The organism is Enterobacter sp. TCD1-1 (assembly GCF_020567405.1).
Lineage (GTDB): Bacteria > Pseudomonadota > Gammaproteobacteria > Enterobacterales > Enterobacteriaceae > Enterobacter > Enterobacter quasiroggenkampii.
This window is the reverse complement of record NZ_JAJCXF010000001.1, coordinates 115,344-229,671: the sequence shown is the minus strand read 5'-3', so window position 1 is coordinate 229,671 and position 114,328 is coordinate 115,344. Positions and strand designations below refer to the sequence as shown.

At 56.5% G+C, this 114,328-nt stretch carries 109 protein-coding genes, 1 other RNA gene, 2 pseudogenes and 1 other annotated feature (2 of these 113 only partly in view); of the genes and pseudogenes, 54 read left to right on the top strand and 58 right to left on the bottom strand.

All coding sequences use genetic code 11. The features are described from left to right. The 4 genes from LJA86_RS01115 to fimA all read right to left on the bottom strand — a co-directional run. A protein-coding gene (locus tag LJA86_RS01115; RefSeq protein ID WP_229225383.1) for a fimbrial biogenesis usher protein crosses the window boundary here: on the bottom strand, positions 1–1,575 show its 5' portion. Its footprint begins 987 nt before the window's first position; only the first 1,575 of its 2,562 coding nucleotides appear in the window; its start codon is at positions 1,573–1,575; its stop codon lies beyond the left edge, outside the window. A gap of 14 nt (positions 1,576–1,589) precedes the next feature. Continuing rightward, positions 1,590–2,282 (bottom strand): type 1 fimbria chaperone FimC, encoded by a 693-nt coding sequence (gene fimC / locus LJA86_RS01110; protein WP_048030144.1) that lies wholly within the window; start codon positions 2,280–2,282, stop codon positions 1,590–1,592. Between the two features lie 34 nt (positions 2,283–2,316). Next, positions 2,317–2,862 carry a type 1 fimbrial protein subunit FimI gene (gene fimI, locus LJA86_RS01105; RefSeq protein WP_023310642.1) on the bottom strand — a complete coding sequence of 182 codons (546 nt, stop codon included), beginning with the start codon at positions 2,860–2,862 and terminating at the stop codon, positions 2,317–2,319. Positions 2,863–2,930: 68 nt separating this feature from the next. After that, positions 2,931–3,494 (bottom strand): type 1 fimbrial major subunit FimA, encoded by a 564-nt coding sequence (gene fimA / locus LJA86_RS01100; protein ID WP_008499333.1) that lies wholly within the window; start codon positions 3,492–3,494, stop codon positions 2,931–2,933. A 309-nt stretch (positions 3,495–3,803) separates the two neighbouring features. Here fimA and folD point away from each other — a divergent pair, with 309 nt between their 5' ends. The 5 genes from folD to LJA86_RS01075 all read left to right on the top strand — a co-directional run bounded on the left by folD (position 3,804) and on the right by LJA86_RS01075 (position 8,364). Beyond that, the gene (folD, locus tag LJA86_RS01095; RefSeq protein WP_008499332.1) at positions 3,804–4,670 is read left to right on the top strand and encodes a bifunctional methylenetetrahydrofolate dehydrogenase/methenyltetrahydrofolate cyclohydrolase FolD; all 867 of its coding nucleotides are present in this window, start codon (positions 3,804–3,806) and stop codon (positions 4,668–4,670) included. 1 nt (position 4,671) lies between these two features. Continuing rightward, the gene (gene ybcJ / locus LJA86_RS01090; protein ID WP_004143016.1) at positions 4,672–4,884 is read left to right on the top strand and encodes a ribosome-associated protein YbcJ; all 213 of its coding nucleotides are present in this window, start codon (positions 4,672–4,674) and stop codon (positions 4,882–4,884) included. A gap of 285 nt (positions 4,885–5,169) precedes the next feature. Beyond that, the gene (locus LJA86_RS01085; RefSeq protein ID WP_045909726.1) at positions 5,170–6,669 is read left to right on the top strand and encodes a PTS transporter subunit EIIC; all 1,500 of its coding nucleotides are present in this window, start codon (positions 5,170–5,172) and stop codon (positions 6,667–6,669) included. Between the two features lie 83 nt (positions 6,670–6,752). Continuing rightward, positions 6,753–7,769, top strand: a complete 1,017-nt coding sequence (gene malI / locus LJA86_RS01080) for a Mal regulon transcriptional regulator MalI (RefSeq protein WP_045909727.1) — start codon at positions 6,753–6,755, stop codon at positions 7,767–7,769. A 73-nt stretch (positions 7,770–7,842) separates the two neighbouring features. Beyond that, a complete protein-coding gene (locus LJA86_RS01075) occupies positions 7,843–8,364 on the top strand; it encodes a metal-dependent hydrolase (protein ID WP_229225382.1) in 522 nt (173 codons plus the stop codon). A gap of 85 nt (positions 8,365–8,449) precedes the next feature. Here LJA86_RS01075 and cysS read toward each other — a convergent pair whose 3' ends face one another. Next, entirely contained in the window at positions 8,450–9,835 is a 1,386-nt protein-coding gene (gene cysS, locus LJA86_RS01070) for a cysteine--tRNA ligase (RefSeq protein ID WP_048225958.1), read from the bottom strand. Positions 9,836–10,009: 174 nt separating this feature from the next. Here cysS and ppiB point away from each other — a divergent pair, with 174 nt between their 5' ends. The 6 genes from ppiB (at position 10,010) to mnmH (ending at position 14,478) form a co-directional block, all read left to right on the top strand. After that, complete coding sequence (gene ppiB / locus LJA86_RS01065; protein ID WP_008499327.1) at positions 10,010–10,504, top strand: peptidylprolyl isomerase B; 495 nt, start codon at positions 10,010–10,012, stop codon at positions 10,502–10,504. A 3-nt stretch (positions 10,505–10,507) separates the two neighbouring features. Further along, positions 10,508–11,230: a UDP-2,3-diacylglucosamine diphosphatase gene (gene lpxH / locus LJA86_RS01060; protein ID WP_229225380.1), complete on the top strand. Its 723-nt coding sequence runs from the start codon at positions 10,508–10,510 to the stop codon at positions 11,228–11,230. Between the two features lie 137 nt (positions 11,231–11,367). Continuing rightward, positions 11,368–11,577, top strand: coding sequence for a YdgH/BhsA/McbA-like domain containing protein (locus LJA86_RS01055; protein WP_229225378.1), 210 nt, complete (start codon positions 11,368–11,370; stop codon positions 11,575–11,577). Positions 11,578–11,748: 171 nt separating this feature from the next. After that, entirely contained in the window at positions 11,749–12,258 is a 510-nt protein-coding gene (gene purE, locus LJA86_RS01050) for a 5-(carboxyamino)imidazole ribonucleotide mutase (RefSeq protein ID WP_196345889.1), read from the top strand. Further along, a complete protein-coding gene (gene purK, locus LJA86_RS01045; protein WP_048030139.1) occupies positions 12,255–13,322 on the top strand; it encodes a 5-(carboxyamino)imidazole ribonucleotide synthase in 1,068 nt (355 codons plus the stop codon). The genes purE and purK overlap by 4 nt, the downstream gene beginning before the upstream one ends. Positions 13,323–13,407: 85 nt before the next feature. Further along, positions 13,408–14,478 carry a tRNA 2-selenouridine(34) synthase MnmH gene (mnmH, locus tag LJA86_RS01040; protein WP_229225376.1) on the top strand — a complete coding sequence of 357 codons (1,071 nt, stop codon included), beginning with the start codon at positions 13,408–13,410 and terminating at the stop codon, positions 14,476–14,478. Between the two features lie 90 nt (positions 14,479–14,568). Here the strand turns inward: mnmH and LJA86_RS01035 are convergent, their stop codons facing one another. From LJA86_RS01035 to ybbA, 3 genes are all read right to left on the bottom strand, one after another. Continuing rightward, a complete protein-coding gene (locus LJA86_RS01035) occupies positions 14,569–15,714 on the bottom strand; it encodes a porin (protein WP_045909733.1) in 1,146 nt (381 codons plus the stop codon). 183 nt (positions 15,715–15,897) lie between these two features. After that, positions 15,898–18,312 (bottom strand): putative ABC transporter permease subunit YbbP, encoded by a 2,415-nt coding sequence (gene ybbP, locus LJA86_RS01030; RefSeq protein WP_229225374.1) that lies wholly within the window; start codon positions 18,310–18,312, stop codon positions 15,898–15,900. After that, positions 18,309–18,995: a putative ABC transporter ATP-binding protein YbbA gene (gene ybbA / locus LJA86_RS01025; RefSeq protein WP_008499319.1), complete on the bottom strand. Its 687-nt coding sequence runs from the start codon at positions 18,993–18,995 to the stop codon at positions 18,309–18,311. The genes ybbP and ybbA overlap by 4 nt, the downstream gene beginning before the upstream one ends. Here ybbA and tesA point away from each other — a divergent pair. Genes tesA through LJA86_RS01010 form a run of 3 tightly spaced genes read left to right on the top strand, consistent with a single transcriptional unit; the run spans position 18,966 to position 21,301 of the window. After that, positions 18,966–19,589: a multifunctional acyl-CoA thioesterase I/protease I/lysophospholipase L1 gene (tesA, locus tag LJA86_RS01020; RefSeq protein ID WP_028015818.1), complete on the top strand. Its 624-nt coding sequence runs from the start codon at positions 18,966–18,968 to the stop codon at positions 19,587–19,589. The genes ybbA and tesA overlap by 30 nt on opposite strands. Before the next feature lie 28 nt (positions 19,590–19,617). After that, positions 19,618–20,388, top strand: a complete 771-nt coding sequence (locus LJA86_RS01015; protein WP_023617270.1) for an SDR family oxidoreductase — start codon at positions 19,618–19,620, stop codon at positions 20,386–20,388. Positions 20,389–20,446: 58 nt separating this feature from the next. Continuing rightward, positions 20,447–21,301: a co-chaperone YbbN gene (locus LJA86_RS01010; protein ID WP_048030131.1), complete on the top strand. Its 855-nt coding sequence runs from the start codon at positions 20,447–20,449 to the stop codon at positions 21,299–21,301. Positions 21,302–21,388: 87 nt separating this feature from the next. On the opposite strand, the gene fetB is transcribed toward LJA86_RS01010, so the two are convergent. Further along, positions 21,389–22,171, bottom strand: a complete 783-nt coding sequence (gene fetB, locus LJA86_RS01005) for an iron efflux ABC transporter permease subunit FetB (protein ID WP_023617520.1) — start codon at positions 22,169–22,171, stop codon at positions 21,389–21,391. Then, complete coding sequence (gene fetA / locus LJA86_RS01000; protein WP_048030129.1) at positions 22,164–22,835, bottom strand: iron efflux ABC transporter ATP-binding subunit FetA; 672 nt, start codon at positions 22,833–22,835, stop codon at positions 22,164–22,166. The genes fetB and fetA overlap by 8 nt, the downstream gene beginning before the upstream one ends. Before the next feature lie 143 nt (positions 22,836–22,978). Between fetA and LJA86_RS00995 the strand changes: the two genes are divergently transcribed. Genes LJA86_RS00995 through LJA86_RS00985 form a run of 3 tightly spaced genes read left to right on the top strand, consistent with a single transcriptional unit; the run spans position 22,979 to position 25,238 of the window. Continuing rightward, a complete protein-coding gene (locus LJA86_RS00995; RefSeq protein WP_229225372.1) occupies positions 22,979–23,830 on the top strand; it encodes a hypothetical protein in 852 nt (283 codons plus the stop codon). Positions 23,831–23,874: 44 nt separating this feature from the next. Further along, entirely contained in the window at positions 23,875–24,789 is a 915-nt protein-coding gene (locus LJA86_RS00990) for an SPFH domain-containing protein (protein WP_008499312.1), read from the top strand. Continuing rightward, positions 24,786–25,238 (top strand): NfeD family protein, encoded by a 453-nt coding sequence (locus LJA86_RS00985; RefSeq protein ID WP_126534546.1) that lies wholly within the window; start codon positions 24,786–24,788, stop codon positions 25,236–25,238. Before LJA86_RS00990 ends, LJA86_RS00985 begins: the two co-directional genes overlap by 4 nt. Here the strand turns inward: LJA86_RS00985 and cueR are convergent. After that, a complete protein-coding gene (cueR, locus tag LJA86_RS00980; protein WP_045909739.1) occupies positions 25,235–25,645 on the bottom strand; it encodes a Cu(I)-responsive transcriptional regulator in 411 nt (136 codons plus the stop codon). The genes LJA86_RS00985 and cueR overlap by 4 nt on opposite strands. 108 nt (positions 25,646–25,753) lie before the next feature. Between cueR and copA the strand changes: the two genes are divergently transcribed. From copA to ybaK, 3 genes are all read left to right on the top strand, one after another. After that, the gene (copA, locus tag LJA86_RS00975) at positions 25,754–28,252 is read left to right on the top strand and encodes a copper-exporting P-type ATPase CopA (protein WP_229225371.1); all 2,499 of its coding nucleotides are present in this window, start codon (positions 25,754–25,756) and stop codon (positions 28,250–28,252) included. Between the two features lie 50 nt (positions 28,253–28,302). Continuing rightward, positions 28,303–29,097, top strand: a complete 795-nt coding sequence (locus LJA86_RS00970) for a TraB/GumN family protein (RefSeq protein ID WP_063621001.1) — start codon at positions 28,303–28,305, stop codon at positions 29,095–29,097. 199 nt (positions 29,098–29,296) lie between these two features. Further along, complete coding sequence (gene ybaK / locus LJA86_RS00965) at positions 29,297–29,776, top strand: Cys-tRNA(Pro)/Cys-tRNA(Cys) deacylase YbaK (protein WP_059311188.1); 480 nt, start codon at positions 29,297–29,299, stop codon at positions 29,774–29,776. A 90-nt stretch (positions 29,777–29,866) separates the two neighbouring features. On the opposite strand, the gene ushA is transcribed toward ybaK, so the two are convergent. After that, complete coding sequence (gene ushA / locus LJA86_RS00960; RefSeq protein ID WP_048225930.1) at positions 29,867–31,519, bottom strand: bifunctional UDP-sugar hydrolase/5'-nucleotidase UshA; 1,653 nt, start codon at positions 31,517–31,519, stop codon at positions 29,867–29,869. Positions 31,520–31,680: 161 nt separating this feature from the next. On the opposite strand from ushA, the gene LJA86_RS00955 reads away from it, so the two are divergent. Both LJA86_RS00955 and ybaL read left to right on the top strand, forming a co-directional pair. Further along, positions 31,681–32,889 carry an MFS transporter gene (locus LJA86_RS00955; RefSeq protein WP_021241625.1) on the top strand — a complete coding sequence of 403 codons (1,209 nt, stop codon included), beginning with the start codon at positions 31,681–31,683 and terminating at the stop codon, positions 32,887–32,889. A gap of 230 nt (positions 32,890–33,119) precedes the next feature. Beyond that, positions 33,120–34,796 (top strand): YbaL family putative K(+) efflux transporter, encoded by a 1,677-nt coding sequence (gene ybaL, locus LJA86_RS00950; protein ID WP_045909744.1) that lies wholly within the window; start codon positions 33,120–33,122, stop codon positions 34,794–34,796. 106 nt (positions 34,797–34,902) lie between these two features. Here the strand turns inward: ybaL and LJA86_RS00945 are convergent, their stop codons facing one another. The 9 genes from LJA86_RS00945 to LJA86_RS00905 form a co-directional block, all read right to left on the bottom strand. Next, positions 34,903–36,207 (bottom strand): inosine/guanosine kinase, encoded by a 1,305-nt coding sequence (locus tag LJA86_RS00945; protein ID WP_045909745.1) that lies wholly within the window; start codon positions 36,205–36,207, stop codon positions 34,903–34,905. 62 nt (positions 36,208–36,269) lie between these two features. Continuing rightward, positions 36,270–37,232, bottom strand: a complete 963-nt coding sequence (hemH, locus tag LJA86_RS00940; RefSeq protein WP_229225364.1) for a ferrochelatase — start codon at positions 37,230–37,232, stop codon at positions 36,270–36,272. Between the two features lie 125 nt (positions 37,233–37,357). Beyond that, on the bottom strand, positions 37,358–38,002 hold the full coding sequence (gene adk, locus LJA86_RS00935) for an adenylate kinase (protein ID WP_006809841.1): 645 nt from the start codon (positions 38,000–38,002) through the stop codon (positions 37,358–37,360). A gap of 195 nt (positions 38,003–38,197) precedes the next feature. After that, the gene (gene htpG / locus LJA86_RS00930; RefSeq protein WP_045909747.1) at positions 38,198–40,072 is read right to left on the bottom strand and encodes a molecular chaperone HtpG; all 1,875 of its coding nucleotides are present in this window, start codon (positions 40,070–40,072) and stop codon (positions 38,198–38,200) included. A gap of 110 nt (positions 40,073–40,182) precedes the next feature. Beyond that, positions 40,183–40,788, bottom strand: coding sequence for a recombination mediator RecR (gene recR, locus LJA86_RS00925; protein WP_008499298.1), 606 nt, complete (start codon positions 40,786–40,788; stop codon positions 40,183–40,185). Then, entirely contained in the window at positions 40,788–41,120 is a 333-nt protein-coding gene (locus LJA86_RS00920; RefSeq protein WP_003858972.1) for a YbaB/EbfC family nucleoid-associated protein, read from the bottom strand. Before LJA86_RS00920 ends, recR begins: the two co-directional genes overlap by 1 nt. A 54-nt stretch (positions 41,121–41,174) precedes the next feature. Continuing rightward, on the bottom strand, positions 41,175–43,103 hold the full coding sequence (dnaX, locus tag LJA86_RS00915) for a DNA polymerase III subunit gamma/tau (RefSeq protein ID WP_196364936.1): 1,929 nt from the start codon (positions 43,101–43,103) through the stop codon (positions 41,175–41,177). Beyond that, positions 41,781–41,845, bottom strand: a sequence feature (DnaX frameshifting element). Its footprint overlaps the gene before it by 65 nt. 88 nt (positions 43,104–43,191) lie before the next feature. After that, entirely contained in the window at positions 43,192–43,743 is a 552-nt protein-coding gene (gene apt / locus LJA86_RS00910; protein ID WP_000127359.1) for an adenine phosphoribosyltransferase, read from the bottom strand. Between the two features lie 151 nt (positions 43,744–43,894). Further along, a complete protein-coding gene (locus LJA86_RS00905; RefSeq protein ID WP_046888905.1) occupies positions 43,895–44,272 on the bottom strand; it encodes a DUF454 family protein in 378 nt (125 codons plus the stop codon). A 50-nt stretch (positions 44,273–44,322) separates the two neighbouring features. Between LJA86_RS00905 and priC the strand changes: the two genes are divergently transcribed. Both priC and rsmS read left to right on the top strand, forming a co-directional pair. Next, the gene (gene priC / locus LJA86_RS00900; RefSeq protein ID WP_229225360.1) at positions 44,323–44,850 is read left to right on the top strand and encodes a primosomal replication protein N''; all 528 of its coding nucleotides are present in this window, start codon (positions 44,323–44,325) and stop codon (positions 44,848–44,850) included. Between the two features lie 14 nt (positions 44,851–44,864). Next, positions 44,865–45,053: a pleiotropic regulatory protein RsmS gene (rsmS, locus tag LJA86_RS00895; protein WP_111967307.1), complete on the top strand. Its 189-nt coding sequence runs from the start codon at positions 44,865–44,867 to the stop codon at positions 45,051–45,053. A 1-nt stretch (position 45,054) separates the two neighbouring features. Here the strand turns inward: rsmS and mscK are convergent, their stop codons facing one another. Both mscK and acrR read right to left on the bottom strand, forming a co-directional pair. Further along, positions 45,055–48,402: a mechanosensitive channel MscK gene (mscK, locus tag LJA86_RS00890; RefSeq protein WP_229225358.1), complete on the bottom strand. Its 3,348-nt coding sequence runs from the start codon at positions 48,400–48,402 to the stop codon at positions 45,055–45,057. Between the two features lie 113 nt (positions 48,403–48,515). Further along, positions 48,516–49,169 (bottom strand): multidrug efflux transporter transcriptional repressor AcrR, encoded by a 654-nt coding sequence (gene acrR, locus LJA86_RS00885; RefSeq protein WP_048225918.1) that lies wholly within the window; start codon positions 49,167–49,169, stop codon positions 48,516–48,518. 141 nt (positions 49,170–49,310) lie between these two features. Between acrR and acrA the strand changes: the two genes are divergently transcribed. The 6 genes and pseudogenes from acrA to LJA86_RS00855 all read left to right on the top strand — a co-directional run bounded on the left by acrA (position 49,311) and on the right by LJA86_RS00855 (position 56,146). Further along, positions 49,311–50,504, top strand: a complete 1,194-nt coding sequence (gene acrA / locus LJA86_RS00880) for a multidrug efflux RND transporter periplasmic adaptor subunit AcrA (protein WP_045909753.1) — start codon at positions 49,311–49,313, stop codon at positions 50,502–50,504. 22 nt (positions 50,505–50,526) lie between these two features. Continuing rightward, positions 50,527–53,672 (top strand): annotated as a pseudogene (gene acrB, locus LJA86_RS00875) (multidrug efflux RND transporter permease subunit AcrB). A 508-nt stretch (positions 53,673–54,180) separates the two neighbouring features. Beyond that, positions 54,181–54,555 (top strand): Hha toxicity modulator TomB, encoded by a 375-nt coding sequence (tomB, locus tag LJA86_RS00870; RefSeq protein ID WP_008499288.1) that lies wholly within the window; start codon positions 54,181–54,183, stop codon positions 54,553–54,555. A gap of 27 nt (positions 54,556–54,582) precedes the next feature. Next, positions 54,583–54,801, top strand: coding sequence for an HHA domain-containing protein (locus tag LJA86_RS00865; protein WP_008499287.1), 219 nt, complete (start codon positions 54,583–54,585; stop codon positions 54,799–54,801). Between the two features lie 208 nt (positions 54,802–55,009). Further along, positions 55,010–55,561, top strand: coding sequence for a maltose O-acetyltransferase (maa, locus tag LJA86_RS00860; protein ID WP_045909755.1), 552 nt, complete (start codon positions 55,010–55,012; stop codon positions 55,559–55,561). A 117-nt stretch (positions 55,562–55,678) separates the two neighbouring features. Further along, positions 55,679–56,146: a YlaC family protein gene (locus LJA86_RS00855; RefSeq protein ID WP_045909756.1), complete on the top strand. Its 468-nt coding sequence runs from the start codon at positions 55,679–55,681 to the stop codon at positions 56,144–56,146. On the opposite strand, the gene LJA86_RS00850 is transcribed toward LJA86_RS00855, so the two are convergent. Next, positions 56,118–57,578 (bottom strand): PLP-dependent aminotransferase family protein, encoded by a 1,461-nt coding sequence (locus LJA86_RS00850; protein ID WP_229225353.1) that lies wholly within the window; start codon positions 57,576–57,578, stop codon positions 56,118–56,120. The genes LJA86_RS00855 and LJA86_RS00850 overlap by 29 nt on opposite strands. Before the next feature lie 101 nt (positions 57,579–57,679). Between LJA86_RS00850 and LJA86_RS00845 the strand changes: the two genes are divergently transcribed. Beyond that, the gene (locus LJA86_RS00845; protein WP_069720245.1) at positions 57,680–58,390 is read left to right on the top strand and encodes a GNAT family N-acetyltransferase; all 711 of its coding nucleotides are present in this window, start codon (positions 57,680–57,682) and stop codon (positions 58,388–58,390) included. On the opposite strand, the gene ykgO is transcribed toward LJA86_RS00845, so the two are convergent. Further along, entirely contained in the window at positions 58,387–58,527 is a 141-nt protein-coding gene (gene ykgO, locus LJA86_RS00840; protein ID WP_003859006.1) for a type B 50S ribosomal protein L36, read from the bottom strand. The two genes, LJA86_RS00845 and ykgO, sit on opposite strands and share 4 nt — an antisense overlap. Before the next feature lie 2 nt (positions 58,528–58,529). Further along, complete coding sequence (locus tag LJA86_RS00835) at positions 58,530–58,790, bottom strand: type B 50S ribosomal protein L31 (protein ID WP_006176933.1); 261 nt, start codon at positions 58,788–58,790, stop codon at positions 58,530–58,532. Between the two features lie 219 nt (positions 58,791–59,009). Between LJA86_RS00835 and LJA86_RS00830 the strand changes: the two genes are divergently transcribed. Further along, the gene (locus LJA86_RS00830; RefSeq protein WP_196364939.1) at positions 59,010–60,575 is read left to right on the top strand and encodes an EAL domain-containing protein; all 1,566 of its coding nucleotides are present in this window, start codon (positions 59,010–59,012) and stop codon (positions 60,573–60,575) included. On the opposite strand, the gene LJA86_RS00825 is transcribed toward LJA86_RS00830, so the two are convergent. Beyond that, the gene (locus LJA86_RS00825) at positions 60,568–60,840 is read right to left on the bottom strand and encodes a metal/formaldehyde-sensitive transcriptional repressor (RefSeq protein ID WP_024906840.1); all 273 of its coding nucleotides are present in this window, start codon (positions 60,838–60,840) and stop codon (positions 60,568–60,570) included. The two genes, LJA86_RS00830 and LJA86_RS00825, sit on opposite strands and share 8 nt — an antisense overlap. A gap of 133 nt (positions 60,841–60,973) precedes the next feature. Between LJA86_RS00825 and LJA86_RS00820 the strand changes: the two genes are divergently transcribed. Continuing rightward, the gene (locus LJA86_RS00820) at positions 60,974–61,789 is read left to right on the top strand and encodes a nickel/cobalt efflux protein RcnA (protein ID WP_229225352.1); all 816 of its coding nucleotides are present in this window, start codon (positions 60,974–60,976) and stop codon (positions 61,787–61,789) included. 39 nt (positions 61,790–61,828) lie between these two features. Here the strand turns inward: LJA86_RS00820 and LJA86_RS00815 are convergent, their stop codons facing one another. From LJA86_RS00815 to LJA86_RS00805, 3 genes are all read right to left on the bottom strand, one after another. Then, a complete protein-coding gene (locus LJA86_RS00815) occupies positions 61,829–64,918 on the bottom strand; it encodes a beta-galactosidase (RefSeq protein WP_229225351.1) in 3,090 nt (1,029 codons plus the stop codon). A gap of 102 nt (positions 64,919–65,020) precedes the next feature. Further along, the gene (locus LJA86_RS00810) at positions 65,021–66,091 is read right to left on the bottom strand and encodes a LacI family DNA-binding transcriptional regulator (protein ID WP_229225350.1); all 1,071 of its coding nucleotides are present in this window, start codon (positions 66,089–66,091) and stop codon (positions 65,021–65,023) included. Between the two features lie 78 nt (positions 66,092–66,169). Continuing rightward, on the bottom strand, positions 66,170–66,781 hold the full coding sequence (locus LJA86_RS00805) for a YczE/YyaS/YitT family protein (RefSeq protein WP_032656565.1): 612 nt from the start codon (positions 66,779–66,781) through the stop codon (positions 66,170–66,172). Between the two features lie 86 nt (positions 66,782–66,867). Here LJA86_RS00805 and LJA86_RS00800 point away from each other — a divergent pair, with 86 nt between their 5' ends. Continuing rightward, positions 66,868–68,289 carry a PLP-dependent aminotransferase family protein gene (locus tag LJA86_RS00800; protein ID WP_229225348.1) on the top strand — a complete coding sequence of 474 codons (1,422 nt, stop codon included), beginning with the start codon at positions 66,868–66,870 and terminating at the stop codon, positions 68,287–68,289. Between the two features lie 82 nt (positions 68,290–68,371). Here the strand turns inward: LJA86_RS00800 and LJA86_RS00795 are convergent, their stop codons facing one another. From LJA86_RS00795 to ffs, 3 genes are all read right to left on the bottom strand, one after another. Then, the gene (locus LJA86_RS00795) at positions 68,372–68,587 is read right to left on the bottom strand and encodes a hypothetical protein (RefSeq protein ID WP_008503298.1); all 216 of its coding nucleotides are present in this window, start codon (positions 68,585–68,587) and stop codon (positions 68,372–68,374) included. Beyond that, positions 68,584–68,835, bottom strand: coding sequence for a hypothetical protein (locus LJA86_RS00790; RefSeq protein ID WP_023310587.1), 252 nt, complete (start codon positions 68,833–68,835; stop codon positions 68,584–68,586). The genes LJA86_RS00795 and LJA86_RS00790 overlap by 4 nt, the downstream gene beginning before the upstream one ends. Positions 68,836–69,097: 262 nt before the next feature. Next, positions 69,098–69,194, bottom strand: an RNA gene (gene ffs, locus LJA86_RS00785) — signal recognition particle sRNA small type. 84 nt (positions 69,195–69,278) lie between these two features. Here ffs and LJA86_RS00780 point away from each other — a divergent pair. Further along, positions 69,279–69,676: pseudogene (locus LJA86_RS00780) on the top strand (MGMT family protein). Between the two features lie 30 nt (positions 69,677–69,706). Here LJA86_RS00780 and LJA86_RS00775 read toward each other — a convergent pair. Continuing rightward, positions 69,707–70,234 carry a YbaY family lipoprotein gene (locus LJA86_RS00775; protein ID WP_045909766.1) on the bottom strand — a complete coding sequence of 176 codons (528 nt, stop codon included), beginning with the start codon at positions 70,232–70,234 and terminating at the stop codon, positions 69,707–69,709. Positions 70,235–70,437: 203 nt separating this feature from the next. Between LJA86_RS00775 and tesB the strand changes: the two genes are divergently transcribed. Beyond that, complete coding sequence (tesB, locus tag LJA86_RS00770) at positions 70,438–71,298, top strand: acyl-CoA thioesterase II (RefSeq protein WP_023293157.1); 861 nt, start codon at positions 70,438–70,440, stop codon at positions 71,296–71,298. A 95-nt stretch (positions 71,299–71,393) separates the two neighbouring features. Here tesB and amtB read toward each other — a convergent pair whose 3' ends face one another. The 5 genes from amtB to LJA86_RS00745 all read right to left on the bottom strand — a co-directional run bounded on the left by amtB (position 71,394) and on the right by LJA86_RS00745 (position 77,313). Further along, positions 71,394–72,683 carry an ammonium transporter AmtB gene (gene amtB, locus LJA86_RS00765; RefSeq protein WP_047074530.1) on the bottom strand — a complete coding sequence of 430 codons (1,290 nt, stop codon included), beginning with the start codon at positions 72,681–72,683 and terminating at the stop codon, positions 71,394–71,396. 35 nt (positions 72,684–72,718) lie between these two features. Beyond that, the gene (gene glnK / locus LJA86_RS00760; RefSeq protein ID WP_008503304.1) at positions 72,719–73,057 is read right to left on the bottom strand and encodes a P-II family nitrogen regulator; all 339 of its coding nucleotides are present in this window, start codon (positions 73,055–73,057) and stop codon (positions 72,719–72,721) included. A gap of 220 nt (positions 73,058–73,277) precedes the next feature. Further along, complete coding sequence (locus LJA86_RS00755; RefSeq protein ID WP_229225341.1) at positions 73,278–75,059, bottom strand: SmdB family multidrug efflux ABC transporter permease/ATP-binding protein; 1,782 nt, start codon at positions 75,057–75,059, stop codon at positions 73,278–73,280. After that, positions 75,052–76,824 (bottom strand): SmdA family multidrug ABC transporter permease/ATP-binding protein, encoded by a 1,773-nt coding sequence (locus tag LJA86_RS00750; protein WP_111967297.1) that lies wholly within the window; start codon positions 76,822–76,824, stop codon positions 75,052–75,054. Before LJA86_RS00750 ends, LJA86_RS00755 begins: the two co-directional genes overlap by 8 nt. 30 nt (positions 76,825–76,854) lie before the next feature. After that, positions 76,855–77,313, bottom strand: coding sequence for an Lrp/AsnC family transcriptional regulator (locus LJA86_RS00745; protein WP_008503307.1), 459 nt, complete (start codon positions 77,311–77,313; stop codon positions 76,855–76,857). 115 nt (positions 77,314–77,428) lie between these two features. Between LJA86_RS00745 and LJA86_RS00740 the strand changes: the two genes are divergently transcribed. Beyond that, positions 77,429–78,475 (top strand): PLP-dependent cysteine synthase family protein, encoded by a 1,047-nt coding sequence (locus LJA86_RS00740; RefSeq protein ID WP_045909770.1) that lies wholly within the window; start codon positions 77,429–77,431, stop codon positions 78,473–78,475. 41 nt (positions 78,476–78,516) lie between these two features. Here LJA86_RS00740 and cof read toward each other — a convergent pair whose 3' ends face one another. Further along, the gene (gene cof, locus LJA86_RS00735; RefSeq protein WP_229225339.1) at positions 78,517–79,335 is read right to left on the bottom strand and encodes an HMP-PP phosphatase; all 819 of its coding nucleotides are present in this window, start codon (positions 79,333–79,335) and stop codon (positions 78,517–78,519) included. 101 nt (positions 79,336–79,436) lie between these two features. Here cof and LJA86_RS00730 point away from each other — a divergent pair, with 101 nt between their 5' ends. Beyond that, positions 79,437–81,137: an SgrR family transcriptional regulator gene (locus LJA86_RS00730; RefSeq protein WP_045909772.1), complete on the top strand. Its 1,701-nt coding sequence runs from the start codon at positions 79,437–79,439 to the stop codon at positions 81,135–81,137. Between the two features lie 66 nt (positions 81,138–81,203). Then, on the top strand, positions 81,204–81,899 hold the full coding sequence (gene queC / locus LJA86_RS00725) for a 7-cyano-7-deazaguanine synthase QueC (protein ID WP_008503311.1): 696 nt from the start codon (positions 81,204–81,206) through the stop codon (positions 81,897–81,899). Between the two features lie 2 nt (positions 81,900–81,901). Here the strand turns inward: queC and LJA86_RS00720 are convergent, their stop codons facing one another. The 11 genes from LJA86_RS00720 to bolA all read right to left on the bottom strand — a co-directional run bounded on the left by LJA86_RS00720 (position 81,902) and on the right by bolA (position 92,981). Continuing rightward, positions 81,902–82,231, bottom strand: a complete 330-nt coding sequence (locus LJA86_RS00720; RefSeq protein WP_229225337.1) for an addiction module antidote protein — start codon at positions 82,229–82,231, stop codon at positions 81,902–81,904. After that, on the bottom strand, positions 82,218–82,571 hold the full coding sequence (locus tag LJA86_RS00715) for a type II toxin-antitoxin system RelE/ParE family toxin (protein WP_069720235.1): 354 nt from the start codon (positions 82,569–82,571) through the stop codon (positions 82,218–82,220). Before LJA86_RS00715 ends, LJA86_RS00720 begins: the two co-directional genes overlap by 14 nt. 47 nt (positions 82,572–82,618) lie before the next feature. Next, on the bottom strand, positions 82,619–83,017 hold the full coding sequence (locus tag LJA86_RS00710) for a YbgC/FadM family acyl-CoA thioesterase (protein WP_024906822.1): 399 nt from the start codon (positions 83,015–83,017) through the stop codon (positions 82,619–82,621). A 99-nt stretch (positions 83,018–83,116) separates the two neighbouring features. Then, positions 83,117–83,497 carry a helix-hairpin-helix domain-containing protein gene (locus LJA86_RS00705; RefSeq protein WP_229225336.1) on the bottom strand — a complete coding sequence of 127 codons (381 nt, stop codon included), beginning with the start codon at positions 83,495–83,497 and terminating at the stop codon, positions 83,117–83,119. Positions 83,498–83,645: 148 nt separating this feature from the next. Beyond that, on the bottom strand, positions 83,646–85,517 hold the full coding sequence (gene ppiD / locus LJA86_RS00700) for a peptidylprolyl isomerase (protein WP_045909777.1): 1,872 nt from the start codon (positions 85,515–85,517) through the stop codon (positions 83,646–83,648). A gap of 212 nt (positions 85,518–85,729) precedes the next feature. Further along, entirely contained in the window at positions 85,730–86,002 is a 273-nt protein-coding gene (gene hupB, locus LJA86_RS00695) for a nucleoid-associated protein HU-beta (protein ID WP_002444653.1), read from the bottom strand. 210 nt (positions 86,003–86,212) lie between these two features. Next, entirely contained in the window at positions 86,213–88,567 is a 2,355-nt protein-coding gene (lon, locus tag LJA86_RS00690; protein ID WP_023334706.1) for an endopeptidase La, read from the bottom strand. Between the two features lie 182 nt (positions 88,568–88,749). Next, a complete protein-coding gene (gene clpX / locus LJA86_RS00685) occupies positions 88,750–90,024 on the bottom strand; it encodes an ATP-dependent protease ATP-binding subunit ClpX (protein ID WP_045909778.1) in 1,275 nt (424 codons plus the stop codon). 126 nt (positions 90,025–90,150) lie between these two features. After that, the gene (gene clpP / locus LJA86_RS00680; RefSeq protein WP_008503317.1) at positions 90,151–90,774 is read right to left on the bottom strand and encodes an ATP-dependent Clp endopeptidase proteolytic subunit ClpP; all 624 of its coding nucleotides are present in this window, start codon (positions 90,772–90,774) and stop codon (positions 90,151–90,153) included. A 260-nt stretch (positions 90,775–91,034) separates the two neighbouring features. Next, positions 91,035–92,333 (bottom strand): trigger factor, encoded by a 1,299-nt coding sequence (gene tig, locus LJA86_RS00675; protein ID WP_008503318.1) that lies wholly within the window; start codon positions 92,331–92,333, stop codon positions 91,035–91,037. Positions 92,334–92,663: 330 nt separating this feature from the next. Next, on the bottom strand, positions 92,664–92,981 hold the full coding sequence (gene bolA / locus LJA86_RS00670; RefSeq protein ID WP_021241655.1) for a transcriptional regulator BolA: 318 nt from the start codon (positions 92,979–92,981) through the stop codon (positions 92,664–92,666). A gap of 305 nt (positions 92,982–93,286) precedes the next feature. On the opposite strand from bolA, the gene LJA86_RS00665 reads away from it, so the two are divergent. From LJA86_RS00665 to LJA86_RS00630, 8 genes are all read left to right on the top strand, one after another. Continuing rightward, positions 93,287–93,865 carry a lipoprotein gene (locus LJA86_RS00665; protein ID WP_028017643.1) on the top strand — a complete coding sequence of 193 codons (579 nt, stop codon included), beginning with the start codon at positions 93,287–93,289 and terminating at the stop codon, positions 93,863–93,865. A 46-nt stretch (positions 93,866–93,911) separates the two neighbouring features. After that, entirely contained in the window at positions 93,912–95,387 is a 1,476-nt protein-coding gene (gene ampG, locus LJA86_RS00660) for a muropeptide MFS transporter AmpG (protein ID WP_229225334.1), read from the top strand. Positions 95,388–95,866: 479 nt separating this feature from the next. After that, positions 95,867–96,814 carry a cytochrome o ubiquinol oxidase subunit II gene (gene cyoA / locus LJA86_RS00655; RefSeq protein ID WP_008503322.1) on the top strand — a complete coding sequence of 316 codons (948 nt, stop codon included), beginning with the start codon at positions 95,867–95,869 and terminating at the stop codon, positions 96,812–96,814. 16 nt (positions 96,815–96,830) lie between these two features. Then, positions 96,831–98,822, top strand: coding sequence for a cytochrome o ubiquinol oxidase subunit I (gene cyoB / locus LJA86_RS00650; protein WP_014168864.1), 1,992 nt, complete (start codon positions 96,831–96,833; stop codon positions 98,820–98,822). After that, positions 98,812–99,426, top strand: coding sequence for a cytochrome o ubiquinol oxidase subunit III (locus tag LJA86_RS00645; RefSeq protein WP_008503324.1), 615 nt, complete (start codon positions 98,812–98,814; stop codon positions 99,424–99,426). Before cyoB ends, LJA86_RS00645 begins: the two co-directional genes overlap by 11 nt. Further along, entirely contained in the window at positions 99,426–99,752 is a 327-nt protein-coding gene (locus tag LJA86_RS00640) for a cytochrome o ubiquinol oxidase subunit IV (protein ID WP_006176899.1), read from the top strand. The genes LJA86_RS00645 and LJA86_RS00640 overlap by 1 nt, the downstream gene beginning before the upstream one ends. Before the next feature lie 11 nt (positions 99,753–99,763). Next, the gene (gene cyoE / locus LJA86_RS00635; protein WP_157188686.1) at positions 99,764–100,651 is read left to right on the top strand and encodes a heme o synthase; all 888 of its coding nucleotides are present in this window, start codon (positions 99,764–99,766) and stop codon (positions 100,649–100,651) included. A gap of 150 nt (positions 100,652–100,801) precedes the next feature. Beyond that, a complete protein-coding gene (locus tag LJA86_RS00630; protein ID WP_229225327.1) occupies positions 100,802–102,163 on the top strand; it encodes an MFS transporter in 1,362 nt (453 codons plus the stop codon). 31 nt (positions 102,164–102,194) lie between these two features. On the opposite strand, the gene LJA86_RS00625 is transcribed toward LJA86_RS00630, so the two are convergent. Continuing rightward, positions 102,195–102,686, bottom strand: a complete 492-nt coding sequence (locus tag LJA86_RS00625) for a YajQ family cyclic di-GMP-binding protein (RefSeq protein WP_023293165.1) — start codon at positions 102,684–102,686, stop codon at positions 102,195–102,197. A gap of 121 nt (positions 102,687–102,807) precedes the next feature. Here LJA86_RS00625 and panE point away from each other — a divergent pair, with 121 nt between their 5' ends. Continuing rightward, positions 102,808–103,719, top strand: coding sequence for a 2-dehydropantoate 2-reductase (panE, locus tag LJA86_RS00620; RefSeq protein WP_023616113.1), 912 nt, complete (start codon positions 102,808–102,810; stop codon positions 103,717–103,719). Further along, positions 103,682–104,275, top strand: a complete 594-nt coding sequence (gene yajL, locus LJA86_RS00615; protein ID WP_229225325.1) for a protein deglycase YajL — start codon at positions 103,682–103,684, stop codon at positions 104,273–104,275. The genes panE and yajL overlap by 38 nt, the downstream gene beginning before the upstream one ends. A 119-nt stretch (positions 104,276–104,394) precedes the next feature. Here yajL and thiI read toward each other — a convergent pair whose 3' ends face one another. Continuing rightward, entirely contained in the window at positions 104,395–105,843 is a 1,449-nt protein-coding gene (gene thiI, locus LJA86_RS00610; RefSeq protein WP_126534529.1) for a tRNA uracil 4-sulfurtransferase ThiI, read from the bottom strand. A 191-nt stretch (positions 105,844–106,034) separates the two neighbouring features. Here thiI and xseB point away from each other — a divergent pair, with 191 nt between their 5' ends. The 4 genes from xseB to LJA86_RS00590 all read left to right on the top strand — a co-directional run bounded on the left by xseB (position 106,035) and on the right by LJA86_RS00590 (position 110,100). Continuing rightward, positions 106,035–106,277, top strand: coding sequence for an exodeoxyribonuclease VII small subunit (xseB, locus tag LJA86_RS00605; protein WP_045909783.1), 243 nt, complete (start codon positions 106,035–106,037; stop codon positions 106,275–106,277). Beyond that, the gene (gene ispA / locus LJA86_RS00600) at positions 106,278–107,177 is read left to right on the top strand and encodes a (2E,6E)-farnesyl diphosphate synthase (protein WP_045909784.1); all 900 of its coding nucleotides are present in this window, start codon (positions 106,278–106,280) and stop codon (positions 107,175–107,177) included. A gap of 24 nt (positions 107,178–107,201) precedes the next feature. Continuing rightward, on the top strand, positions 107,202–109,064 hold the full coding sequence (gene dxs, locus LJA86_RS00595) for a 1-deoxy-D-xylulose-5-phosphate synthase (protein ID WP_048030083.1): 1,863 nt from the start codon (positions 107,202–107,204) through the stop codon (positions 109,062–109,064). A gap of 61 nt (positions 109,065–109,125) precedes the next feature. After that, positions 109,126–110,100 (top strand): aldo/keto reductase, encoded by a 975-nt coding sequence (locus tag LJA86_RS00590; protein ID WP_045909786.1) that lies wholly within the window; start codon positions 109,126–109,128, stop codon positions 110,098–110,100. Positions 110,101–110,162: 62 nt separating this feature from the next. Here LJA86_RS00590 and thiL read toward each other — a convergent pair whose 3' ends face one another. From thiL to nrdR, 5 genes are all read right to left on the bottom strand, one after another. Continuing rightward, positions 110,163–111,134, bottom strand: coding sequence for a thiamine-phosphate kinase (gene thiL, locus LJA86_RS00585; protein ID WP_229225318.1), 972 nt, complete (start codon positions 111,132–111,134; stop codon positions 110,163–110,165). 77 nt (positions 111,135–111,211) lie between these two features. Then, positions 111,212–111,631 (bottom strand): transcription antitermination factor NusB, encoded by a 420-nt coding sequence (nusB, locus tag LJA86_RS00580; RefSeq protein ID WP_006809908.1) that lies wholly within the window; start codon positions 111,629–111,631, stop codon positions 111,212–111,214. A gap of 21 nt (positions 111,632–111,652) precedes the next feature. After that, positions 111,653–112,123: a 6,7-dimethyl-8-ribityllumazine synthase gene (gene ribE, locus LJA86_RS00575; protein ID WP_006176874.1), complete on the bottom strand. Its 471-nt coding sequence runs from the start codon at positions 112,121–112,123 to the stop codon at positions 111,653–111,655. Between the two features lie 87 nt (positions 112,124–112,210). Continuing rightward, entirely contained in the window at positions 112,211–113,314 is a 1,104-nt protein-coding gene (gene ribD / locus LJA86_RS00570) for a bifunctional diaminohydroxyphosphoribosylaminopyrimidine deaminase/5-amino-6-(5-phosphoribosylamino)uracil reductase RibD (protein ID WP_126534527.1), read from the bottom strand. 4 nt (positions 113,315–113,318) lie between these two features. Continuing rightward, positions 113,319–113,768: a transcriptional regulator NrdR gene (gene nrdR, locus LJA86_RS00565; protein ID WP_008503337.1), complete on the bottom strand. Its 450-nt coding sequence runs from the start codon at positions 113,766–113,768 to the stop codon at positions 113,319–113,321. A gap of 152 nt (positions 113,769–113,920) precedes the next feature. Between nrdR and LJA86_RS00560 the strand changes: the two genes are divergently transcribed. Then, positions 113,921–114,328: the 5' portion of a DUF3251 domain-containing protein gene (locus LJA86_RS00560; protein ID WP_045909789.1), read on the top strand. It continues 132 nt past the right edge of the window; 408 of the gene's 540 nt are visible here — the first part of the coding sequence; it begins with the start codon at positions 113,921–113,923; its stop codon lies off the right edge, out of view.

The following is a 114,328-nucleotide window of genomic DNA, read 5'->3' as shown; positions in this document are numbered from 1 at the left end:
GCTGCCGGAGATATAGATCGAGCCGTAGTCCCCCAGAGACTGAGATACGTTGAGCTGGAAACGGCCTTTTTTATTCCACGTCAGGTTGTGATAACTCTGCACGTCCGGCACGCCGTCATTATCCTGGCTGTCGGCATACTGATAGCCTTCCATTGAGCGCCAGGCCACATCGTCCAGGGTGTAAAATCCTTTTGTGGAGTAGCGGTAGCCCAGCAGCTGGAAGTTGGTGCCGAAACCGTTAAGGGATTTCGCATAGAGGAAGCGCAGAGACTGCCCTTCATGCTTGCTGTCGTCCGCGAGCTGGCTGCGGGCGTGGGTGATATCGAGCGAAACCGCGCCCCAGTCGCCCAGGTTTTTTCCGGCCCCGACGGCGACCGCGGTATAGCGTGAGGCCAGCTGCGTTCCGCCGTAGAGCGTAAAGCCGTTGGCAAGTCCGGTAATCAGGGTGCCCTGGGTGAAGAACGGCGTGTCCTGATCGCTGTTACCGCTGCGGTAATCCCCCGCGACGAGGTCATACTTCCAGCGCCCTTCGCGCTGCAGAAGCGGCACGGTGGAGTACGGCACGGTATAGCGCTGCTGGCTGCCGTCTTTCTCTTCCACCGTCACTTCCAGGTCACCGCTTGAAGAGGTGGGGTTGAGATCGGTAATCGCAAAGGCGCCCGGCTGCACATAGCTTTGATAGATCACGTAGCCATTCTGACGGACCACCACTTTGGCGGGCGTGCGGGCGATCCCGCGCACGGTGGGCGCGTAGCCCTGCAGGCTGTCCGGATACATGCTGTCAGACGAGAAGAGCCGTCCGCCGCGGAACCCCATGCTGTCGAAGACGTCATTGCCGGTATTGCTGTCGCCCAGGACCAGTTCGCTTTTCAGCGGGATCACGGTGCGCTGTGCCCAGGTGCCAATATTCTGCCACTCGCTGTGTCGCTGCCCGTTGGTCTGCGTGTATCGCCATGCGCCGTTGTTACGCAAGCGCCAGGCGCCATAGTTCAGACCGCTCTGCAGGTTGAGATAATAGCTGTCGTCTTCGCTGCCCCGGTTGCCGGAGAAGCTGTAGTTCAGCAGCGCGGCGGGAATGCCCTCATCCCACTGTTCAGGCGGAATGTAGCCCCGGGCGCTGTTCTGTAATGCCACCTGCGGCAGGCTGACGTTCAAACGCTGTGAGGCAAAGTTAAATACCGTTTCGCTGCCGGGAATGGCCGTGGTCAACGGGACGCAGGTCTCGCCCTGGACCTGAGCCAGCTCGGGAAACGCCGCGACGTTGACGCCAAAGCGGTCGAGCATCGCCCGCGTAATACACGGCGATAACCCGCCCGCCACCGGCGGCGTGTTCTCAGCCTGCTCAAAACGCACGTCCTGAGTTCCGATAAATTCATCGTTACGCCAGATATCCACGCGATAAACGCCGGGCGCCTGCTGGTGTCCTTGTTCAAAACGCGACAAATCCGCCACGCTGGCGGTGTCGTCGGACAAAAAGGCCGGGTTGAAATAGCTTTCGCTCCAGCCAGCCTGTGGCCAGAGCGCAGCCATCAGCGCCAGCGCAACCGGGCAGTAACGTCTCTGGTGGTTTTTCATCGCCCTGACTCTGCTCACAGGTTGACGCTACGCGCCGGCGTGATGGCACCGTAGTCATTCACGCTCTGCCAGGAGAGCGTGCCGCTGGCACCGGCTGGCAGTACCTGCTGAGCCGCGCTTTTCGGCGCAACCATCAGGTTATCCAGCGTCTGACCGCCCAGCTTAAGATTGACGAGGGTGATGTAATACGGGGATGCGTTGCTGACTTTGAGATGGTTGCCGGCGCGCTCAAACCGCAGCTGGGAAAGCGCCTCTTCTGGCTGCATCGCCAGGTTGTTCGGTCGCACAAACAGCTTGATGCGCGAGAGAATAGCCAGCTGCAGCACGTTATTGTTTTCCGTTTTGGCTTTGTTCACTGACGGGATCGCTTTCACGTTCATGTAAAACAGCGATTCACGGTCGGCAGGCAGCGCAGGCCCGGCGTAAATAATGCGCAGCGTGTTTTCACTGTCCGGCTCGCTAACAAACAGGGGCGGCGTGACGGCAAACGTTTTTTCTTTTTGCCCGTTTGCATTTTCGATCCACGCGTTAATTAAATAACGTTCCTGTTTATTGCTGTTGGTGATTGCCAGCGACGTTTGCTTCGCCTCTGCGGGATAAATAACGCGGGTGGCTCCCAGCGCAATACCGCCGGATGCATTCGCGCATGCAGAAACCATCATTAAAATAAACGATAAAAAAAGTCCTGGTTTAATTAGGGTATTCATCACAACCGTACCTTTAATAATGTGTTCGCAGGTGTTATGGATAAATCAACGTAAACCAGACATCCGACTGAATTTTGCCTGGCTCGAGGTGTTCGGAAATAGCCCGATAGCGGGCGCTAAAATGGAACGCCAGCTCGCGGGTATCGATCGGCAGCCAGCTGACGGCCGTGGCATTCGGGATAATCTGACGTTGCTGTTCGTCAAAGAGCGCCAGCCCGACGCCGCTGCTGACAGGCGTTTCCCCTGGCCGCGATGTCGCCAGAAAGACCTGCGGATCCTCTGCGGGTGTGACGCCCTGAAACTGGATCCCCACGGTGCGCGAAACATCAACGCTGCAGTCCAGCAGTCGCACGGTGAACGGCACATTTACCGTGGAAAAACTGCCCACGCCGGAAAATGAGTTGGTTCGGTACTGCCCCATATCGATGCGCATGTTCTGACTGTCGGGCGCCACGGCGCAGCCGCCGTTCACCAGTTCACCTCGGAGATGAACCTTGCCGCCTTCGATCACCACGGTATGCGCCGATGCCGGGCAAGCCATCGCAAGGGTTAACAGCAGTAGTGTTCCTGTCCTTGTCATCCTTCGTTCCTGGCAATAGCGTATGACGGGCCTCGTCCCTGAGGCCTGAACATCCCTGTGCGGAGGAATTATTCGTATTTCATTACGAAGGTGGCGTCAGCGTTCGCCTGGCCTGGCTCGGTAGTCGCAGCCGTTGATTTATAACGCGCGGTGAACTTCAGGGTGTTTGTCCCTTCGATCAGCGTCTGCGCAGCAGAAAAGGTCGCACCGTCTGGGGTCAGAACGCTGGATTTGCTGTCGAGGATCTCGATACCCACGCCTTTCGCGGTGTTGTCGTTGCTGCCAGAGGTGACGGCCAGCAGGGTTTTATCGGTTGGGTCGATCTGACCGGTGAACGCAACGGCTGCGGTTTTGGCGACCAGCGGATCGCAATCGTTCAGTTCAATGTTGAACGGAATATTAGAGGTGGTGTCGCCCACTTTGGTGAATTTCGCGGTACGATACTGACCCAGATTAACGGTCTGCTCGGAAGAATCAGTATTGACTGAACAAGCCGCATTAACCAGCTCACCTTTAAAATGTACGGTACCGCCATTTACGGAAACCGGGGCAGCAGGATCTGCTGCATTTGCGGCACCCGCAACCAGGGCCAAAGTTGCAATAACAGTAGAAGCAATGTTGCTGAGTTTCATGTCTATTCCTTTAAAATGTAAATAACCCTTCCCGCGAATAATCGGGAATAAGAAATACGTTCAATTGATGAATTGAAAGCTTATTTCGGAGGAGACAAAGTAGCTCAGGAGGCGATTTTTAAATATGTCAAAACGCTGCCATTTCGCCAGGTCACATCCTAATCCCGCCTAAGAAATTGACCATCCCTTAAGAAGGGTTTTTGCGGCTTGCTGATAAAAACGCGCAAAGGGTGACTGACAGCGAGGCTCGCTTCTGACAAAATACACGTATCCCCCCTTTCGAACGTTACAGACGGAATCTTCTCTCTGATGGCAGCAAAGATTATTGACGGTAAAACGATTGCGCAGCAGGTGCGCTCTGAGGTCGCGGAAAAAGTGAAGGCGCGTAAAGCCGCCGGAAAACGCGCCCCCGGGCTGGCCGTTGTGCTGGTTGGCAGTAACCCGGCATCGCAGATTTATGTCGGCAGCAAGCGCAAAGCGTGTGAAGAGGTCGGCTTCGTCTCCCGCTCTTACGATTTGCCGGAAACCACCAGCGAAGCAGAACTGCTGGAACTTATTGACACTCTGAATGCCGATAAAGAGATCGACGGTATTCTGGTTCAGCTGCCGCTGCCCGCCGGTATCGACAACGTGAAGGTGCTGGAGCGTATCGCACCGGATAAAGACGTGGACGGTTTCCATCCGTACAACGTGGGCCGCCTGTGCCAGCGTGCGCCGCGTCTGCGTCCGTGCACGCCGCGCGGTATTGTGACGCTGCTGGAGCGTTATAACATCGATACTTACGGCCTGAACGCTGTGGTCATTGGCGCGTCCAACATCGTGGGCCGTCCGATGAGCATGGAGCTGCTGCTGGCCGGCTGTACCACTACCGTCACCCACCGCTTCACCAAAAACCTGCGCCACCACGTTGAGAACGCCGATCTGCTGATCGTCGCGGTCGGTAAGCCGGGCTTTATTCCAGGCGAGTGGATTAAAGAGGGTGCGATTGTCGTGGACGTCGGGATTAACCGTCTGGAAAACGGCAAAGTGGTCGGCGACGTGGTGTATGAAGATGCCGCCGCGCGTGCCTCTTACATTACCCCTGTACCGGGCGGCGTAGGTCCGATGACCGTCGCAACGCTGATTCAGAATACCCTGCAGGCATGCGAAGAATATCACGACGTAGAGGACGCGTAAGATGGCCACATTTTCATTAGGCAAACACCCGCACGTTGAGCTGTGCGATCTGCTCAAGCTGGAAGGCTGGAGCGAAAGCGGTGCGCAGGCGAAAATTGCCATTGCCGACGGGCTTGTCAAAGTGGACGGTGCGGTGGAAACCCGCAAGCGCTGCAAGATCGTCGCGGGGCAGACCGTGAGCTTTGAAGGCCAGAGCGTAACCGTTACGGCCTGAGTCCCCTCATCCTAACCCTCTCCCCAACGGGGAGAGGGAACAGTCCGAACGCCGTTTCCAGGCCGGGTAAGGCGAAGCCACCACCCGGCAATGTCTCTCATCATCCCCTCACACCCATCACGGTTATTTATCGATCCACTTCAAATAATCACTATTTCATCTGTTGAAAAGTGAAAATTCAGTTGCGCGTTTTTCACTCTTTGCCCACGATAAGTAGAACGTTCTACTAAAACGTTCTACTTACAATAACAGCGCCAAAAAAAGCGCTACTCGGGGGAAATCAGCATGAGTCTGATATCAGGGTTTGTTAAATCGCTGTCTAAGTTATCGATGATTGGTCGCGCCTTAATGCTGCCAATTTCACTGCTTCCCGCTGCGGGCCTGCTGCTGGCCTTTGGCGATAAGTTCCATCTGCCGCTGATGATGAACGCGGGCGGGGTTATTTTTGATAACCTGCCGATGCTGTTTGCCATTGGTTCTGCCGTGGGCCTGGCGTCAGAATCCGGTATTGCCGCGCTGTCCGCGGCGGTCTCGGTGTTTGTCACCAATATCACCATCAGCACCGTGCTGAGCATCACGCCGGAAATGGCCTCCCAGGGCGGGAAATACGCCATGGTGGTGGGCATTCCGACGCTGCAGATGGGCGTCTTCGGCGGCCTGATCTGCGGTATTCTCGCGGCCTGGTGCTACAACCGCTTCCACACCATGCAGCTTCCGGAATTCCTGGGCTTCTTCTCCGGCAAGCGCTTCGTGGCGATTGCAACGGCGTTCCTCTCGTTCCTGATGGGGCTGCTGCTGCCGTATGTCTGGCAGCATATCCAGGCCGGTATCGACGCCCTCTCCGTGGTCGTTAACGGCGATAATCAGGCGGCCTCGACCTTTATCTTCGGTCTGGTGGAACGCGCGCTGATCCCGCTCGGTCTGCACCATATCTGGTATCCGTCGTTCTGGTATTCGTTTGGGGATTACACCACCCAGGCAGGCCAGGTGATCCACGGCGACCAGACCATCTGGTTCAAGATGCTGGAAGAAGGGGTGAAATCCTTCAGCAGCGACACCTACCAGAACGCCGGCAAGTTCATGCAGGGTGAATTCCCGCTGATGCTGTTCGCGCTGCCTGCGGCGTGCCTGGCGATGTATCACGAAGCCCATACGAAGAATAAAAAAATCGCGGCCGGTATTCTGTTCTCCGCGGCGCTCACCTGCTTCCTGACGGGGATCACCGAACCGGTTGAGTTTACCTTTATCTTCGTGGCACCGATTCTGTACGTCTTTAACGCCATCATGGCGGGTCTGGCCTACATGACCATGTACCTGCTGCATGCGCATATCGCCAAGTCGTTCTCTGCAGGCTTTATCGACTATCTGTCATTCGGGATCCTGCCGTCGTTTAACGGCTACCAGACCCACTTCCTGAGCGCCATTATCATCGGCATTCCAATGGGCCTGATTTATTACTTCACGTTCCGCTTTGTGATCCGTCGTTTCGACGTGAAAACGCCGGGCCGCACTGAAGTAACCGCCAACGCGGATGAGAAATCGGATTCTGAACTCGCGACCGAGATCATCACCCTGCTGGGCGGCGCGCATAACATCGACTCCGTCGGCGCCTGTATCACTCGTCTTCGCCTGGAAGTCACAAAAAGCGAGGCGGTGGATAAAGACGGCCTGAACGGACTCGGCGCGCGCGGCGTGGTGTTTGTCGGCGACAACGGTATTCAGGTGATTTTCGGTGCCAGAGCACAGTTTATCGCCCAGACCATGTCCACCATGATCGGCAAATAATAAGATGCCTGAACGACACGTCTCCTGTACGCTGGGAGACGTGTTTTATCTGGCTGATAATCGGTAAATTTCAGGGAGCGGTTTTGAAGAAAGTCAGCATTATTGATGTCGCGAAGCACGCGGGCGTGTCGGTTTCCACCGTCTCCCTGGTGCTGCGCCAGAAAGGGAAAATCTCAGAGGCAACGATCGAGAAGGTCAACGCTGCCATCAATACCCTGGGCTATGTTCATAACGTTGCCGCTGCCAACCTTCGCGCCAATACCTCCAACCTGATTGGCCTGATCCTCCGTGACTTTAGCGACAGTTTCTCCATCAAGGTGATGGCGAGCATCGTTCAGGATCTTGAAAAACAGGGGTATATGGTTTTTCTCGGTCAGCCCCAGAACGACCATGACCATCTTGAGCGCTGCCTGCTGTCGTTTAAGCAGCAGGGCGTCGCAGGGGTGATCTATCTGGCCTCGGATACCCGCACCGCCACCCTCCCGGAAAAGATTCGCCACTGCCCGCTGCCGCTGGTGGTGGTCTCGCAGTCGCTACTGGATGAAAAATGCAATCTGGTGATGCGCGATAACCGACAGGCGGCCAGTCTGGCGGTGCGTTATCTTATCGAGCGCGGTCATCGTAATATCGCCTACATTGGCGGACGCGAAGGCTGCCTTATCCGCGAACAGCGCCTGCTCGGTTTTCGCAGCGCGATGGCGCAAAACGGGCTGGTCTGGCGCGATGAATACTCTCCGGCCTGCAGCGATGACACGCTGGCCGCGGGTTTCGCGACCCGCCAACTGCTGGAAAAAAACAATACCATCACCGCCCTGCTCTGCCACTCGCCGGATGCCATGATCGGCTCCATCTCCGGTATTCATCAGGTCGGGCGTACGGTGGGTAAAGATGTGTTTCTGACGCAGCAGGTCGCCCTGGTCGGTTTCGAAGATATGCTCCACGTTAACCTCACCTCGCCCTCGTTTACCTACGTCTCGTCCGCCAGCGAAGAGACGGGGCGTCAGGCGGCCGGGCTGATTATTCGCACGCTGAAGGAGCCGACGCTGCAAACCCAGCGCATTACGCTTTCCGGGCAGCTTATCGCACGCGAGTCGGCGTAAAATCAGAATTTCGCACAGGTTTTTTAGCGCGGAATGACTGCTATATTTCCATGATTTGCCATGGATAATCACAATGCCTACCGTCATTACACACGCTGCTGTTCCGCTTTGCCTGGGCTTAGGCCTGGGGACAAAAGTTATCCCACCCCGCCTGCTGTTTGCCGGCATTGTTCTCGCCATGCTGCCAGATGCCGACGTGCTGGCATTTAAGTTCGGCGTCGCGTATGGCAACGTTTTCGGCCATCGCGGCTTTACCCACTCCCTGCTGTTTGCCTTCGTGGTGCCGATACTTTGCGTACTGACTGGACGACGATGGTTCAGGACCAGCCTGACGCGGTGCTGGCTGTTTTTAACCGTGTCACTGCTGTCGCACAGCCTGCTGGATTCGATTACCACAGGCGGGAAAGGCGTCGGCTGGCTGTGGCCGTGGTCTGAAGAACGCTTCTTTGCGCCGTGGCAGGTGATTAAGGTCGCGCCGTTTGCGCTCTCACGCTATACCACGCCGTACGGGCATCAGGTGATTATTTCAGAACTGCTGTGGGTGTGGCTGCCGGGGGTCGTGCTGATGGGAATGTTGTGGTGGAAAAGAAGGTAAAAAAAGCCGGGTGGCGGCTGCGCCTTACCCGGCCTACTTTTGCCTGTAGGCCCGGCAAGCGTGAGCGCCACCGGGCGTTACAGACTTACTTACGGCGCCAGGTGGTGCCCTGCGGGCCGTCTTCCAGGATGATGCCCATCTCGGTCAGACGGTTACGCGCCGCATCTGCCGCCGCCCAGTCCTTCGCCTGACGCGCTTCCAGACGCGCCTTGATCAACGCTTCAATTTCCGCCACTTCACCGTCGTCCGCCTGCGCACCGCTCTGCAGGAACGCGTCCGGCTCCTGCTCCAGCAGGCCAAGCACGGCAGAGAGCTTACGCAGATGGGACGCCAGCGCATTCGCCGCGGCCATATCTTCTGACTTCAGGCGGTTCACTTCGCGCGCCATGTCGAACAGTACGGAGTAGGCTTCCGGGGTGTTGAAGTCGTCGTTCATCACCTCAATAAAGCGCGCTTCGAACGCTTCGCCACCTGCCGCCGGAACAGACCTGTCGGTACCGCGCAGCGCGGTGTAGAGACGCTCCAGCGCCGAGCGCGCCTGTTTCAGGTTCTCTTCGCTGTAGTTCAGCTGGCTGCGATAGTGGCCGGACATCAGGAAGTAGCGCACGGTTTCCGCGTCGTAGTATTTCAACACATCGCGCACGGTAAAGAAGTTACCCAGCGATTTCGACATCTTCTCGCGGTCAACCATTACCATCCCGGAGTGCATCCAGTAATTCACGTACTCGCCGCCGTGGGCGCAGGTGGACTGCGCGATTTCGTTTTCGTGGTGCGGGAACATCAGGTCTGAGCCGCCGCCGTGAATGTCGAAGTGCTTGCCCAGCTGTTTGCAGTTCATCGCAGAACATTCAATGTGCCAGCCCGGACGGCCTTCGCCCCACGGGGATGGCCAGCTTGGCTCACCCTCTTTGGACATCTTCCACAGCACGAAGTCCATCGGGTTACGCTTCACGTCAACCACGTCGACACGGGCACCGGCCTGGAGCTGATCCAGATCCTGACGGGAAAGCGCACCGTAGGTTGGGTCCGTCGGCACGGAGAACATCACGTCGCCGTTGTCGGCAACATACGCATGACCGCGGGCGATCAGCTTTTCGGTGATCTCGATGATTTCGTGAATATGGTGGGTCGCGCGCGGCTCGCTGTCCGGACGCAGAATATTCAGGGCGTCGAAGTCTTTGTGCATCTCAGCGATCATGCGATCCACCAGCGCGACAAAGCTTTCGCCATTTTCATTGGCGCGCTTGATGATCTTATCGTCGATGTCGGTGATGTTGCGCACGTATTTCAGGTTGTACCCCAGAAAACGCAGGTAGCGTGACACCACGTCGAAGGCGACAAAGGTACGGCCATGGCCAATGTGACAGAGATCGTAAACCGTAATACCACACACGTACATGCCGACTTCCCCGGCATGGATAGGTTTAAATTCCTCTTTTTGGCGCGTCATTGTATTAAAGATTTTTAACATCGAAGATTCCATGTAAACACGTGTGTGGTTGAAAACCGGCTATTCTACCCGTAATTCAAACCCGAAGCAGCACACAATGCAAGGTGATCGCATCCTGTGGTTATGCTATAACAAGCCCCTATAGATGACCCGAAGGCGGGTCGACGTACCACAATAACGGAACAGGATGCAAAAATGGTTACTTTCCACACTAATCATGGCGATATCGTAATCAAAACCTTTGATGACAAAGCGCCTGAAACAGTTAAAAACTTCCTGGACTACTGCCGCGAAGGTTTCTACAACAACACCATTTTCCACCGCGTGATCAACGGTTTTATGATCCAGGGCGGCGGTTTCGAACCTGGCATGAACCAGAAAGCCACTAAAGAGCCGATCAAGAACGAAGCGAACAACGGCCTGAAAAACACCCGTGGCACGCTGGCGATGGCACGTACTCAGGCGCCTCACTCTGCTACTGCACAGTTCTTCATTAACGTGGCGGACAATGACTTCCTGAACTTCTCCGGCGAAAGCCTGCAGGGTTGGGGCTACTGCGTATTCGCAGAAGTGGTTGAAGGTATGGACGTGGTTGACAAGATCAAAGCCGTCTCTACTGGCCGCAGCGGTATGCACCAGGACGTTCCAAAAGAAGACGTTGTGATTACAAGCGTGACCGTCAGCGAGTAATTGGTGGCGACACTCTTTATTGCGGATCTTCATCTGCAAACAGAAGAACCGGCGACAACCGCCGGTTTTCTGCGTTTTTTACGCGGTGAAGCGAAAAGCGCCGATGCGCTGTACATCCTGGGCGACCTCTTTGAAGCCTGGATTGGCGACGATGATCCTAACCCGCTGCACCGTGAAATGGCCGCCGCCATTCACGCGCTGGTGGATTGCGGCGTCCCCTGCTACTTCATTCACGGCAACCGTGATTTCCTGCTCGGCAAGCGCTACGCCCGTGAAAGCGGCATGACGCTGCTGCCGGAAGAACAGGTGCTCGACCTCTACGGCCGCAAGGTGCTGATTATGCACGGCGACACGCTCTGCACCGACGATACCGGCTACCTGGCGTTTCGCGCCAAAGTCCACACCCCGTGGATCCAGAAAGTGTTCCTTGCCCTGCCGCTCTTTATCCGCAACCGCATCGCCGCCAGAATGCGTGCAGGTAGTAAAGCCGCCAACAGCAGCAAATCCATGACCATCATGGACGTCAATCCACAGGCGGTCGTGCGGGTGATGGAAAAGCATGACGTTCAGTGGCTCATCCACGGTCATACCCATCGTCCTGACGTGCATTCCCTTATCGCCAACGGCGAACCGGCCCATCGCGTGGTATTAGGTGCCTGGCACACCGAAGGCTCTATGGTCAAAGTCACGCCTGAGGGCGTGGAGCTGATCGCGTTTCCGTTTTAACCCCTCTTCATATCATTCTATTTTTTTGAACAATAACGGCAAATTGTTTCGATTTTAATCAGCCCGTGGTCGGCCTATTATTTATCACATCAGGGCAACATGCCCTATCCCAGACAAAACTCTTAAGGAATACGACCATGAAATCCATCAAATCTTTCGTTGCAGTTGCGGCTCTCTCCCTGGTTTCTTTCGGTTCTTTCGCGCAGAGCGTGAGTGCAACCGCCTCTACCCTTGACCGCGCAGAAGCGAAAATCGCTGCACAGGCTGCTGAACAGGGCGCGTCTTACAAAATCACCAGCGCGAAGGTCGACAACCGCGTCTATATGACCGCAGAACTGACGAAATAATGATTGCCCCTCGACAAAAACAGACCGCCAGAATGCGGTCTGTTTTGTTATGAATTGATGGCAACAACGGCTCAATATTTAACCGCGCAACCGTTTTCCTTGCCCGTATAACATGCTATTCTCTGTGCCCTCGAAAGCAGTGTGTTTCGCACCACAGGAGTTTTAAGACGCATGTCTTCCCGCAATAATCCGGCGCGTGTCGCCATCGTGATGGGGTCCAAAAGCGACTGGGCTACCATGCAGTTCGCCGCCGAAATCTTTGACATCCTGAATGTTCCGCACCACGTTGAAGTGGTCTCCGCGCACCGTACACCGGACAAACTGTTCAGCTTCGCCGAAAGCGCCGAAGAGAACGGTTATGAGGTGATCATTGCCGGTGCGGGCGGCGCAGCACATCTGCCGGGCATGATTGCCGCCAAAACCCTGTTGCCGGTGCTGGGCGTCCCGGTACAAAGCGCCGCGTTAAGCGGTGTGGACAGCCTCTACTCCATCGTTCAGATGCCGCGTGGCATTCCCGTCGGCACGCTGGCGATTGGTAAAGCGGGCGCCGCCAATGCCGCCCTGCTGGCCGCGCAGATCCTGGCGACGCACGATAAAGACTTACACCAGCGTCTGGCGGCGTGGCGTAAAGCCCAGACCGACGAGGTGCTGGACAATCCAGACCCGCGGGGTGCCGCATGAAGCAGGTTTGCGTTCTCGGTAACGGCCAGCTAGGCCGCATGCTGCGTCAGGCTGGCGAACCGCTGGCGATTTCCGTCTGGCCCGTCGGCCTGGACGCCGAGCCGGAAGCGGTACCGTTCCACCAGAGCGTCATTACCGCTGAGATCGAACGCTGGCCGGAGACCGCCCTGACCCGCGAGCTGGCGCGTCATAACGCCTTCGTTAACCGCGACGTGTTCCCGATCATTGCCGACCGTCTGACGCAAAAGCAGCTTTTCGACAAGCTGGGTCTCGCAACCGCACCGTGGCAACTCCTGTCTGATAAAAGCGAGTGGAACGACGTCTTCGCCATGCTGGGCGAGCTGGCGATCGTGAAGCGCCGCGTGGGTGGCTACGATGGCCGCGGCCAATGGCGCCTGCGCGCAGGCGACACCGCCGAGCTGCCGGATGATTGCTACGGCGAGTGCATTGTTGAGCAGGGCATCAACTTTAGCGGTGAAGTGTCGTTGGTTGGTGCGCGCGGTCATGACGGGCATACCGTATTTTATCCGCTGACGCATAACCTTCATCAGGACGGCATTCTGCGCACCAGCGTGGCCTTCCCGCAGGCCAATGCTGACCACCAGGCGCAGGCGGAAGAGATGCTCTCTGCCATCATGCACGAGCTCGGATACGTGGGTGTGATGGCGATGGAGTGCTTTATCACCCCGTCTGGTCTGCTGATCAACGAGCTGGCACCGCGCGTGCACAACAGCGGCCACTGGACGCAAAACGGCGCCTCCATCAGCCAGTTTGAGTTGCACCTGCGCGCGATTACCGACCTGCCGCTGCCGCAGCCGGTGGTCAACAGCCCGTCGGTGATGATCAACCTGATCGGAACCGATCTGAACTACGACTGGCTGAAGCTGCCGCTGGTGCATCTGCACTGGTATGACAAAGAGGTTCGTCCGGGTCGTAAGGTTGGCCACCTGAACCTCAACGACAGCGACACGGGCCGCCTGAGCGCCACGCTGGAAGCCATGATCCCGCTCCTGCCGCCGGAATACGCGAGCGGTATTGTCTGGGCACAGTCAAAGCTTAAATAGTTATCCCTCCGCCGGGGAGTTGACCTCCTCTTTCCCCGGCGTACAATTCCCGCCCATTGCTGCTTAGCTTTCTTCTGGAATAACCATGAACGATGGAACGGACTATCGCGCGATCCTCGCGTCCGATACCCCTTTAATCGACGTTCGCGCGCCGATCGAATTTGCCCAGGGCGCGATGCCAGCGGCAGTCAACCTGCCTTTAATGAATGATGACGAGCGCGCCGCCGTCGGCACCTGTTATAAACGTCAGGGACCGGACGCCGCGCTGGCGCTCGGCCATCGCCTGGTGAGCGGCGACACGCGTGAGGCCCGCATCAACGCCTGGCGCGAGGCCAGCCTTGCCCATCCTGAGGGCTTTCTCTGCTGCGCGCGCGGCGGCCAGCGCTCGCATATCTCGCAGGCCTGGCTGAAAGAGGCGGGTATCGACTACCCGCTGATCCGCGGTGGCTATAAGGCCCTGCGCCAGACGGCGATTCAGGTGACCATTGAGCAGTCGCAAAAGCCGATGGTGCTTATTGGCGGCTGTACCGGGAACGGTAAAACCCTGCTGGTGAAGCAGCATGCACAGGGTATCGATCTGGAAGGACTGGCGCACCATCGTGGCTCGTCATTTGGCCGCACGCTGACGCCGCAGCTTTCCCAGGCCAGCTTTGAAAATCACCTTGCGGTTGAGCTATTGAAAAAAGACGCCGCGCGCTGGGTGCTGGAAGATGAAGGCCGGATGATTGGCTCTAACCACCTGCCAGCCTGCCTGCGCGACCGCATGGTTGAAGCCCCTATCGTGGTGGTAGAGGATCCGTTTGAGATCCGTCTTGAACGTCTGCGCGAAGAGTATTTCGACCATATGTGGGCGGATTTTTCTGCCGCCTACGGCGAGGAAGCAGGCTGGAAAGAATACAGCCAGTACCTGCATCACGGCCTGTTCGCCATTCGTCGCCGCCTGGGGCTGCAGCGCTTTGCGGAATTTACCGCGCTGTTAGATTCCGCGCTTTTGGAACAGCAACGATCTGGCCGCACGGACGCGCACTTCAGCTGGCTTACGCCGCTGCTGAAGGACTATTACGACCCAATGTACGGCTATCAGCTGGAGAAAAAGGCGGAGAAGATTGTCTATCGCGGGACGTACGGCGAGGTTGCTGAGTGGCTTGATCGCTGAAAAATAAAGCCGGGTGGCGGCTACGCCTTACCCGGCCTACGCGTACTGTTGTAGCCCCGGTAAGCACAGCGCCACCGGGGAACAGACGGCTTAGAAGTCGTAACGCAGACGCACCAGGTTCATGTCGCCCAGGTTGTCGGTGCTGGAAGTGAACACGTGTTCGTAATCCACGCGGAAACCGTAATCCAGCTGGAAGCTGATACCCACGCCGTTGTCGATGCGCTGGTAGTTACGGCCGTTCACGTACTCAATGCGGTCACCCATGAAGTAAGGCTGGATGGATTTAACCGCGTACTGACCGATTGGGAATTTATAACCTGCGAAGTATTCAATACCCCACGCGTCGCCCGCAAAGTAATCGTTAACAGACACTTTTTTGGTGGTCAGGAAGTTCTGATACCAGCCGCCGCCTGCGGAGAAGGTCCAGTTGTCCGGGGTCCAGCTCAGCGCGGTACCGAGGATGTTCTGGTCGTAGGTTTTGCTGTCGCCGTTGTCCGGGTTACGCATGTCGGCGCGGGTGTAGTTCCACGCGGCGCCCCAGGTCAGGTCGGTAGTCAGGTGGTAATCCAGGCCCAGTGAACCGCCGCCTTTACGCTTGTAGCGCAGGCCGTTGCCCGGCAGGTATTCACTGTCTTCAAACAGGTAGGATGCATAAATATCAGCATCGCCCACGGTTTTCTTATATTTCAGCATCTGGCGTGAACGGTAAGAACCGTCGTAGTCGCCGTTGATCCCGTTACCTGGCGCCTGAGCGATCATGTCGTAGTCCCAGATATCGGTTTTCGCGCCCACCACATCATAGTAAACGCTGTTCTGTTGACCGAAGGTCAGCGTACCCCAGGTGTCGCTCTTCAGACCGGTGTAGAGCATACGACGCGTGGTGTCGTGTGCGCCTTCGGCGTAGTGGTGATCCCAGTTAAACTGCGCAGGAATGTTCACACCCAGCTCGTAGTAGCTGATCCAGCTGATGTCATCAAACAGGTAGTAATCGGCTGCGAAACGGAAACGGGTGCCGCCGTCAAAGCCGTTACGCTTGTAGCTGTTTTTACCGTCGTCGCCGGTCATGTTCTGGAACTGAGGACGAATACTGCCGCCAACGGTGAAGTTCAGGCGGCTCAGCGGATTACCCGCCTGAGGATCCTGCTTAAGAACGGTGATTTCCGCCTGAGAAGCGAAGGTCGTTAATGCCACTGCCGCGCCGATCGTTACCGCCAGCGCTGATTTTTTTATAGTCATTATTTTTCCTTAATAGACACGCTGCTAAATATTTAGCGGGTGAATATTAACTGGAAATAATCGGGCTGTGTGGTTGGGTTTTTAATGTTTTGTGCTACTAAATGAGTGGGTATTATCACTTTGTGCTATTTAAACACTACGCACCGGCATAAAAATCCGGTGCGTAATTATCACCATACTAAATCAACTCGCAAACTGACGGAACAGGGCTTTGCCCTTTAACAGCCGCGTGCCGAGCCAGCCTCCGCAGAGAGAAAGCAGCGCAGCGCCGCACAGAGGCAGAGTCAACCAAAGACGCCAGTCAGGCTCCCACGGGAAGTCGAAGACCTTTGTCTGCAACACCGCCAGCGCCGTCTCTGCGCCAATGGCGGCCACCAGACCGGCCACCAGCCCCAACAGCGCAAACTCGCTCCAGAGCGTCATTCGCAGCAGCCGCTTACCGGCCCCCAGCGTGCGGTATACCACCAGCTCCTGATGGCGCTGGCGCATGCCCACCTGCACCTGGGCCAGCAGCAACAGCACGCCGCAGATCGTCACCAGCACCACCATGACCTCCAGCGCGCGGCTCACCTGCTCCAGCACCTGCCCCACCTGCTTCAGGATCGCCCCAATATCCAGCAGGCTGACCGTCGGAAACTCCCGGTTAAGCTGGGTCAGCATGCCGTTACCGTTTTCCCAGCGGAAGCTGGTCAGCCAGCTCTGGGGCTGCCCCTCCAGCGCCCCCGGCGGGAAGATAAAGAAGAAGTTGGGCCGCAGGCTTTCCCAGTCCACTTTACGCAGGCTGGTCACTTTCGCGGTGAAATCCTGGGTATCCCCTGTGAAGGTGACGCTGTCTCCCAGCTTCAAGTTCAGGCGCGTCGCCAGCCCCTCCTCCATCGACACCTCTCCCGCTTTCGGCGGCCAGGTGCCGGCGGTTATCGGGTTGTGGTCAGGGCGTTTCTCCTGCCAGGTGAGGTTCAGCTCGCGGTTCAGCGACTCGTCCTTGTTCCCCTCCGTTGGCTGCCCGTTGATCTGCGTCAGACGCGCGCGAACGATGGGATAGAACGACTCAGGGATGATGTGATGCTCCGCCAGGAAGCCCTTCAGCGGCGTAACCTGCTCAGGGGCGATATTGATCAGGAAATAGTTCGGGCTTTCCGGCGGAAGCTGCTGCTGCCAGCGATCGAGCAGATCGCCGCGCAGCACCAGCAGCAGTGCCAGCAGCATAAACGACAGCGAGAACGCCGACAGCTGGCTGAGCGTAGACCAGGGCTGGTGTAGCAGACGGTTGACCGCCAGGCGCACGGGCAGGGATTTTACCGTCATCCTTTTCAGGAGGTTAAGCAGTATCCAGCCCAGCACGCCGCACAGCAGCGCCAGCACAACCGCCCCGGCCAGCACCGCCCACAGCAGCGTGCTGCCGCCCATCAGCCACGCCAGCAGCCCCACCGCCACCGCAATAATCACCGGTAGGTAGAACTTCAGCGGCCAGACGTTCGCCACGACATCATTGCGAAGCACGCGCAGCGGCTGCGTGGCGAGCAGCAGGCGGTAAGGCCGGAGCCCCACCAGCACCGAGATCACCGTCATCGCGCCCATCGCCCACAGCCACGGCCAGAGGCTGGCCGGCGGCAATGCGGCCGGGAGCACCGGTTTTAGCATCACCATCAGCAGTTTTTCAAACAGCAGCCCCATTATTCCGCCGGTCAGCGCCGACAGGACCAGCAGCATCAGCCACTGGCCGACGATCAGCTTGCGCAGCTGCGCCCGGCCCGCCCCGAGGGTTTTGAGGATCGCCACCAGGTCGTAGCGGCTGCGGCAGTAGTGCCCCATCGCCACGGCCACCGCCGCCACCGCCAGCAGCAGGGTCAACAGGGCCGACAGCAACAGGAACTGCTGAGAGCGCTCCAGAGATTTACCGAGCGCCCCCTCGTCCTGCTCCAGCCCGTACCAGCGGTGTTCCGGTTTGAGCTGCGGCAGAAGCCATTTTTCATACGCGTCAAGCTGGGCGGGTGTGCCGCCAAATTTATAGCGCCAGGTGACGCGGCTGCCCGGCTGTACCGCATGGGTGGCCGCGACATCCGCGGTGTTCATCAGCAGGCGCGGCGCAAGCTGGAACGGGTTAAATCCGCCGTCGGGCTCCTGCACCACTTCCCCGGCAATCCTGAGGGTAGCGTCACCGACGTCGATACTGTCGCCGGGTTTCAGGTTCAGCAGCGCCATCAGACGCGATGCCAGCAGCACCGTACCGGGCGTCGGCTTTAATCCCGGCGGGCGGGTCTGCAAGTCACCGTACATCGGGTAGATATCATCGACGGCCTTGACGCTCGCCAGCTGCGGCGTGTCGCCCGCGAAGGTCATGGTCTGGAAGGTGAGCTGCTCTCCCACCTTCAGCCCTTCTTTGCGCGCTGCGTCAATCCAGCCCGGCGGCACGGGACGGGAGCTTTCCAGCGCCCTGTCTCCCGCCATAAACTCCCGGCTCTGCTGGCTGAGCCCTTTTTCCATGCGATCACTGACGCTGCCGAGCGCCAGCACGCAGGCCACCGCCAGGCTGAGCGCCAGCCAGACAATCAGCAGCGAGGGCGAGCGCCACTCGCGCCAGAACCAGCGGGTAATCATGCTTCCTCCTGCAGAACACCGTTGACCAGCCGCAGGCGACGGTCGCAGCGCGCCGCGAGCTGCGGATCGTGGGTCACGAGGATAAGCGTAGTGCCGTGCTCGCGGTTGAGCGAAAACAGCAGGTCGGCAATCCGGTCTCCGGTTTTACGGTCAAGGTTGCCGGTAGGCTCATCGGCAAACAGCACCTCAGGGCGGCCGTTAAACGCGCGGGCCAGCGCCACGCGCTGCTGCTCACCGCCGGAAAGCTGGGCGGGAAGATGGTCGAGACGTTTACCCAGACCGAGCTGTTCCAGCAGCGCCTTCGCGTGAGCGCGGCTTTCACGGCTATTTTCACCGCGCAGCAGCGCAGGGAGCTCGACGTTTTCCAGGGCGTTCAGGGTCGGGATCAGCATAAAGGACTGAAAGACAAAACCAACGTGACGCGCGCGCAGCGCGGCCCGCGCCTCTTCATCAAGCTGATGCAGCGGCTGCCCGACAAGGTGGACCTCACCGCTGCTGCCGTCGTCCAGACCGGCTAAAATCGCCAGCAGCGTGGACTTACCGGAACCGGATTCGCCAATCAGCGCAATGGTTTCAGCGCGTTTGACAACGAGTTCAACTCCGGTAAGGATGGAAAGCTCGTGCTCCCCCTGACCGACGGACTTCTTAAGATGATGAACTTCAACACTGTTTTCCGCTGGCATTTGCCCTTCCTGTTTTTGATTCTGATGACTTTCCGCGCGGCGGCAGCGGACACGTTACTGGTTCTCGGCGACAGCCTGAGCGCAGGCTATCGTATGGCGGCCAGCGCGGCCTGGCCCGCTCTGCTCAATGACAAATGGCAGAGCAAAACGGCTGTAATCAACGCCAGCATTAGCGGCGACACCTCGCAGCAGGGGCTGTCGCGCCTGCCTGCGCTGCTCAAACAGCATCAGCCACGGTGGGTGCTGGTTGAGCTTGGCGGTAATGATGGCCTGCGCGGTTTCCAGCCTCAGCAAACAGAGAATACGCTGCGCACCATTTTGCAGGACATCAGGGCGGCAAACGCCCAGCCGCTGCTGATGCAAATTCGCCTGCCCGCCAACTACGGTCGTCGGTATAATGAGGCCTTTAGCGCGATCTACCCCAAGCTTGCCAAAGAGTTTGATATTCCGCTGCTGCCATTTTTCATGGAAGAGGTCTATCTCAAACCCCAGTGGATGCAAGACGACGGGATCCACCCCAATCGCGATGCGCAGCCGTTTATTGCCGACTGGATGGCAACGCGGCTGGCTCCTTTAGTTAAACATGACTCCTGATTAAGCGGAGATCCTGACAGGTAAAGTTATGCAAAAATCGGTCTTAATTACAGGATGTTCCAGCGGAATCGGCCTGGAAAGCGCGCTCGAATTAAAGCGCCAGGGGTTTCGGGTTCTGGCGGCCTGCCGCAAACCCGACGATGTCGAACGCATGAATGGTCTGGGCTTTACCGGCGTGCTGCTGGATATGGACTCGCCGGAGAGCGTTGAGCGCGCCGCAGATGAGGTGATCGCACTGACCGGTAATCGTCTGTACGGCCTGTTTAATAATGCCGGCTACGGCGTGTACGGCCCGCTGGACACCCTCTCCCGCGAAACGCTGGAGAAGCAGTTTTCGACCAACTTCTTCGGCGTGCATCAGCTCACCATGCGTCTGCTCCCCGCGATGCTGCCACACGGTGAAGGGCGCATCGTGATGACGTCGTCGGTGATGGGACTGATTTCCACCCCGGGCCGCGGCGCCTACGCCGCCAGCAAATATGCGCTGGAGGCCTGGTCCGACGCCCTGCGCATGGAGTTACGCCACAGCGGCATTAAGGTCAGCCTGATTGAACCCGGCCCGATCCGCACCCGCTTTACCGAAAACGTTAACCAGACGCAGGCGGATAAACCGGTCGAGAACCCCGGCATCGCCGCGCGTTTTACCCTCGGGCCAGAGGCGGTGGTGGCCAAAGTGCGCCATGCTTTTGAGAGTGAACATCCCAAAATGCGCTATCCGGTGACGCTGGTCACCCATGCCGTTGGCTGGTTAAAACGCCTGCTGCCGGGCCGGATAATGGACAAAATTTTACACGGTTGAGTTGAAGCGCCGACGCGCATCCCCATGTAAAGAACAAACCGACAAAAGAGAAAGCCGCATGTCCGTACAGAATATCGTCAATATCACAGAAGCTAACCTGCAACAGACTCTTGAACAGTCGATGACCAAACCGGTCCTGTTCTACTTCTGGTCTGAACGTAGCCAACACTGTCTGCAGCTGACGCCGGTGCTGGAAAGCCTTGCCGCCCAGTACAACGGTCAGTTCATTCTCGCGAAGCTGGATTGTGATGCCGAGCCGATGGTCGCGTCTCAGTTTGGTCTGCGCGCCATTCCTACCGTCTATCTGTTCCAGAACGGCCAGCCTGTTGATGGCTTCCAGGGGCCACAGCCGGAAGACGCTATCCGCGCCCTGCTGGATAAGGTGCTGCCGCGCGAAGAAGAGCTGAAAGCGCAGGAAGGCATGGCGCTGATGCAGGAAGGCAAATACGACGAGGCGCTGCCGCTGCTCAAAGAGGCATGGCAGCTGTCAAAACAGAACAGTCAGATTGGCCTGCTGCTGGCGGAGACGCAGATCGCCCTGCATCGCTCAGAAGACGCGGAAGCCGTACTCAAGACGGTTCCGCTGCAGGATCAGGATACCCGCTATCAGGGGCTGGTTGCACAAATTGAGCTGCTGAAGCAGGCGGCGGATACCCCGGAAATTCAGCAGCTGCAGCAGCAGGTTGCCGACAATCCGGCGGATGCCGCGCTGGCAAGCCAGCTGGCGCTGCAGCTGCATCAGGTGGGGCGTAACGAAGAGGCGCTTGAGCTGCTCTTCAGCCATCTGCAAAAAGATTTAGCCGCCGCAGACGGCCAGGCGCGCAAGATGTTCCAGGAGATCCTGGCCGCGCTGGGCACCGGAGACGCGCTGGCGTCGAAGTATCGTCGTCAGCTGTACGCGTTGTTGTATTGATGCACTTTGCCCGGTGACGGCTTCGCCTTACCGGGCCTACAAAAGCACGAATCGTAGGCCGGGCAAACGCAGTGCCGCCCGGCACAATCACCGCACCTTTTTCAACTGCGTCACCACCAGCTGGTGACGCGCGTTGTAGAACTTCCGATAGGTCAGGTAGCAGGCAATGATGGTGGACAGGCTTGCCGTGGAAAGCAGCATAAACGTCACCATGATCTGATACTTAATCGCTTTTACCGGATCGATACCGGCAAAAATCAGCCCCGACATCATGCCCGGCAGGCTCACCAGCCCCACCGTTTTGGCAGAATCTACCGTAGGGATCAGCGATGAGCGAATGCTCTCGCGAATCAGCCGCGCCGAGGCCACTTTTGGCGTTGCCCCCAGGCTTAGTTTCTCCTGCAGCTGCTGCTGTTCGCTGCTGAAACGCTGGCCGAGGTTGTTATAACAGAGCCCAACGGCCACCATCGCGTTCCCCGCAATCATCCCGGAAATAGGGATAACCTGCATCGGCGTAAACTCAATCGAGCCGGAAAGTACCAGCACCGCCAGCGTGAGCGCCGTTCCGGTGGTAATCGCGATAAACGATGAAACAAACGCCTTATCGATGTATTTACTGCGCTTTTGCGCATTCCACGCCGCGTTAAAGCAGATAAAGAGCACCATCAGCAGCGTCAGCACCGCGTGGTTAACGTTGAAGATATACTTCAGCACATAGCCGACGATGATGAGCTGAATCACCGCGCGGCAGATACTCCATACGATATCTTTTTCCAGCCCCAGCTTTTCGCGGTAGCTGACCACAATCGCAATCAGCACCAGCACCATCGAAAAGGCCAGCGATTCGTTGGTAATGTTGTGTTCACCCACGGTTTGCCTCCTGCATTTTCCCGCCGTGCGGCTGGAGCGTAATCACGTCATCCGCATGGGTTATTTCGTTAGCGTCGTGCGTCACCCACAGCACGGCAATGTTCTGCTCCCGGGCGTAACGATGAATAATCTCGTTAACGTTGCGCTTGTTGACGTCATCGAGCGCGCTGGTGATTTCGTCCAGCAACAACACCTTCGGTAAAAACTGCAGGTTGCGGATCAGCGAGACCCGCTGCTTTTCGCCACCCGACAGCGCGTTGATGGATTTGCTCAGCGTCTCCTGCGCCAGGCCAAAGCGGGCCAGATCCTGGATAAACTTTTCCGGCTCCGGCGTTTTATTGCGGATTTGCCACGGGAAAATCAGGTTGTCATAGACCGTATCGCCAAAAAGCACGGGCGTTTGCACGCAGTACGAGACCTGCTGGCGATAGCTTTCCGGGGAAAGCGAGGCGATATCCTCGCCTTCAAACAGAATGGCGCCCTCCGTCGGGCTGAGGAGTGACGCCACAATCTTCAGCAGCGTGCTTTTACCACAGCCTGAGGGACCCGTGATTAATTTAAACTCGCCCGGCGACAGGCTAAACCCGACGTGCTGCAGGATCGTGTTTTCCCCGACTCGAAATCCGACATCCCTGAGCAGTAATACGTTTCTTTTATCGTTCATCGCGCTTCCGTTGACCGCTTCGTGTAATAACCGCCTGTAGCATAATCCTTTCGCCCGCACAGAGCGAATAGCCTCACGCTGAAGCAAGTGTTAAACTTTTTGTTTGCAAATTGTCACCTTCATCACTACAGGAAGTATGCGACATGGCACATATCTTTTATGAGTTTCCCTCCCTGAAGCCTGGTGTTCCTGATGTCGAAACATTAATGGAAGTCATCAAATCGTCGGAGCTCACGCGTTTTGTGATAGGTGCAGAGGTGGTGGACTTTGTTAAGAAGGCGCTCATCGTGAACACCACGATCGGCAGCTTCAAAAATTGCTATTTCGCCTTCGACAACGGAACACACTTCCTTGAATTTGACGGTGAAGGCAAATCAAAACGCTTCAATGAGGTGCCGGACTGGTTCGTCTCTCCGGCGGAATTTTCACGCACCCAGTGGCTTATCAACCACAATCTTGCGGATGTGAAAGCCACACAGTTCATTGACGTCCTGATGTCCTATCCGCTGAAAGCGCGCCGCGCGCACTGCAATTTGCTGTTAGGACTGGAGCTGGAAAAGGTGAACGCGGTTCCGGCCGCGGCGTCAGCGGCAGGTAAAATCGGCAATAAAAACGGTAAAACCACCAAGCCCCGCGTCACCGATCTGGGCTCGTTCGAGCTGTTCAGCCAGTTCTTTGCGCGCATGAAAACCGCCGTGCTGGCCGATGAGTTCCCGACTCTGCAGATCCTGACGGGCATGGATAACCTGGCAAAAGCGCCGCATAATTTAAAGCAGGGCATCAGAACCTGGTTTAAAGCCATCGCGGGCGACCTTCCACCGAATAACAAACGCGTTGAAGCGGGGAATGCCGTTCTGTTCTGCGCCCCCATTCGTGAACAGATCCAGCGTATCGAAGCGCTGGGGCTGGAGAATTACTACCAGGGATTATCGAAAGCCATTGCTGAAGCGGGTGATGGATTCATCTCTGACTTTACCTATACTTACGAGCAATAAATACACACTTTCACTCGCCACAGCATGCAAAACAGGAGGTTTTTATGCTTATCGTTGTTCCCGTCCTTATTTTCGTTGCGCTGGTTATCGTAGGCGCCGGCGTCAAAATTGTCCCTCAGGGTTATCAGTGGACCGTCGAGCGTTTCGGCCGATACACCAACACACTCCAGCCAGGCTTAAGCCTGATTGTTCCCTTCATGGACAGAATTGGTCGCAAGATCAACATGATGGAGCAGGTTCTGGACATTCCGTCCCAGGAAGTGATCTCCAAGGATAATGCCAACGTCACCATCGACGCTGTCTGCTTTATTCAGGTGATTGACGCGCCGAAAGCGGCCTATGAGGTCAGCAACCTGGAGCTGGCGATCGTCAACCTGACGATGACCAACATCCGTACCGTGCTCGGCTCGATGGAGCTGGACGAGATGCTTTCCCAGCGCGACAGCATCAACACCCGCCTGCTGCACATTGTCGACGAGGCTACAAACCCGTGGGGGATCAAAGTTACCCGCATCGAGATCCGCGACGTGCGCCCGCCGGCGGAGCTGATCGCCTCCATGAACGCCCAGATGAAAGCCGAGCGAACCAAGCGCGCCTATATTCTGGAAGCCGAAGGGGTGCGCCAGGCGGAGATCCTCAAAGCGGAAGGGGAAAAACAGTCGCAGATCCTGAAAGCGGAAGGTGATCGTCAGTCCGCGTTCTTACAGGCGGAAGCGCGTGAGCGTTCCGCCGAAGCGGAAGCCCGCGCGACCCAGATGGTGTCCGAGGCGATTGCCGCCGGTGATATTCAGGCCGTGAACTACTTTGTCGCGCAAAAATATACCGACGCGCTGAAAGAGATTGGGTCGGCGAACAACAGCAAAGTGGTGATGATGCCGCTGGATGCCAGCAGCCTGATGGGCTCTATCGCGGGCATAGCCGAACTGATCAAGGACAGCGGAAACGAGCGTAAAAAATGATTGAGCTGATCGTTGCACATCCTCATGCCTTCTGGCTAAGCCTCGGCGGCTTATTGCTGGCGGCGGAGATGCTGGGCGGCAACGGCTACCTGCTCTGGAGCGGTGTTGCCGCCGTCATTACCGGTCTTCTGGTCTGGATCCTTCCCCTGGACTGGGCGTGGCAGGGAGCGCTGTTTGCCGCGCTGACGCTGGTGGCCGCTTGGCTGTGGTGGCGCTGGCTCAACCGGCGGGTTAACGAGCAGAAACCGGTGGACGCCCACCTTAACCAGCGCGGACAGCAGATTGTCGGCAAGCGTTTTACGCTCGACAGCACGCTGGTGAACGGACGTGGGCACATGCGGGTAGGTGACAGCTCGTGGCCGGTGGTGGCCGACGATGACCTCAGCGCCGGCACGCGGGTGGAGGTCATCGCGGTGGAGGGCATTACCCTGCGGGTAAAAGCCTGCTAAGCGTGGGTTTTGCGGTGGCAGCAGCCGGCAAGGTTATCGATAATCGGGCAGTCGGCGCTGTCATCCCCCGGACAGGACGCCGCGAGCTGCAGCAGCTGTTCGCGCATCGCCTGTAGCTCGACGATGTGGCGTTCAATTTCGGCCACCTTTTCCAGCGTGCGTTTTTTCACGTCGGCGCTGTGACGCTTTGGATCGTTGAACAGGTTAACCAGCTCGCCGCACTCTTCCAGATTAAAACCGACCTGTCTTGCCTGGCGCAGCAGCGTCAGTTCATCCAGATGCAGCTGCGTGTAGCTACGGTAGCCGTTTTCACTGCGCAGCGGCGGCGTCACCAGCCCCTTCTCTTCATAAAAGCGAATCGCTTTGCTGGTTAAGCCGGTTTTTTTTGCCACATCACTGATATTCACATTTCCCCCTTGACCTTCCCCTTGATGGAAGGTTTAACCTTCATAACAGTTAGTGAAAAGCGTTACTCCGGTCAACAACTGACCAAAATATTATACGGGAGTTTTGTTATGTCTCACACTATTGACCTGACGCTGGACGGCCTCTCCTGCGGCCACTGCGTCAAACGCGTTAAAGAAAGCCTGGAACAGCGCCCTGATGTGGAAAGCGCTGATGTGACTATCGATCATGCCGCTGTGACCGGCAGCGCCAGCGCGGATGCGCTGATCGATACCATCAAGCAGGCCGGTTACGGGGCGGAGTTAAGCCACCCAAAGGCTAAACCGTTGGCAGAGTCATCATCCCCGTCGGAAGCACTGACAGCGGCCACTCCTGAGCTTCCGGCAGCGGATGATATTGATGACAGCCAACAGCTGCTGATCAACGGCATGAGCTGCGCCAGTTGCGTCTCCCGGGTACAAAACGCCCTGCAGGCGGTACCGGGAGTCGCGCAGGCACGGGTGAATCTTGCGGAGCGCACTGCGCTGGTGATGGGCAGCGCCTCCGCCGCAGAATTAGTGCAGGCCGTTGAAAAAGCGGGCTACGGCGCGGAGGCCATCGAAGATGATGCCGAGCGCCGCGAGCGCCAGCAGGAAACGGCTATCGCCACCATGAAGCGCTTCCGCTGGCAGGCGATTATCGCCCTGCTGGTCGGTATTCCGGTGATGGTGTGGGGCATGCTCGGCGACAACATGATGGTCACCGACGACAACCGCACGCTGTGGCTGGTGATTGGTCTGATTACCCTTGCGGTGATGGTGTTCGCAGGCGGACATTTCTATACCAGCGCCTGGAAGAGCCTGAAAAATCGTACCGCGACGATGGATACCCTAGTCGCCCTCGGTACCGGCGCGGCGTGGCTCTATTCGATGAGCGTGAACGTCTGGCCCCAGTGGTTCCCGATGGAAGCGCGGCATCTCTATTATGAAGCGAGCGCGATGATTATCGGCCTGATTAACTTAGGCCATATGCTGGAAGCCCGCGCCCGCCAGCGCTCCTCGAAAGCGCTGGAAAGATTGCTTGATTTAACCCCACCGACGGCCCGCGTGGTCACGGACGAAGGGGAAAAAAGCGTTCCGCTGGCCGAGGTTCAGCCCGGCATGACGCTGCGTCTGACCACCGGCGACCGGGTTCCCGTTGACGGCAAGATAACCCAGGGCGAAGCCTGGCTGGATGAAGCGATGCTGACCGGGGAGCCTATCCCTCAGCAGAAATCAGACGGCGACGCCGTGCATGCCGGTACGGTCGTGCAGGACGGCAGCGTGCTGTTTACCGCCAGCGCCGTCGGCAGCCATACGACGCTGTCGCGTATTATTCGCATGGTGCGCCAGGCGCAGAGCAGTAAACCAGAAATTGGCCAGCTTGCTGATAAAATCTCGGCCATTTTTGTGCCGGTTGTGGTCGGCATTGCCCTGCTGAGTGCGGCGATCTGGTACTTCTTCGGCCCGGCGCCGCAGATTGTGTATACCCTGGTGATCGCCACCACGGTGCTGATCATCGCCTGCCCTTGCGCCCTTGGTCTGGCGACGCCAATGTCGATCATTTCCGGCGTAGGCCGCGCGGCCGAATTTGGCGTGCTGGTGCGGGATGCGGACGCGCTGCAGCGGGCCAGCACCCTGGACACGCTGGTGTTTGATAAAACCGGCACACTGACGGAAGGTAAACCGCAGGTGGTCGCCGTCCACTGCGTGGGCATTTCGGAAGAGGATGCGCTGCGTCTTGCAGCCGCGCTGGAGCAAGGCTCCAGCCATCCGCTGGCGCGCGCCATTCTTGATAAAGCCAATGCGTCTGCCCTGCCGCAGGTGAATCAGTTCCGCACCCTGCGCGGGCTCGGCGTGAGCGGTGAAGCAGAAGGCCACGCGCTGCTGCTGGGCAACCAGGCATTGCTCAATGAAAACGGCATTGATACCGCCGCGCTGGACAGTGAGCTGAAGGCGCAGGCGTCACAGGGCGCCACCCCGGTTCTGCTGGCGGTGGATGGCAAAGCCGCCGCGCTGCTGGCCGTGCGCGATCCGCTTCGCCAGGACAGCGTGGATGCCTTACAGCGCCTGCACCGTGCGGGATATCGTCTGGTGATGTTGACCGGGGATAACCCGACCACCGCCAACGCCATCGCGAAAGAAGCCGGTATTGACGAGGTGATTGCGGGCGTACTGCCGGACGGCAAAGCGGACGCCATTAAAAACCTGCAACGTCAGGACCGTCAGGTGGCGATGGTCGGCGACGGCATCAACGATGCCCCGGCGCTGGCCCAGGCGGATGTGGGGATCGCAATGGGCGGCGGCAGCGACGTGGCCATCGAAACCGCGGCCATCACGCTGATGCGCCACAGCCTGATGGGCGTGGCCGATGCGCTGGCCATTTCGAAAGCTACGCTGCGCAACATGAAGCAGAACCTGCTGGGGGCGTTTATCTACAACTCGCTCGGTATTCCGATTGCTGCCGGTATTTTGTGGCCGCTGACCGGCACGCTGCTTAATCCGGTGGTCGCGGGTGCGGCGATGGCGCTCTCCTCCATCACCGTGGTCAGCAACGCCAACCGGCTGTTGCGGTTTAAACCGAAGGATTGAACCTTGTACCCGTACGCGCTAGCATGAACCTTTCCGTTTATGGAGCGCGTATGGGTCTGTTTCATCGTATAAAAACATCGTTTCGCGCCCTTTTCCCTCGCCGTTACGCCTGGCCCGGTCTGGATATTTCGCTTCCCGGCGGGCAACACCTGCACCTGGTTGGCAGCATCCATATGGGCACGCAGGATATGTCTCCCCTGCCTCCCGGCCTGATTAAACTGCTGAAACACGCCGATGCGCTGGTCGTTGAGGCGGACATTTCGGGTCAGGAGTCACCGTTTGCCGGGCTCGAGAGCGATCTCACCCTGGCGGAGCGCCTGGATGAAACCCAGCTTGCGGAACTGACGCGCGTCGCCGAGGAAACCGGCGTCTCGCTCTCCATGATTGACACCCTGCCACTCTGGCAAATCGCGATGGTATTGCAGGCCACGCAGGCGCAGCGTCTGGGGCTGCGGGGTGATTACGGCATTGATTACCAGCTGCTGAACGTGGCAAGGGCGCGCAGTTTGCCCATCATCGAGCTGGAAGGAACGGACAGCCAGATTGCGCTCCTGCGACAGCTTCCCGACGACGGTCTGATGCTGCTGGATGATACGCTGACCCACTGGCACACCAACGCGCGCCTGCTGCAGACCATGATTGGCTGGTGGCTGGATGCGCCACCCGCGGACGGCAGGCTGGCGTTACCGTCGACATTCAGCGAATCGCTGTATGATGTGCTGATGAATGCGCGCAATAAAGCCTGGCGGCAGACGCTGCATGCCTTACCTGCGGGGCGTTACGTGGTGGCGGTCGGGGCGTTACATTTGTACGGAGAAGGGAACTTGCCGTCGTTGCTGAAATAAAAAAATGGCCAATATTTCTATTGGCCCGTCAAAGAGGAATTTCATCGTTTTTATTATGCCGAAGGAGACCTTCGGTTGAGCCGATTGTCGCTCAAAGTGACCATCACTGCCAACACTATTGCGCAAGATGGTGCTATTTTTTAGACAAACGTCAGGCGTATGCTGTTGGCATGATTTGTCTGTCGTAAGAAGGATAGCTATGACTCCCGCCGTTAAATTACTCGAAAAAAACAACATTTCTTTCCGGATCCACACCTACGATCACGATCCGAATGAAACCAACTTTGGTGATGAAGTGGTGCGCAAGCTGGGGCTTAACGCTGACCAGGTTTATAAAACGCTGCTGGTGGCGGTGAACGGCGATATGAAGCACCTCGCCGTGGCGGTGACGCCCGTGGCAGGACAGCTGGACCTTAAGAAAGTCGCCAAAGCGCTGGGGGCGAAGAAGGTGGATATGGCGGATCCGATGGTGGCGCAGCGCACCACGGGCTACCTGGTGGGCGGCATCAGTCCACTCGGGCAGAAAAAACGCCTGCCGACGCTGATCGATGCCCCTTCACAGGAATTTGAGACCATCTTTATCTCCGGCGGCAAGCGCGGGCTGGACATTGAGCTTGCCGCGGGCGATCTGGCGAAAATGCTGGACGCGAAGTTTGCGGATATTGCCCGCCGGGAGTAAAAAAAACCGGGTGGCGGCTACGCCTTACCCGGCCTACATTTTGCACCCGTAGGCCCGGTAAGCGCAGCGCCACCGGGCAACACAACGGCACTACTGCCAGCTCACCTCACCTTTCGGCTCATACGCATTCACGTCAATCGGCGAATTCTGCTCGATATACTGCTTCAGCACTTCCGCGTCGATAAAGCCAGTGTTCACGTATCCCGGTTTATTATCAATATGCGGATAGCCGTCGCCGCCGGTGGCGTTAAAGCTTAACGTCGCCAGACGGTAGGTTTTCGCCGGGTCAACCGGTTCGCCTTTGATCTTCAGGTCGTTAAGCTTGCCGTCTTTCGCTACGAAGCTCACGTTGGCAAACTGCGGATAGGCCCCGGAATCCGGCTTCATCTGCGCCACGGCGGTCAGGTACTCAACAACCTCCTTCCCGCTCATGTCGGCATAAACCACCACGTTACCGAACGGCTGCACCTTCAGAACGTCTTTATAGGTGATGTTTCCGCCTTCGATGGAATCACGAATGCCACCGCCGCTCATTACGCCAAAATCAGCCCCGGTGCGCGCCATTTGCGCCGCGAGCACCAGGTGGCCCATGTTGGTCTGCACGAAGCGAACTTTACTGCGGTCCCCCTCCAGACGACCGTTCAGCGTTCCGATTTTCACATCCAGCTGCGCCTTGCCTTTGTTCTGGAACGGCGTCAGCAGGGAGAGCATCTGCTGGTTTTCTGGAATCTCTGGGGTGTAAAGTACGCGCTCGCTTTTCCCGTCCGGGTACGTGACTTTCTTCTTCAGGTTGACCGGAATGAGCTGATAGTGCACCAGCTTCATCTCGCCGTTACGGAACTCAAAGTCCGCCCGGCCCACGTATTTGCCCCACTCGTGCGCCTGCACAATCCAGATACCGTTCTGACGGTCTGGCGCACACGGCGTGCCCGGGACGTAGTCCACCTGCTTTTTGTTCTCGGATGCCATACACACTGGATCCTGTGAGTGACCACCCACAATCATCGCCAGCGAGCCCGCAGGCAGGCTGCGCGCCATCTCCACGTCACCGGGCGCGTTAGAGCCGTGCTCACCGTTGTCGTAGTGCCCCATGTGGGTGGTGGCGATAATGACGTCCGGCTTTTCGTTTTGCTGCAACTCCTGAATCACCAGCTTCGCTTCGTCTGCCGGTTTGCGGAATTCGATATCGGTGAAGAACTCAGGGTTGCCAATTTTCGCAGTATCGTCGGTGGTTAAGCCGATGACCGCGATCTTCAGATCCTGACGCTTAAACAGCGCCCACGGCTTAAACAGACGCTCGCCAGTACTTTTTTGGTAAATATTGGCGGAGAGGAACGGGAATTTGGCCCATTTTTCCTGCTGACGGAGTACGGTCAGCGGATTATCAAATTCATGGTTACCGACGGCCATCGCGTCGTAGCCAATCAGATTCATGCCGCGAAAGTCGGGTTCGGCGTCCTGCAAATCGGATTCCGGCACGCCGGTGTTGATATCGCCGCCTGAGAGCAGCAGCACGCTGCCGCCCTGGGCTGCGACCTCTTTACGAATGCCGTCCACCAGCGTTTTTTGTGCCGAGAGGCCATATTCGCCGTATTCACTGCGCCAGAAATGACCGTGGTGGTCGTTGGTATGCAGAATGGTAATTTTATAGGTTTTGTCTTTTTCATACGCCTGCGCGGGCAGGCTTACCAGCCCCCACGCCGCGATGAGCGCCAGCGCGACGCCCCGCTTCATTAACTTCATCTTCTCTCTCCCTGACCAATAGACAAAGGCAGAAATTACAGTGACTAATAAGAATAGACAAATAAGTTTTCATAATTGCGACTTTCTTCAAATGTCGCAGGCGGGTATGTTAGTCGGATAATAATTACTCCCTGCACTTCTGCTAACAAAACGTGGTATTTATGGCAATCAGTGAATCAACCCAGCCCGTTCCGGGCGCGCCGGCGTCGCGCACCTCCTTTAAAGTCTTAGGGGCAATAAGTCTTTCACACCTGCTCAACGACATGATCCAGTCGTTGATTCTGGCAATTTATCCGCTGCTGCAGTCCGAGTTTTCGTTAACCTTCGTGCAGATCGGGATGATCACCCTGACCTTCCAGCTGGCTTCCTCGCTGCTGCAGCCGGTGGTGGGCTACTGGACGGATAAATACCCGATGCCGTGGTCGCTGCCGATCGGCATGTGCTTTACCCTAAGCGGTCTGGTGCTGCTCGCCATGGCCGGGAGTTTTGAAGCCGTGCTGATCGCCGCCGCGCTGGTGGGTACCGGCTCGTCCGTGTTCCATCCGGAGTCCTCCCGCGTGGCGCGGATGGCGTCCGGTGGTCGCCACGGCCTGGCGCAGTCACTTTTCCAGGTGGGCGGTAACTTTGGTAGCTCTCTCGGCCCGCTGCTGGCCGCGGTGATTATTGCCCCTTACGGTAAAGGCAACGTGGCGTGGTTTGTGCTGGCCGCACTGTTGGCGATTATCGTGCTGGCGCAGATCAGCCGCTGGTATGCCGCTCAGCATCGCGTCAATAAAGGAAAACCTAAAGCGAAGGTTATCAATCCCCTGCCGCGCAATAAGGTTATCCTGGCGGTAGCCGTCCTGCTGGTGCTGATTTTCTCGAAATACTTCTATATGGCGAGCATCAGCAGCTATTACACCTTTTATCTGATGCAAAAATTCGGATTATCGGTACAAAATGCGCAGATCCACCTGTTTGCCTTCCTGTTCGCCGTTGCGGCCGGTACGGTCATTGGCGGGCCTGTGGGGGATAAGATAGGGCGTAAATATGTCATTTGGGGCTCTATCCTCGGCGTGGCGCCCTTTACCCTCATTTTGCCGTACGCCAGCCTTGAATGGACAGGAATTTTAACCGTGATTATTGGTTTTATCCTCGCTTCCGCGTTTTCCGCCATTCTGGTCTATGCCCAGGAGCTGCTGCCTGGCCGTATCGGTATGGTTTCCGGACTCTTTTTCGGTTTCGCCTTCGGCATGGGCGGGCTGGGTGCAGCGGTGTTAGGGATGGTTGCGGATCACACCAGCATCTTCCTGGTTTATAAAATCTGCGCTTTCCTGCCACTTCTTGGGATGTTGACCATATTCCTGCCTGATAACCGCCACAAAGCGTGAATTACGGGCAGCCAAAGTGTGACGTTGGCTGCCTGACACCCTGATGCCATAAGGGTTTCTTCTTTCTCCTCTCGCTGAATTTATCAAAATGCGCTTTTTTACGCGCATATTGCTGTTTTATTCAAACTTCAACAATTATTCATAAACATAAGAGTAAAAATTGTCATAAACTATTACTCGGTTTTTTGGTTTTTCACCAAAAAGGAACACCCACAACGAAAGGAGACGGAATGCACCACGCCACACCGCTTATCACCACCATTGTTGGTGGACTTGTGCTCGCTTTTATCCTCGGCATGATTGCCAATAAACTGCGTATTTCTCCTCTTGTCGGCTATCTGCTGGCAGGTGTGCTGGCGGGACCGTTTACGCCAGGCTTCGTTGCGGATACCAAACTGGCCCCTGAACTGGCGGAATTGGGCGTGATTCTGCTGATGTTTGGCGTCGGTCTGCACTTTTCCCTGAAGGATTTGATGGCGGTAAAGTCGATTGCCATACCGGGAGCGATCGCCCAGATAGGGGTGGCGACGCTGCTTGGGATGGCGCTTTCGGCCGTGCTGGGCTGGTCGTTAATGACCGGTATCGTATTTGGGCTGTGTCTCTCAACCGCCAGTACCGTGGTGCTGCTGCGCGCGCTTGAGGAGAGACAGCTGATTGACAGCCAGCGCGGGCAGATCGCGATTGGCTGGCTGATTGTTGAAGATCTGGTCATGGTCCTGACGCTGGTGCTGCTGCCCGCCGTCGCCGGAATGATGGAAAAAGACAACGTCGGCTTCGCCTCGCTGGCGCTGGATATGAGCATCACCATCGGTAAAGTGGTGGCGTTTATCGCCATCATGATGCTGGTGGGCCGCCGTCTGGTACCGTGGATCATGTCCCGCAGCGCGGCGACCGGCTCCCGCGAGCTGTTCACCCTCTCCGTGCTGGCGCTGGCACTGGGCATCGCCTTTGGTGCCGTTGAGCTGTTTGATGTCTCCTTTGCCCTGGGCGCGTTCTTCGCCGGGATGGTGCTGAACGAATCCGAGCTGAGCCACCGTGCGGCGCACGATACGCTGCCGCTGCGCGATGCGTTTGCCGTGCTGTTCTTCGTCTCCGTCGGAATGCTGTTTGACCCGCTGGTGCTGATCCAGCAGCCGCTGGCCGTGCTGGGCACGCTGGCGATCATTATTTTTGGTAAGTCGCTCGCCGCCTTCTTCCTGGTGCGAATGTTCGGTCACTCCCCGCGGACGGCGCTGACTATTGCCGCCAGCCTGGCGCAGATTGGCGAGTTCGCCTTTATTCTGGCCGGTCTGGGCATGGCCCTGAACCTGCTGCCGCAGGCGGGGCAAAACCTGGTGCTGGCGGGGGCGATCCTGTCGATTATGCTGAACCCGGTCCTGTTTGCCCTGCTGGAAAAATACCTCGACAAAACCGAAACGCTGGAAGAGCAGACGCTCGAAGAGGCCATCGAAGAAGAGAAGCAGATCCCGGTGGATATCTGCAATCACGCCCTGCTGGTCGGCTTTGGCCGCGTGGGCAGCCTGCTCGGCGAGAAGCTGATGGCGCAGGGCATTCCGCTGGTGGTGATTGAAACCTCACGCACCCGCGTCGACGAGCTGCGCGAGCGCGGTATTCGCGCGGTGCTGGGCAATGCGGCAAACGAAGAGATCATGAATCTGGCGCATCTGGACTGCGCCCGCTGGCTGCTGCTGACCATACCCAACGGCTATGAAGCGGGTGAGATTGTGGCTTCCGCGCGCGCGAAGTGCCCAACGATTGAGATTATCGCCCGGGCGCATTATGACGACGAGGTGGAGTACATCACCGAGCGCGGTGCAGATAAGGTGGTGATGGGCGAGCGCGAGATTGCTAACACCATGCTGACGCTGCTGGAGAAACCGCCGGTTGAAGAGGCGGTGACGGGGTAAGTTTGGTGCGGTCTGATGCCCTCACCCTGGCCCTCTCCCCATAGGGGAGAGGGTGTTCAAGTTCCCTCTCCCCTATGGGGAGAGGGTTAGGGCGAGGGGTTTTCTTTTACCTGTCCCAATACGCCTCTTCGAGGCTGTCTTCCCGTTCCGGCAGGCCACGCGTTAAGCGCGGTGAGTGCTGGTTAAGCACCTGATAGCTTACGCGGTTGGCGTACTTGCACACCTGCGCCAGCGACGAATAGGTCAGCCAGCTGAACTTATGCTTGCTGGAATTCGGCACGTTGGTTTTGTGGTAGGCATTGGCGGTAATGTCGTGCAGCAGCGCGGCCAGCGCGCCGTCGCCTGCGCCGTTGGTGTTCATGATCTTCTCCGGACCACCCATATATGGCGCGATGTGAGAGTAGATGCGCAGCGGGTTAATGCAATCTTTATAACGCATGCCGCGGCTGAACTCGTACTGGTTGAACTCGGCAATCGCGCCGGGCAGCAGCGGATGCTGGGTTTTGCGTTTGCTCTCTTCCTCCGTGAAGCCGGCCATATACAGTCCGACAGGGCCCGCGGTGCAGAGCACCAGATCCACCCAGTCCAGCGCTTTATCGGACGCCAGCAGCGGATCGCTTTCACCGGTCAGCGCTTCGGCCTCCTCTTCGTTCATCGCCAGAATCGAGACGTGCTCTTTCAGGAACGCCTGCCACCACTCTGGGTTATCGGCAATCACGAATTTGGTGCCCAGCGTCAGAACGACCGGCACGTCGTACTTCTTCGCGTACTCAATCGCCTTCATGGTCGCTTCAGGCATCGGCTCGCCCGGCTTGCATCGCACCAGGTAGGAGGTCAGCACCAGCGCCGAGGCGCCCGCAATCACCTCTTCGGGAATGCTTTCCGCACGCAGCTTGTTCATATGCCCAGGACTGATGGCAAAGGTCCGCTCGCCGGATTCGCCGATCAGCGTAAAGCAGCGGCCAATCGGGCCGTCGACGCCCTGAAGATAGTTCAGATCGGTACGGCTGGAGGTGTTGCACAGATAGCGGTAAGCGTAGCCGCCGATTTCAATGTTGCTGCACATCACGCCAAGCAGTACTGAACGGTCGTCAGCCAGCACGGAGTAGTTGTGCATGGTGTTACCGATGGTACCGCCGGCGAACTGATGGGTAATCAGGTTTTCGCGCACCAGCTCCTGGTACAGCGCTTCAGCAACGTCATCCTCAATCACCAGCGAGTGCCCGGCGCTCAGACCGTAACGGGCGACAAACGCATCATCCACTTTCGCCTCAATGTCCACCAGCGTCTGATCGATACCGACGACCCACGCCGCGCTGGTTTCATTTTCTGGCTGGATTTGCTGCAGGAGCGGATCGCGGGCATCGACGGGGAAGTAGTGTTTGGATTTACGTTTACCGGGAAATTTCATGGTCTGAACTGTACGAAGAATATGGGCCGGGAATGGTAGCACAAACCCGGCCCGAAGTGCGATCAGCGGCTGTTCATCACCAGTGAGACCATCATGTCGATATGTTCAGGCGAGTCGTTAAGCGCTGGAATGTACTCGTACTTTTCGCCGCCAGCCTCCAGGAAAAATTCCCGGTTTTGCACCGCGATCTCCTCCAGCGTTTCCAGACAGTCTGCCGAGAAGCCCGGCGACATCACCTGAATATGCTTCACGCCCTTCTCGCCGAGCATTTTGAGGGTTTCATCGGTGTACGGCGTCAGCCACGGCTCGCGGCCGAAGCGCGACTGGAAGGTCATCATCACCTTCTCCGGCGGCAGGCCAAGGGCGGAGACCAGCTCGCGGGTGGTATCGCGACAGCGCTGCGGGTAATCATCCCCTTCGTTAGCGAAACGCTGCGGGATCCCGTGATAGGAGAGCAGCAGCAGATCCGGTTCACCGTGCTTTTCAAACGACGCGCGCGCGCTGTTAGCAAGCGCCTTGATGTACAGCTCGTTATCCGCGTAGTCGCGAATAAAGGTCACGCCCGGAATGCGGCGGCGGGTCGCCAGAATGCGCGCCAGTTCGTCCCAGACGGCGGCCACCGTCGAGCAGGAGTACTGCGGGTAGAGCGCCAGCACCACGATATGGTCCACGCCCTGCGCCAGCAGGGATTCTACCGCGCTTTCCAGAGAGGGTTTGCCGTAGCTCATGCCGAGCGCGACGGGCATCTCCGGCAGGCGGGCGGCCAGCGCTTTTTCCTGGCGACGGCTGTAGACCATCAGCGGCGAGCCCTCTTCCATCCATACGGACTGATAGAGTTTGGCGACGCGCGGAGAACGAATCGGCAGAATGACGCCACGAAGCAGCGGCCACCACAGCAGTCGCGGAAAATCCACGACGCGCGTGTCGCTTAAAAATTGTCGCAGGTAGCGTTTTACCGCGTCTGATGTAGGTGCTTCTGGAGTGCCCAGATTGGCAAGCAGGATGCCGGTTTTCGCCTGACTCATTCACGCCTCTTAACCATTTGAATGGTTGTCAATTGTAGCGGAAATGCGTTTAAACGGAACCCATTGCTGCAATAGGTAAGATGAGAATATTTCTCACCCGGAGGACCCGGGTGAGAGAAGTGCAATTAGCCGAGGATTTTTTCCAGCTCTGCACGTACGTCAGCCACGGCTTTGGTGCCATCGACTTTGGCGTATTTGGTGTTACCCGCCTGCGCTTCTTTGGTGTAGTAGCCGATCAGCGGCGCGGTCATCTGATGGTATTCCACCAGGCGCTTGCGCACGGTCTCTTCCTGATCGTCTTTACGGGTGGTCAGCTCTTCGCCAGTCACGTCGTCTTTGCCTTCAACCTTAGGCGGGTTGAATTTGATGTGGTAAACACGGCCAGAAGCAGCGTGTACGCGACGGCCAACGATGCGGTCAACGATCAGCTCGTCCGGTACGTCGAACTCCAGAACGTAGTCCACGTTGATGCCCGCTTCTTTCATGGCGTCAGCCTGAGGAATGGTACGTGGGAAGCCGTCCAGCAGGAAACCGTTACGGCAGTCTTCCTGAGCAATGCGCTCTTTGACCAGAGCAATTACCAGCTCGTCGGTCACCAGCTTGCCTGCGTCCATGATGTCTTTCGCCTGTTTACCCAGCTCGGAGCCAGATTTAACAGCGGCGCGCAGCATATCACCGGTGGAGATTTGCGGAATACCGTATTTCTCCATGATGAACTGAGCCTGAGTTCCTTTACCCGCGCCCGGAGCGCCAAGCAGAATAATACGCATTGCGAAAATCCCCTCAAAAGTCGTTTCAATTTTTCAAAAGCGCTAAACAATACCACCAGAACGGGCATCGCTCAAGGAAGGCAGGAAGGCTGAAACGGTTAACGGGGGGAGATAATTTGGAGTTGTGCGGTCTGGTGCCCTCACCCCGGCCCTCTCCCACGGGGAGAGGGAGAAGACCAGGAGAGGCGTGCTCAATTACGCCAGCAGCAGCGCATTCACACGTTTAATGAAGAGGTTAGGATCTTCCAGCGTGCCGCGTTCGGCCAGCAGGGACTGATCCAGCAGGAGTTCAACCCACTCGGCAAAGCGGGCGTCGTCCTGGGTATCCGCCGCGCGTTTCACCAGCGGATGATCCGGATTAAGCTCAAAGATATATTTCACTTCCGGTACCGCCTGGCCCGCCGCCGCGAACAGCTTCGCCATCTGGGTGCTCATTTCGTCGGCATCGGTCGTGACGATGGCAGGGGTGTCGGTCAGACGGTGAGTGAAACGCACCTCTTTCACGCGGTCGCCCAGCAGGGTTTTCACGCGCTCAACGAACGGCTCCAGCGCCTTCTCGGCTTCTTTCGCGTTCTCATCCACTTCATCCGCCAGCTTGTCGATAGATTCGTCGGCTTTGGCAACGGACTGGAACGCCTTACCGTCGAACTCGGTCAGGTAGTTCATCATCCACTCATCGATGCGGTCAGAAAGCAGCAGCACTTCGATGCCTTTCTTACGCAGCAGCTCCAGGTGCGGGCTGCTCTTCGCCGCGGCGTAGCTGTCGGCGGTGATGTAGTAGATCTTCTCCTGCCCTTCTTTCATGCGGGAGACGTACTCTTCCAGCGACACGGTCTGCGCGGAGGAGTCGGTGTGCGTAGAGGCGAAGCGCAGCAGTTTGGCGATGGTTTCAACGTTCGCGGTGTCTTCTGCCGGGCCTTCTTTCAGCACCAGGCCGAACTGTTTCCAGAAGGTCTGATATTTTTCCGCATCGTCTTTCGCCAGTTTTTCCAGCATCTGCAGCGCACGTTTGGTCAGGGCGTTGCGCAGGTTACGGGTGACGGTGCTGTCCTGCAGAATTTCACGGGAGACGTTCAGCGGCAGATCGTTGGAATCGATCAGGCCGCGGACAAAGCGCAGGTAGTTCGGCATGAACTGCTCGGCGTCATCCATGATGAAGACGCGCTGCACGTACAGCTTCAGGCCATGCTTGTGATCGCGGTTCCACATGTCCCACGGCGCCTGTGCCGGGATGTAGAGCAGGCTGGTGTACTCCTGCTTACCTTCCACACGGTTGTGGCTCCAGGTCAGCGGGTCGGTAAAGTCGTGGGCGATATGCTTGTAGAATTCGTTGTACTCGTCGTCTTTAATCTCAGACTTGTTGCGCGTCCACAGCGCCTGCGCCTTGTTGATTTTCTCCCAGGAAACCACGGTTTCACCGTCTTTCTCTTCCTGTTTTTCAATCTCAACCGGCAGGGCGATGTGGTCGGAATATTTGCTGATGATGGAGCGCACGCGCCAGTCGTTCAGGAAATCATCTTCCCCTTCACGCAGGTGCAGGGTGATTTCGGTGCCGCGGTCCGCTTTGGTGATGTCATCAACGGTGTATTCGCCTTCCCCTTTGGATTCCCACAGCACGCCGTTTTCAGCGCTGTCACCCGCCGCACGGGTGCGCACGGTGACTTTGTCCGCCACGATGAACGCCGAGTAGAAACCGACGCCGAACTGACCGATGAGCTGGCTGTCTTTCGCCTGGTCAGAACCCATGGACTCCAGGAACGCCTTGGTGCCGGATTTCGCGATGGTCCCGAGGTGGTCGATCACCTCGTCGCGGTTCATCCCGATGCCGTTATCGGCGATAGTCAGGGTGCGGTTCTCTTTATTAAACGAGACACGCACGCGCAGCTCGCCGTCGCCTTCGTACAGATCCGGGTTAGACAGCGCGCGGAAGCGCAGCTTGTCCGCCGCATCCGAGGCGTTGGAAATCAGCTCACGCAGGAAAATTTCTTTGTTGGAATACAGGGAATGGATCATCAGGTGCAGAAGCTGTTTTACTTCTGACTGGAAACCACGGGTTTCTTGTCCTTTCATCTATGTCGACCTCAACAATGCCATTTAATGGGGTTTTAAAACGTTGAGTGAGAGATGGGGATACGGGGGGAAATTTTCAAGCGGAGGCCGCGCGCGCAGCCTCCATTTGGTCAGAAAATAATCTTGTGACGTCCGGCCAGAGAGTGCGACAGCGTGGTGCCGTCCACCATCTCCAGCTCGCCGCCGACCGGCACGCCGTGGGCGATGCGGCTGGCGTCAACGCCATACTGCGAGCACAGCTCGGCGATGTAGTTGGCGGTTGCCTCCCCTTCCACCGTGGGGTTGGTGGCGAGGATCACCTCTTTGATCGTTTCGGACTCAAGACGCTGTTCAAGGCGGTCAAGACCGATATCGTCCGGGCCAATACCGTCCAGCGGGGAGAGATGCCCCATCAGCACGAAATAGCGGCCGGAAAACTGCCCGGTTTGTTCGATGGCGTAGATGTCCGCCGGACTCTCCACCACGCAAATCTGGCCGTTTTCCTGACGACGCGGGTTCGTGCAGATGTTACACACGTCCTGCTCGGTAAAGGTACGGCAATCCGCACAGTGACCGATTTCTGACATGGCGCGGGTTAAAGCCTGCGCCAGGCGCATCCCGCCGCTGCGGTCGCGCTGCAATAGCGTAAACGCCATGCGCTGCGCCGACTTCGGGCCAACGCCCGGCAGGCAGCGCAGTGCTTCCATTAACTGCGTGAGCAGCGGACTGGTTTGCATCAGAACGGCATCTTGAAGCCAGGCGGCAGCTGCATGCCGCTGGACACGGAGGCCATTTTCTCTTTCTGGGTTTCGTCGATACGGCGAGCGGCATCGTTAAACGCGGCTGCAACCAGATCTTCCAGCATCTCTTTGTCGTCTTCGAGCAGGCTAGGGTCGATTTCAACGCGACGGCAGTTGTGCGCACCGTTGATGGTCACCTTGACCAGACCGGCACCGGATTCACCCGTGACTTCCAGCTGAGCGATCTCTTCCTGCATCTTCTGCATTTTTTCCTGCATCTGCTGAGCCTGCTTCATCAGGCCACCCAGACCGCCTTTTCCACCAAACATAGGCTTCTCTCTTCTTTCACGTTTAAGGATTACAACCGTAAGTCAGACTCACGATCAAATGGGGCGAATACTCTCTTCATCCAGATCGGCGTCGAAGAACCGGCGCAGGGTCTGAATGTTGTTATCCGCAATAATCGCCTCGCGCGCCTGCGCGAGCTTCTCTTCATAAATGGCCTGGCGCCACTCGAGCGGCGTTTTCACTGCCGGATTATCATCTTCAATGATAGTCAATTCAACCGGTGCCCCCTGTAATGTGGCCAGCGCCTCGGCCAGCGCCTTTTGCGCGCCAGGGGAATTGAGGTGCCGCTGGCCCGGACGCAGGTGCAGACGCACCTGATTGCCGTCCTGCTCTTTCCAGGCGTTCAGCGCGACCTGCTCGACCAGCTTCGGCAACTGGAGTTTGCTGACCTCGGCGGCCCAGGCATCGCGCGCAATGGACTCTTCGGCAAGCTTCGCGGAAAGCTCCGGCGTTTTTTCATGCTCCAGCGCCTTTTTCAGCGCTTTCGGCGTGGCCACCTCTTCCTTCACGGTTTCGGTGATGGTGGTTGCCTTCCAGCGGTAAGCCTCTTCTTTCACCGGGGCTTTCTGCTCGAGCGCGGACGGTGCCGGACGCGACTGAACGCGCTCCGTTACCGAGGCCAGTCGTTCAAGCGCGGCGTTGTTCACCGGCCGCGCTCTTCCTGGCGCTGCCGGTTCACTCTTTTTTGGTTTGGTTACTCCCTGGGCACGCTGCAGCTGGCTGCGCGCGGCAAGCACCGAACTGGTGGCATCCGACAGCGGTACGTTCTGCTGCGGTGGCGGCGTCGGCTGCGGCGGCACCTGCTGCGGAGACATCACCGCCGTGGGCGCGACCGGCGCGAAAGACTGTCGCGGCACTTCCGGCTCCGGCAGCGGCATGCGCGGGTGGAACGCCAGCGCGCGCAGCAGCGTCATTTCAACGCCCATCCGCGGATCCGGCGCAAACGGTAACTCTTTGCGGCCAATCAGCAGCGTCTGGTAATAAAGCTGCACGTCGGCAGGCGGCACGGTGCGGGCAAGCTCACGCATCCGCTGTTCAATGGCCGCCATATCCGCACCAATCGCGGAAGGAGAAAGCTGCAGCATCGCCACGCGGTGCAGCAGGCTGAGCATCTCAACCAACAGCCCTTCCCACTCAATACCGCGGGCAGCGGCCGCGTTCACCTGCGACATCACGCGTTCGCCGTTAGCGGCAATCATCGCTTCGATAAGCGACAGCGCCTGATCGTCATCCAGCGTGCCAAGCATGGTGCTGACCGCCTCGGTGGAGAGCTTGCCGTCACCGCTGGCAATCGCCTGGTCGGTCAGGCTTAATGCATCACGCAGGCTGCCGTCCGCCGCGCGGGCCAGCAGCTGCAGGGCGCGCGGTTCATGGACAATCTTCTCTTCATCAAGAATATGCTCAAGCTGCGCACGGATCTGTTCGACGTCCAGTGCCTTCAGGTGGAACTGCAGGCAGCGCGATAAAATCGTGACCGGCAGCTTTTGCGGATCGGTGGTCGCCAGCAGGAACTTCACGTGCGCGGGCGGCTCTTCCAGCGTCTTCAGCAGGGCGTTGAAGCTGTGGCGCGAGAGCATGTGCACTTCATCGATCAGGTAGACCTTGAAGCGGCCGCGCGCCGGGGCGTACTGCACGTTGTCGAGCAGGTCGCGGGTATCTTCAACTTTGGTGCGCGAAGCGGCATCGATTTCGATCAGATCGACAAAACGCCCCTGCTCGATCTCCCGACAGTTATCACACACGCCGCACGGCGTGGCGGTGATCCCGGTTTCGCAGTTGAGACCTTTTGCCAGCAAACGGGCAATAGAGGTCTTACCGACGCCGCGGGTGCCGGAAAAAAGATAGGCGTGATGGATGCGACCTAGCGACAAGCCGTTCGCCAGGGCCGTCAGCACATGTTCCTGACCGACAACGTCAGCAAAGGTTTGTGGTCGCCATTTACGGGCTAACACCTGATAACTCATGGGCAGGCTCTGCAACGCTGGAAGGTGAATTTATGGAGGGGAATGCTATCACAACCTCACCCATTGAGCGAGGTTGTGAAAACCGGGATTAGTGACCCGGGAAAGGCACCAGGCTGTAGCTGGTAATACCCTGTTTTTCCAGGCGCTGTTCACCGCCGAGATCGAACAGGTTGATGATGAAGGCCGCGTCGGTCACTTCCCCACCCAGACGGCGGATCAGCTTCACGGTCGCTTCAATGGTGCCGCCGGTCGCCAGCAGATCGTCAACCACCAGCACTTTGTCGCCTGGCTTGATCGCGTCAACGTGGATCTCCAGCTGATCGGTGCCGTACTCCAGCTCGTAGCTTTCTGCAATGGTTTCACGCGGCAGCTTGCGCGGCTTACGCACCGGCACAAAACCTACGCCCATCGCCAGCGCAACCGGTGCGCCAAACAGGAAGCCACGGGCTTCGGTACCTACTACTTTGGTGATCCCGGCGTTTTTATAACGCTCGACCAGCAGTTCAATGCTGAGCGCGTACGCTTTCGGGTCTTCCAGCAAGCTGGTGACATCACGGAAAAGAATGCCAGGCTTTGGATAGTCCTGGATGCTTTTGATGCTGTTTTTCAGATATTCAAGCTGCTGTGCAGTTGCGGTCATCGGTTTGTGCCTAAATGAAACAGTGTTACTCACGGCGCGCAACGAGTCGGCAAAGGTAACAATTGTTTAACCTTTAACCAGGCGCGCCAGTGCTCGAAAACGGTCGAATTTACTGGCTGTACGCAATAATTGCAACAGCCATGATAAGGCTTCAGTGCTTTTGTTGCTTTTCATCAACCACAGGGATCCGCCACATGAAGATAAGCAGGCAGGTCAGGATGACCAGCAGCAGGATCCGCACCCACATCATTTTCACCAGCCATAATGAAATGGCGAAGGTGATGAGGATCACCGCGATCGCGCGCGGCTTCGCGCCGGGCGGCATGGCCCGGTGTTTTTGCCAGTACCGCAGATAGCCGCCAAACCATGAGCGATAGAGCAGCCAGTGGTGAAAACGCGGTGACGAGCGGGCGAAGCACCAGGCCGCCAGCAGGATAAACGGCGTGGTCGGCAGCAAGGGTAAAACCACACCCAGCGTGCCAAGCACTACCGCGAGCCAGCCAATGATGATTAAAATAGTACGCTGCATAATGCGAATCGTTATCAAACTGAACGGCTACTTTACCATTGGAGAGCGCCTTGAAAACAGCACTGCTTCTTGAGAGGCTGCAAAATCAGCTGATTGCTCTGCGGGAGCAGGCCACGCCGCTGATGGGGCACGCCACGCTGAAACCGCGCTTTGACCGGCAGCTTTTTCGGACCCGCAGCACCGTTATTCAGGATTACCTGACTGAAGCGCAGACGAACCTCGACGAGCTTCGCCATGCGGTTGAGTATGAACAGCAGGAACAGGTGGCGTGGCTTGCGGCGCATCTCACCGAGCAGATCACCGCGCTGCATCGCGAAATCGCCGCCTGGCCGCTGCGCGCCTGGGACAGCGCCTCACCGGGGCTCGGCAAATGGCAGCGCAAGCGGCTGGAGAACCAGGAGTTTGAACGCCGACTGTTTGAGATGAAGCGCGAACGCGAGGTGCGCCTGAACAACAGCGAAACGCTGGAAGAGCAGCAGCTATTGATGCGCGAGATTAGCGCGCTGGAAGGACGCATCGTCCGCTGCCGTCAGGCGCTGGATGACATTGAACGCGTCATAGAACGTTTGACCCGTTAACAGGAGCCACACCCATGTCACTGGAAAATGCACCCGATGAGGTCAAGCTGGCCGTCGATTTGATTATGCTGCTGGAGAATCATGATATTCCCGCCGGGACGGTGCTTAAGGCACTGGAGATTGTACGGCGGGATTTTGAGGCAAAGGTGAAGGCCTGTTGCCCTCACCCTAACCCTCTCCCACAGGGAGAGGGAAAATTATAGATTACGCCGGAGTGGGGTCATCACCCTTAATCTCGCGCTTCACTTCCGTATGCTCATCACCTTTCTCGTTACGCAGGTGAACCTCAAGCTGGTTGAAGGCGATATTAATATCGTTTTCACGGCACAGACGATCGATAGAGCGGTTAAGCTCATCCACCGTGTAGCTGCGGTCACGCAGTTCACGCACGTATAAACGCAGCTCGTGATCCAGCGTACTCGGCCCAAAGGTGGTGAAGAAGACCGCCGGAGCCGGATCGTGCATCACTTTCGGATGTTCAGACGCCGCCTTCAGCAGCACCTCTTTCACCTTATCCAGATCCGATCCATAGGCCACGCCCAGGCGAATCACCACGCGCGTCACCGTATCCGAGAGCGACCAGTTGATCAGACGCTCGGTCACGAACGCTTTGTTCGGGATGATCACCTCTTTGCGATCGAAGTCGGTGATGGTGGTCGCACGAATACGGATCTTGCTGACCGTTCCCGAGAACGTGCCGATGGTGACGGTATCGCCGATACGTACCGGACGTTCAAAGAGGATGATCAGGCCGGAGACAAAGTTACCGAAGATCTCCTGCAGGCCAAAACCAAGACCGACCGAGAGGGCGGCCGCCAGCCACTGCAGTTTATCCCACGAGACGCCAAGCGAACCAAAGACCGTCATCGCTCCAACAATAATGATGACGTAGTTGAGGATCGTGGTGATGGCGTAGGACGCCCCCTGGCGAAGATTCAGACGTGACAGGAGCAGCACTTCGAGCAGGCCAGGCAGGTTGCGGATCAGCGCCCAGGCGACCACCGACGACACCAGCGCAAACAGCAGGCTGCCCATGGTCACGCTTTTCATGACCGCCGCGCCGGCTTCGGTTCCGTTGTATTGCCAGAGGGTAATACTGTCGAGATAGGCGAAAACGGTAATAAGATCGGACCAGATAGCCCAGAACATCACGGCAAACAGGGCGATCATCACCAGCATGGTGATGCGCAGCGTCTGCTGGTTAACCTGCTCCAGCGCGATGGTCGGCTCTTCCTGCGGCTCCGCGCCCTCGGCCCCCTCTTTCACCTGATGCTGACGACGCGCGATGGCACGGCGATAGGCAATGCGGCGGGCCGCCACGCTCAGGCCGCGCAGCACGGTCTGATAGAGCAGGTTCCAGACGATCACCAGATAGACCGTTTCAATCCAGCGCCCGGACAGGCGCAGCGTGGTATAGAAGTAGCCCGTTGCCGTCAGCACCATCAGCGCCAGCGGAATGATCGCCAGCACGGTCACGGTGGCCAGACGGATATTGTGGGACTCTTTATCACGCCAGCTGTCGCGGCACATCGGCCACATCAGGATAGCAATCAGCAGCAGGTTCAGCAGGATGACCAGCTGGCCCAGCACATCATCCATCAAATGCAGCGGGGAAAGCTCAGAGACAACCGACCAGAAGTGCAGCGGCAGCAGCGCCAGGCTGATGCGCACAATCTGACGACGCCAGTGGCTGGTCAGCTGCGCAGGCATGTTGAAATGACGCACCGCCACGCCGTCTTTTTCCAGCACCTTCCAGCACAGGCCAAACACCAGCCAGAACAGCGCCAGTTTTTTACTGAACGCCCACAGCAGATCGCTGACGTTGAGCTGCATGGTGAGCAGAATCAGACCCACGGCCAGAATAATCAGGCACACCGGCAGGGCGCGAATAAGGTCGATCAGAATCGCTTTTGGCGTATGGAGCTGGCTATCGTTACGCAGCTGCCCCACTTCGGACGCCAGCTTCGCCTGGTATTTTTTCAGCCAGCCCAGACGCCAGCGAATCAGACCTGCGATCAGCAGCAGCGGTAGCCCCGCCAGCAAGGCAATCATCACCGCAGGCCAGGCTTTCTCCCAGTTCACGGTGATCTTCATGCTCTTGATCTGCGTTTTCAGCGTCTCAGGGAAGGATTTAATCCAGTCCCAGTCCATCGGTTTGTTGCTGTTTACCCAGAAAATCTGCTGAGTCAGGATCTCCTGCAGACTTTTCGAGACGCTCACCAGCTGCTGCTGGTTGATTTGCAGGTTAATGGCCATCATCAGCTGGTTGCCCAGCTGTTTGTTGAGCTGATCCAGCAGCTCGCGACGCATATCCACGACCTGGAGCAGCGCGTCGTGCACTTCCGGGTTCACGTCGCTGGAGTGCCCCTCTTCAATTTTGGCGACAAAGGTATCGCTCTGGAAAAGGGCATCGCGCTGCTGGTTGACGTCAAACTGTTCCAGACGTAAATCCGCAATGCGGTTGGTCATGTCTTCCAGCTCATCGGCGGACGGAAGCGTCTGCTGCTGCTGGTAGAGAATACGCGACAGCAGGAGGCTGCCTTTCAGGACCGCGATCTGCTCTTTGATGTTGCGTTCCGCCTGCAGGGCGCGATCCAGCCAGTTCTTCACCTTGATATTTTGCTGAACCAGCGAGTTGCCGTTTTCGGTCGCCAGTATCAGGCGCTGGCTAAGCTGGTGGTTGGCTTCGAGCTCCTGCTTCACCAGCGGGTTGGCCTGGATGCGGGCGGTTTCGTCAGGGGATACGGCCTCCTGGGCGGTTTTTTCCGTCAGCGTCAGGCGCTTGCTGTTAACCGCTTCCTGCAGCAGCTGTAGCTGGTGCTCCAGACGATTAATGTTTGCGGTGACGTAATCGCGCTGTTTCTGCAGGGTGTCCTGCAGCACCGTATTCCCTTCCAGACTTTTACGCTGCTGTTCAATCTGCGCATTGAGCAACGTCTGCTGCACCAGCAGCAGGGTTTGCTGCGTCGGGCGCAGCGTGCCCTCTCCTACCGTTGTGCCGTTGAGGCGGTTGCGGATCTGCTGCAGCTGCTGAGACGCGGCGTACATCGCATTTTGCACGCGCTCGGGCTGGGTCTGCAGGGAGACAAGCTGGCTGTTGTAGGTGGCGAGATCGGACTGCGCCGTTTGCAGGTCGTCGAGCAGTTGCGCCACGCGCGATTCGAGCTGGCGTAAGGAGAGCGCGGCGAGCGTTTTGCGTGTTTCGTCGTCGTTATCCACGTCGCTCAGGGCATTCAGCGATTCCGTCGCTCTGCGCATGTTTTCTGGGGCCTGCGCCACCTTCTGACGGAGCTGTGCGGTTTCTGCCTTAACGCGTTCAATTTTATCCAGCGTTTCCAGCGTTTCCGTCAGATCCTGCTGCGTCAGTTTTTCCTGAGGAGAGAGTTCTTTTTGTTTGTTCAGCGTGTCGAGCTGCGACTGAACATCCGCACGCGTGGGGATATCGTTGCTGTTGTCGGCGCGGGCCCAGGTCAGCGGCGCCGTGGCGAAGAAAAACAGCATCGCAAAGAGCAATGCAAAAACAGGATGTTGCGAGCGATTGATGGGCAGCATAGTTGTGAATGATGTCAGAAGATGACCGAAAATAGTCCGGCGTGAAGAATATCACGCTCGCCGGAAGCAGAATAGCGCGAACGTGAGCCTCTGAGATAAATCCTGGAAATGAGTCAGGCGGTTAGCGACGGCGCGTCACTGCGCAGCGTCGGGCAGAGCTGTAGCATTTCCAGTAAAATCGCGACGTAGCTGCGGGCCTCCGCTTTAAGATCAAACGACTGTGGCGCAAACAGCCAGTTTTCCATCAGACCGGAAATGTAGCTACGCATCAGAATTGCCGCCCGGCGGGTCAACAGGTTGGCCGGTAGCAGTTTTGCCTGCATGCACTGATTCAGGTTGTATTCAATACGGTCATAGCTCTCCAGGCTGAGGCTGCGTTGTGCCTGCTGAACAATCGCCATCTCGCCCACGAACTCGCATTTATGAAAGATTATTTCCATCATTAATCTGCGACGTTCTTCAACTACCGTTGCTTCAAGGATATATACTAATATTTCTCTCAATACTGAGAGTGGATCGTCAGGGAATTTTGCCCGATACTCACTCTCGAGATCGCTAATGCTGGACTCTGAAAGCTCCCAGATTTCACTGAACAGATCTGACTTGTCTTTAAAATGCCAGTAAATCGCTCCCCGCGTCACACCGGCAGCCTGAGCAATTTGTGCCAGCGAGGTAGATGAAACACCCTGCTGCGAGAACAAACGTATTGCCACATCCAGAATGTGTTGTCGGGTTTCCAGCGCTTGTTGTTTAGTTTTTCGTGCCATAGGTGGGTGAATTTACAGGAGTCAGATTTACATACATTTGTGAATGTATGTACCATAGCATGACGATAATATAAACGCAGCAATGGGTTTTTAGACTCAGGACCCTTGATCAATTTGAAATCGGACACTCGAGGTTTACATATGAACAAAAACAGAGGGTTAACGCCTCTGGCGGTCGTTCTGATGCTCTCAGGCAGCTTAGCGCTAACAGGATGTGACGACAAACCGGCTCAACAAGGAGCTCAGCAGGCGCCAGAAGTAGGCGTTGTGACGCTCAAATCTGAACCTCTACAAATCACCACCGAATTACCCGGCCGTACAAATGCTTACCGCATTGCGGAAGTGCGTCCTCAGGTTAGCGGCATTATCCTGAAACGTAACTTCACCGAAGGCGGTGATGTGAAGGCCGGTGAGTCTCTGTATCAGATTGATCCCGCAACCTATCAGGCGTCTTATGAAAGCGCGAAAGGCGATCTGGCTAAAGCACAGGCCGCGGCTAAAATTGCTCAGCTGACGCTGAACCGCTATCAAAAACTGCTCGGCACCAAGTACATCAGTCAGCAGGATTACGATACCGCCCTGGCGGATGCCCAACAGGCTAACGCCGCCGTGGTGGCAGCCAAAGCGGCCGTCGAAACCGCGCGCATTAACCTGGCCTATACCAAAGTGACCTCGCCTATCAGCGGTCGTATTGGTAAATCTTCCGTGACGGAAGGGGCTCTGGTGCAGAACGGTCAGACCACTGCGCTGGCGACCGTGCAGCAGCTCGATCCGATCTACGTTGACGTCACGCAGTCCAGCAATGATTTCCTGCGCCTGAAACAGGAGCTGGCTAACGGCACCCTGAAACAGGAAAACGGCAAAGCCAAAGTGGAGCTGATTACCAACGACGGTATCAAGTTCCCGCAGGAAGGTACCCTGGAATTCTCTGATGTGACGGTCGACCAGACCACCGGTTCCATCACCTTACGTGCGATTTTCCCGAATCCTGACAAGAATCTGCTGCCAGGTATGTTCGTTCGCGCGCGTCTGGAAGAAGGAACGAATCCAACCGCACTTCTGGTTCCACAGCAGGGTGTGACCCGTACGCCACGTGGCGATGCGAGCGCGCTGGTTGTCGGAGCAGATGACAAAGTCGAAACGCGCAATATCACCGCCACACAGGCGATTGGCGATAAATGGCTGGTGACGGAAGGTCTGAAAGATGGCGATCGCGTGATTGTTTCTGGTTTGCAAAAAGTTCGTCCTGGCGCGCAGGTTAAAGCACAGGAAGTGAAATCTGACGATAAACAACAAGCTTCGGCCGCTGGCCAGTCAGAACAAACCAAGTCTTAACTTAAACAGGAGCCGTTAAGACATGCCTAATTTCTTTATCGATCGCCCCATATTTGCGTGGGTGATCGCCATTATCATCATGCTGGCCGGGGGACTTGCGATCCTGAAGCTGCCTGTCGCGCAATATCCAACGATTGCGCCACCGGCGGTGACTATCTCCGCAACCTACCCGGGGGCTGATGCGAAAACGGTGCAGGACACCGTCACTCAGGTTATCGAACAGAACATGAACGGTATCGATAACCTGATGTACATGTCCTCAAACAGTGACTCTACCGGTACAGTTCAGATCACCCTGACCTTCCAGTCAGGTACGGATGCTGACATTGCGCAGGTTCAGGTGCAGAACAAACTGCAGCTGGCGATGCCTCTGCTGCCGCAGGAAGTACAACAGCAGGGTGTGAGCGTCGAGAAATCGTCCAGCAGCTTCCTGATGGTTGTCGGCGTTATCAACACCAACGGCACCATGACGCAGGAGGATATTTCCGACTACGTGGGTGCCAACATGAAGGACGCCATCAGCCGTACTTCCGGTGTGGGTGACGTTCAGCTGTTCGGTTCTCAGTACGCGATGCGTATCTGGATGGATCCGAACAAACTGAACAACTTCCAGCTGACCCCTGTTGACGTGATCAATGCGATTAAAGCGCAGAACGCCCAGGTGGCAGCCGGTCAGTTAGGCGGTACGCCGCCGGTGAAAGGCAGCAGCTTAACGCCTCGATCATCGCACAGACCCGTCTGACCTCTGCCGATGAGTTCAGCAAAATTCTGCTGAAAGTGAATCAGGACGGTTCCCAGGTTCGCCTGCGCGACGTGGCTAAAGTCGAGCTGGGCGGTGAGAACTACGACATCATCGCGAAGTTCAACGGTAAACCGGCTTCCGGTCTGGGTATCAAACTGGCGACAGGGGCTAACGCCCTGGACACCGCCACGGCGATCCGCGCAGAGCTGAAGAAGATGGAACCGTTCTTCCCGTCAGGTCTGAAAATCGTTTACCCATATGACACCACGCCGTTCGTCAAAATTTCGATTCACGAAGTGGTTAAAACGCTGGTAGAAGCCATCATCCTGGTGTTCCTGGTGATGTATCTGTTCCTGCAAAACTTCCGCGCGACGCTTATCCCAACGATTGCCGTGCCGGTTGTTCTGCTCGGGACCTTTGCGATCCTGTCGATATTTGGCTACTCGATAAACACCCTGACGATGTTCGGGATGGTGCTCGCCATCGGCCTGCTGGTGGATGACGCCATCGTCGTGGTCGAGAACGTCGAGCGCGTAATGGCGGAAGAAGGTCTGCCGCCGAAGGAAGCGACCCGTAAATCAATGGGTCAGATCCAGGGCGCGCTGGTCGGTATCGCGATGGTACTGTCTGCGGTATTTATCCCGATGGCTTTCTTCGGGGGCTCTACCGGTGCGATTTACCGTCAGTTCTCGATTACCATCGTTTCCGCGATGGCGCTGTCGGTGCTGGTCGCATTGATCCTGACCCCTGCCCTGTGTGCCACCATGCTGAAGCCAATTCAGAAAGGCGGTCACGGCGAGCATAAAGGGTTCTTCGGCTGGTTTAACCGCATGTTTGATAAGAGCACGCACCACTACACCGACAGCGTGGGCAACATCCTGCGCAGCACCGGTCGTTACCTGCTGCTCTATATCATCATCGTCGTGGGGATGGCGTTCCTGTTCGTTCGTCTGCCAAGCTCGTTCCTGCCGGATGAAGACCAGGGCGTGTTCCTGACGATGGCACAGCTTCCTGCGGGCGCGTCGCAAGAGCGTACCCAGAAAGTGCTGGACGAAGTGACGGACTACTACCTCACCAAAGAGAAAGACAACGTTGAATCCGTGTTTGCGGTTAACGGCTTTGGCTTTGCGGGTCGTGGTCAGAACACCGGTATTGCCTTCGTTTCTCTGAAAGACTGGTCTGAACGTCCGGGCAAAGAGAACAAGGTTGAAGCCATTACCGGCCGTGCGATGGGCACCTTCTCGCAGATTAAAGATGCGATGGTGTTCGCCTTCAACCTGCCAGCGATTGTTGAACTGGGTACCGCGACCGGCTTCGACTTCCAGCTGATTGACCAGGGCGGTCTGGGTCACGAAAAACTGACGCAGGCGCGTAACCAGCTGTTTGGCGAAGTGGCTAAGCACCCTGACCTGCTGGTCGGCGTGCGTCCGAACGGCCTGGAAGATACGCCGCAGTACAAAATCGACATCGACCAGGAGAAAGCCCAGGCGCTGGGCGTATCCATCAGTGACATTAATACCACGCTGGGCGCCGCCTGGGGCGGTAGCTACGTTAACGACTTCATCGACCGCGGTCGCGTGAAGAAAGTGTACGTGATGTCCGAGGCGCAATACCGTATGTTGCCAAACGATATCAACAGCTGGTTCGTGCGCGGCAGCAATGGTCAGATGGTACCGTTCTCGGCGTTCTCAACGTCTCGCTGGGAATACGGTTCGCCGCGTCTGGAACGCTATAACGGTCTGCCATCGATGGAGATCCTGGGTCAGGCCGCTCCGGGCCGAAGCACCGGTGAAGCCATGAACCTGATGGAAGAGCTGGCGAGCAAACTGCCTTCTGGGATCGGCTACGACTGGACCGGTATGTCCTATCAGGAACGTCTGTCCGGAAACCAGGCCCCTGCCCTGTACGCGATTTCACTGATCGTCGTCTTCCTGTGTCTGGCAGCGCTGTACGAGAGCTGGTCAATTCCGTTCTCCGTTATGCTGGTGGTACCGCTTGGGGTTATCGGTGCGCTGCTTGCGGCAACGTTCCGTGGACTGACCAACGACGTGTACTTCCAGGTAGGCCTGCTGACAACCATTGGCTTGTCGGCGAAGAACGCGATACTTATCGTTGAATTCGCCAAAGATCTCATGGAGAAAGAAGGTAAAGGTCTGATTGAGGCGACGCTTGAGGCTGTTCGTATGCGTCTGCGCCCAATCCTGATGACATCACTGGCGTTTATCCTCGGCGTACTGCCGCTGGTTATCAGCTCCGGTGCTGGCTCCGGTGCGCAGAACGCGGTTGGTACAGGCGTTATGGGTGGTATGGTTACCGCAACCGTACTCGCTATCTTCTTCGTACCGGTGTTCTTCGTGGTGGTTCGCCGCCGCTTCAGCCGGAAAAATGAGGATATTGAACACACGCATTCGGTAGAACCTCACTGATACCGGTTTCACATGATAAAAAGGCCGCATTAGCGGCCTTTTTCATTTTCAGAAAAAATCATAAATTACGCTTATTGTGGTTCTATTTATTTTCTGCCATCTTAATTAGACATATCATAATTAACTGATAACTTAATCGGTGAATTCAGGATTTTTTTAATTTCATTTCTCCGCTTAAGCTATTAGGAATATTCCTAATGAGAAGTTCTTACAAAGAGAAGTTCGAATCTGAACTTTTCAGGCCGTTTTGCTAAGCCAATGAAACGTAAGGAAGCGATAAAAAATCGCGTTAATTTGGATAAAAAAAGGGTGTCCAGGACGGAACATTGCGTACATGCTCGCAGTCTACGGTTTTATTTGTAATTTTTCGTAATAGCGCGATGAAATCCAGGAAGGAGTGGCTTATAGTTAAGTTATCAGGAACACAGCACTCATGTAGCTAAGTCAGTTGTATCCATCCCGACTATGATGTTCGGTGAGTAAGAAATCACTCAGAAGGGGATGCGCTATGGACGAGTACTCGCCAAAAAGGCATGATATCGCGCAGTTGAAATTTCTCTGCGAATCCTTGTACCATGACTGCCTTGCCAACCTTGATGAAAGTAACCATGGCTGGGTAAACGACCCAACGTCTGCCATCAATTTACAGTTGAATGAGCTGATAGAGCATATCGCAACCTTCGCACTTAATTATAAAATTAAGTACAATGAAGATAATAAGCTCATTGAGCAAATTGATGAATACCTGGACGACACCTTTATGTTGTTCAGTAGTTACGGCATTAACGCCCAGGATTTGCAAAAATGGCGTAAATCGGGAAACCGGCTATTCCGCTGTTTCGTCAACGTGAGCAGAGCTAACCCGGTTAGTCTTTCCTGTTAAAATTATTACAATTACTAAGGTGAATTTATGTCTGATAAACCACTCACAAAAATCGATTATTTGATGCGCTTACGACGTTGCCAGTCAATTGACACGCTCGAACGCGTCATTGAAAAGAATAAATACGAGCTTTCTGATAATGAACTGGCCGTATTTTATTCAGCCGCGGACCATCGTCTTGCTGAACTGACCATGAATAAGCTGTATGACAAAATCCCTACTTCTGTATGGAAATTTGTCCGTTAATGTTTGAAGGGTGTCTGTAGAGTTCTACGCCACGTTCTAAGCTGTTTTTACCTATCCCGTTATGCTCCCTGTGCCCAGGCCAGGTCTCCGTGTAAAACGTGTTTATCAGCAACATTGTTGTGACACCAGTCACATCGGCTTTTCGGGAACGTTCCCCTCCCGGCCTGTTCCTATTACTCTGCGGTAATCTTTTCCAGAGAGGTTTCCTATGAGCGTAGAAAAACAGAAGATGATTGCCGGTGAACACTACCGCCCCGGCGATGAGACGTTACGGGCCGACAGACTGCGGGCCCGCCATCTGGTGTACCGCTATAACCACACCGCGCCCGATGAAAAGACAGAACGCCAGAACATCCTGGCGGAACTGCTGGGGCAAAGCGAAGGCGCTTATATCGAACCGAGCTTCCGCTGCGACTATGGATATAACATCTCTCTGGGTAAAAACTTTTACGCGAACTTCGACTGCGTGATGCTGGATGTCTGCCCCGTTCGTATCGGCGATAACTGCATGCTCGCGCCGGGTGTACATATTTATACGGCCACCCATCCGCTGGATGCAGAGGAACGGAACAGCGGCGTGGAGTTTGGCAAACCCGTCACCATTGGGAATAATGTCTGGATCGGTGGTCGGGCGGTTATTAACCCTGGCGTCACCATTGGTGATAATGTGGTGGTGGCCTCCGGAGCCGTGGTGACGAAAGACGTCCCGGCTAACGTTGTCGTGGGCGGCAATCCGGCAAAAATCATCAAAACGCTCTGAGGGAGTAGGGAGCCAACTGTTATGGTCTTTTAGCGCCAGACTGTTACTTTTTTCAGCCCAATGGCTCCCCTAAAATTGGCAGACACCCTGTATTGTCAACTCTCATAAAGGCAAAAAATGACCGAGATACAGCGCCTGCTCACCGCCACCATCGACGATCTTAACCTCCGCGAAAAGCGCGACAATCGCCCGCGCTTTAGCATTAGCTTTATTCGCAAACATCCTGGACTGTTTGTCGCCATGTATGCCGCCTGGCTGGCGACGCTTATTGTGATGCTGAAGTCTGAAACACTGGTGGACTCCGTCTGGCTGCTGGTTGTACTGTTTGTGGTCTTTAACGCCTTTTTCTTTTTCGACGTGAATCCGCGCTACCGTTACGAAGATATCGACGTCCTCGATTTCCGGGTCTGCTATAACGGCGAATGGTACAACACGCGTTACGTGCCAGAGGAGCTGATCGACAGCATTCTGCACTCTCCGGCCGTTGAAACCGTGCAAAAAGAGAAGCTGCAGAAAATGGTCTCTACCAAAGGTCAGCTCTCTTTCTATGACGTCTTTACCCTTTCGCGCCCTGCTGCTGCGTAATTAACGCCTGCAGACGCCGGATCCCCGGCGCAAACTGAGAAGCAGAGGTATTGCCGTAACCTAAAACCAGACCGGTTTGCCCCTGCTTCGCCTCCAGGTAGTACCCGCTCAACGCAGCGGGTGCCAGCTGAAACGCCCTTGCCTGCTCCACCAGTTTCTGGTCATCAATATCGTCTATCGCCAGCGTCAGATGCATCCCGCCTTCACCGGCCAGAATACGGTGCGGCGTATGAAGCTCTGCGCCCAGCACCTCTCGCAGCTGGCGGTATCGTTTACGATAGAGCCGACGCATGGCGGCAAGATGACGGGCATAGTGACCTTCTTCGATAAACAGCGCCAGCGTGCGCTGTTCGGCACGATGCCCACCGCGCAACAGCGAGCCGATGGCCGGACGAACCGCCTTCGCCAGCGCAGGCGGCAAGACCATGAACCCTATTCGGAGCGACGGAAACAGCGTTTTACTGAACGTCCCGAGATAAACCACGGGCGCATTGTTGACCATTCCCAGCATCGCCGGCACGGGCTCTCCGGCATAACGGAATTCGCTGTCGTAATCGTCTTCGATGATCCACGCGTTGTGCTGCCGGGCGAGCTCCAGCAGCGCCAGACGCCGCCGGGCGCTGAGCACGCTTCCGTAGGGGAACTGGTGTGAAGGTGAGGTAAAAATTAACGAGGGAGAAGGGGCATTCAGTCCCTCCCAGCACATCCCCTCGTCATCAACCGGGATCCCCGTCATGGTCAGGCCGGTTTTAACAAACGCGCTTTTTGCCCCGCTATAGCCGGGGTTTTCTACCCAGGCGATATCCCCCGGCTCACTCAGCAACATTGTGCACAGGTTGACGCCCTCAAGCGCGCCTTCCGTGATCACAATCTGGCTCGCGTCGCAGTCGATACCGCGGGACAGGGCGAGATGCCGGGCAATCGCTGCCCGCAGCGACGGTTCACCGGCCGGGTCGCCATACCCCAGCAAGGCATTTCCCTCCTCCCGCATCACGCGATCGTACAATCGCCGCCACAGCGGCAGAGGGAAATAGTTGATGGCGGGTGTCCCCGGCGTAAATGCCAGTACCGGGGTATCCCGTTGCACCGGCGCAGGCAGCAGGCCAACCCGCCGGGCGAGCCTGATGTCAGGGTCAGGCAATGTCCGGGTGGCCGAGCGGTAAGCCAGCTGTGCCACCCGCGTTCCCTGGCGGTTACGCTGCAAATACCCTTCCAGCGTGAGCTGGTCCAGCGCCGCATTGACGGTATTGCGGGAAAGGGAGAGCTGCAGGGCCAGCGTTCGCGAACCGGGAAGCTGGCTGCCGGACAGGAGCCTTCCGCACAGAATCGCCTCCCGTAAAGCAAGATAAAGCGCGCGCTGGAGCGTCTCTTCCCCGCGTTTTTTCAGGGCTGCGTTGAGCAAGGTATAAAATTCATCACCCGGTATATTCATCTCGTCTCCTCGTGGCACCATCAAAACATAGCGCAGTGGTTCTTTTTAAGGAACCAGCAATTCACTAGTCTGAAGCTCTTTTCAACGTCACGGAAATGAAGATGAAGACATTCAATCAGTTCGGACAGCCAGTGGGTGAAGCGCTTAGCGACTGGCAACCTCGTCAGCCCCCATCCCGGGTCGTGCTTCAGGGCCGGTATTGTCGCCTTGAACCGCTGCGCGTGGAGCATGCCAACGCGCTATTCTCCGCCTATTCCCTGGCCGGAGATACGCGCAGCTGGACGTGGCTACTGCGTGAACCCGACGCTACCGCAGAGGAGTTTGCCGAATGGGTGGCGAGCGTGAGTGAGTTATCCGACCCCATACACTTTACCGTTATCGATAACCAGACCCGGTCTCCGGTCGGAACGCTGTCCCTGATGCGGATCGATCCTAAAAACGGGGTCGTGGAGGTGGGGCACGTTCACTTCTCGCCTCTTTTAAGCCGCACGCCCATGTCAACAGAGGCGCAATATCTGCTGATGCGGTATGTGTTCGATACCCTGGGCTACCGGCGTTATGAGTGGAAGTGCAATAGCCTGAACGAACCTTCCCGCAAGGCCGCCCTGCGTCTGGGTTTTCAGTTTGAGGGGCGTTTTCGTCAGGCGCTGGTGATAAAAGGCCATAACCGGGATACCGACTGGTTTTCGATTCTCGATAAAGAGTGGCCGACGCTGGCGAACGCCTTTGAAAGCTGGCTTGCCACCGACAATTTTACTGCCGATGGCAAACAGAAAAGATCCCTGGAAAGCTGGCGAGAAACGCGCGTTTAGCGTCTTTTTTTACGTCCCTGAACCGCCTTAAAGCGCGGATTGGATTTGCAAATCACGTACAAGCGTCCCTTGCGTTTGACTATCTGGCAATCCGGGTGACGCTGTTTTGCACTGCGCAATGAGTTAAGTACCTGCATGGTTAGCCCCGCTTCGCATTGAGAAATCCACCAAAACGCTTGCGGAAGCGCGCTGCGCTACCGTCCGTGGAGAACGTTTTCTGCTTACCGGTATAAAACGGGTGCGATTTTGAAGAAACCTCGATGGTGATATACGGATACGTTTCACCGTCGAGTTCAATTTCGCGGTCGGTCTTAATGGTTGAGCCCACTTTGAAGTATTCATTCGCGCTGGTGTCATGGAAGACCACGGTGCGATAGGCGGGATGGATATTGGGTTTCATCGTCAATCCTTTATGTTTTGTTATAACATAACAAAATAATATCCAGGCCAGATTTAAAAAACAACCCCTCCCCTCTGACGATATTTTCTGGTTTACCTGAGATAAAATGAAAACCAAGCCACCCACGTGCTATAACTATATCATTTCGCGGTAAAATCTTTCTCTTCAGGCAGGGAACTCAGTGCTCAGGAACGGGTATACGAGGAAGGACACGACAGCATGAAAACCCGACATCTGGTCAGTCTGGTGACTGGCGTACTCATCTTTTCCGTGCTGGTCCCCATTTGCCTGAGCATCTGGCTGGCCCATCGCCAGGCGGAAGATAAATTTGTCGATGCGCTGGAAAACTATGCCTCACGCGTGCTGATACGCACCGACAAGGTCGTGGATCAGGCGAAAGAAGCGCTTAATCATCTGCAGGCCTTTGAGGGCGTGCCGTGCAGCCCGTTGCAGTTAAGAGAGATGCGACGGGTCGCTTTCTCGTGGCGATACGTTCAGGAAGTGATTTATATCGACAACCTCAGGCCGCTCTGCTCCTCTCTTGAGCAAACCAGCCATGCCGCCCCTTTCCCCCCGCCGATGCGCATTACCGAAGACGGTTACAGCGCATGGCTGACCACGCAAAACGATCTTGGGTTTCATCGCTACATGGCCGTGCTGGGGCAAGGTCATTACCTTGTCCTGGTCGATCCGGCCTCACTGGTGGATGTCATCCCTTTCGGCGAGATAGCGATTGATGCTGCCCTGGTAGGAAGCACAACACACCGTATCTTCGCCAGCAGCAATACACTCGATCCGCATATCCGTGACATGATCAAAGGTCAGGAGATGACCAGCATACAGTACGACGGTTCAATGTACGTTATGAAGCCTGTACCTGAACTGGGGTTTACCGTTGTCGCATGGGCTACGCTCAAACCGCTGGCGGAAACCTGGCACCGGCAGCTGCTTTTATGGCTGCCCTTCGGCGTCCTGATAAGCCTGCTTGCCGCGCTCTTTGTCCTGCGGATACTGCGTCGCATCCAGTCGCCGCGCAACCGCCTGCTTGACGCCATTAATAGCCGCGATTTTGTGGTTCACTATCAGCCCATCGTGGCGCTGTGTAGCGGAAAAATTGTCGGCGCAGAAGCACTGACGCGCTGGCCGCAGCCGGACGGAAGCAGCCTCTCGCCTGATATCTTTATTCCCCTTGCTGAGCAAACCGGGCTTATCTCCCAGCTGACGCAGCTCGTTATCGAAAAAGTGTTCGAGGATATGGGCAGTTGGCTGCACCTTCACCCCGATCAGCATATCTCCATCAACCTCGCGCCCGCCGATTTGACCTCCGGCACGCTGCCGCCGCTGCTGAGTCACTTGCTGAACAAATGGAAGGTCCACCCGGGCCAAATCGCCCTTGAGGTCACCGAGCGCGGCTTTGCCGATCCCAAAATCAGCGCGCCGGCTATCGCCGCATTCCGCCGTTCGGGGCACCCTGTCTATATAGATGATTTTGGTACGGGCTATTCCAGCCTGAGCTATCTGCAGGATCTGGATGTCGACACGCTAAAAATTGATAAATCGTTCGTGGATGCGCTGGAGTACAAAAACGTGACGCCACACATTATTGAAATGGCGAAGTCGCTGAAGCTGGCGATGGTTGCGGAAGGCGTCGAGACCGCCGGGCAGCTCGCCTGGCTGCACCAGCACGGCGTGCAGTACGGACAGGGCTGGTACTACAGCAAAGCGCTGCCGAAAATGGAATTTATCCTTTGGGCAGAGAATAACCTCGGCACGCACGCTACTTAAGATAGGATTTGATCACCTGCAGCACCACGCCAAGATCGGCTTCACGCTGCGCTTCTTCAGGTTCTTTCACCACATGATCGGTTAAATGCCCTTCGATCACCTGCATCATCATGCCGTTGACCGCCCCGCGGATCGCCGCCAGCTGCTGTAACACCTCGGCGCATTCGTGATCGCTGTTCAGCATTTTCTCCAGAGCGTTGCTCTGCCCCTGAATTTTCTTCAGCCGAGTCAGTAACATTTTCTTGTCGCGAACGGTATGTGACATCTCTTTATCCCTTATTTTTGGCTTTTAAAGCATAACACGCCCTACTCCCCCTGAGTATTTTTCTACTGGGGGGTAGTATTACCCTACTGGGGGGGAGTAGTATTTGCAGACATTTTCCACGCCGGAATCCCCCATGACCGATTTTGCTTCACTTCTGCAGCAGGGTAATGCCTGGCTGTTTGTTCCCAGCGCCATCCTGCTTGGCGCGCTGCATGGCCTGGAACCGGGCCACTCAAAGACCATGATGGCCGCCTTTATCGTGGCTATCCGCGGTACGCTGAAACAGGCGGTCCTGCTCGGCCTGGCGGCCACGTTTTCCCATACGGCAGTGGTCTGGATCATCGCTATGGCGGGTTTATGGTTTGGGCGGGGATGGGATGCGCATACGTCTGAACCCTGGTTCCAGCTGATCTCAGGGGTATTGATCGTTGCGATCGCCCTGTGGATGGCGTGGCGAACCTGGAAAGAGAGCCAGCCACACGATCATCACCATCACGACCATGATCACCACCACCATGACCATCATCATGATCATCACCACCACGAACACCCGCTGGTTGAAGAGGAGTGGCAGGATGCTCACCAGCGCGCCCACGCGCAGGATATCAACCGGCGCTTTAGCGGACAAAACGTCACCACCGGACAGATCGTCATGTTTGGCCTGACCGGCGGGCTTATCCCCTGCCCGGCGTCCATTACCGTTCTGCTGATCTGCCTGCAGCTGAAGCATTTCGCCCTCGGCGCGACGCTGGTGTTCAGCTTCAGTATTGGTCTGGCGTTAACCCTGGTGGCTTCCGGTGCGATTGCCGCCTTAAGCCTCAAGCACGCGACAAAACGCTGGCCCGGGTTTAACGAGCTTTCCCGTAAAGCGCCGTGGATTTCCGCTACGCTGATTACCGTGGTAGGAATTTATATGAGCCTGCACGGTCTGAGCGGCATTCTGGCGTAAGCCTGCGGCCACGCCCTGTGGCCGCATCTCAATGATCCGTTAAGGATTTTGCTGCCAGCTAAAGGTGTAGCGAAGCTGGCGCGTCTGCAGAATGAATTCCGGTGAAACGCTGGGGCTCCAGGAGTCGTCGCCGCCCACGCCCATATGGAACGCATCGAGGTTGAGCCAGCACCCCGGCTCTTCCCGCAGCAGATGGTGATGGGTTGTCTCGCGCAGCTGCTGCTGGCTGTAGCGGCTCACCGAGAAATGGAACCGGCCATGTAGCTGATGCGTTCCCAGCGCCAGCTCCCGCGTATCACAGCGCAAACCATTTTCCGTCGGGAAGATATACGGGGTGTGCATCTCCGCCAGGGGTAATGTCCAGCGTCCCTGCTGTGCCGCCAGCGTTCTGTCCGGGTAGTTTTCATGCGGCCCCAGCCCCAGCCAGGACACGTTTTCCGGCGTTTCGGCGAGATGAACGCTCAGGCCAACGCGCGCGGGTTCCGGGATATCGGACGCAATATCCACCTGAATATCGCCGTGCAGCCTCCCCTGGTCATCCACCCGCCAGACTTTACGGCTCAGGAACAGCGTTTTGCCATGATACTCCCCGACGTGAAGGGTGTTGACCACAACTTCGCCCGCATGCTGCTCTGCCTCACAGTACAGAACGCGCGAGGTGAAATTGTACATGCCCACCGCTTTCCAGCGTTCAACCCAGGCATTCGGATCGATCCTCGTCGCTTCACTCACGCCAATATCATTGTCCAGCGGCGCACGGCTGACGTTATCCGTCAAAGGTGACATCAGCGTTTCCACGCCATTTCGCCACCATTGGGTCAGGTTTCCGGATGCGCGATCGAACTGCCAGCGCTGTTGACCATGCGCGATCGCCAGGATGCGGTCGTTTTGCGTCAAAACCGGCGGCTCGCCCGCAGAGGCTGGCGGTGCGACAAACAGCGGAGACGGAAGCGGCCACTGCTCCCACGCGCAGCGATGGTCAGCCGGTGACCACGGCGTTGCACGCGGCTGGCGCACTTCAACATTCAGCCAGACTTCCCCCGGTTCGGCTTTCAATTCTGGCAGAGCGATCTCCAGACGCTGAGCGCCTTCAGGGGCTATCGCCAGCGTCACCTCGCCCGAAGCCAGCACCTCCCCATCCCGGGCGACCGTCCAGCTCAGCACCTCGTTATCGGTATGGCGGAACAGGTAACCGCTTTGCACCTCAATCACCAGCGGAGAGGTACTGACCCGCGTAAAGGTGAAGAACTGCTGCGCGCGCTGCGCCTCGAACAGCGCCGGGTGCGGCGTGCGATCGGGGAAGACCAGGCCGTTGAGGCAGAACTGTCGGTCGTTTGGCTTATCGCCAAAGTCCCCGCCGTATGCCCAGAACGAATTGCCTTCTTCATCTTGCTTCGTCAGAGCCTGATCGACCCAGTCCCAGACAAATCCCCCCTGCAGGCGAGGGTGGCTGCGAAACGCCTGCCAGTATTTCGCGAACCCGCCGAAGCTGTTCCCCATCGCGTGGGCGTATTCGCAGAGGATCAGCGGGCGTGTTTCATCCGGCATGCCGATCCATTTCTTGATTGACCATTTAGGCACTGCCGGGAAGGGCTGATCCTGATCGACCCGGGCATACATCGGACAGACAATATCGGTCGCCGCCGTGTTCGCGCCGCCACCTTCATACTGCACCGGACGCGTCGGATCCGTGGATTTCACCCAGCGGTACAGCGCGTCGTGGTTTGCACCGTGCCCGGACTCATTGCCCAGCGACCAGATGATAATTGAGGGATGATTACGATCGCGCTGCACCATACGGGTCACGCGCTCGCTCATGGCGGGCAGCCAGCGCGGATCGTCAGCAAGGCGGCTCATCGGCACCATGCCGTGGGTTTCGATGTTGGCTTCGTCAACAACGTACAGCCCATAGCGGTCGCAAAGCCGGTACCACAGCGGATGATTCGGGTAATGCGAGCAGCGCACGGCGTTGAAGTTGTGCTGCTTCATGATCTCGATATCGCGACGCATCGTCGCTTCGTCCATCACCTGGCCGTTTTCCGGATGATGCTCGTGCCGGTTAACCCCGCGGATCAACAGCGGTTTACCGTTGAGCTTCAGCAGGCCGTTGCTGATTTCAACCCGGCGGAAGCCGACATCGCAGGCTTCCGTCTCCAGCACGTTGCCCTGCGCATCCAAAAGCGCGATCGTCAGGCGATAGAGTTCCGGGGTTTCCGCACTCCATAATGCCGGGGCTGTAACCGGGATCGCCGCCGTTAACCGCTCGGCCCAGTTGCCGCGCTCGTCCACAATGGCAGAGCCTGGCCGTTGGGTGGTGCTGCCACAGCGTTCACCGTTGCGCCACAGCGTTATCGCCACGTCGCACTCCGCGTAGTCAGCGCCTGTCAACGCGACCTCGACTTTCAGCACCGCGCGGTCCAGTTCCGCATTCAGATCGGTGACCACATGATAATCCGCAATGTGCGTCTCCGGCTTATGCAGCAGGGAGACATCACGGAAAATGCCGCTCATGCGCCACATGTCCTGATCTTCCAGATAGCTGCCGTCGCACCAGCGCAAGACCATGACCGCCAGGCGGTTCTGCCCTGGGCGTAATGCCGCCGAGAGGTCAAACTCGGCGGGCAATCGACTGTCCTGGGAATAGCCTATCCACTGCCCGTTGCACCACAGATGGAACGCCGAGTTCACGCCATCAAAAATAATTCGGGTTTGCCCGCTCTGAAGCCAGGCGTCATCCACGTCGAATGTGAGCGAGTAACAACCTGTCGGGTTTTCCTGCGGTACAAAAGGCGGGTTAACGGGGATCGGATAGGTGACATTGGTATAGATGGGCGTATCGAACCCCTGCATCTGCCAGTTCGACGGCACGGGCATCGCGACGACATCAGCGCAATCTTCGGTGACCCATGCCTGAGGAACCCGCTCGGGAGCAGAAAAGTAGCTAAACCGCCAGATCCCGTTGAGGGAGCGCCTGCTGAGGGATCCAGCGTCATCCCTGGCGGAAGATTCATTACGCCAACTGTGCAACGGCGCGTGTGCGGGCAGGCGGTTCCACTGGGTAACGCCGGGGTTTTCCCAGTCCCGACGGGCCAGGATGTCGCTGAGGGTCAGCGAAGGTGTATGAGACATATCAACCTCTTTGCGAAGCGCTCACAATTTTGGTTAACATGCCCTGGCACTCTGCGATGGTAAAGCGTTCGATCGCAGGGTAGCGAGTCCGATCACAAAGTTTTATTTGCGGGCAAGCTGCTCGGCCAGAAGTGCCAGACTTCTGAGCTGCTGCGCCAGATCCTCGCGTTCGGCCTGCTGCGGCGCGCGGCGCGCGGTGGAATGCCGGGTAACCAGCGCCACCGGCTGCTGAACCTGCCAGCACGTCTCGCCTTCGGTGGGGGCCAGCAGCCACTCCACGCTGCGCTCACCCGCCTCGCGAAATGCCTGGCGAATGGTCGTCAGCGGCGGGGAAAACCAGGCGCTGTCAGCCGTATCGTCGAACCCGACCACCGACATCTGACCTGGAATCGCGATCCCCTTTTCAGCACAGGCGCGCATCACCCCGAGCGCCATTTGATCGTTCGCCACCAGAATGGCATCCGGCACCGCGCTACCCGACAGCAGCACATGTCCTTTCTCATAACCGCTGGCCGCGCTCCAGTCTCCATAAGCCACCGCAGCGGCGTCATGCCCCGCGCGGGCCAGAGCCGCTTTCCATCCTGCCAGACGCGCCCGAGCAGAGACCGAGCTTTCCGGCCCGCTCAGCAGGGCAATATGCTGATGCCCCAGCGAAAGCAGGTGCTCAACGCCCAGATGCGCCCCCTGCCCGGAGTTAAACACGAGGCTGTTTACCTGTGCTGAAGGCGAGACATCAAGGAACAGCACCGGAACAGGTGATGCCAGCGCCCTGAGCGCTTCGGCGTCAGAATCGTCGAGCGGCACATTCACCAGCAACGCCTCCACCCGCTGCGCCAGTAGCGCCTGAAGCGCGACCTGACACTGCTGCGGCTGCTCCACCATGGAAATGAGGACGCTCGCCCCTTTTTCGGCCGCACGCGATTTTACCGCCGACACAATTTGCGAGGGCGCATGCAGGGCCAGATCGGTGGTGATGAGTCCCAGCGTGCGGGTGCGTTTACCCGCCAGCTGCTGTGCCCGCAGGTTAGGCACGTAGTGCAGCTCTGCCATCGCCTGCTGCACCTTTTCCCGCGTGCGGGCAGAGACATGCTCGGCGTCGTTAATGACGCGAGAGACGGTCTGATAAGAAACCCCCGCAAGGAGGGCGACATCATAGAGAGTGATCGCTTTCATGCATTGTGGCATCGCGTGAGTCGTGGCTCATTATTGTGACACAGCGACGCCGTTAAAACATGTGAGCGCCTCGCAAAATTAAACAACCCGCTCCGGCTGCGCGATTTCAGCAACGCGCGGCTTCTGGCGGAACCAGGGCAGACAGAGCTGGATAAGTGGGCCAATGGTCAGGGCATACACGACCGTTCCCACCCCAAACGTGCCGCCAAGCACGCACCCAATCAGCAGGACGGACACCTCAATGGAGGTGCGCACGCTGCGAATGGACCACCCCAGACGGGCATGAATGCCGGTCATCAGGCCGTCGCGCGGACCAGGCCCAAAACCGGCGCCAATGTACATGCTGGTCGCAATCGCGTTCATCACGATGCCCGACACCAGGAAAGCGATGCGAACAGGTAACGAATCCAGTTCCGGAATAAGCGCCATGCTGGCGTCCGCCGCCAGACCGATACAAATCACGTTGCTGATGGTGCCCAGGCCCGGCATCTGGCGCAGGGGGATCCACAGCAGCAGCACCGCAGCACCGGTTAAAATGATCACCGTCCCGATGGTCATCCCCAGCTGTATCCCCACCCCAAGGTGAAAAACATCCCAGGGATCGACACCCAAATCGGAACGAATAAACATCGCGGTGGACAGGCCATACAGTCCTAAACCGACATAGAGTTGTAGCAGACGACGTACCATTTTTATCTTCTCCAGTGAACCAGGCTTTCATCCTGACCTAAAATGGCACTATGATTAATGTCCAGTTTTCAAATAGTGGACTGCATATGTCGTCACGTCGCTTCGGAAGCCAGTCGCTGGTACGCCTTTTAGGCCACTGGCAGCAAACCTCATCCCGCACGCCGCTCTGGCGGCAGTTGGCCGATGCGCTGCGCCTGTTAATCCTTGATGGACGTCTGGCATTGAATACACGGCTACCGGGGGAGCGCGAGCTGGCCACGGCGCTGGACGTGAGCCGGACCACCATCAGCAGCGCCCTCGCCCATCTGCGCGAGGAGGGATATCTTGAAAGCCGCCACGGCAGCGGGTCACGCGTGATCCTCCCGGATACGCGCGCCGTTCCCACACTTTCCGCAGCGAGTGCCGCACTGGATCTTTCCACTGCCGCCCTCAATGCCGGGCCGGAGATCCACCAGGCGTATACCCATGCGCTCACGGCCATTACGCAGCACCTCTCGCTGACGGGCTACGATCAGCTAGGACTGCCGACGCTGCGGGAGGCCATTGCTGCGCGTTATACCGCGCGGGGCCTTCCCACCCGTGCGGACGAAGTGATGGTGGTCAATGGCGCCGTCAGCGGCTTCGCGCTGGTCCTGCGGATGATGACCGGGCCCGGGGATCGCGTCGTGGTCGATCACCCCACCTATCCACTGGCGATTGCCGCCATTCAGGGCGCGCAGTGTCGGCCCGTGGGGGTGTCGCTGCCGGAAACGGGCTGGGATACGGATGGCTTCGCCGCCACGCTTGCCCAAACCGCGCCGCGCCTGGCGTACCTGATGCCTGATTTTCATAACCCCACCGGGCGCTGTATGGATATCGCGACGCGCAAGGCCATTACCGATATTGCTGCGCAAACCCGTACGGCGCTGGTGGTGGATGAAACGATGGTGGATCTCTGGTTTGACGCCCCTCCTCCGCCTCCGCTGGCCTCCTTTAACCCGCAGGCCACCGTCATCACCTTAGGCTCCGCCGGAAAAAGTTTCTGGGGCGGGCTGCGTCTCGGCTGGATCCGCGCCTCCTCGCGCACGATCGCCACGCTTGCCCAGACGCGCGATACCCTCGATTTAGGTTCACCGCTGCTGGAACAGCTGGCGGCGCTGTGGCTCATCAACAACAGCGAGACGTTTCTACCCGCACGCCGCAAAATGCTGGCGGAGCGACGCGATCGATGCGGTGAATTGCTGCGTGAACATTTCCCGGACTGGACATTCCATGAAGCGGAAGGCGGGCTCTCTTACTGGATCGAGCTACCGGGCATGCTGGCGACACAGCTTGCCGCGCGGGCTGAGATTCTGGGGATTAATCTGGGAACCGGTACGCGGTTTGGTTTATCGGGTGCGTTTGACCGCTATTTGCGGATGCCCTTCTCGCTCGAGCCAACAGAGCTTGAACAGGCGCTGCTGAGGATTAAACCGTTATGGCTCGCCCTGAATAAAAACGTGCCAGCCGTTAAACGCAGCGTGATTTAATAGCAAAAGTTTGAAGCCGATCATAAAAAATAAAAACTGCTGACTGTCACGGATACAGTCAGCAGTTTTCACCCATCCGGAATTAATGCTGAGCAGGAATAGGAAAACCTTTCAGTGAAATAACGAAGTTTTCACCGTCTTTCTTTATTTTTGCGCCAGTATCACACCAGTCAGACGCAATACGAAAGAACTCATCACTTCCGACATTCCAGCCAAGACGTACATGCTTCACGTAGCCTGAACGCAGCAGATCGCAGGCCTCTTTGTAGTCACTGGCAGTTGACAGTTGTTGTTTCATTTTCTCTTCTTCAGAAGTTTACGTAGAGCCTTGATTTCTTTAGGAGTAAATGGAGAAACACTCTCTTCTTCCGTATGCTGATTATCAATATCCTCTTCCGATACTCCCGCCTCTTCTACTGCTTCGAACGCCAGCAGCAGCAGTTTCTCTGTCGTCACGCTTAAGTTCTCGTTATTCACTTCCGCATAGTGGCGAAGCCTTTCTTTTAGCGCGTCATCAATCTTAACGTTTAATACCGCTGTAGCCATGTTTGTCACTTCCCTTCGGAATAAGTACTTTATTTAATACACGAAGTTAACAATGTTATCCAGATATATATTTTTTTGAGTTATGCCAGAAAATAGACGGCCAATGATAAAATGCCCGACTATTATTACAGGTTTATGACATTAATATTTCAGAGCGATGAAATATATATTACACGATATAGGCATAATATTATTGTGGGATAGCCGTCAAAAGTGAGAGGTGAAAGCAGGAAGATTTTGTGAGGGCGGAAATGGGTGGGGGCCCTGCCAGCTACATCCCGGCACACACGTCGTCTGCCCTGGCTGCTTCCTTCCGGACCTGACCTGGTGAACAGAGTAGCGTTGCGGGAGAACCAACAGAGCCCCCATTGAGAGCGTTGATAACCAACGCGCTGGCGCATTATCCCTGTGCAAAGGTCCAATTGCAAGCCGCCAGGAACCGGATGCTGGTTTCTTGCGCAAACAGGCGCAGCAATCATGACGATCTTCGTTTACCATGGCTCTCCAGAAACTCCCCACAGGTGAAGGTATGGACGAGCACGACTCCTTTCCACAGCGCGTATGGCAAATCGTGGCTTCAATCCCGGAGGGCTATGTTACCACCTATGGTGATGTCGCGCGCCTGGCCGGTTCCCCGCGCGCGGCGCGACAGGTTGGAGGCGTCCTGAAACGGCTGCCGGAAGGCAGTACGCTACCCTGGCATCGGGTGGTGAACCGTCATGGCGTCATCTCACTCACCGGGCCGGATCTCCAGCGTCAGCGTCAGGCGTTACTTTCAGAGGGGGTGCAGGTGTCAGGGTCGGGTCAGATCGATTTGCAGAAGTACCGGTGGGTGTATTAACCCCTCTCCCGAAGGAGAGGGGAATACCCATTACATCTGAGTGGGTGGGGTTGGCAGGGACGGCTGATTGGTCTGCGGTGCGATCGGCACTTCGGTCTGTTGCACAGGCACCAGGTTCAGGTCGATTTTGGTCCCACCGTTGTTAATCGCTTCCTGGACCGTATCGGTGATAAACACCAGCTTACCGTTGATGGTGACCGCTGCGCTCAGCAGAATACGGGCATTAGGCTGCACGTCCGACGGGTTATACGGCAACACGAAGCTAAACGGCGCCTGCTTGCCTTCAGTGCGGACGGCACGCTGAGCCACGACTTTCGACGGCGCGTCGGCAAGGGAAGCATCAGACAGCGTCACCGTTAATACCGCATCCGGCGGCAACGCAACTTTCTGTTTAATCCAGATGGTACCGGAAACGTTAGGCTGCTGAATGGACTGCTGCGAAAGGGTATTAATCCCGTTCGGGTCAGCTGCTGGCACTGGCACCTGGGCGCTCTTACCGGCACAGGCGGACAACGCCACCGCAATCGCTACACCACTTAGCATAGGCACGAGTTTCATTGAAGTCTCCTTATCATCAATGCACCAGCGGGATCGATCCCATCCGATGTCGTTTCAATCACATAACGTAGTTAAGTGTGGCACAACTCACTGATTAATGCCTGAAATCATCCCGATATTCAGATTATTCTACCCATCGGACCACTTTCATTTCTGCGTTATACTCTGCCTATCTTTCGCTACGGCGTTTATTGAGGACAACTATGAGTCAGGCACTGAACAATCTGCTGACATTACTGAATCTGGAAAAAATTGAGGAAGGACTCTTTCGCGGACAGAGTGAAGATTTAGGCTTACGCCAGGTCTTCGGTGGGCAAGTCGTTGGACAAGCGCTGTACGCTGCAAAGGAGACTGTCCCGGCAGACCGTCTGGTGCATTCATTCCACAGCTACTTCTTACGCCCTGGCGATAGCGCGAAACCCATCGTGTATGACGTTGAAGTTCTGCGAGACGGCAACAGCTTCAGCGCGCGCCGCGTCGCGGCCATTCAGAACGGTAAGCCGATCTTTTACATGACCGCCTCCTTCCAGGCGCCAGAGCCGGGTTATGAGCATCAGAAAGTCATGCCCCCAGCCCCCTCGCCGGACGATCTCAAATCGGAGACGGATATCGCTCGCGCCCTGGCGCATCTGCTGCCGCCGCAGGTCAAAGAGAAGTTTCTCTGCGATAAGCCGCTTGAGATCCGCCCCGTCGAATTCCACAACCCGATGAAGGGCCACACCGCCGAGCCAAAGCGTCAGGTGTGGATCCGCGCCAACGGCACCGTGCCGGAAGATTTCCGCGTCCATCAGTATCTGCTGGGCTATGCGTCTGACTTCAACTTCCTGCCGGTGGCGCTGCAGCCGCACGGCGTCGGCTTCCTCGAAAAAGGGATGCAGGTCGCAACGATCGATCACTCGATGTGGTTCCACCGTCCCTTCAACATGAATGAGTGGCTGCTCTACAGCGTGGAGAGTACGTCGGCATCCAGCGCCCGCGGGTTTGTGCGTGGGGAGTTTTATACTCAGGACGGCGTGCTGGTGGCTTCAACGGTGCAGGAAGGGGTAATGCGTAACAGAGGTTGATGTAAAAAGCCCGGTGGCGCGACGCTTACCGGGCCTACGTTTTGTGCTGTTGTAGGCCGGGTAAGGCGAAGCCGCCACCCGGCAAGACACTCAGATCATGCGTTATACGCATTCTCGCCGTGGCTGTTCACATCCAGACCTTCGCGTTCCTGCTCTTCCGGTACGCGCAGACCGACCGTCATGTCCGCCAGCTTGTAGCCGATGAACGCGACAACCGCAGACCACACCACGGTGATAGCAATACTTTCCAGCTGCACCAGCACCTGATGAACCATGGTGACGCCTTCTGCATAGCCCACACCACCGAGCGATTTCGCCGCGAAGATACCGGTCATGATACAGCCGACAATCCCGCACACGCCGTGAACGCCAAATACATCGCAAGGGTCATCCACGCGCAGCAGACGTTTCAGTGCGGTCACACCCCACAGACCCGCCAGACCGGACACCAGGCCAACCAGCAGCGCGCCACCTACGCCGACATAACCACACGCAGGCGTAATACCGACCAGACCCGCAATCGCCCCCGAGCAGGCACCCAGCAGGGAAGGTTTACCGCGCACCGCCCACTCGCCAAATACCCAGGAGAGGATTGCACCCGCCGTTGCCACCACGGTGTTCACGAAGGCCAGCGCAGCAATTTCGTTCGCGGCACTGGCTGAGCCGGCGTTGAAGCCAAACCAGCCAAAGTAGAGGATCGCGGTACCGGTAAAGACCATCGGCAGGTTGTGCGGTTTGAACGCCTCTTTACCGAAGCCCACGCGTTTGCCAATCAGGTATGCGCCCACCAGACCCGCGACCGCGGCGTTAATGTGAACAACGGTACCGCCCGCGAAGTCCAGCGCGCCGTGCGTCGCCAGCAGACCGCCACCCCAGACCATGTGCGCAATCGGCACATAGGAGAGCGTCAGCCAGACCACCACGAAGATCAGGACCGCAGAGAAACGAATACGCTCAGCGAGCGCGCCCACAATCAGCCCGACGGTAATGCAGGCGAAGGAGCCCTGGAACGCCACGTGAATATACTGATAGAAGCTGCCCATCAGCGCGGTCAGTTCAATGTTTTTCAGCATCACCCAGTCGAAGTTACCAAAGAACGCGTTGCCCGTGCCGAACGCCAGCGAGTAACCGTAAACCACCCACAGCACGCAGACCAGTGCGAACGTCACGGCAACCTGCGTCAGCATGGAGAGAACGTTTTTGCCACGGATCAGGCCGCCGTAGAACAGCGCAATGCCCGGAATGGACATGAACAGCACCAGCGCGGTGCTGATCATCATAAAGGCGTTATCGGCTTTGTCGGCCACCGCTGGGGCAGCAGCCAGCGCCAGGCCCGGCAGCAGCGCCAGCGAACCCAGACCCGTTTTAAGTGTTGCTATCTTCATTTTCTCGATCCCTATCACTGTGTGCCAGGCGTTAATTACAGAGCCGCTTCGTCAGATTCGCCGGTACGGATGCGAATGACGCGCTGCAGTTCGGCAACGAAAATTTTGCCGTCGCCAATTTTGCCGGTGTAGGCCGCTTTGCTAATGACATCAATGACTTCATCAAGCTGATCGTCAGCAATCGCGACATCAATTTTTACTTTTGGCAGAAAGTTAACGCTGTATTCCGCCCCGCGATAAAGCTCGGCATGACCCTTCTGACGACCAAAGCCTTTCACTTCGGTGACAGTCAGTCCCTGAATGCCCATTGAAGACAATGCTTCACGCACGTCTTCGAGTTTGAATGGTTTGATTACAACCGTAACCAGCTTCATAGATCCCCTCCAGTCAGAATTCGGTAATGGCCGCAGCTTACGCGGAAGGTATTGCAAGGGATGTGCCAGAAATGAAAACGGGAGGGAATCGCGGTGCGATGTGCGTTACACGGTCCTGATAAATGAACCGGTGAAAAAAAACGCACCATGCCGGTGCAGGGTGCGTTTCAGTTTTGCACCAACAGGAATGACTGTTAGCGCGGCGCCTCATTTTAGTGCATCAGGCGCTAAGCGACTCTTCATCACGCACGCTGGCGGCCAGCTCTTCGCCCGCCAGCTGCAGCTGGTACATCTGCCAGTAGCGCCCTTTTGCTTCCAGCAGCTCGCGGTGCGTACCGCGCTCCACGGCTTGTCCGCGATGCAGCACCAGAATAGTGTCCGCGTCGACGATGGTGGAAAGACGGTGGGCAATCACCACCAGCGTCGTATGGTCGCGTACGGCGGCCAGCGCCTGCTGAATCGCCTGCTCGGTACCGGAGTCTATGCTGGCCGTGGCTTCGTCAAGAATCAGCACCTGCGGCGTTTCAATCAGGACGCGCGCCAGCGCCAGGAGCTGTTTTTGCCCCACGGAGAGATTGTTGCCCTGCTCGCCCAGCTTCGTGTTGATCCCGTCGCTGAACCCGCGCGCCAGCTCTGCCAGCTGCACCGTTTCCAGTACCGCCCAAACCTGTGCCTCTGAATAGTCCCGCCCCAGGGTTACGTTGGCAAAGAAGGTATCGGCCAGTACGACCGGATCCTGCTGCACCATCGCAACGCCTTTGCGTAACACCGTGTGGCTAAGAGACGCGAGCGGGCGCCCGTCGAGGCGGATTTCGCCTTGCGTGACCGGGTAGTAGCCCATCAACAGGCTGGCGAGCGTGCTTTTACCGCTGCCGGTATGACCCACCAGCGCGACGAAACCGCGCGACGGAACGTCAAGCGTGATGTCCTGCAACACCAGACGGTCTTCACGATAGGCAAACGAGACGTTATCAAAGGCGATTGCCCCGCTTTGCAGAGGTCGCTCATCATTGCCGTAGGCCTGACGCGGCCTGTCCATCAGCTCAAAGACGCGCTCACCGGCGACGACCGCCTGTTGCAGCATCGATTGCTGCGTAGTGAGCTCGATCAGCGGCTCGTTGAGGCGTCCCAGATAGCTAATAAAAGCGTACAGCACGCCCACCTCAATCGTACCGTTTGAGCTCAGGCCAAAGAGCATCAGCAGCCCACACAGCACCAGCGCCGAGAACAGGCTCAGCAGCGGTCGCAGCAGGAAACCGTCCAGGCGCAGCGTCTGCATACGCGCCATATAGTGCGAACGGCTGGCTTCGCCCATGCGCTCGCCAAAGCGCGCCTGCTGGCGGAACTGCTGGATGACGCTCATGCCGTTAATCACTTCGTTGAAGCCATCGTTGATGTCGGCCAGATAGGCGCGAACCCGACGCACAATCGGCGTGCTGTAACGCTGATAAATCACCATGACGATCAGCACCGCCGGGAAGATGGTGATCGCCACCAGCGCCATGCGCCAGTCGAGGCTGAACATCGCCACCAGCATCGCGCCAATCAGCGCCGCGCTGCGTAATACCGTCGCGACCACGGTAACGTACAGATCGCGGATCACCTCGGTATCGTTGGTCACGCGCGAAATCACCTGCCCGACCGGCTGGATATCAAACTCGCTGAGCGGCTGGCGAAGCGCCGCGTCCATGACATCGGTACGCAACTGCTGAACAACGCCCACGGCGGCCCGGTTAAACAGCAGCGACTGAGCATAATGCAACCCTGCCGCCGTCAGCTGTAAGCCGACGTAGGCCACGCCTAACCCCGCCACCAGCCCGAGCGGTAGATAGCTTTTGGCGACCATGTTGTCGATAAAATAGCTGATGAGCAGCGGACCGCTCACTTCGGCAATCGCCGCAATCCAGAGTAAAAGCACGGCAACCGAGAGCGGTTTACGCCACGGCGAGCCGTAGGCCAGCAGACGTTTGAGCGTCGGCCACATCGTTCCGAGCTTACGCATTGGCGGCCTCCTGATCCTGTTCCGGCGCATCGTCCAGCGCCGCTTCAAGCTGTTGATAGCGGTACATATCGCGATACCAGCCCGGCTGCTCGGCCAGCGCGTCATGCTGCCCACGCTGGGCAATATGGCCGTGCTGCAATACCAGAATTTCGCTGGCTTCGGTAAGCGCTGACAAACGGTGCGCACTGATGATTATCGTGCGTCCGTCACCCCACTGGCGCAGGTTATGCAGGATCTGATGCTCGGTTCGGCCATCCACGGCGGAGAGCGCATCGTCCAGGATCAGGATTTCCGCATTCAGCAGCAGCGCGCGGGCAATGGAGATACGCTGTTTTTGCCCGCCGGACAGCATGACGCCGCGTTCCCCGACTTCGGTGTCGTAGCCCTGCGGCAGGCGCAAAATGTCATCATGCACGCTGGCCAAACGTGCCACATGCTCGATCTCTTCCTGCGTTGCCGCCGGGCACCCAAGCGCGATGTTGTTCGCCACGGTGTCAGAAAAAAGAAACGGCGTCTGGCTGACAACCGCCAGGCGACCACGCCACTCATCCAGCAGCAGGCTGGTGAGCGGAATATCATGGAAGCGAATATCGCCCTGCGTGACGTCAAAGTGGCGCTGGAGCAGCGACAGCACGGTACTTTTACCGGATCCCGTCGGGCCACAGATGCCCAGCATCTGGCCAGGCTGCAGCGTAAAGCTGACGTTCTCCAGCACCGGATGCTCCGTATGCGGATAGACAAACTTGCGGACGTCGACATGCATGACGCCACGCCCTTCCGGTACGGCTTCGCTACCGTCGATGACCACCGGCGCTTCGGCCAGCATGGCGCGAATGCGGCTATAGGCGGCACTGCCGCGCTCCACAATGTTAAACATCCAGGCCAGCGCCAGCATCGGCCAGATCATCAGCCCCAGATACATGGCAAAGCTGGTCAATTGCCCCAGGGTGAGCGTGCCCTGTACCACCATCCAGCTGCCGCCGCCAATGGCCAGCAGGTTTGCCATGCCGATTGCGATATAGATCGTCGGGTCAAAGCGAGCATCAATACGCGCGACGCGCATGTTCTTCGCTCCCGTGTCCGCGGCATCGGCCGCAAACAGCGCTGATTGCCGGTCCTCCAGGCCAAACGCTTTGATCATGCGGATGCTGGTCATGCTCTCCTGGGTGCGATCGTTCAGCGACGAAAACGCCGCCTGCGCCAGCTTGAAGCGCTCGTGCAGCTGTTCACCATAGCGATTGATCGCCAGCGCCATGATCGGCATCGGCAGCAGGGCCAGCAGGGTCAATTGCCAGCTGATCTGCGTGGACATGACGATCAGCACCGCACAGCCCATCACCAGCGAGTCCACCAGCGTCAACACCCCTTCCCCGGCGGCAAAGACCACGCGGTCAACGTCGTTAGTGGCGCGCGCGATAAGATCCCCGGTGCGGTGGCGCAGATAGAATTCGGGATGCTGTCGGCTCAGCTGGTGATAAAAATCTTCGCGCAGCTCAACGGCCAGCTGATAGGACGCACCAAACAGCAGCACGCGCCAGACGTAGCGCAGCAGATAAACAATGACCGCCGTCAGCACCAGCGTGCCAACCCACATCAACACCCGTGCGGTGGTGTAATGCTGTTCGGTGACGCCATCCACGACGTAGCCCACCACTTTCGGCGGGATCAGCTGCAGGATGGCAATGATAATAAGCAGGGCGACTGCACCGAGGTAGCGTTGCCACTCCCGACGAAAGTACCAGCTTAATTGGGCAAATAATCGCACGCGGTTTGTTCCTGAAGGTATTTTACGAAGTTATTCAATAGGTAATGCTGTGGTGTATTTAATCTGTTCCATGGCGAAGCTTGAGGTGACGTCCGATAACCCCGGCACGCTGTTCACCAGCCGCTTGTAGAAGTCATCATAGCGCTTCATGTCGGCCACCTGGACGCGCATCAGGTAATCGTACTCGCCGGCCATGCGCCAGAAACCGAGCACTTCGGGCATCTCAGACACCTGGGTGACGAAGCGGCAATACCACTCGCTGCTGTGATGCTGGGTTTTTATCAGCACAAATGCCGTCAACCCAAGCCCCAGTTTTTCAGGATCTAACAGCGCGACGCGCCCCAGAAGAATGCCGTCATCTTCCAGCTTCTTAAGACGCTTCCAGCACGGGGTGGTGGTCAGATTAACGGCATCTGCCAGCGCCTGCAAAGAGAGGGTACAGTCACTTTGCAGCAATGAAAGGAGCTTGCGGTCAATTTTATCTAGCATACCCACCTCACAGAGAAAATTTTTCTCCCTTCATTCTATTTTAAAGGCCAGATAGCAACAATTTTTTCTGTGCTTTTCGCTATGCTAGGCACAAAATGACAAACGGATAACGACGATGAATAGCACCTGGGTTAAACATGCGATCAGCGAAATCAATGCCGACTATCAGCGCTCGGCGGATACGCATCTGATTCGCCTTTCCCTGCCGGGATTTGACGGCATTCAGCTCTATCTGAAAGATGAAAGCACCCATCCTACCGGCAGCCTGAAGCATCGCCTGGCGCGCTCGCTGTTTTTATACGGTTTATGTAACGGCTGGATTAAAGAGGGTACCACCATTATTGAATCCTCTTCCGGTTCAACGGCGGTATCCGAAGCCTATTTCGCCCGCCTGCTGGGTCTGCCGTTTATCGCGGTGATGCCCTCCTGCACCGCAAAACGCAAAATCGAGCAGATCGAATTTTACGGCGGTCGCTGCCACTTTGTGGAAAGCGCCTGCGAAATCTACGCCGCCTCCGAAACGCTGGCCCGTGAGCTGAACGGCCACTATATGGACCAGTTCACCTTCGCCGAGCGCGCGACAGACTGGCGCGGGAATAACAACATTGCTGACAGTATCTTCCGCCAGATGACCCACGAACCGCATCCGGTTCCGTCCTACATTGTCATGAGCGCCGGTACCGGCGGCACGTCAGCCACGATCGGACGCTACATCCGCTGTCAGGGCTACGATACCCAGCTGATGGTGGTTGACCCGCAGAACTCCGTGTTCCTTGACTACTGGCAAAACCGCGATGCCGACCTGCGCAGCCCGGTAGGCAGCAAAATTGAAGGCATTGGCCGTCCGCGCGTCGAGCCCTCTTTCATCCCCGACGTGGTGGACGAGATGATGCGCGTGCCGGATGCCGCCAGCGTGGCCACTGCTCACTGGCTGGAGACGCAACTGGGCCGCAAAGTGGGTGCCTCGACGGGCACCAATATGTGGGGCGCGCTGCAGCTTGCCGAACGCATGCGCGAAGCGGGCCGCAGCGGTTCCATCGTCACGCTGCTGTGCGACAGCGGCGAGCGTTATCTCGAGACCTACTACAATGCGGAGTGGGTACAGGCCAACATCGGTGATATCGCCCCCTGGAAAGCGCAGATTGCGCAGCTGCTGAAATAAAAAAAAGCCAGACCGAAGTCTGGCTTGCTGGAAGGGTCTCACTATTCGGGGGAATAGGGGAGGTTGTTATTGTCCAGCCAATGCGTCAAAAAATGGGACACCGCTTCATTACGGCAGTGACCAATAACCGGCAGATGGGGAAGTTCTGCTTTCAGCTGCGCCATCGCATTCCCCATGATCAGACCGCGACCTACGCTACCCAGCATTTCGCGGTCGTTCATGGCGTCGCCGAACGCCATACACTCCTGCAGCGTTAATCCCAGGTGGTCGCTCAGCACCGCCAGAGCGGAACCTTTGTTACAGCCCACCGGCAGCACTTCCAGGCAATCCACCGCCGAGAAGGTCAGGTGTGCCCGGTCATCCAGCGCCTCATTCAGTTGAATCCGTAAGCGACAGAGATCGTCGTGATCGCCGCAGAAGCAGATCTTGGTCACCGCATGGGCGGGGATCCGACGCAGATCGATAAGCTGATATGTAAAACCGCTATACACATGCGCGTGCAATAATTCCGGGATGTCGCTTCCGGTAAACCAGCCCCGATCGTTGAAGACGTGGATGCTGGCCTGCGTGTCCCAGGTACTGTGCAGCACGATGTCCGCCACTTCCGGATTGAGATCCTGTCGGTGCAGCACATCACCTTCTACAGAATGAATTCGCGTCCCGTTGCCGGTGATCAGAAAGGCGTCGAGGGAAAACGCGCCCAGCAGGTGGCGCATCTCCAGCACATGGCGGCCAGTGGCAAACGTCAGGGTGACATTACGCTCGTGCAGACGCTTCAGCGTGTTCAGGGTTTTCTCCCCTAAACGGTGATCCGGCATTAACAGCGTACCGTCCATATCAAATGCAGCGAGCCGAGCCATGATTACTCCCGAAATGTGATGCGGTTAACTTGTGCAACAGTATCGTGTGAGATATACGGAAGTAATAGTGAAAAGATGATAATTATTGTTCCGGGTTTAGCATGCGCCAGCTCAATCGACTTAATCAGTATCACCGGCTCTGGCAGCCTTCCGAGGGTGCAACGCAACAGGTCACCATCAGCGAGCTGGCCGCCCGCTGTTTTTGCAGCGAGCGGCATGTCCGAACGCTGCTGCGTCAGGCACAGGAGGCGGGCTGGCTGAGCTGGCGAGCGCAGTCTGGCCGCGGTAAACGGGGTGAACTGACGTTCCATGTCGCGCCTGAATCTCTGCGCAATACCATGATGGAGGAGGCGCTGAGGCGGGGAGAACAGCACAACGTGCTTGAGCTGGCCCAGCTCGCCCCCGACGCATTGCGATCATTGCTGCATCCCTTTTTAGGCGGGCAGTGGCAAAACGATACGCCAACGCTGCGCATCCCCTATTACCGCTCGCTGGATCCGCTTCATCCGGGTTTTTTACCTGGTCGGGCGGAACAGCATCTGGCAGGACAGATCTTTTCCGGACTGACGCGCTTTCACGGCAACAGCAGTGAACCGACTGGTGACCTTGCCCATCACTGGGAGGTGTCGGCGGACGGTTTGCGCTGGCATTTTTATATTCGTTCCACCTTACACTGGCATAACGGCGATAAGGTCGAAACCGGACAGCTTCAGCAAAGCCTGAATGCGCTTTTTGCCTTGCCCGCCCTGCGGAAACTCTTCCAGAGCGTCCTGCGCATTGACGTCACTCACCCTCAGTGTCTGACGTTCACGCTGCACCAGCCGGACTACTGGCTGGCACACCGCCTGGCCACCTACTGTAGCCGGCTTGCACATCCCGAACAGCCCATGACGGGCTGCGGCCCCTTCAGGCTAAGCGTATATGAGCCCGATCTTGTCCGTCTGGAAAGCCACGAGCAGTACCATCTCAGCCACCCGCTGCTTAAGGCTATCGAATATTGGATCACACCGACGCTGTTTGACTATGGGCTGGGTACCAGCTGTCGCCATCCGGTGCAGATCGCCATTGGCGAGCCGGATGAACTTGAAAGCCTGCGCCTGGTGACGAACAGTACCAGTCTTGGCTTTTGCTATCTCACCCTGAAGCAAAGCCCGCGGCTGAGTGAAATGCAGGCACGACGGCTCATCAACATCATTCATCTCTCATCGCTTCTGCATACGCTGCCGCTCAACGAGGGGCTGATTACCCCAACAGAGGAGCTACTGCCCGGATGGGCGATCCCTCAATGGTCGGATCTGGCACATGTCCCCCTGCCGGAGACCTTAACCCTGATTTACCATTTGCCAGTTGAGTTGCACACGATGGCGCGTCAGCTAAAACAGTACCTTGCACAGCAGGGCTGCGAGCTAACGGTTATCTTTCACGACGCAAAAACCTGGGACGGATGCCAGCAACTGGCGGATGCGGATCTCATGATGGGTGACAGGCTGATTGGCGAAGCGCCGGAATATACGCTTGAGCAGTGGCTACGCTGTGATGCCCTCTGGCCGCACCTGCTGAGCGCGCCGCAATATGCCCATCTGCAGGCCACGCTGGATGCGGTACAGACTCAGTCCGATGAGCAGGCCAGACATGCCGGGCTCAGGGCCATTTTCTCCGGACTCATGGAAAAGGCGGTGATCACCCCACTGTTCAATTATCAATACCAAATCAGCGCCCCGCCGGGTGTCAACGGCATACGCCTCAACACTCGCGGCTGGTTTGACTTTACCGAAGCCTGGCTGCCCGCCCCCAAAGCGTGAAGAAGCTGGTCGCCGTCGTGGTCAGACGGTAACATAACGTTTTTACCGTAACAGTCGAGATGATTTATGAAACGTGCCGTCGTCGTGTTCAGCGGAGGACAAGATTCTACTACCTGCCTGGTTCAGGCTCTTCATCAGTACGATGAAGTTCACTGTGTGACTTTCGATTATGGTCAGCGTCATCGCGCTGAGATCGACGTTGCCCGTGAACTGGCCCTGAAACTGGGGGCACGCGCGCACAAGGTGCTGGACGTTACGCTGTTAAATGAACTGGCCGTGAGTAGCCTCACCCGGGACAGTATTCCCGTCCCGGACTACGAACCCGATGCCAGCGGCATTCCGAATACCTTCGTGCCGGGCCGTAATATCCTCTTCCTGACCCTGACGGCGATCTACGCCTACCAGGTGAAAGCCGAAGCGGTGATCACGGGCGTGTGTGAAACAGATTTCTCCGGCTACCCGGACTGTCGTGATGAGTTCGTGAAGGCATTAAACCACGCCGTCAATCTGGGGATGGCGAAAGAGACGCGCTTTGAAACCCCACTGATGTGGCTGGATAAAGCCGAAACCTGGGCGCTGGCGGACTACTGGGGCAAGCTGGACCTGGTTCGCAGCGAAACCCTCACCTGCTATAACGGCATCAAAGGCGACGGTTGCGGCCAGTGCGCCGCCTGTAATCTGCGTGCGAATGGGCTGAACCACTATCTGGCCGATAAAGCCGGCGTGATGGCCGCTATGCAGAAAAAAACCGGGCTAAAATAGGGCTACTTAACCGTGCTGTCGAACAGTTTCACGCCGGCAGCACGGGTGACTTTCATCAGCGTTGTCAGCGTTGGGTTGCCATTGTCTGATAAGGTTCGGTATAGCTGCTGACGAGACAGGCCTGCTTTGGCAGCGATTGTACCTATGCCGCCGCGGGATTCGATAACCTGGCGGAGTGCAATGAGATAGGCAGGGATCCCCTGGTCTTCATAGATTTCTTCCAGGGCTGTTTGCAAATAACGCTGAGCGTAGGAAGGATTCTCTCGTAGCATTTTCACAACAGCATCATGATGGCTAACAGAACTCGAATATTTTCGTTCAGTGGCGCTCATTCGATTGTCCTTTTATTTGATGATCTTTCCAGTAATCTATTGCCAGTTTGATATCCGCTTTTTGGCTCTTTTTGTCACCACCGATAAGTAACAATAAAACCTGCCGATTCTCTACTGCAAAATAGATTCTGTAGCCGGGGCCACTGTCGACTCGCATCTCCCAAACACCTTCCCTGAGGTATCTGTAATCGCCAAAATTACGTTTTATTGCACGGTTGATCCGCATAAGGATCCGGAAAACCGTATCCGGATCCCTTCGATTCATTCTGGCTACCCACTCCTCAAACGGCACTTTCCCGTCACGGGTCCGGTAACGTTCAACAACGTAGTCCCTGTCCATTATTCTATCCCTGAAAAACCTTTTTGTCTTTTATAAAAGACAAATTCCTACGCGATCATCAGCTCCAGCTTTTCGCGCAATTCCCCTTCCAGCGGCAGCGCTTTCTGCGTTTTCAGATCGATACAGACAAAAGTAATCAGCGCATCAGCGACCACCTGCCCTTCGGGATCGAGCGTCACCACCTGGCTTAACACGCCGCTTTTGCCATTGATCTGCTGCACCTGGCTGGTCACCGTGAGTACATCGCCCAGCACGGCCGGACGACGGTAGTTGATGTTGATATTGACGACCACGAACGCGATGTTGTGCGCGGTCAGCCACTGAAAGCTTTCGCTGTTTTCCAGCCCGTCCCAGCGCGCTTCCTCAAGAAACTCCAGGTAGCGGGCATTGTTCACATGCTGGTAAACGTCGAGGTGAAAACCGCGTACTTTAATTTTTGTCTGCATAGCGCAATAGCCTTTACTGTTATTGTAGGATGAGAGGTCATAACTGGTATGACCTCTTTATCCTGGCAAATTTTTGCCGCTGTGCAAGTAATTGTGAGATTACAACGTCAGGTGTGAGAGGTTGCGCTCAACCAGCGCGCTCCCCATGCCCGGAACCTGTTTGAGATCGTCGACCGTTTTGAAAGGACCATACTCTTCACGATAGCTGACGATAGCCTGCGCTTTTTTCAGTCCGACGCCATTCATCACGCGGGCGAGATCCTCGGCAGAGGCTGAATTGATGCTGACCCGCGTACCATCATCGTCCGCATTTTTACCGGCTTCGGTCGCTTTAGTCTGCCCTTGCGCCGGCGTCGCTGCGTCGGATTTGCTCTGTGTCGTCTGTTGTTTGGCGGCAGGCGTCGCCGCCAGCACCCCCGCGCTCATCCCGGTGGTGGCAATAGCCAGCGTAATTAACAGTGCTTTGATTCCACATTTCATGCTGTTATCTCCTTGTTTGTTGACAGCCCCGTCACGATAGCCGCCCGAGAAAACCGGCACAAACAGCAGAGTGCAGAAATGGAAAAGGCCGCGAAAGCGGCCTTTAGTTATTGCAGTGCGTTACGAAAATCTGCGAGCAGATACGTAATTATTGCTGCTGAGTGATGATGTCGCCCAGCTTAATTTTGGCATCTTTACGCAGGTTGCTCATCATGGCTTCGAAGGCAATCTGAGCATTGTTCTGGGTAATCCCCTGGACCATCGCCTTCTTCTGCGCGTCTGGCAGGGTACCGGCTTTCACTTCATCCAGCGCCAGCAGAACGACGTTACCCTGCGCATCGGTGGTAGTACCGAAGCTTGGCTTGTCCTTCGCAGGCAGAGTCAGGCCAAACGCGGCCTGGCTGATTGGATCCTGACCGGTACGGCTCAGCGTTTTCGCTTCACCGAAGCTCAGGCCAGCCGCTTTCAGCGCATCCTCTTTACCCGCTTTCAGATCGGCCAGAATCTTCTCAGCATCCAGCTTCGCCTGCTGTTCCGCTTTGTTGTGCTTAACCTGAGCGACGACCTGATCCTTCACTTCCGCCAGCGGTTTGACCGCTTCTGGCTTGTGCTCGCTGACGCGCAGCACAAACGCACGATCGCCATCGACGGTAATGATGTCAGAGTTACTGCCCGGCGTGCCGTTCTCGCCGACCAGACCACCGTTGAAGATGGCATCTGAAACCGGTTTGAAGTTCAGCTCTTCCGGCAGGTTGTCACGGCCAAACCAGCCCGTCTCAACCGCTTTCACCCCAGCCGCCTGCTCGGCACCCGCCAGAGATTCGTTGTCGTTGCTGGCAGCATCGCTCACCTTCTGCTGCAGTGCATAGTAGGCATCCAGCGCTTTTTCCTGTTTCACTTTCGCCGCGATATCGTCGCGAACCTCAGCCAGCGGCTTGGTTTTCGCCGCGGTGATGTCGTCCAGACGCACGACCAGGAAGCCCACGGAAGATTTAATGACGCCAGACAGTTGGCCTTTCTCTTTCAGGCCGGCATTTTTCAGCTCGTCCGGCGTGGTCGCGTCTTCCAGCCAGCCCATATCGCCGCCGTTTTTCGCAGAGATAATGTCGGTGGATTTCGCTTTCGCGACGGTCGCGAAATCAGCGCCTTTGTTCAGCTCATCCAGTACCGCTTTGGCATCCGCCTCGGTTTTGGTCTGAATCACGCTGTAGCGGTTACGCTGCGGCTGTGTGAACTGATCCTGATGCTGGTCATAGTAAGACTGGATTTCCGCGTCAGACGCGGTTTCCTGCAGCGCGGCAGCATCCAGCTTGATGTAGCTCACACGGAACTGCTCTGGAGAAACAAAGGTATTCTTGTTCTGCTCGTAATAAGCGTTAACGTCAGCGTCGCTCACCTGCTGTTTCGCCGCAAGGGCGTTCACATCAATGGTCGCTTCACGTACAACGCGCTGCTGTGCCACCAGCGCGGCCAGTTCATCCGTTTCACCTTTGAGCATGAAATCAGTGCCGACAACGGCATTGATGAGCTGCTGAGTGGTCAGCTGGTTACGCAGAGCCTGCGCGTACTGATCGGCCGTCATCCCCATCTGGTTAACGATGCTGTTGTAACGCGCGTTGTCGAATTTACCGTTAGACTGGAAGGCTTGCGTGGAGAAAATGGCTTTTTTCACCTGCTCATCGCTGATGCCAAGGCCCAGTTTTTTGGCATACTGATCCAGCAGCGCTTCGTCGATAAGACGGTTCAGAGTTTGTTGGCGCAGGGTCTTCATGTACCCTTCGTTCGCTGCCAGTTCAGAGAATTGGTCGCCCAGCTGTTGCTGCATACGGTTACGTTCACCGGCAAAAGCATTCTCGAACTGACCGCGGCTGATCTCCTGGCCATTCACTTTTGCGGCATAGTTCGCGCCACCGCCAATAAGGTAACTGCTCACGCCGGTCAATATGAACGACACGATAATGATACCGAAAATAATCTTGAGCACGAGACTGTTAGCAGCCGTGCGTAAGCTGTCCATCATGGTGTAACAACACTCCGCTGTAGGTGACTGGTTACATGACGCTGACGGAAAATCCTGCCCGTCGCGCGTAAAGTCGTATTGTGACAAGAAAACGGGGCGATTGTCAGCCCACAACTCGCATAAACTCGCACAAATCAGGTCTGGACAAACAAAAAAGGCACATCAAACGATGCGCCCTTGTACTATCCGGCTTCCCTGAAACGGGAAAGCAATCAGTTTACTGCGTCTTTCAGCGCTTTACCTGCACGGAAACCCGGCACTTTAGCGGCAGCAATGGTGATCTCTTTACCGGTCTGAGGGTTGCGGCCAGTACGGGCAGCACGCTCTTTAACAGCAAAAGTACCGAAGCCTACCAGTGCAACGTCGTCCCCAGCCTGCAGAGATTCAGTAACAGAAGCAATTAATGCATCTAACGCACGTCCAGCTGCAGCTTTAGAAATATCAGCACCAGCAGCAATTTTGTCAATCAGTTGAGATTTATTCACTGTTCTCTTCCTCTCTTTATAATTTATATCGCGCCTGAATCCTTCACAACGCGACCGCGCAGCAGTTATATCAGGCCTGCCATGACCTTACAACACCCGTTGTTGATGGCTGACCTAATCAGCAATCTAAATTAGCTATACAAAAAAAGGCTGGCAAGTGCGAAATGACTTACCAGCCTTGTTTTTATTGACGCTCTTTGCGCGAGGTCACTATTTTGCGGTTACAACCTGCATTCCTGACGGTTCATTCTGCAATGCGAGACTAAGAACTTCCTCAATTCGCTTAACAGGATGAATCTGCAGGTCGGCAATCACGTTGTCCGGAATCTCTTCCAGATCGCGTTTATTTTCGTAAGGGATCAATACGGTTTTGATCCCACCGCGGTGTGCCGCCAGCAGTTTTTCTTTTAAGCCGCCAATTGGCAGAACCTGGCCACGCAGCGTAATCTCACCGGTCATCGCCACATCGGCACGCACCGGGTTCCCTGTCAGGCAAGAAACCAGAGCGGTACACATGGCAATGCCCGCGCTTGGACCATCTTTCGGCGTCGCCCCTTCAGGTACGTGCACGTGGATGTCGCGTTTTTCGTAGAAATCAGGGTTGATCCCCAGTTTCTCCGCGCGCGCGCGCACCACGGTCAGCGCCGCCTGGATGGACTCCTGCATCACTTCACCCAGCGAGCCGGTGTAGGTCAGTTTACCTTTACCCGGTACACAGGCGGTTTCGATGGTCAGCAGATCGCCGCCCACTTCCGTCCATGCCAGACCGGTCACCTGGCCAACGCGGTTTTCGTTGTCCGCGCGACCGTAGTCGAAGCGCTGAACACCGAGATAGGCATGCAGATTATCGCCGTTAATCACAATGTGTTTCAGGCTCTTATCCAGCAGCAACTGTTTCACCGCCTTACGGCACAGTTTAGAGATTTCACGCTCAAGGCTACGCACGCCCGCTTCACGGGTGTAGTAGCGAATGATGCCAATAATCGCGCTGTCCTCGACGGTCAGCTCGTTGGCTTTCAGCGCGTTACGTTCAATCTGTTTCGGCAGCAGGTGCTGTTTAGCAATGTTCAGCTTCTCGTCTTCGGTGTAACCGGAGAGACGGATCACTTCCATACGGTCCAGCAGCGGAGCCGGAATGTTCATGGAGTTCGACGTCGCCACGAACATGACGTCGCTCAGGTCGTAGTCCACTTCCAGGTAGTGATCGCTGAACGCCACGTTCTGTTCTGGATCAAGCACTTCCAGCAGGGCTGACGCCGGATCGCCACGCATGTCCGACGACATCTTGTCGATCTCATCCAGCAGGAACAGCGGGTTTTTAACGCCCACTTTCGCCATCTTCTGGATCAGTTTACCCGGCATAGAACCGATGTAGGTACGGCGGTGACCGCGGATTTCCGCTTCATCGCGCACGCCACCCAGCGCCATACGGATATACTTACGTCCGGTCGCTTTAGCGATGGACTGACCCAGAGAGGTTTTACCTACCCCTGGCGGTCCTACCAGGCACAGAATTGGGCCTTTGATTTTGTTTACACGGCTTTGTACCGCGAGGTACTCAAGAATGCGGTCTTTCACGCGTTCCAGGCCATAGTGGTCGGTATCGAGGATTTCCTGCGCCTGACGCAGGTCTTTTTTGACCTTGCTGCGGGCGTTCCACGGAACCTGCACCATCCACTCAATGTAGCCGCGTACAACGGTCGCTTCAGCCGACATTGGAGACATCATTTTCAGCTTCTGCAACTCGGCTTCGGCTTTCTCTTTCGCCTCTTTCGGCATCTTCGCCGCGTCGATCTTACGCTTCAGCGCTTCGTTTTCGTCCGGCGCATCGTCCATCTCGCCCAGTTCTTTCTGAATGGCCTTCATTTGCTCATTCAGATAGTACTCACGCTGAGATTTTTCCATCTGCTTTTTCACGCGGTTGCGAATACGCTTCTCAACCTGCAGCAGATCGATTTCGGACTCCATCATCGCCATCAGGTATTCCAGACGTTCGTTAACGTCGGACATTTCCAGCACAGACTGTTTGTCAGCCAGTTTCAGCGGCATATGTGCAGCGATGGTGTCCGCCAGACGTGCAGGATCGTCGATGCTGTTCAGCGACGTCAGCACTTCTGGTGGGATTTTCTTGTTCAGCTTGATGTAGCCTTCAAACTGGCTAATCGCGGTGCGAACCAGTACTTCCTGCTCGCGCTCATCAAGTTCAGGCGAATCAAGGTACTCTGCCTTGGCAGAGAAATGTTCGCCGTCGTCTGACAAAGTGGTAATACGCGCACGCTGCAGGCCTTCTACCAGCACCTTCACGGTGCCGTCAGGCAGCTTCAGCATCTGCAAAATAGAGGCCACGGTCCCGACGGTGAAAAGATCGTTTACACCCGGCTCATCCGTTGATGCTTCTTTCTGCGCCACCAGCATGATTTTTTTATCATGATCCATAGCGGCTTCGAGGCAACGGATAGATTTTTCCCGCCCTACAAATAAGGGTATGACCATGTGCGGATAAACCACCACATCGCGCAACGGCAATACGGGGATTTCAATGCGTTCAGAACGCTCAGGATTCATAGAGCTCTCTCTTAGTTAGTGTCCGCCAGGTAAGCTGGTCATGTCACTGTGCTTCACATAACCATTAACATGTATCCAGTATATGGGGATGTTTCCCACACATTCAACGCTATGAATACGGAAAAAGTAAAGGGGAGATAAAATCCCCCCTTTTTGATTAACTGCTTGTATGATTTGGTGAATTATTCGCCAGATGCCTGCTGGGCTTCCGGTTTACCGTAAATCAGCAGCGGCTTGGTTTGACCGCTGATGACGGACTCGTCAATTACCACTTTCTCAACGTCTTCCATCGACGGCAGATCGTACATGGTGTCGAGCAGTGCCGCTTCAACGATAGAACGCAAACCACGAGCACCGGTTTTACGGACCATCGCTTTCTTGGCAATGGCATCCAGCGCTTCGTCGCGGAATTCCAGGTCAACGCCTTCCAGATTGAACAGCGCCTGATACTGCTTGGTCAGCGCATTTTTTGGCTCTTTCAGGATCTGGATCAGCGCGTCTTCACTCAGCTCATTCAGCGTTGCCACAACCGGCAGACGACCGATGAACTCAGGGATCAGACCGAATTTGATCAGATCTTCTGGTTCAACCTGAGACAGCAGCTCGCCTTCGTTCGGTTTTTCAGCCGTCGATTTCACCGTTGCGCCAAAACCAATGCCGGAGCCGGTTTCAACACGGTGGGAGATGACTTTATCCAGACCGGCAAACGCACCGCCACAGATGAACAGGATCTTGGAGGTATCAACCTGCAGGAACTCCTGCTGAGGATGTTTACGCCCACCCTGTGGTGGAACGGCGGCTACCGTACCTTCAATCAGCTTCAGCAGTGCCTGCTGTACGCCTTCACCCGATACGTCACGGGTGATGGACGGGTTGTCGGATTTACGGGAGATCTTGTCGATCTCATCGATGTAAACAATCCCGCGCTGGGCTTTCTGTACGTCGTAATCGCACTTCTGCAGCAGTTTCTGGATGATGTTTTCGACGTCCTCACCCACGTAACCGGCCTCGGTCAGGGTGGTGGCATCCGCCATGGTGAACGGAACATCAAGCAGACGCGCCAGGGTTTCAGCCAGCAGCGTTTTACCGGAACCGGTTGGGCCGATCAGCAGAATGTTACTTTTACCCAGTTCTACGCCATTGCTGGTGTCGCCGTTACGCAGGCGTTTGTAGTGGTTATAGACCGCTACCGCCAGCACTTTCTTGGCCTGCTCCTGACCGATGACGTAGTCGTCAAGGTGATGACGAATTTCATGCGGCGTTGGCAGCGCGCTGCGCTCACGGTGCGGTGCGACTTCTTTAATCTCTTCGCGAATGATGTCGTTACATAAATCGACACATTCGTCGCAGATATACACGGACGGCCCGGCAATCAGTTTACGCACTTCATGCTGGCTTTTGCCGCAAAAAGAGCAGTACAGCAGTTTGCCCGAACCATCTTTGCGTTTATCTGTCATGAGTCCAAACCTCTTTTTAAGTTCTTTGTGCCGCACATGACGACGCAAATGCCATTCTAAGACGCAAGCTGCATCAAGCAGCGTGCCGCCCTACCTTAGTATAGCGGCACACTCGCGTCGCGGGCATCAATTACGATGGGTCAACACGGAGTCGACTAAGCCGTACTCAACTGCCTCTGAAGCAGAGAGGAAGCGATCGCGCTCGGTATCGCGCTCGATCTGCTCGAGAGGTTGACCCGTATGCTGCGCCATAAGTTCATTCATGCGCGCTTTTACTTTCAGAATTTCGCGGGCGTGGATTTCGATATCCGTCGCCTGCCCCTGGTAACCGCCCAGCGGCTGGTGAATCATCACGCGGGAATTTGGCAAGCAGAAACGCTTACCCTTCGCCCCTGCGGTTAACAGGAACGCGCCCATAGATGCTGCCTGACCCATACAGATCGTGCTGACATCCGGTTTGATGAATTGCATGGTGTCATAAATGGACATCCCTGCTGTAATCACGCCACCCGGGGAGTTAATGTACAGGTAAATGTCTTTTTCCGGGTTTTCCGCTTCCAGAAACAGCATCTGCGCCACGATCAGGTTAGCCATATGGTCTTCCACCTGGCCGGTCAGAAAGATAACGCGTTCCTTGAGCAGACGGGAATAGATATCAAAAGAACGCTCACCACGTGAGGTCTGTTCAATAACCATTGGCACCAGAGCCATATGGGGTGCAAAGTTATCTCGTTCGCCACTGTATGACATTTCCGTCTCCTGGATCAAAATTGAAAACACCTGCTGTACTGATTGTAACCTTACGGACGGATTATCAGCCAGTCTCATTCATCATGATTACGTACTTATGGGGTTCACAGTGCCCTATTTCAAGCATAACAACCTTTTGTTGTTACGCTAACACCGAAAGGGCGTTTTAGCACTCTTCCTGGGCTCTGGCTGCGATAAAAAAAACCCGCTGCCGCAAGGCAACGGGTTTTCTGTTCAAACTTTAAACCGTTGGGGCGAAATTACGCCTGCTGGTTCATCAGTTCGTTGAAAGAGGTCGCTTTTTCGGTCACTTTCGCTTTCGCCAGTACCGCTTCAACCGCCTGCTCTTCCAGGGCTACGTTGCGCATGTTGTCCATCAGCTCTTTGTTCTTACCGTAGAACTCGATCACTTCTGATGGATCTTCGTATGCAGAAGCCATCTCTTCGATCAGGCCTTTCACACGCTCTTCGTCAGCTTTCAGCTCGTGGGTACGAATTACTTCGCCCAGCAGCAGGCCAACCACAACGCGACGTTTCGCTTGCTCTTCGAACAGCTCGCGTGGCAGTTCCATCGCTTGCTGCTGGTTGCCACCGAAACGCTGTGCAGCCTGACGGCGCAGAACGTCGATTTCGCTGTCGATCAGGGCTGCAGGAACGTCGATTTCGTTGGCTTTCACCAGACCTTCGATCGCCTGAGACTTCACGCGGTTGCGCACAGCACCGTTCAGCTCGCGCTCCATGTTTTTACGCACTTCGGTACGCAGGCCAGCAACAGAACCGTCTTCCACGCCGAAACGTTTGATGAACTCTTCAGTCAGTTCTGGCAGTTCGCGCTCTTCCACTTTCTTCAGGTTGATGACGAACTTCGCTGCTTTACCCTTCAGGTTTTCAGCGTGGTACTCTTCAGGGAAGGTCACGTCGATGGTGAACTCTTCGCCCGCTTTGTGGCCTTTGATACCGTCTTCGAAGCCTGGGATCATACGACCCTGGCCCATTGCCAGTACGAAGTCAGACGCTTTGCCGCCTTCGAACTCTTCGCCGTCTACAGAACCAGTGAAGTCGATGGTCACACGGTCTTCCGCGTCAACAGCGCCTTCTTTCTCTTTCCAGTTCGCCTGCTGCTTACGCAGGGTGTCCAGCATGCCGTCAACGTCTTCGTCAGTCACGGAGACAATCGGTTTTTCAACTTCGATAGATTCCAGACCTTTCAGCTCAACTTCCGGGTACACTTCAAACTCTACGGAGTAGGTGAAGTCTTCGCCCAGTTTGTATTCGCCTGGAACGTAGTTTGGCGCACCGGCCGGATTGATTTTTTCTTTGATGATCGCATCGATAAAGTTGCGGCTCATCAGTTCACCCAGCACATCCTGACGCACGGAAGCGCCATAACGCTGAGCAACAACATTCATTGGTACTTTGCCCTTACGGAAGCCGTCAATACGTACTTTTTTTGCTACGTTGACCAGCTCGCTTTTCACAGCAGTTTCGATGCTGTCAGCAGCGATAGTAATCGTTACACGGCGGCCAAGGCCTTGAGTGGTTTCAACTGAAACTTGCATCTTGTTACCTCAAAAAAATCACAGTGCTCGGTCAACTCTGAATCTGTCTGTTATACCGGGATGCTCTCTTAGTGCAGATTCACATTCCCTGTCGCCAGAATCATCCCGAAGACATTCAATAAGACGCGGCATTATAGCGGCATCACTTAGGTGAGTCGAGAACGGTTGGGGCATGTTGCTGCGGCTTTTTTCACACTTTAAGGCTATTTTTAGCCTTAAAATCGCACCATCCGCTCAAAACTCAGACAAAACAAAACGGCCCGGAGGCCGTTTTGAGGAAATCTGTAAGCAACATACTGGAAAAGCTCCAGCCGTTGCAAATCCGATTTATCAGGCGATAGTGCCTGCACCGCGACAGGGCGGCGATGCGAAAACCGTATCCTGCAAGCCTTCCCATTCCTTAATGGTGTAGGTATGCAGTGCCAGCGCATGCACGGTCGTGGAGAGCTCTTCCGTCAAGGTGCTGTAGATCAAGCGATGTCGGTTCAGGAAACGTTCTCCCGTGAAGCGATCGCTAACCAGAACCACTTTAAAGTGGCTTTCAGAACCTGCCGGTACGTTATGACGATAGCTTTCGTCGACGACTTCGAGGAACACAGGGTTGAACGCTGCCCTTAATTTATCTTCTATATGCTCACGTATCATCATGAAATTACTCCTCCGACAACGCCAGGATGTCACCCATCCCTTTAAATATTAGCCGCTTTTACCGTTTCCATTACACCTTGACAACAAATATTTAGCTTTCGTCTGATTTTCTCATTCAAACGAATGAAGTTCACTGTGAGGCTCATACCTTTTGTCATCCGTGGAAGGAGAAAATGGGTGAGCTGGTCAGTTTTCGGACAAGACGATGAATTTACATGCGTTGACCACTTCCCCTGACCGTTGGCGATGTTATGATGGCGGCAATTTTTCTCTCTATTATGCTTACGATTCGTGAGAACCTTAAAATGTTAAAAAAACTCTTCTTTCCATTGGTAGCCCTTTTTATGCTGGCAGGCTGCGCTACCCCGCCGACCACCATTGATGTCTCACCGAAAATCACCCTGCCTCAGCAGGACCCAAGCCTGATGGGCGTCACCGTGAGCATTAACGGCGCCGATCAGCGTCAGGATCAGGCTCTGGCTAAAGTGACCCGCGATAACCAGCAGGTGACGCTCACCGCCTCCCGCGACCTGCGCTTCCTGCTGCAGGAAGTGCTGGAGAAACAGATGACCTCCCGTGGCTATATGGTTGGCCCAAGCGGCGCGGTGGATCTGCAGATCATCGTGAACAACCTGTACGCTGATGTGTCTCAGGGCAACGTGCGCTACAACATCGCCACAAAAGCGGATATCGCCATCATCGCGACCGCGAAGAACGGTAACAAGATGACCAAGAACTATCGCGCGAGCTACTCTGTAGAAGGCGCGTTCCAGGCATCGAATAAAAATATTGCTGATGCGGTTAACAGCGTGCTGACGGATACCATTTCCGACATGGCGCAGGACACCAGCATTCACGACTTCATCAAGCAGAACGCGCGTTAATCCTGCCCGCTGACCCGGTCTATCGCCGGGTCAGTTTTATAAGAACATGTCCAGCCATTACTTACGCATTTTCCAGCAACCGAAATCAGCGATTCTGCTGATCCTCGGCTTTGCCTCGGGTTTACCCCTCGCGCTCACCTCCGGCACGCTTCAGGCGTGGATGACGGTCGAGAACATCGATCTGAAAACCATTGGCTTCTTCTCGCTTGTGGGTCAGGCCTATGTATTCAAGTTTCTGTGGTCTCCGGTCATGGATCGTTACACGCCGCCTTTCCTCGGGCGTCGTCGCGGCTGGCTGGTGATGACGCAGCTCCTGCTGCTGCTGGCCATTGCGGCGATGGGTTTTCTTGAACCCGCCACGCAGCTGCGCTGGATGGCCGCGCTTGCGGTGGTGATTGCCTTCTGTTCCGCCTCTCAGGATATCGTGTTCGACGCCTGGAAGACGGACGTGTTACCAGCGGAAGAACGCGGTGCTGGTGCGGCCATCAGCGTGCTGGGCTATCGCCTCGGGATGCTGGTCTCCGGCGGGCTGGCGCTGTGGCTGGCAGACCGTTACTTAGGCTGGCAGGGGATGTACTGGCTGATGGCTGCTCTGCTGATCCCCTGCATTATCGCGACGCTATTGGCGCCCGAACCGAGTGACGTTATCCCGGTTCCCCGCTCGCTGGAGCAGGCCGTCGCCGAACCGCTGCGTGACTTCTTTGGCCGCAACAATGCCTGGCTGATCCTGCTGCTTATCGTCCTTTATAAGCTGGGTGACGCTTTTGCCATGAGTCTGACCACCACCTTCCTGATCAGGGGGGTCGGCTTTGACGCCGGTGAAGTGGGCGTGGTGAATAAAACGCTGGGGCTGTTTGCGACCATTGTCGGGGCACTGTATGGCGGCGTGCTGATGCAGCGCCTGACGCTGTTCCGCGCGCTGCTGATCTTCGGCATTCTGCAAGGCGCCTCTAACGCAGGCTATTGGCTGCTGTCGATTACCGACAAACATACGATCAGCATGGCTGCGGCGGTATTTTTTGAAAATCTCTGCGGCGGTATGGGGACTGCGGCCTTTGTCGCCCTGCTGATGACCCTGTGCAACAAGTCATTTTCCGCTACGCAGTTCGCACTGCTCTCGGCGCTCTCTGCCGTAGGCCGCGTTTATGTAGGCCCAATTGCCGGCTGGTTCGTGGAAGCCCACGGTTGGCCAACATTTTATCTCTTCTCGGTCGTGGCTGCCGTGCCGGGGATTTTATTGTTGCTGGTGTGTCGCCAGACGCTGGAATATACCCAGCGGACCGAACACTTTATGCCGCGCACCGAATATCACCGCGCCTACCGTATTGCGTTACGACTGTTAATGGTGGGCTGCATTGCGCTGGCACTCTGGCTTGTGGTGCTCATTATTAATGCCAGCACGTCTCTGGCACTCCCCTTCGGGGCCCTTCTGCTGGACGCCGGTGCCCTGCTGGCCATCGTTGGGATCCTGACCGGGGGTCTGCTCGATTTCATGGCGTTGCGTAAAACGCAGCTGACCTGAAGAAAAATACGAAAGGTTATTTCCCGTTGTAATCACTAACCGAAATTATAACGGTGAAATAGCCACCAGCGACGAAAAAAAATATTTGTTGTTTTGTGCGGGATAGGATTTGGAAATTATTGGCTCCGGTTCCAAAACGCTATTTTTCATTAAACGATTCAGCATGTGATAGTTTGATTTTTCGTTTTTTAGATGTCTTTTTATTGATAATTAATTGTTAATTTTTTGTTTATTTTTAACAATGGTTATACCAATTGCCCCTTTTAGGGTATGCTTGGGGGTCCTTTCGTTATAAAGCCCATCTCATGCGGCTTCGGTCATAAAAACCGACATAATTTGCAACACTTGTGACACGTGCGGCAGAACCCGGTAACACCTTCCTGACACAGGCCTAATGATGTTTACAGTAATGTAACCTTCCCGTAAAATGCCCGCACACTTTAAACGCCACCAGACTCCCGTGGAATTGAGGTCGTTAAATGAGACTCAGGAAATACAATAAAAGTTTGGGATGGTTGTCATTATTCGCAGGCACTGTATTACTCAGTGGCTGTGATTCTGCACTACTAGACCCCAAAGGACAGATTGGACTGGAACAACGTTCACTGATATTGACGGCTTTTGGCCTGATGTTGATTGTGGTTATTCCAGCCATTTTGATGGCTGTTGGTTTCGCCTGGAAGTATCGTGCGAGCAATAAAGATGCGAAGTATAGCCCGAACTGGTCACACTCCAATAAAGTGGAAGCTGTGGTCTGGACGGTACCTATCCTGATCATCCTGTTCCTTGCCGTACTGACCTGGAAAACCACTCACGCACTTGAGCCGAGCAAGCCGCTGGTTCACGATGAAAAACCTATTACCATCGAAGTGGTCTCCATGGACTGGAAATGGTTCTTCATCTATCCAGAGCAGGGTATTGCTACCGTGAATGAAATCGCCTTCCCGGCGAACACTCCGGTTCAGTTCAAAGTGACCTCCAACTCCGTAATGAACTCCTTCTTCATCCCGCGTCTGGGTAGCCAGATTTACGCGATGGCCGGTATGCAGACTAACCTGCACCTGATCGCGAATGAAGCAGGCACCTATGATGGTATCTCCGCCAGCTATAGCGGCCCGGGCTTCTCAGGTATGAAGTTCAAAGCTATTGCAACGCCAGACCGTGCCGCTTTCGACCAGTGGGTTGAAAAAGCGAAGCAGTCTCCAAACACCATGTCTGACATGGCGGCGTTCGAAAAAGTGGCTGCACCTAGCGAATACAACAAGGTGGAGTACTTCTCTAACGTGAAACCCGATTTGTTCAAAGATGTGATTGGCAAATTTATGGATCACGGCAAGAGCATGGACATGACCCAGCCTGAAGGCGAGCACAGCGCGCACGAAGGTATGGAAGGCATGGACATGAGCCACGCGGAAACCGCTCACTAAGGGGCCGAGGAAGAAAATGTTCGGAAAATTGACACTGGATGCAGTGCCCTACCATGAACCGATTATCGTGGTTACGGTGGCTGCAATTATCATTGGTGGCGCGGCCTTACTGGCCTTAATCACTTACTTCGGTAAGTGGAGCTACCTGTGGAACGAGTGGCTGACTTCGGTTGACCACAAAAAACTCGGTATCATGTACTGCATCGTCGGCATCGTCATGTTAATTCGTGGCTTTGCGGATGCAATCATGATGCGTAGCCAGCAGGCACTCGCCTCTGCGGGTGAAGCCGGCTTCCTGCCACCGCATCACTACGATCAGATCTTTACCGCCCACGGCGTTATCATGATCTTCTTCGTGGCGATGCCGCTGGTTATCGGTCTGATGAACGTTGTCGTTCCGCTGCAAATCGGCGCGCGCGACGTGGCGTTCCCGTTCCTGAACAACCTGAGCTTCTGGTTCACGGTTGTCGGCGTTATCCTGGTTAACCTGTCACTGGGTGTGGGCGAATTCGCGCAGACCGGCTGGCTGGCTTACCCACCGCTGTCAGGAATTGAGTACAGTCCGGGCGTTGGCGTCGACTACTGGATTTGGGCGCTTCAGCTCTCCGGTGTCGGTACAACCCTGACCGGTATCAACTTCTTCGTGACCATTATCAAGATGCGTGCCCCTGGCATGACCATGTTCAAGATGCCGGTATTTACCTGGGCATCTCTGTGCGCCAACATCCTGATTATTGCCTCCTTCCCAATCCTGACCGTCACCATCGCGCTGCTGACCCTGGACCGCTACCTGGGCACCCATTTCTTCACGAATGATATGGGTGGCAACATGATGATGTACATCAACCTGATTTGGGCCTGGGGTCACCCGGAAGTGTACATTCTGGTTTTGCCTGTGTTCGGTGTGTTCTCCGAAATCGCAGCAACCTTCTCGCGTAAACGCCTGTTTGGTTACACCTCTCTGGTGTGGGCAACCGTGTGTATTACCGTTCTGTCGTTCATCGTTTGGCTGCACCACTTCTTCACCATGGGTGCGGGCGCGAACGTAAACGCCTTCTTCGGTATTACCACCATGATTATCGCCATCCCGACCGGGGTGAAGATCTTCAACTGGCTGTTCACCATGTACCAGGGCCGTATCGTGTTCCACTCAGCAATGCTGTGGACCATCGGCTTCATCGTGACCTTCTCGGTAGGTGGGATGACCGGCGTACTGCTGGCGGTACCGGGTGCTGACTTCGTTCTGCACAACAGTCTGTTCCTGATTGCTCACTTCCATAACGTTATCATCGGTGGCGTGGTCTTCGGCTGCTTCGCTGGCGTAACCTACTGGTGGCCAAAAGCGTTCGGCTTCACGCTGAACGAGAAATGGGGTAAACGCGCGTTCTGGTTCTGGATCATCGGCTTCTTCGTGGCATTTATGCCGCTGTACGTGCTGGGCTTCATGGGTATGACCCGTCGTCTGAGCCAGCAGATCGATCCGCAGTTCCACCCAATGCTGATGGTTGCAGCGGGCGGTGCCGTGCTGATTGCCTGTGGTATCGCGTCTCAGCTGATCCAGTTCTACGTGTCTATTCGCGACCGCGACCAGAATCGTGACCTGACCGGTGACCCATGGGGTGGTCGTACGCTGGAGTGGGCAACCTCTTCTCCACCGCCTTTCTATAACTTTGCCATCGTGCCGCAGGTTCATGAACGCGACGCATTCTGGGAAATGAAAGAAAAAGGTGAAGCGTACAAGCAACCTGCTCATTACGAAGAGATCCACATGCCGAAAAACAGCGGTGCGGGCATTGTGATTGCCGCTTTCGCAACGGTATTTGGTTTCGCAATGATCTGGCACATCTGGTGGATGGCGATTGTTGGCTTCGCTGGCATCGTAATCAGCTGGATTGTGAAGAGCTTTGACGAGGACGTGGACTACTACGTACCAGTCCGTGAAGTTGAGAAGCTGGAAAATCAGCATTTCGACGAGATTTCTAAAGCGGGGCTGAAAAATGGCAACTGATACTCTGGCGCACTCAACTGCCCACGCGCATGAACATGCGCACCACGATACAGGACCGACCAAAGTCTTCGGTTTCTGGATCTACCTGATGAGCGACTGCATTCTGTTCTGCTGTCTGTTCGCGACCTATGCCGTTCTGGTGAACGGCACAGCGGGCGGCCCGACCGGCAAGGACATCTTTGAACTGCCGTTCGTTCTGGTTGAAACCGCACTGCTGTTATTCAGCTCCATCACCTACGGCATGGCGGCTATCGCCATGTACAAAAACAACAAGAGCCAGGTTGTATCCTGGCTGGCGTTGACCTGGCTGTTTGGTGCTGGATTTATCGGGATGGAAATCTATGAATTCCATCACCTGATCATGGAAGGCTTCGGCCCGGATCGCAGTGGCTTCCTGTCCGCGTTCTTCGCGCTGGTCGGCACCCACGGTCTGCACGTGACCTCCGGTCTGATCTGGATGGCAGTACTGATGTTCCAGATCTCCCGTCGCGGCCTGACCAGTACTAACCGTACCCGTATCCTGTGCCTGAGCCTGTTCTGGCACTTCCTGGACGTGGTGTGGATCTGTGTGTTCTCTGTTGTCTATCTGATGGGGGCGATGTAATGAGTCATTCTAACGATCATGGCGCTTCCCACGGCAGCGTAAAAACCTACATGACAGGTTTCATCCTGTCGATCATCCTGACGGTGATCCCGTTTTGGATGGTGATGAGCGGTTCTGCGTCTAAGCCGGTTATCCTGGGTGCAATCCTGGTGACCGCGGTGATTCAGATTCTGGTGCATCTGGTTTGCTTCCTGCACATGAACACCAAGTCCGATGAAGGCTGGAACATGACCGCCTTTATCTTTACCGTGATTATCATCGCTATCCTGGTAGTCGGTTCCATCTGGATTATGTGGAACCTCAACTACAACATGATGGTTCACTAAGAGCGGCGAGTATGTTTAAGCAATACCTGCAAGTAACGAAACCAGGCATCATCTTTGGCAACCTGATCTCCGTGATCGGAGGGTTCCTGCTGGCCTCCAAAGGCAGCATTGATTACACCCTCTTTATCTACACGCTGGTCGGTGTGTCACTGGTTGTTGCGTCCGGTTGTGTATTTAACAACTACATCGACATGGATATCGACAAGAAGATGGAAAGGACCAAAAATCGGGTGCTGGTGAAAGGCCTGATCGCCCCTTCCGTCTCGCTGGTGTACGCCACCTTGCTGGGTATTGCTGGCTTTATGCTGCTGTGGTTTGGTGCTAACCCGCTGGCCTGCTGGCTGGGGGTGATGGGGTTCGTGGTGTATGTGGGCGTCTACAGCCTGTATATGAAGCGTCACTCCGTCTACGGCACGCTGATTGGTTCACTCTCCGGCGCTGCGCCGCCGGTGATTGGCTACTGCGCGGTCACGAATGAGTTCGACAGCGGTGCGGCTATCCTGCTGGCTATCTTTAGCCTGTGGCAGATGCCGCACTCCTATGCCATCGCGATTTTCCGCTTTAAGGATTATCAGGCAGCGAACATCCCGGTTCTGCCGGTCGTGAAAGGCATCTCCGTTGCCAAGAACCACATCACGCTGTACATCATCGCCTTTGCCGTGGCAACGCTGATGCTCTCTCTGGGTGGTTACGCTGGATACAAATATCTGGCGGTAGCGGCTGCGGTGAGCGTCTGGTGGCTCGGCATGGCGCTGCGCGGTTACAAAGTGGAAGATGACAAAGTCTGGGCGCGCAAACTGTTTGTGTTCTCGATTGTTGCCATTACTTCTCTGTCCGTGATGATGTCCGTGGACTTCATGGTGCCGGATTCACATAACCTGCTGACTTACGTCTGGTAAGCCACAACAGGTGAATAAAGGGGTGCTTCGGCACCCTTTTTTTATTCACTGAATCTATTAATAACGCATGTAATATTTGTTAAATAACCCTTTATTTACCCCGCCCCTTCCCCGCACTACACTATGGCCTGCTTTTGAACTGAGGTGGTAATGAACGATTATAAAATGACGCCAGGCGAGCTACGCGCGACCTGGGGCTTAGGGACTGTCTTCTCGCTACGGATGCTTGGCATGTTTATGGTCCTGCCTGTTCTGACCACGTACGGTATGGCGCTGCAGGGGGCCAGCGAGGCGCTGATTGGCCTCGCCATTGGCATTTATGGTCTGGCGCAGGCGGTGTTCCAAATCCCGTTTGGTCTGCTCTCTGACCGGATGGGCCGCAAGCCGCTGATTGTCGGCGGGCTGCTGGTCTTTGTGCTCGGGAGCGTTATTGCCGCCCTCTCCCACTCCATCTGGGGGATTATTCTTGGCCGCGCTCTGCAGGGCTCCGGCGCGATTGCCGCTGCGGTGATGGCGCTGCTGTCAGACTTAACCCGCGAGCAAAACCGTACCAAAGCGATGGCGTTCATCGGCGTGAGCTTTGGCGTGACGTTTGCGATTGCGATGGTGCTCGGCCCCATCATTACGCACACATTGGGTCTGCACGCCCTGTTCTGGATGATTGCCGTGCTGGCGACCATCGGTATTGCCTTAACCCTGTGGGTGGTTCCGGACAGCAAAAACCACGTCCTCAACCGTGAGTCGGGGATGGTAAAAGGCTGCTTCAGCAAAGTGATTGTCGAGCCGCGCCTGCTTAAGCTGAATTTTGGCATTATGTGTCTGCACATTCTGCTGATGTCGACCTTTGTTGCCCTGCCCGGCCAGCTTGCCGCAGCGGGTTTCCCGGCGGCTGAGCACTGGAAAATCTATCTGGTTACGATGCTGATTTCGTTTATCTCCGTCGTGCCGTTCATCATCTACGCCGAAGTGAAGCGCAAAATGAAGCGCGTCTTCGTGGGCTGCGTAGCAGTCCTGCTGATTGCCGAGATCGTGCTCTGGGGTGCCGGCCCGCACTTCTGGGAGCTGATTGCCGGCGTGCAGCTGTTCTTCCTGGCATTTAACCTGATGGAAGCCCTGCTGCCGTCGCTGATCAGCAAAGAGTCCCCCGCCGGTTACAAAGGCACGGCAATGGGCATTTATTCCACCAGCCAGTTTCTTGGCGTGGCGATCGGCGGCTCGCTTGGCGGCTGGGTGGACGGACTCTTTGATTCACAAACCGTGTTTCTCGCGGGGGCGCTGCTGGCGACAGTCTGGCTGCTTGTCGCCGGTACCATGAAAGAGCCGCGCTACGTGAGCAGCCTGCGCGTAGAAATTCCGGATGATGTGGAGATGAGCGATGCGCTGAAACAGCGTCTGGAAGCTAAAGACGGGGTCACAGAGGTGATGATTGTTCCCGAAGAGCGCAGCGCTTACGTCAAAATTGACAGCAAGGTGACCAACCGCTTCGAGGTCGAGCAGGCGCTCAAGGCGTGAAAAAAAGCCCGGTTAAACCGGGCTTTTTATATTAATCGCGGAAGTTTTTAAACTGGAACGGCTGCCCCAGATCGCCGCCGCGCACCAGCGCCATCACGGACTGGAGGTCGTCGCGGGACTTACCGGTCACGCGAATCTCTTCGCCCTGGATCTGCGCCTGCACCTTCAGCTTGCTGTCTTTGATGAGCTTCACAATCTTCTTCTGCACCGCGCTCTCGATGCCCTGCTTCAGCTTGGCTTCCACAAACCAGTTCTTACCGCTGTGAACAAACTCGTCCGGCACATCCAGAGACGTCCCTTCGATGCCGCGCTTTAACAGCTTGGCGCGCAGAATGTCGAGCAGCTGATTTACCTGGAAATCAGACTCGCTCAGCACCTTAATGGTCTTATTTGCGTCGTTCAGCTCAAACGACGCCTCAACGCCACGAAAATCGAAACGTGACTCAACTTCGCGGGTTGCGTTCTCAACGCCGTTGCGAACTTCCTGGATATCAACTTCGGAAACAATATCGAAAGATGGCATCTTTTCTTCTCCCTTCACTTTTGTTGCGTTGCATAATACCCGCTACGAGGCATAACTCAACAGAAGCTTAGCTGTATAATTAAGCTGTAACACCTGGCGCAGTTGCAGGTGAGGAGGAACAATGAAAATTACAGTGCTCGGATGTGGAGCCCTTGGTCAGCTATGGCTGACCGCGCTGTGCAAGCACGGTCATGAGGTTCAGGGCTGGCTCCGCGTGCCCCAGCCCTATTGCAGTGTAAACCTGATTGGTGAAGACGGAAGCATCTTTAACGAATCCCTCACCGCGAACGATCCTGATTTCCTGGCGCAAAGCGACCTTTTACTGGTGACGCTCAAAGCGTGGCAGGTTTCAGACGCGGTCAAGACACTGGCCGCCCAGCTCCCCCCCACTTCGCCCATACTGCTGCTGCATAACGGCATGGGGACCCTTGACGAGCTGAAAAGCGTTCCGCAGCCCCTGCTGATGGCGACGACCACGCACGCTGCCCGTCGCGACGGCAACATCATCGTGCATGTCGCGAGCGGGGTGACCCACATCGGGCCTGCCAGAACGCAGGATGGGGACTACAGCTATCTTGCCGATGTGTTGCAGAAGGTGCTGCCAGACGTGGCCTGGCATAACCATATTCGTCCACAACTCTGGCGCAAGCTGGCCGTCAACTGCGTGATCAATCCGCTGACGGCGTTGTGGAACTGCCCGAACGGAGAGCTGAAAAATCATCCTCAGGAGGTTGCACTGCTCTGTGCGGAAGTCGCGGCGGTCGTTGAGCGGGAAGGCCTGCATACCTCGGCAGACGATTTGCGCTGTTATGTCGAGCAGGTTATTGAGAGTACGGCTGAGAACATCTCCTCGATGCTGCAGGATGTTCGGGCATTACGCCACACGGAGATCGACTATATCACCGGTTATCTGCTCAAACGCGCCCGCGCGCACGGCATCGCGGTGCCGGAAAACGCCCGTCTGTATGACCTGGTTAAACGTAAGGAGAGTGAATATGAGCGCGTCGGCACTGATCTGCCTCGCCCCTGGTAGCGAAGAGATGGAAGCGGTCACCACCATTGATCTGATGGTGCGCGGCGGTATTAACGTGACAACCGCCAGCGTCGCCAGCGACGGCAGCCTGGCGATTACCTGCTCGCGCGGCGTGAAGCTGCTCGCCGATGCCCCGCTCGTGCAGGTGGCCGACGGGGATTACGACATCATCGTCCTGCCCGGTGGCCTGAAGGGCGCGGAGTATTTTCGCGACAGCCCGCTGCTGGTTGAGACCGTGCGTCAGTTTCATTTATCCGGGCGCATTGTCGCGGCAATCTGCGCCGCCGCCGGCACGGTGCTGGTTCCGCACGACATTTTCCCCATCGGCAATATGACCGGCTTCCCGGGGCTGAAAGACACCATTCCGGAAGATCAGTGGGTGGACAAACGCGTCGTCTGGGATCCGCGCGTCAACCTGCTGACCAGCCAGGGCCCGGGCACCGCGATTGATTTTGGCTTAAAGATTATCGACCTGCTGGTCGGGCGCGAGAAGGCGTACGAAGTGGCGTCATCGCTGGTGATGCCAGCGGGGATTTATAATTACTTTGAAGAGTAGTGCATAAAAAAAGCCGGGTGGCGCGAGGTAAAAGCAAAACGGCAACCAAAGGTTGCCGTTTTAATGTTTGCGCCCTCTCCCCGTGGGAGAGGGTCGGGGTGAGGGCATCAGGCCGCACGCTACGGACGATACACCTTCACATTCGCAAAGCCCTGCTCGCGCAGATACAGCGCCTGAAGGCGACTCATCACCCCACGCTCACACCACAGCAGGTACGTTTTGCTCTGGTCGAGGTCGCCAAACTTCGTGCTCAGCTTATAGAACGGCAGAGAAACCACCTCCACGCCATCCACCTGCAGCGGTTTGTCATCCTGCTCGTCAATGGAGCGGATATCCAGAATCGCGTCGTTCGCGCCGAAACCGCTCACGGTCTCCACTTCAACCACGTCCTGCTCGGTCTGCTGGGCAATCTCGCGGATATCAATGTTGGACGCTTCTTCCACCACTTTATCCAGGATGCTGAAATCGAAGTTCTCTTCTTCCGCTTCGATCTTCGCCTTCACCGCTTTCACCGTTGGGCTTTTTGAGATCACGCCGCAGTATTCCGGCATGGTGCGGGCAAAATCTTCGGTGCCGATTTCGCGCGCCAGATCGATGATGTGCTCTTTATCGTGAGAGATCAGCGGACGCAGGATCAGCGTATCAGACACGTTGTCGATCAGGCGCAGGTTGGTCAGCGTCTGGCTGGAGACCTGGCCCAGCGCTTCGCCGGTGACCAGCGCCTGCACGCCGTAGCGTTCAGCCACTTTGGACGCCGCACGGACCATCATGCGCTTCAGGATGACGCCCATCTGGCCGTCGTCCACTTTCTCCAGAATCTCGCCAACCACCGGTTCGAAATTAATTGCCACGAAACGCACGCGGTGGGAGCTGCCGAAGCGGTTCCACAGGTAATGCGCCACCTGACGAACGCCGATTTCGTGCGCCGCGCCGCCCAGGTTGAAGAAGCAGTAGTGTACGCGGCAGCCGCGGCGCATCAGCATATAGCTGGAGACGCCGGAGTCGAAGCCGCCGGAGATCAGGGACAGAACATCTTCCTGGGTGCCGATCGGGAAGCCGCCGATGCCTTCATAACGGCCTTTCACCAGCAGCAGGCGATCGTTTTCGATCTCCAGATTAACGGTCACATCCGGGTTGGTCAGACGCACGCGCGCCGTCTCAACGTGCTGGTTCAAACCGCCGCCGACGTAACGCTCCACTTCAATGGAGCTGAACTCGTGCTTGCCGCGACGCTTCACGCGTACGCAGAAGGTTTTGCCTTCGATCTGGTCGCGGTACTGGACCAGCGCTTTCTCGAAGATGTCGTGCATATCGCTGAACGGGACATCTTCCACTTCCAGAATATGGTGGATACCCGGAATACGGGTCAGGGCGTCGCGAATATCCTGACGTTTGTTTTCGTCTTTGGCACGGACCTCAACGTGGTCCCAGTGGCGCACCACGGCGAGGGTTTCGTCGTAGTGCTTTAATACGTTACGAATGTTCCCGGTGAGAATTTTAATAAAGCGCAAACGCACAGATTGGCTTTTGATGGTGATTTCAGGGAACAATTTAATGATAAACTTCATGGCGGCAATGTTTCTTAGGCAAGCCTGTTAAGGCTTGTAATGGAAAAGAGTACAGCAGCCCACACCCGTGGCTGCATCCAGGCGCGCAAGTATACCACCATCGCGCCGCTCCTGTGCACATTGCGCGTTATTTGCTTATCCGCCCGAGTCCGTTACCATGTCGGGGCGAAGAATATAAGAGTCAATTCACTATGCCGAAGAAGAACGACGCACCGGCCAGTTTCGAAACTGCGCTGAGTGAACTGGAGCAAATTGTTACCCGCCTCGAGAGCGGCGATCTCCCGCTGGAAGAGGCGCTCAACGAATTCGAGCGCGGCGTCCAGCTGGCGCGTCAGGGTCAGGTCAAGCTGCAGCAGGCCGAACAGCGCGTGCAGATCCTGCTGTCCGACAGCGAAGAGGCGAAAACCACGCCTTTCACACCGGACGCCGAGTAAATGGATTTTGCCAACGAGCTTCAGGCGCGTGTCGTGCGCGCCAACGACGCCCTGCGCCGTTTTATTGCGCCACAGCCTTTTCAGAACACTCCACTGGTTGAAGCCATGCACTATGGCGCACTCTTGGGTGGAAAGCGCCTGCGCCCGTTCCTGGTGTACGCCACAGGCAATATGTTTGGCATCAGCGATAACACGCTGGACGCCCCGGCAGCCGCCGTTGAGTGCATCCATGCCTACTCGCTGATCCACGACGATCTGCCGGCCATGGACGACGACGACTTGCGTCGGGGTCAACCCACCTGCCATATCAAGTTTGGCGAAGCGAATGCCATTCTGGCGGGTGATGCCCTGCAGACGCTGGCGTTCTCGATTCTGAGCGACGCGCCGATGGCCGAAGTGGCTGACCGTGACCGTCTGGCAATGATTTCCGAACTGGCCATGGCCAGCGGCGTGGCGGGCATGTGCGGCGGACAGGCCCTGGATCTTGAAGCCGAAGGACGTCAGGTTAATCTGGAACAGCTGGAGCGTATTCATCGCCATAAAACCGGGGCATTGATTCGTTCAGCCGTTCGTCTTGGCGCACTGAGCGCGGGTGAGCAAGGGCGCAAAGCCCTGCCGATTCTGGACAGATACGCAGAAAGTATCGGTCTGGCATTCCAGGTTCAGGATGACATTCTGGATGTGGTGGGCGATACTGCAACATTGGGTAAACGTCAGGGTGCGGACCAGCAGCTTGGCAAAAGTACCTACCCCGCCCTGCTGGGTCTTGAGCAAGCCCAACGTAAAGCCCGGGATCTGATTGACGATGCCCGCCAGTCGCTGAATCAGCTGGCCGCGCAATCGCTGGATACCTCGGCACTGGAAGCGCTAGCGGACTATATAATCCAGCGTGATAAATAAACTATATATCTCGATGAGCCTTTGATGAGTTTTGATATTGCCAAATACCCGACACTGGCGTTAGTTGACTCCACCCAGGAGTTACGTCTGTTGCCGAAAGAGAGCCTGCCGAAGCTGTGCGACGAACTGCGTCGCTACCTGCTCGACAGCGTAAGCCGCTCCAGCGGCCATTTCGCCTCCGGGCTTGGCACGGTAGAGCTGACCGTGGCGCTGCACTACGTCTATAACACGCCGTTCGATCAGCTGATCTGGGACGTGGGTCACCAGGCTTATCCGCACAAAATTCTGACCGGACGTCGCGATAAAATTGGCACAATTCGTCAGAAAGGCGGTCTGCACCCGTTCCCGTGGCGCGGGGAGAGCGAGTACGACGTATTGAGCGTCGGGCACTCCTCCACCTCTATTTCTGCAGGCATCGGGATTGCCGTTGCTGCCGAAAAAGAGAACAAGCAGCGCCGCACCGTCTGCGTGATTGGCGACGGCGCCATCACTGCCGGTATGGCCTTTGAGGCCATGAACCATGCGGGCGACATCAAGCCGGACATGCTGGTTGTGCTTAACGATAACGAAATGTCGATTTCCGAAAACGTTGGCGCGCTGAACAACCATCTGGCGCAGCTGCTCTCCGGCAAGCTTTACTCCTCGCTGCGTGAAGGCGGCAAGAAAGTCTTCTCCGGCGTACCGCCGATCAAAGAGCTGCTCAAGCGTACCGAAGAGCACATCAAAGGCATGGTCGTGCCGGGAACCCTGTTTGAAGAGCTGGGCTTTAACTATATCGGCCCGGTTGACGGCCATGACGTGCTGGGACTGGTGACCACGCTCAAGAACATGCGTGACCTGAAAGGCCCGCAGTTCCTGCACATCATGACCAAAAAAGGCCGTGGTTACGAGCCGGCGGAAAAAGATCCGATTACCTTCCACGCGGTACCGAAATTTGACCCGTCCAGCGGCTGTCTGCCAAAAAGCAGCGGCGGCATGCCGAGCTATTCAAAAATCTTCGGCGACTGGCTGTGCGAAACCGCCGCAAAAGACAATAAGCTGATGGCGATCACCCCGGCCATGCGCGAAGGCTCCGGCATGGTGGAGTTCTCCAGAAAATACCCTGACCAGTATTTCGACGTGGCCATTGCCGAGCAGCACGCGGTGACGTTTGCCGCGGGCCTGGCGATCGGCGGCTACAAACCGGTTGTGGCTATCTATTCCACCTTCCTGCAGCGCGCCTACGATCAGGTGATCCACGACGTGGCGATCCAGAAGCTGCCGGTGCTGTTTGCTATCGATCGTGCGGGCATTGTCGGTGCCGACGGCCAGACGCACCAGGGCGCGTTTGACCTGTCGTTCCTGCGCTGCATTCCGGATATGGTCATCATGACGCCAAGCGACGAGAACGAATGTCGTCAGATGCTGTTTACCGGTTACCACTATCAGGATGGCCCAAGCGCCGTTCGCTACCCGCGCGGCAATGCGGTGGGCGTTGAGCTGCAGCCGCTGGAGAAGCTGGCGATCGGTAAAGGTCTGGTCAAACGTCGCGGTGAAAAAGTGGCGATTCTGAACTTCGGCACGCTGATGCCAGAGGCGGCGAAAGTGGCTGAAACGCTGAACGCCACCCTGGTCGATATGCGCTTTGTGAAACCGCTCGACGAATCCCTGATCCTGAGTATGGCTGAGGCGCATGACGTGCTGGTCACGCTGGAAGAGAACGCGATTATGGGCGGTGCGGGCAGCGGCGTGAACGAGGTGCTGATGGCAAACCGTAAAGCCGTTCCGGTGCTGAACCTCGGCCTGCCGGACCATTTCATCCCGCAAGGTACCCAGGACGAAGCCCGCGCGGCGATTGGCCTGGACGCTGCCGGTATCGAAGCTAAAATCCGCGCCTGGCTGGACTGAACCCTCCCCTTTTCCGCTCCTGCTATGCTTAAACGTATTGTTTAAACAGCAGGAGCGGACCGTGCAATACACAACATTAGGAAAAACAGACCTTAAGGTATCCCGGCTTTGTCTGGGATGCATGACCTTTGGCGAACCCGATCGGGGAAACCACGCCTGGACGCTGCCGGAAGAGAGCAGCCGTCCGATTATCAAACGCGCCATCGAGGGCGGCATTAACTTCTTTGATACCGCCAACAGCTATTCCGACGGTAGCAGCGAGGAGATTGTCGGCCGCGCCCTGCGTGATTTTGCCCGTCGGGAAGACATCGTGGTTGCCACCAAGGTGTACTATCCGGTGGGCGACCTGGCTCAGGGCCTTTCTCGCGCGCAGATCCTGCGTTCCATTGATGATAGCCTCAGGCGTCTGAACATGGATTACGTCGACCTGCTGCAAATTCACCGCTGGGATTACAACACGCCCATTGAGGAGACGCTGGAAGCACTCAACGACGTCGTCAAAGCCGGTAAAGCGCGCTATATCGGCGCGTCATCTATGCATGCCTCGCAGTTTGCTCAGGCGCTGGATCTGCAGGCACAGCACGGCTGGGCGCGCTTCGTCACCATGCAGGACCACTACAATCTGATCTACCGTGAAGAAGAACGTGAGATGCTGCCGCTGTGCCATCAGGAGGGCGTGGCGGTGATCCCGTGGAGCCCGCTCGCGCGCGGCCGCCTGACCCGTCCGTGGGGAGAAACCACGGCCCGTCTGGTCTCGGATGAAGTGGGAAAAAATCTCTACGAAGGAACAGAGGCCAGCGATGCCCTGATCGCTGAACGCTTAGCCGGAATTGCCGACGATACCGGCGCAACCCGCGCCCAGGTAGCGCTGGCGTGGCTGCTGGGTAAACGCGGCGTCGCAGCGCCGATTATCGGCACATCCCGGGAAGAGCAGCTTGATGAACTGCTGAATGCAGTGGATATCACGCTGACGCCGGAGCAGGTTGCCGAGCTGGAGACGCCGTATCAGCAGCATCCGGTGGTGGGGTTTAAGTAAGCCCCATTTTTTGTAGGCCGGGTAAGGCGGAACCGCCCCCCGGCAATACAGAGCGCACAAACTCACGCGAAGTGATCGTACCCTTTCCAGTCCAGCGTAACCGGCTCACCGTCTTTCACAAACTTCAGCCCTTCACTTTCCGGCATAATCTGCCCGATACAGGTGAATTTCGCGCCGAGGTGCGCTAATGCCACGTCGAGCGTTCCGCGGTTCAGCTCCGGAACGGTAAAGCACAACTCATAATCTTCGCCACCGGACAGCGCCCAGCGCAGCGCCTGCTCAGGTTCGACATGACGAAGCAGTTCCTCTGACAGCGGGAACAGATCCAGGTCAACGCGCGCGCCGACACCGCTGGCCTTCAGAATATGGCCGAGGTCGGAGATCAGCCCGTCAGAGAGATCGATAGCCGAGCTTGCCCGCTCGCGCAGCGCCTGACCGTGCAGAATACGCGGCGTCGGGCGCAGATGGCGTTTCACCAGATACGCCGTATCGTCGGCATCCTTCACGGTTAAGCGATCCTGGAGGATCGCCAGCCCTGCCGCGCTGTCGCCAGGCGTACCGGTCACATAGATCCAGTCGCCGGGTTTTGCGCCTGAGCGCTTCAGCGCGCGGCCGAGCGGCACATACCCGTGGATCGCCAGCGTCATCGCCAGCGGCCCGGCAGTGGTATCACCGCCAATCAGCTGCATATCGTAGTAGTTAAGCTGCTCAAACAGCGCATCGCTAAAGGCTGCAAGCCAGGCTTCGTCTACCTCAGGCAGCGTCAGCGCCAGGGTTAACCACGCGGGATCGGCCCCCATCGCCGCCAGATCGCTGACGTTAACCGCCAGCGCCTTATACGCCAGATCGGCAGGATCGATATCCGGTAAAAAATGACGTCCGCACACTAAGGTGTCGGTGCTGATTGCCAGCGTCTGTTTTTCGGGAATATTGAGAAGTGCACAGTCATCGCCGATGCCGGTTTCAACATCAAGACGAGAGGTTCTGACACGGTCGAAATAACGGGCAATCAGGGAAAATTCGCCGCATGCCATACGTTATGCCTCAGCAAATAAAAGAAAAAACCGGAGCCGCACTGCCCGTCAGGCAATGCAGAACTCCGGTTTGCGGATCACTTTTTGTGGGGACGGATCGCAGGTGCTGCTTTATCAAGTACGCCGTTTACAAACTTGTGGCTGTCTTCAGCACCGAAGGTTTTCGCCAGTTCGATCGCTTCGTTAATGGCCACTTTGTACGGCACATCATCACGTTTAGACAGCTCAAACAGCGCGATACGCAACACTGCTTTTTCTACCTGACCCAGCTCTTCGAGCAGACGGGACAGGTAAGGTTTCATCAGACCATCGAGATACGCGCTATTAGTCGCCACTCCCGACAGCAGTTCACGGAAGTACAGAACGTCAACGTCTTTCACGTCCTGTTCTGACAGGAACTGGTATTCAACATCAGCGATGTCGTTCTGGGACAACTGCCAGGAGTAAAGTGCCTGGACGGCACATTCACGGGCGCGGCGACGAGCAGCAGGTTTCACGGAATTCCCCTTACAAAAAAATCAGGCCTTGATGGCTTTCAATACATTGATCATTTCAAGCGCGGTCAGTGCAGCTTCTGCACCTTTGTTACCGGCTTTGGTGCCAGCACGTTCGATGGCTTGTTCAATACTTTCGGTAGTCAGCACGCCGAACGCGACAGGAATTTCAGCATCCTGTGCAACGTGTGCCAGACCATTGCTTGCACCGCCCGCAACGTATTCGAAGTGCGCAGTGCCGCCACGAATTACGGTACCCAGCGCAATCACCGCGTCGTATTTACCGGTTTTCGCCAGCGCGCCCGCCGCCAGTGGCAGTTCGTAAGCGCCTGGAACCCAAACAACGGTAATGTTGTCATCTTTAACCTGGCCGATACGTTTCAGGGCGTCAATGGCACCTTCCAGCAGGCTGTCGTTGATGAAGTTGTTGAAACGCGCAATGGTGATGGCGACGCGAGCGTCCGGGGTAGCTACAGCAGCTTCAATAATGTTCATACTCTTCCTTTACGGGTTCATTTGGCCCCGCAGGGGGGCGGATTTTATCATAATACTTTGCGCACTGCTTCCCTATTTCGGGAGCAATTACGCTGTCGTTAAGTGGAGGCAGACATCCGGACCTACCGGACGAATCTCGCTGAATTTGAGTTGTGGTGCATCGGCCAGTTTTTCAAGGCCGGGCAGCACAAACAGGCCACGCGCGTCGTGACCTAACAGTTTAGGCGCAACGTAAACAAGCAGTTCATCCACCAGTCCGGCCTGTAAGAGCGCACCGGCGAGCGTTGGCCCCGCTTCCACCCAGATACTGTTCACCTGTTGCTTGCCGAGCAGCATCATCAGCACCACGAGATCCAGATGGCCGTTATGCTCCGGTACCATGATGCTGCGCACGCCTTCCGGCCATGCGCGCGTATCGTCCTTCGTGCGGGCAATCCAGGTTTCACCCGGCTGCTGGACGATGCGGTGCTCTGGCGTCACGCGGTTCTGACTATCAATGATAATACGCAGCGGCTGACGCAGGTTCTCCTGCGGGTACAGGGCCTGGGTATCGGCATTCAGCTCGTCCCAGCGCACGGTCATGGCCGGATCGTCAGCCAGAACGGTTTCACTGCTGGTGAGAATAGCATGGCTTTGCGCGCGCAGACGTTGCACATCGCGCCTTGCCTGTGGCGATGTGATCCACTGACTCTCGCCGTTTGCCATCGCCGTACGACCGTCCAGCGAGGCGCCCAGCTTAAGCTGGATATACGGGAACCCGGTACGCATGCGCTTCAGGAAACCTTTGTTGAGCGCTTCCGCGTCCTGCATCATCAGGCCATGGCTGACGTCAATGCCTTCCTGCTGCAGGCGATACAGACCCCGTCCGGCCACCTGCGGATTCGGATCCTGCATCGATGCGACCACGCGCGAAACCCCCGCGGCAATCAACGCGTCGCAGCACGGCGGCGTACGCCCGTGATGGCTGCAGGGCTCCAGCGTAACGTAGGCTGTAGCGCCGCGCGCCTTCTCGCCGGCCATGCGCAGCGCATGAACCTCAGCATGCGGTTCGCCTGCGCGATAGTGAAAGCCCTCCCCCACGATCTCGCCATCTTTAACTATAACGCACCCGACGTTCGGGTTGGGATGGGTCGTAAAACGACCGCGCTGCGCCAGCTTCATGGCTCGCGCCATGTACATCTCATCGTGCATGAGCTTAATCCTGTAAGCGGGCGATCTCTTCGCCAAACTCTTTGATATCTTCGAAGCTGCGGTAGACCGAGGCGAAGCGGATATAGGCGACCTTATCGAGCTTTTTCAGCTGCTCCATCACCAGGTTACCGATCATTTTGCTCGGCACTTCACGCTCACCCAAACCACGAAGGTAAGATTTTATGTGGTTTAACGCCATCTCCACGTCGTCCGCGCTGACGGGACGTTTTTCAAGGGCCTTCAGCATTCCGCTGCGCAGTTTCTCTTCGTTAAACGGCTCACGCACGTCGTTACTTTTTACCACGCGCGGCATGACCAGCTCTGCCACCTCAAAGGTCGTAAAACGCTCGTTGCACACCAGACACTGCCGACGACGGCGTACGGATGACCCTTCGCCCACCAGGCGAGAGTCGATGACTTTGGTATCCACAGCGGAGCAGAATGGGCAATGCATACGGTATCCCTGTTATCTGGTTAACTGATTTTCATTTTACCCTGATCTGGCCTGACAACAAAGGAAGAGCTTTTTGAGACAAAGGATCTATGTCTGACACAATGATGCTGGCTACCATTAGGACGATCCGTTATTTCAAGGAAATAAACGCAATGACAAGACGTTACCTGAAAATATTGCTGGTGGGGAGCCTCTTCACCCTTAGCGCCTGTGCACAGCAAACCGAAGTCCGCCAGTTGAAACAGAGCGTCAATACGCTCAATACGGCGATGGACAAACTGAACAAAGAAACGGTGAAAATCACCCAGCAAAACGCGCTGAATGCCAAATCCAGCAGCGGGGTTTATCTGCTGCCGGGCGCGAATACGCCTGCGCGGCTCAATAGTCAGATCGGCACGCTAAAAATGTCTCTGGTGAATGTGGCGGCGAATGCAGATGGTACTCGCGCAACATTACGCATCCAGGGAGAGTCCAACGATCCGCTTCCGGCCTTCAGCGGCACTGTCGAGTGGGGCCAGATCCAGGGCACCACGGAGAATTACCAGGAGGTGAACGTGAAG

Coding starts and splice junctions, on each gene's coding strand:
- fimC (WP_048030144.1), bottom strand. CDS start 2,282: ATGAATACCCTAATTAAACCAGGACTTTTTTTATCGTTTATTTTAATG.
- fimI (WP_023310642.1), bottom strand. CDS start 2,862: ATGACAAGGACAGGAACACTACTGCTGTTAACCCTTGCGATGGCTTGC.
- fimA (WP_008499333.1), bottom strand. CDS start 3,494: ATGAAACTCAGCAACATTGCTTCTACTGTTATTGCAACTTTGGCCCTG.
- folD (WP_008499332.1), top strand. CDS start 3,804: ATGGCAGCAAAGATTATTGACGGTAAAACGATTGCGCAGCAGGTGCGC.
- ybcJ (WP_004143016.1), top strand. CDS start 4,672: ATGGCCACATTTTCATTAGGCAAACACCCGCACGTTGAGCTGTGCGAT.
- LJA86_RS01085 (WP_045909726.1), top strand. CDS start 5,170: ATGAGTCTGATATCAGGGTTTGTTAAATCGCTGTCTAAGTTATCGATG.
- LJA86_RS01075 (WP_229225382.1), top strand. CDS start 7,843: ATGCCTACCGTCATTACACACGCTGCTGTTCCGCTTTGCCTGGGCTTA.
- cysS (WP_048225958.1), bottom strand. CDS start 9,835: ATGTTAAAAATCTTTAATACAATGACGCGCCAAAAAGAGGAATTTAAA.
- ppiB (WP_008499327.1), top strand. CDS start 10,010: ATGGTTACTTTCCACACTAATCATGGCGATATCGTAATCAAAACCTTT.
- LJA86_RS01055 (WP_229225378.1), top strand. CDS start 11,368: ATGAAATCCATCAAATCTTTCGTTGCAGTTGCGGCTCTCTCCCTGGTT.
- purE (WP_196345889.1), top strand. CDS start 11,749: ATGTCTTCCCGCAATAATCCGGCGCGTGTCGCCATCGTGATGGGGTCC.
- purK (WP_048030139.1), top strand. CDS start 12,255: ATGAAGCAGGTTTGCGTTCTCGGTAACGGCCAGCTAGGCCGCATGCTG.
- mnmH (WP_229225376.1), top strand. CDS start 13,408: ATGAACGATGGAACGGACTATCGCGCGATCCTCGCGTCCGATACCCCT.
- LJA86_RS01035 (WP_045909733.1), bottom strand. CDS start 15,714: ATGACTATAAAAAAATCAGCGCTGGCGGTAACGATCGGCGCGGCAGTG.
- ybbP (WP_229225374.1), bottom strand. CDS start 18,312: ATGATTACCCGCTGGTTCTGGCGCGAGTGGCGCTCGCCCTCGCTGCTG.
- tesA (WP_028015818.1), top strand. CDS start 18,966: ATGAACTTCAACACTGTTTTCCGCTGGCATTTGCCCTTCCTGTTTTTG.
- ybbA (WP_008499319.1), bottom strand. CDS start 18,995: ATGCCAGCGGAAAACAGTGTTGAAGTTCATCATCTTAAGAAGTCCGTC.
- LJA86_RS01015 (WP_023617270.1), top strand. CDS start 19,618: ATGCAAAAATCGGTCTTAATTACAGGATGTTCCAGCGGAATCGGCCTG.
- LJA86_RS01010 (WP_048030131.1), top strand. CDS start 20,447: ATGTCCGTACAGAATATCGTCAATATCACAGAAGCTAACCTGCAACAG.
- fetA (WP_048030129.1), bottom strand. CDS start 22,835: ATGAACGATAAAAGAAACGTATTACTGCTCAGGGATGTCGGATTTCGA.
- LJA86_RS00995 (WP_229225372.1), top strand. CDS start 22,979: ATGGCACATATCTTTTATGAGTTTCCCTCCCTGAAGCCTGGTGTTCCT.
- LJA86_RS00990 (WP_008499312.1), top strand. CDS start 23,875: ATGCTTATCGTTGTTCCCGTCCTTATTTTCGTTGCGCTGGTTATCGTA.
- LJA86_RS00985 (WP_126534546.1), top strand. CDS start 24,786: ATGATTGAGCTGATCGTTGCACATCCTCATGCCTTCTGGCTAAGCCTC.
- copA (WP_229225371.1), top strand. CDS start 25,754: ATGTCTCACACTATTGACCTGACGCTGGACGGCCTCTCCTGCGGCCAC.
- LJA86_RS00970 (WP_063621001.1), top strand. CDS start 28,303: ATGGGTCTGTTTCATCGTATAAAAACATCGTTTCGCGCCCTTTTCCCT.
- ybaK (WP_059311188.1), top strand. CDS start 29,297: ATGACTCCCGCCGTTAAATTACTCGAAAAAAACAACATTTCTTTCCGG.
- ushA (WP_048225930.1), bottom strand. CDS start 31,519: ATGAAGTTAATGAAGCGGGGCGTCGCGCTGGCGCTCATCGCGGCGTGG.
- LJA86_RS00955 (WP_021241625.1), top strand. CDS start 31,681: ATGGCAATCAGTGAATCAACCCAGCCCGTTCCGGGCGCGCCGGCGTCG.
- ybaL (WP_045909744.1), top strand. CDS start 33,120: ATGCACCACGCCACACCGCTTATCACCACCATTGTTGGTGGACTTGTG.
- LJA86_RS00945 (WP_045909745.1), bottom strand. CDS start 36,207: ATGAAATTTCCCGGTAAACGTAAATCCAAACACTACTTCCCCGTCGAT.
- hemH (WP_229225364.1), bottom strand. CDS start 37,232: ATGAGTCAGGCGAAAACCGGCATCCTGCTTGCCAATCTGGGCACTCCA.
- adk (WP_006809841.1), bottom strand. CDS start 38,002: ATGCGTATTATTCTGCTTGGCGCTCCGGGCGCGGGTAAAGGAACTCAG.
- htpG (WP_045909747.1), bottom strand. CDS start 40,072: ATGAAAGGACAAGAAACCCGTGGTTTCCAGTCAGAAGTAAAACAGCTT.
- recR (WP_008499298.1), bottom strand. CDS start 40,788: ATGCAAACCAGTCCGCTGCTCACGCAGTTAATGGAAGCACTGCGCTGC.
- LJA86_RS00920 (WP_003858972.1), bottom strand. CDS start 41,120: ATGTTTGGTGGAAAAGGCGGTCTGGGTGGCCTGATGAAGCAGGCTCAG.
- dnaX (WP_196364936.1), bottom strand. CDS start 43,103: ATGAGTTATCAGGTGTTAGCCCGTAAATGGCGACCACAAACCTTTGCT.
- apt (WP_000127359.1), bottom strand. CDS start 43,743: ATGACCGCAACTGCACAGCAGCTTGAATATCTGAAAAACAGCATCAAA.
- LJA86_RS00905 (WP_046888905.1), bottom strand. CDS start 44,272: ATGCAGCGTACTATTTTAATCATCATTGGCTGGCTCGCGGTAGTGCTT.
- rsmS (WP_111967307.1), top strand. CDS start 44,865: ATGTCACTGGAAAATGCACCCGATGAGGTCAAGCTGGCCGTCGATTTG.
- mscK (WP_229225358.1), bottom strand. CDS start 48,402: ATGCTGCCCATCAATCGCTCGCAACATCCTGTTTTTGCATTGCTCTTT.
- acrR (WP_048225918.1), bottom strand. CDS start 49,169: ATGGCACGAAAAACTAAACAACAAGCGCTGGAAACCCGACAACACATT.
- acrA (WP_045909753.1), top strand. CDS start 49,311: ATGAACAAAAACAGAGGGTTAACGCCTCTGGCGGTCGTTCTGATGCTC.
- tomB (WP_008499288.1), top strand. CDS start 54,181: ATGGACGAGTACTCGCCAAAAAGGCATGATATCGCGCAGTTGAAATTT.
- LJA86_RS00865 (WP_008499287.1), top strand. CDS start 54,583: ATGTCTGATAAACCACTCACAAAAATCGATTATTTGATGCGCTTACGA.
- maa (WP_045909755.1), top strand. CDS start 55,010: ATGAGCGTAGAAAAACAGAAGATGATTGCCGGTGAACACTACCGCCCC.
- LJA86_RS00855 (WP_045909756.1), top strand. CDS start 55,679: ATGACCGAGATACAGCGCCTGCTCACCGCCACCATCGACGATCTTAAC.
- LJA86_RS00850 (WP_229225353.1), bottom strand. CDS start 57,578: ATGAATATACCGGGTGATGAATTTTATACCTTGCTCAACGCAGCCCTG.
- LJA86_RS00845 (WP_069720245.1), top strand. CDS start 57,680: ATGAAGACATTCAATCAGTTCGGACAGCCAGTGGGTGAAGCGCTTAGC.
- ykgO (WP_003859006.1), bottom strand. CDS start 58,527: ATGCAGGTACTTAACTCATTGCGCAGTGCAAAACAGCGTCACCCGGAT.
- LJA86_RS00835 (WP_006176933.1), bottom strand. CDS start 58,790: ATGAAACCCAATATCCATCCCGCCTATCGCACCGTGGTCTTCCATGAC.
- LJA86_RS00830 (WP_196364939.1), top strand. CDS start 59,010: ATGAAAACCCGACATCTGGTCAGTCTGGTGACTGGCGTACTCATCTTT.
- LJA86_RS00825 (WP_024906840.1), bottom strand. CDS start 60,840: ATGTCACATACCGTTCGCGACAAGAAAATGTTACTGACTCGGCTGAAG.
- LJA86_RS00820 (WP_229225352.1), top strand. CDS start 60,974: ATGACCGATTTTGCTTCACTTCTGCAGCAGGGTAATGCCTGGCTGTTT.
- LJA86_RS00815 (WP_229225351.1), bottom strand. CDS start 64,918: ATGTCTCATACACCTTCGCTGACCCTCAGCGACATCCTGGCCCGTCGG.
- LJA86_RS00810 (WP_229225350.1), bottom strand. CDS start 66,091: ATGAAAGCGATCACTCTCTATGATGTCGCCCTCCTTGCGGGGGTTTCT.
- LJA86_RS00805 (WP_032656565.1), bottom strand. CDS start 66,781: ATGGTACGTCGTCTGCTACAACTCTATGTCGGTTTAGGACTGTATGGC.
- LJA86_RS00800 (WP_229225348.1), top strand. CDS start 66,868: ATGTCGTCACGTCGCTTCGGAAGCCAGTCGCTGGTACGCCTTTTAGGC.
- LJA86_RS00795 (WP_008503298.1), bottom strand. CDS start 68,587: ATGAAACAACAACTGTCAACTGCCAGTGACTACAAAGAGGCCTGCGAT.
- LJA86_RS00790 (WP_023310587.1), bottom strand. CDS start 68,835: ATGGCTACAGCGGTATTAAACGTTAAGATTGATGACGCGCTAAAAGAA.
- LJA86_RS00775 (WP_045909766.1), bottom strand. CDS start 70,234: ATGAAACTCGTGCCTATGCTAAGTGGTGTAGCGATTGCGGTGGCGTTG.
- tesB (WP_023293157.1), top strand. CDS start 70,438: ATGAGTCAGGCACTGAACAATCTGCTGACATTACTGAATCTGGAAAAA.
- amtB (WP_047074530.1), bottom strand. CDS start 72,683: ATGAAGATAGCAACACTTAAAACGGGTCTGGGTTCGCTGGCGCTGCTG.
- glnK (WP_008503304.1), bottom strand. CDS start 73,057: ATGAAGCTGGTTACGGTTGTAATCAAACCATTCAAACTCGAAGACGTG.
- LJA86_RS00755 (WP_229225341.1), bottom strand. CDS start 75,059: ATGCGTAAGCTCGGAACGATGTGGCCGACGCTCAAACGTCTGCTGGCC.
- LJA86_RS00745 (WP_008503307.1), bottom strand. CDS start 77,313: ATGCTAGATAAAATTGACCGCAAGCTCCTTTCATTGCTGCAAAGTGAC.
- LJA86_RS00740 (WP_045909770.1), top strand. CDS start 77,429: ATGAATAGCACCTGGGTTAAACATGCGATCAGCGAAATCAATGCCGAC.
- cof (WP_229225339.1), bottom strand. CDS start 79,335: ATGGCTCGGCTCGCTGCATTTGATATGGACGGTACGCTGTTAATGCCG.
- LJA86_RS00730 (WP_045909772.1), top strand. CDS start 79,437: ATGCGCCAGCTCAATCGACTTAATCAGTATCACCGGCTCTGGCAGCCT.
- queC (WP_008503311.1), top strand. CDS start 81,204: ATGAAACGTGCCGTCGTCGTGTTCAGCGGAGGACAAGATTCTACTACC.
- LJA86_RS00720 (WP_229225337.1), bottom strand. CDS start 82,231: ATGAGCGCCACTGAACGAAAATATTCGAGTTCTGTTAGCCATCATGAT.
- LJA86_RS00715 (WP_069720235.1), bottom strand. CDS start 82,571: ATGGACAGGGACTACGTTGTTGAACGTTACCGGACCCGTGACGGGAAA.
- LJA86_RS00710 (WP_024906822.1), bottom strand. CDS start 83,017: ATGCAGACAAAAATTAAAGTACGCGGTTTTCACCTCGACGTTTACCAG.
- LJA86_RS00705 (WP_229225336.1), bottom strand. CDS start 83,497: ATGAAATGTGGAATCAAAGCACTGTTAATTACGCTGGCTATTGCCACC.
- ppiD (WP_045909777.1), bottom strand. CDS start 85,517: ATGATGGACAGCTTACGCACGGCTGCTAACAGTCTCGTGCTCAAGATT.
- lon (WP_023334706.1), bottom strand. CDS start 88,567: ATGAATCCTGAGCGTTCTGAACGCATTGAAATCCCCGTATTGCCGTTG.
- clpX (WP_045909778.1), bottom strand. CDS start 90,024: ATGACAGATAAACGCAAAGATGGTTCGGGCAAACTGCTGTACTGCTCT.
- clpP (WP_008503317.1), bottom strand. CDS start 90,774: ATGTCATACAGTGGCGAACGAGATAACTTTGCACCCCATATGGCTCTG.
- tig (WP_008503318.1), bottom strand. CDS start 92,333: ATGCAAGTTTCAGTTGAAACCACTCAAGGCCTTGGCCGCCGTGTAACG.
- bolA (WP_021241655.1), bottom strand. CDS start 92,981: ATGATGATACGTGAGCATATAGAAGATAAATTAAGGGCAGCGTTCAAC.
- LJA86_RS00665 (WP_028017643.1), top strand. CDS start 93,287: ATGTTAAAAAAACTCTTCTTTCCATTGGTAGCCCTTTTTATGCTGGCA.
- ampG (WP_229225334.1), top strand. CDS start 93,912: ATGTCCAGCCATTACTTACGCATTTTCCAGCAACCGAAATCAGCGATT.
- cyoA (WP_008503322.1), top strand. CDS start 95,867: ATGAGACTCAGGAAATACAATAAAAGTTTGGGATGGTTGTCATTATTC.
- cyoB (WP_014168864.1), top strand. CDS start 96,831: ATGTTCGGAAAATTGACACTGGATGCAGTGCCCTACCATGAACCGATT.
- LJA86_RS00645 (WP_008503324.1), top strand. CDS start 98,812: ATGGCAACTGATACTCTGGCGCACTCAACTGCCCACGCGCATGAACAT.
- LJA86_RS00640 (WP_006176899.1), top strand. CDS start 99,426: ATGAGTCATTCTAACGATCATGGCGCTTCCCACGGCAGCGTAAAAACC.
- cyoE (WP_157188686.1), top strand. CDS start 99,764: ATGTTTAAGCAATACCTGCAAGTAACGAAACCAGGCATCATCTTTGGC.
- LJA86_RS00630 (WP_229225327.1), top strand. CDS start 100,802: ATGAACGATTATAAAATGACGCCAGGCGAGCTACGCGCGACCTGGGGC.
- LJA86_RS00625 (WP_023293165.1), bottom strand. CDS start 102,686: ATGCCATCTTTCGATATTGTTTCCGAAGTTGATATCCAGGAAGTTCGC.
- panE (WP_023616113.1), top strand. CDS start 102,808: ATGAAAATTACAGTGCTCGGATGTGGAGCCCTTGGTCAGCTATGGCTG.
- yajL (WP_229225325.1), top strand. CDS start 103,682: ATGAGCGCGTCGGCACTGATCTGCCTCGCCCCTGGTAGCGAAGAGATG.
- thiI (WP_126534529.1), bottom strand. CDS start 105,843: ATGAAGTTTATCATTAAATTGTTCCCTGAAATCACCATCAAAAGCCAA.
- xseB (WP_045909783.1), top strand. CDS start 106,035: ATGCCGAAGAAGAACGACGCACCGGCCAGTTTCGAAACTGCGCTGAGT.
- ispA (WP_045909784.1), top strand. CDS start 106,278: ATGGATTTTGCCAACGAGCTTCAGGCGCGTGTCGTGCGCGCCAACGAC.
- dxs (WP_048030083.1), top strand. CDS start 107,202: ATGAGTTTTGATATTGCCAAATACCCGACACTGGCGTTAGTTGACTCC.
- thiL (WP_229225318.1), bottom strand. CDS start 111,134: ATGGCATGCGGCGAATTTTCCCTGATTGCCCGTTATTTCGACCGTGTC.
- ribE (WP_006176874.1), bottom strand. CDS start 112,123: ATGAACATTATTGAAGCTGCTGTAGCTACCCCGGACGCTCGCGTCGCC.
- ribD (WP_126534527.1), bottom strand. CDS start 113,314: ATGCACGATGAGATGTACATGGCGCGAGCCATGAAGCTGGCGCAGCGC.
- nrdR (WP_008503337.1), bottom strand. CDS start 113,768: ATGCATTGCCCATTCTGCTCCGCTGTGGATACCAAAGTCATCGACTCT.